The organism is Streptomyces sp. NPDC005791 (assembly GCF_042871485.1).
GTDB lineage: Bacteria > Actinomycetota > Actinomycetes > Streptomycetales > Streptomycetaceae > Streptomyces.
The window spans coordinates 1-113,978 of record NZ_JBIAIP010000004.1; the positions used below are offsets into that span (position 1 = coordinate 1).

Genomic DNA, 113,978 nt, shown 5'->3' on the forward strand with positions numbered 1-113,978 from the left:
TCCGACTCTATCAGACTCTTTCGTGTCCGATTCCCGGCCGAAGCGGGTTCCTGCTGTTTCGCTTTCCAGTTCTTCGCTTTCGCGTTTCCCTTTCCGGCGAGTCCGACTCTATCAGATCCTTTCGGGCCTGATTCCCAGTCAGCGGGGTTCGTCTTCCGGGCTGTTGGGCCCTTCCGACGCTCAAACTCTAGCGGATTCTCCCGGCGACTCATAATCGAGTCTGTGAATTGAATTCCGGGCATGCCGAAATTCTCCCCGGTGGGAGATCGTGCTGAGTTTGTTTGCCGCAGGTGCGGCGGATCGGCTGCCTGTCGGACCGTACCGGCTCCGTGACAACTCGAAGAACCTTACGGATGCGCAGGAGGCGTGTCAACCCCTCCCCGCGCCCCGCCTCCGGCCCTCAGTCCAGGTCGGTGAGCCGGCCGCCGGCGTCCGGCTGTTCGTGCTCCACCCGGCGCAGGAGACGGATCAGGCTCTCGCCCAGCGCCCCGCGCTCCTCACCCGAGAGGTCCTGGAGAAGGTCCTCCTCGAAGGTGGTGGCCATACGCATCGCCTCGAGCCACTTCGTCCGCCCCTCGTCGGTCAGCTCGACGATGACGCGCACCCGGTTGTTCTCGTCCCGGTCCCGGGTGACCAGGCCCTCGCCCGCCATGCGGTCGATGCGGTGGGTCATCGCCGCAGGAGTGAGCCCGAGCCGCTTGGCGAGCTCGCCCGGCCCCAGTCGGTACGGGCTGCCCGACAGGACGAGGGTCTTGAGTACCTCCCACTCGGCGTTGCTGATGCCGAGGGCGGCGACCTGTCTGCCGTAGGCGACGTTCATCCGGCGGTTCAGCCGGCCCAGTGCGGAGACGATCTGCTCGACCTGCGGATCGAGGTCCCGGAACTCGCGCTGATAGGCCGCGATCTGCTCGTCGAGGCTCGGCTCCTGGAGCTCGGGCCCGGTGGTGTCAGACATGGCGGGCAGTATGGCACGCCCTCCATCGCCTTCGAAGTCCTTCATGATGAAGACTTCAGCATCGAACTTTAGTGTTAAAGTCTACGGGTTCGTGTTCTTGAAGTTCGGCTCTTGAGGTAGGTGAGTGTGACCAGGGAGATGGGTGCAGCGCTGCGGCGGATCCAGCTGGGGAGTGCGCTGAGTGCGTTCGGCCTCGGATTCACCGTCCCGTATCTGTACGTCTACGTGGCACAGGTACGGGATCTGGGCGCGGGTACGGCAGGGGTCGTACTGGCGGTCTTCGCGATGGCGGCGCTGGCCGTACTGCCGTTCACGGGCCGTGTCATCGACCGGCGCGGCCCCCTGCCCGTGCTGATCGTCGCCGCCGGCGTGGCGGCCGTGGGCGCCAGCGCCCTGGGCTTCTCCAACGGCGTCACGTCCGCCGTTCTCTCCGCCGCGGTCCTCGGCGCGGGCACCGCGGTCATGCAACCGGCGCTCGCGACGATGCTGGTGTGGTGCTCGAGCGCGGCCACCCGTACCCGCGCCTTCGCCATGCAGTTCTTCCTGCAGAACCTCGGGCTCGGGATCGGTGGTCTGGCCGGCGGGCAGCTGGTGGACGTCGGCCGGCCGTCGAGCTTCACCGTGCTGTTCCTCATCGAGGCGGCGATGTTCGTGGTGCTCGGCGTGGTCGCTGCCACGGTGCGCATGCCGCACGGCCCCTCCGTCACGGGGGCGTTGCCCACCGACGGCACGGCGGCCAAGCCCGGACTGCGCGTGCTGCTCTCGCACAAGGCCATGGTGCAGCTGTGTGTGCTGGGCTTCGTGATCTTCTTCGCCTGCTACGGACAGTTCGAGTCCGGTCTCGCCGCCTACGGCACCGAGGCCGCCGGAATCGATCCGTCCACCTTGGGCATCGCGCTGGCGGCCAACACGGCGGTCATCGTCCTCGCGCAGTTCGTCGTACTCCGTCTCGTCGAGCGGCGGCGGCGCAGCCGGGTCATCGCGTGGGTCGGTCTGATCTGGGCCTTCGCCTGGATCGTGGCGGGGTACGCGGGTCTCGGACACGGCAGCCAGACCATGGCGACGGCGGCGATGATCTCGACGTACGCCCTCTTCGGGCTGGGTGAGGCGATGCTGTCGCCGACGGTGGCGCCGCTCGTCGCCGATCTGGCGCCGGAGGCCATGGTCGGTCAGTACAACTCGGCGTTCGCCCTGGTGAAGCAGCTGGCCCTGGCCGTCGGGCCTGCCGTGGGAGGGCCCATGGGGGCGTCGCTGCACGGGCCGTACATCGTGACCTTCGTGCTGTTCTCGCTGGGCATCACCGTGCTGGCGCTCAGGCTGGGCCGTCAGCTCACGCCCGTACAGGACCAGCCGTCGCTCGAGGTGGCGCCGTCCAGGGTGGTCGCCGTGTCGCTGCCGGAGAGCGAGCCGGCCGGCGCGCCCACCGGCGTGCGCTGAGGAGAGATCAGCTGGGGAGTGCGAATTCGCACCAGACCGCCTTGCCACCGCCGGGGGTGCGGCGGCTGCCCCAGGACGAGGCGACGGACGCGACGATGGAGATGCCGCGTCCCGCCTCGTCGGCGGGTTCGGCCCGGCGGCGGCGGGGCAGGTGGTCGTCCCCGTCCGTCACCTCGATGATCAGGCGTCGGTCGGTCCGGCGCAGGCCGAGGCGCATGGGCGGGGTCCCGTGCTGGAGGGAATTGGCCACGAGTTCGCTCGCCGCGAGGACACCCACGTCGCAGAGCTCCACGGGAAAGCGCCAGGACGCCAGGACACCGGTGGCGAACGCGCGGGCCCGTGGAGCGGCCTCGATGCCGCCGAGCAGTTCGAGTGAGGCGTTGTGGAAGAGCTCGGCGGTCGTACCCGTACGGGCGGGGTGCTGGACCACGAGGACCGCCACGTCGTCGTCGTGTTCCGCGGTGACGCCCAGGGAACGGATGAGCCGGTCGCAGACCACCTGGGGTGATCCCTTGGCGCCGGACAGGGCGCGCTCCAGGGCGGCCACGCCCTCGTCGATGTCCTCGCTTCGGCGTTCGACCAGGCCGTCGGTGTAGAGGACGGCCGTGGAGCCGGGCGGCAGGGCGATCGTCCCCGAGGTGTGGACCCAGCCACCCGTGCCACCCGTGCCGAGCGGCGGTCCGGTCGGGCCCTCGGCGCGGTGGACCGTGCCGTCCTCGTCGCGCACGAGGATGGGGAGGTGCCCGGCGGACGCGTAGACGAGGTGCCCCTCGTTGGGGTCGTGGACGGCGTAGGCGCAGGTGGCGATCTGGCTGGCGTCGATCTCCGCGGCGAGTACGTCGAGGAGCTGGAGCACCTCGTGCGGCGGCAGGTCGAGGCGGGCGTAGGCGCGGACGGCCGTGCGCAGCTGGCCCATGACGGCGGCGGCGCGCACACCGCGCCCCATCACGTCGCCGATGACGAGCGCGGTCCGGCCGGCCCCCAGGGTGATCACGTCGTACCAGTCGCCGCCGACCGCCGCGTCCGTGCCGCCCGGCTGGTAGGTCGCGGCGATGCGAAGGTCGTCGGGCTGTTCGAGGTCCTGCGGGAGCAGGGAGCGCTGGAGGGTCACGGCGGTCTCGCGGTGACGCCGTTCGCTGGCGCGGAGCCGCTCCGCCGCCTCGGCGTGGTCGGTGACATCGGTGGCGTAGACGAGGACGCCTGCTCCCCCGTCGGGCCCGTCCGGGTCTCCGGTGGCCACGGGGGTGCAGGTCACCGTGTACGAGCTGCCGGCCAGGACCTTGCGGGACTTGACCGTACGGGGGGTGCCGCTGCGCAGTACCTGGTCCATGAGGGGCAGCAGGCTGAGCTCGGCGAGCTCGGGCATGGCCTCCGATGCGGGTTCGCCGCAGGGGCGGGGACCGAAGGCCGACGTGTAGGCGGCGTTGACGTAGGTGATGCGGTGCTCGGGGCCGTGGAGCAGCGCGACAGGTGCGGGAAGCCGTCCGAGGAGCTCGCGGGCCGGCAGGGCCTCCAGCGCGGGCCCTGGGCCGGAGGGCTCCGGGGTCTCGTCCGGTGACGTGGCCGGGGTGTCCGGCCCTACGGCCTCGACGCGGGCGGCGGGTACGGAACTGTGGTCGTCCTGCGCGGCGGCTCGACGCTGCGTTCCAGGAAGGCGGGCGCTCCAGCGCGTGAAGTTCACGGAATTTCTGGCCTCGTGTGTCGGTCTGGTCCGCTCGGGCGAGCTGTTTCTTCTGCTGATCCTGTGGCCGGTGCCCGTCCGTCCTCCTGTGGGGGACGGGGAGCCGGGGCCGGGCTTCCGGGAACGCGCAGCCGGGCCTCGTGGTGCTGTCGGTCGCCGTCGGCCGTCACTGCAGGTGACTGCCCGCCGGGTAACTCTGCGCAGGTGTGAGCCCACCAATGGTCACACGACCAGTGTGACCGACCGTACTGACAGGTGCCGTACGGCAGTCGGTCCGACGGCTGAACTCCAGCCGTTGCGGGGCCCGCCGGAGCGCGGTGACCCGCGGGTCAGCCGGACGTGTCCGGTGGCCGGCCGTCCTTCGGCGGAGTTCCTCCCGGAGGACCCGGAGGTACGTGTCCACGGGCAGCGAGGGCGAATTCGGCACGCGGGTGTTCGAGTGACCCGAGGGAGACGATCTCCCGTTTGAAGAGCCCGGCCAGGGTCCACTCGGCAAGGACACGCGCCTTCCGGTTGAACGTGGGTACGCGACTGAGGTGGTAGACGCGGTGCATCAGCCAGGCCGGGTACCCCTTGAGCTTGCGACCGTAGACGTGCGCGACACCTTTGTGCAGGCCGAGCGAGGCGACGGAACCGGCGTAGGAGTGCCGGTAGTCCTCGGCCGGCCTGCCGAGGAGCGTGGCCGCGATGTTGTCCGCGAGCACCTTGGCCTGGCGCACCGCGTGCTGGGCGTTCGGCGCGGTCTCCGTGCCCGGCTCGGACGCGGTGAGGTCCGGGACGGCCGCCGCGTCCCCGGCGGCCCAGGCGTGGTCGGTGCCGTCGACGGCGAGCGTGGTGGTGCAGCGGAGCCGGCCGCGCTCCGTGAGGGGGAGGTCGGTGGCGGCGAGGATCGGCGCGGGTTTGACCCCGGCTGTCCACACCAGGGTGCGGGTCGGGAAGCGCGAGCCGTCGCTGAGCACGGCCACCCGTCCTTCACAGCTGTCCAGCCGGGTGTCGAGCCGTACGTCGATGTTGCGGCCCCGCAGTTCCCGGACGGCGTACTTGCCCATGGCGTCGCCGACCTCCGGCAGGATGCGCCCGGTCGCCTCGACCAGGATCCACCTCAGGTCCGCTGGTTTGATGTTGTGGTAGTACCGCGAGGTGTAGCGGGCCATGTCCTCGAGCTCCGCGAGCGCCTCCACCCCCGCGTACCCGCCGCCGACGAAGACGAAGGTGAGGGCCGCGTCGCGGATGGCGGGGTCCCGGGTGGCGGACGCGATGTCCATCTGCTCGATGACGTGGTTGCGGAGGCCGATGGCTTCCTCGACGGTCTTGAAACCGATACCGAAGTCGGCGAGGCCCGGCACCGGCAGGGTGCGCGAGACGGATCCGGGCGCCAGCACGATCTCGTCGTACGGGATCTCCAGGGCGCCGGTGCCGTCCTCGCCGGTGGCGAGCGTCGTGACCGTCACGGTGCGCTTGGCGTGGTCGACCCGTTCCGCCTCGCCGATGACGATCGTGCAGTTCTTCAGGACCCGGCGCAGGGGGACGACGACGTGACGCGGCGAGATCGAACCGGCGGCGGCCTCGGGAAGGAACGGCTGATACGTCATGTAGGGCTCGGGCGTGACCACAACGATCTCGGCCTCACCACTTCTCAGTCTCGGTCGCAGTTTCCGCTGGAGACGCAGCGCGGTGTACATCCCGACGTAGCCGCCGCCGACGACGAGAACGCGCACGCTGGGCCGGGTGCCGGGGGGCGCGCCCCGGGAATCTGGTGCCTTCACCATCCCATGACGCAACGGAGTCCGGTGTTTGTCCACAGGCCCGGCAATTTGTGTGACCGGAGCTCTTCGGCTGCACGGCGGGCTGTGGCACCCTCCCGCCCCCGCAGCTCTGCAGGTCAGACACACCGGGAGGGCGGACCTGCGGGGCTCGGAGCAGGGTCCGACCGGCCCTTGCTCCGATCGGGGGGCGCCCGGTGCGGAACTACCCCCTTCTGAATTGACGCATGCTCAACTATGTTCGTATCCCGTCGGGGTGTCGGATTCGGACCAAGGTCCGCACGACCGGCTGACAGGGCGGGGAAGTCTCCGGGGGGAGACGTCATAACCGGGGGAAGTTATGCACATTCAGGATTTTCATGGACCGAGCGCTGTCACCTCTTCTGTGGAGGACCATGGGCGGCTCAGCCCTGTGGGAGCGGTCGGGGCCGTAGCGGTAGCAGGAGTGACGGGCGGAACAGCCCGCTCCGCGCCGCTCCGCGTGGACGCACAGCGCAACCTCGAACACGTCCTGCGCGCCGCACGTGAGGTGTTCGGAGAGCTGGGGTACGGCGCACCGATGGAGGACGTGGCACGCCGCGCGCGGGTCGGCGTCGGTACGGTCTACCGGCGTTTCCCGAGCAAGGACGTACTGGTGCGCCGAATAGCCGAGGAGGAGACCGCGCGGCTGACCGATCAGGCGCGCTCGGCCCTCGGCCAGGAGGACGAGCCGTGGTCGGCGCTCTCCCGCTTCCTGCGGACGTCGGTGGCCTCGGGTGCGGGACGGCTGCTGCCGCCGCAGGTGCTGCGCGTCGGTGCGGAGCAGGACGAGCGGGCCCTGGCAGCGGGCTCCGACGCCGCCGACGGCGAGACGCGCGTTCCGCACCAGCGGCAGGGAGCGGAGCCGTCCGGGCTTCGGGTGGTCGGCCGGCAGGCCGGCGACGACAGGCTCGACGACGGCCCGGGATCGGCCGAGCTGCTCGAGGTCGTGGGCAGGCTGGTGGACCGGGCCCGTGAGTCGGGTGAGCTCCGGGGTGATGTGACGGTGGCCGATGTGCTGCTGGTCATCGCCACCGCGGCGCCGGCTCTGCCGGATCCCGCGCATCAGGCCGCCGCTTCGGCCCGACTGCTGGACATCCTGCTGGAGGGTCTCCGCTCCCGCGCGGCCTAGGTGTATTGATCACGAGCGTTGTTGACACTCGGTAGGTCTTGAACATGACGAAGACCTCCGGTGTGGTGGGAGCTGTCTAGGAACTCACCGCACGGAGGTCTTCGTTTCCCACCGTAATGCCCGGCTGACCGTCTTCGGTAGGCGCCTGTTGGTCGAACGGGTCTGCTCGGGTCGCCCGGTCGCCCACGTCGCAGCCGAGATGGGCATATCGCGGGCGACGGCTCACAAGCGGGATCGGCGCTCCGCTGAAGGCGGGGATCGCCGCCGCGGTGGCCTTGGCGGCCGCCGGCGGACTCGCCGCGCGGTTCTCCGTGTACGGAGGCGACGGGGCGCGGCTGTGGCAGTCCCCCGTGCTGCGGGGCGGTGCGCCCGCGGTGCCGGTGAGCGTCGGCATCGAGGGCCAGGAAGCGATCAGGCTCGTCGTGGAGCCGGCGGAGAAGGCCGGCGGGGTCGCGCCGGCCGACTGGGCCGCGTCACATCAGCTGCCGCTGAACTCCTCGGCGGCATCGGTCAGGAGGCCGAGGACGTCGTCCGGGCTCAGGGCGAGCCCCCCGTTCGCTCTCCCCCGGGCGCCGGCCCGTACGCGTGTGCGGGAGCCGGTGTCTACGACTGCAGGGTTCGGCGGGCCGGGACGACGCCGCCGGCCACGGCTCGCTGCCGCGGGGCCGCCGTGCCGGTCCAGCAGGTGCCCCGGCGCGTGACCAGACGGCGGAGCCAGAGCTCCGTGGACGCCAGCTCGGCCAGGCCGTCCAGCGGGAGCGGTTCCCCCTCGGAGGCGGCGCGCAGTGCCTTGCGCACGACGCGTGCCTCGATCAGGCCCGCGTCGGCGAGCAGCGGGGCGTCGAAGAGGGCGATCAGGTCCGGAAGGGCGGTCCGCAGACCGATGCGTCCGGCCGCGCTGGAGGTGGCCTGTGACGGGGCGCCCCAGCCGGGCGGCAGGTCGTGGATGCCGGCGCCCGCGAGGACCCGGCGCAGGATGGCGGCCCGGGCGCCCGGCTGGACGCGGAGTGACTCCGGGAGGGCGCGGGCCGCCCGTACGACCTGGTTGTCGAGGTAGGGGGCGTGCAGCCGCTGGCTGCGGATCTCCGAGGCCTGTTCCAGGATCCGCTGGTCGGCCGCGTGCCGGGCCAGTGCCGCGCGGGCCCTGGCCTCACCGGGCCGCTGGACCGAGGCGGGCCGGATCGCCGCCTCCTGGAGGCGAACCGATACTTCCGCGAGCGCCTCCCCGGTGAGCCAGCGTGCGGCCGGGCCCGGCCGTGACCAGGTGAGGGAGGCGAGCGAGGCGTCGGCCGGGGTGTCGAGGCCGGGGGCGTCCCGATGGGCGTCGGGCAGCAGGGACGCCGCCGTCTCGAGCCCGGTGCGGTACGACGTACGGGCCAGTCGGCGGGCGGCCCGGTAGACGGCCAGCGGGACGAACAGGGAATGCGCCGAAGGGCCTTCGGCCCTGGCGAGTGCGGCCACGGGCCGCAGGAGGTGGCGTCTGCGCCGGTCCAGCAGGAGGTCGGCCAGCCGCGCGGGGTGCGCGTCGAGGACCTGACGGGCGCCGTGCCCCACGAAGTGGTCCGCGCTGCCCGCGGCCAGCCGGCGGCGGTGGCGTTCGGCGACGACGAGGGAGGGTGCGGGTTCGTCGGTGAGCGGGCCGCTCTCCAGCGACGCGTACGGCAGGGCCTCCTCGCCCGCCGCCACGACCACATGGTGCAGGCGGGGGTTGGCGGCGATGACCCGGGCGCGCTCCAGCTCGTCCTCGCGGCCCTGGGTGGAGAGGTCGTTGAACGTGACGGCGAGAAGCCGTTCTCCCGCCCCCGTGCCATGGCCCAGCACGGTGCCCGGCAGCCCGGGCAGCCCCGAGGCCAGCAGGGCGAGCGTGGCGGACGCGCTGCCGCCGGAGAGGTCCGCCCCGATGCCGGGCACGGGCGCCCCACGGGCCGCGCGGCGGTCGGCGGGCCCCATACCGGGGACGGGGCCGGGGTCCGGCGGCTGGGTCTCCGGGGCGTGGCGCGGCGCCGTGAGCCGTGCGCGTACGGCTTCGACGAGCGCGTCCCGTACGCCGTCCACGGCGCTCACCGGATCGGTCTGGGCGGCCGCCACGGCGAGCGAGGCCACCGCCTCGTACCCGGTGATCTCGCGTGAGCCCTCCCGAAGGATCAACGCGTGCCCGGGCGGGATCCGCTTCACCCCGGCGTACGGAGTGCCGTCGCCCAGAGCCTCGGGGGTCTCGGGGCAGGCCAGCAGCGCGGCGAGGTGGCCGATGTCCAGCTGCGCCTCGATGAGGTCGGCGAGCGGGAGGGCGGCGGTGGCGTACGCGGTGCCGTTGGCCCAGGGCGTGTGGAAGACGGGGCGGGCCCCGGCGAGGTCCCCGACGACGGTGATGCGGCGGCCGATCTGCACGACGGCGGTGTAACTGCCGGACCAGGCGGTGAGGTGGCGCAGCGCCCCGCCGCGGGCGGCCAGCAGCCCTACGCGGAGCTGCTCGTCGGTGGCCCCGCAGCAGCCGAGGACGGCGAGGCGGGTGGTGGGGGCTCCCTCGGGGGTCGCGACCGTGATGATGCGGATCTCGTCGGGACGCCAGTCGCCCACGGCCCACAGCGGATCAGGGTCTCCCCACAGGAGTTGGGAGCCCACCGGATGCACGGTGCGCCCCTCCCCGTGGTGGCCGACCGCGCCCACGGTGCCGAAGCTCGCGGCGATACTGCTCCACCCCACCAACCAACGCACCGCCGCCTCCACAGGCTGTGGACGAACCGGCGCTCCAGGACACGGGGACGCCGTTGCGGGACATGCTGCCACGACAACGGCGCCCGGGAGGGTGTACGGGCGGCGCACACCTGATACGCATGCGCCCCTGGCAAAAGCCTGGCCACGGCCCTGCGGTTGCTCCGCAACGGAAGTGGAGCTTCCGGGAGTTGCGGGCATCGGCCCCGGAATCGGTCCCCCGCCTCGGCCGAGCCGCGGAACCGACGTAATCCGGCCATAGCCGGACGGCTTCGCGACGCCCGCTCCGACCGTCACTATTCAGCCAATCTCCGATCGTGGCGAAACCGCGCGTTTCGCCCTCGGAAGCTCGAAGGTGACGCTCTCACGCGCCCCTGCCCGCGGCCAGGGCGCGCCTCCCGCAGGTCCTCGACGGCACCCGGGAAGGCCCCGCCGAAGTGCGGCGACATGCGGGTCGGCGCATCCCCCCGGCGCGCCGGCCCGCACGTCGCCTTCTCCGAACCCCGCCCATGCGGCGCACAGTCCGGGAGGTGTTCGTCACCTCCCGGACCGGTTCGCCGCCCGCGGGGATTGGGGCGGCGGTCTCCCCCAGCCCGCTGTGTCCAGTTCAGCGGGCCGACCCACGCAGGACCCATCGAAGCGCTTGCTCACCGGCCGGACCAGAGCGCACGGCCGGGCGCACGGCCACACATCAGGAGCACGACGCCCACGCCCCCGCGCCGCACGGACAACATTCCCGCCATACGGAGGTCTGCCCCTTAACGGTGGGGATGCGGCGAACTACGCTGGGTGTACCGATGTTCTCAGCAGGGCGGCATATTCCACGGGGCTCAGCCAAATGCGTGTGCGGCCGGAGTGCCAGGGACCACACCTGGGGAGAACACGGTACGAATGCCGCGCGCCTGACGGTGACGCGGCGGCCGTCTGTGTGTCGAGGGGTGACGCATGTCCAGGGAGCAACGCGGGCCGAACGAGAAGCTCGGCACGGTTCTCGCCCTCGCGGGAATCAGTAACGCCGGGCTCGCCCGGCGGGTCAACGACCTCGGAGCGCAGCGCGGTCTGACACTTCGTTACGACAAGACCTCGGTGGCCCGGTGGGTCGCCAAGGGCATGGTGCCGCAGGGCGCGGCGCCCCATCTCATCGCGGCGGCGATAGGGGCCAAACTCGGCCGACCTGTCCCGCTGCACGAGATCGGGCTCGCCGACGCCGATCCGGCGCCCGAGGTCGGTCTGGCCTTCCCCCGCGACGTGGGCGAAGCGGTCCGGTCGGCGACGGACCTCTACCGGCTGGATCTGGCGGGCCGCCGGGGCGGCGGCGGCATCTGGCAGTCGCTGGCCGGTTCCTTCGCCGTGAGCGCCTATGCGACCCCCGCGTCCCGCTGGCTCATAACCCCGGCCGATCCGTCGGTCGCGCGGGACCCGACGGACGCCCGGGCCGCGATCCTCGGCACGGAGGGCGCACCGGGGGCACAGGGCGGGGTGCCCGTCCAGCCCGGCCCGGACACCGCGGGCGGTGTCGGTGGCGGTGTCGGTGTCGACGGACCGCTGCTGCGCGTCGGGCACAACGACGTGGCCAAGCTGCGCGAGGCCGCCCAGGACGCACGCCGATGGGACTCCAAGTACGGCGGCGGGGACTGGCGTTCCTCCATGGTCCCAGAGTGCTTACGTGTCGACGCCGCTCCGCTCCTGCTGGGCTCCTACAGCGACGAGGTGGGCCGGGCGCTCTTCGGCGCCTCCGCCGAGCTGACCAGGCTCGCCGGGTGGATGGCCTTCGACACCGGCCAGCAGGAAGCCGCCCAGCGCTACTACATCCAGGCGCTGCGCCTGGCCCGCGCCGCCGCCGACGTACCGCTCGGCGGTTACGTCCTGGCATCGATGTCGCTGCAGGCGACCTACCGCGGCTTCGCCGACGAGGGTGTGGACCTGGCGCAGGCCGCGGTCGAACGGAATCGGGGGCTCGCCACCGCGCGGACCATGAGCTTCTTCCGGCTCGTGGAGGCGCGCGCCCATGCCAAGGCCGGCGACGCACCGGCCGCGGGGGCCGCGCTCAGGGCCGCCGAGAGCTGGCTGGAGCGCTCCCGGACCGGTGACTCCGACCCGGCGTGGCTCGGCTTCTACTCGTACGACAGGTTCGCCGCCGACGCCGCCGAGTGCTACCGCGACCTCAAGGCGCCCCGTCAGGTGCGGCGCTTCACCGAGCAGGCGCTGTCGAAACCCACCGACGAGTTCGTCCGTTCCCACGGGCTGCGGCTCGTGGTGTCCGCGGTCGCCGAGCTGGAGTCGGGCAACCTCGACGCGGCCTGCGCGGCGGGGACGCGTGCGGTGGAGGTGGCGGGCCGTATCTCCTCGGCGCGCACCACCGAGTACGTACGCGACCTCCTGCACCGCCTCGAGCCGTACGGGGACGAGCCCCGCGTGGCCGAGCTGAGGGAACGCGCGCGTCCGCTCCTCGTCGCCCCGGTCTGACCCGAGCGGCGGAACAGCGGGGCCGACGAACCGCAGCCCGGGGGGAAGGGTGCCGGTACGCCCCGATTCCTCCGGATCCGGGGGCCGGACGCCCCGCCACGCACACGCCCGCCCTGGTTTGAGCCCGTTGTCAGTGGGTCAGTGCACTATCGGGGTGGGAGGTGGCGTGATGATGACGCACGCGGCGTACGACTGCGATGTGCTGGTGATCGGTGGCGGAATCGTCGGTCTGTCGACCGCGTACGCGATCACGCGCACCGCGCCCGGCACCCGGGTCACGGTGCTGGAGAAGGAATGGGGTCCGGCCCGGCATCAGACGGGCCGCAACAGCGGGGTGATCCACAGCGGAATCTACTACCCGCCGGGCTCGCTCAAGGCGCGCTTCGCCGTGCGGGGCGCCGCCGAGCTGGTGGACTTCTGCGCGGAACACGGCATCGCCCACGCGGTGACGGGCAAGCTGATCGTCGCGACCGACAGCCGCGAGTTGCCCCGGCTGCACGCCCTGGTGCAGCGCGGCCGGGCGCACGGCCTGCCGGTCCGGGAGCTCGGCCCCGCCCAGATCGCGGAGTACGAACCGCGGGTGCGCGGCCTCGCGGCGATCCGGGTCGGGACGACGGGGGTGGTCGACTTCACCGCGGTGGCCGTCAGGTTCGCCACCGAGGTGGGCGCCTCGGGCGGGGAGATCCGTTACGGCGCGGAGGTCGTCGCCGTCGACCGGCGCCCCTGGGGTGTCGCGGTGCGCACGGCCGACGGCCAGGTGGTCAGGGCCCGGGTGCTGGTCAACTGCGCGGGGCTGCACAGCGACCGGGTGGCGCGGCTCGCGGGCGACGACCCGGGAGCGCGCATCGTGCCGTTCCGCGGGGAGTACTACGAGCTGGCCAGGCCGGAGATGGTGCGCGGGCTGGTCTATCCGGTGCCGGACCCGGCGTTCCCCTTCCTCGGGGTGCATCTGACCCGGGGTGTCGACGGCACAGTCCACGTCGGTCCGAACGCCGTGCCGGCGCTGGCCCGCGAGGGGTACGACCGGACGGTCGTCCACCCGCGCGAGCTGGCCGCCACCCTGTCCTGGCCCGGCTCCTGGCAGATCGCCCGGCGGCACTGGCGGTACGGGGCGGGCGAGGTGCACAGGTCGCTGTCGAAGCGCGCGTTCACCCGGGCCGTCCAGCGGCTGCTGCCGGAGGTGACGGAGGCGGATCTGCGTCCCTCCCCCGCCGGGGTCAGGGCCCAGGCGGTCCTGCGGGACGGCACACTGGTCGACGACTTCCTGATCCGCGACGCCCCGCACACCGTGCACGTGCTCAACGCCCCGTCCCCCGCGGCCACCGCTTCCCTGCCCATCGGGAGGGAGGTGGCGCGACGGGCCCTGCTGCGGGCCGGCGCGACCGGCTGGACGCCTCCCGCCGTAGAATCGGGTCATTGTGTCTGAGCCCCTGAACCCCACCCCAGAGACTCCCGGCCCCGCCCCGGAACTGCCCGGCGCCGCGGACGCGGACGACGCGGCAGCAAGGCGCGCCGCCTCCTTCGAGCGCCAGCGCAGGCTGCGCCAGGAGCCCCGCTTCCCCGGAGGCCCGGCCGCCGATCCGGCGGGCTCGCACCACGAGCGCCGGATCCGCAGCTTCCAGCCGCGCCGCAGCCGGGTGACCACCGGCCAGGAGGACGCCCTCCAGCGACTGTGGCCCACCTGGGGCCTGGACATCGACGGCCGTGGCGTCCTGGATCTCCGCACGCTCTTCGACGGCCTCCCCGTGGTCCTGGAGATCGGCTTCGGCATGGGCGAGGCGACGGCGCAGATGGCGGCCGACGACCCGACCACCGGGATCCTGGCCGTCGATGTGCACACCCCCGGCCAGGGCAATCTGCTGGGGCTCGCGGAACGGGCCGGGGTGTCCAACGTCCGTGTCGCCAACGGTGACGCCATCATCCTGATCCGCGAGATGCTGGAGCCGGCCGCCCTGGACGGGCTCCGGGTGTACTTCCCCGACCCCTGGCCCAAGAAGCGCCACCACAAGCGGCGGCTGATCCAGCCGGAGTTCCTCGACCTGGTGGCGCCGCGGCTGAAGCCGGGCGCCGTCGTCCACTGCGCGACGGACTGGGAGCCGTACGCGGAGCAGATGCTGGACGTCCTCACCGCACACCCCCTGTTCGAGAACACCCAGGCCGACGGCGGCTACGCTCCCCGGCCCGCGTTCCGGCCGCTGACCCGCTTCGAGGGCCAAGGTCTGGACAAGGGACACGTCGTGCACGACGTGCTGTTCACCCGTCGCTGATCAGCCATCGCCCGGCCGGCCGGCCTCCCACGGCGTGGCCAGGTGTCAGTGGCTCTCGTTAGGGTCGTCCGGTGTCCGAGGGGTCCGTGCAACACCAGCAGCCGGTCGTCCCGGTTCTCGAGGAGCAGCGGCTCGACGAGTTCCTGGGCGGCGTCCCGGAGCGAGGCCAGTGGCGGTACCGGCCCCGCATCGTCGGCATGGTCTGGCGCAGCAAGGCGTTCAGAGCCGGCGCGGTGGTCACGGTGCTCGCGCTCTGCGGTCTGGTGATCCTGGCCCTGGTGCGCCGGCAGACGGGCACCGAGGGCTTTCTGGTGGGGCTGGGCCTGGCCGTGCTGCCCGTGCCGCTGCTGATGGCGGCGTTCCGCTGGCTCGACCGGGTCGAACCGGGGCCCTGGCGGAATCTGTTGTTCGCCTTCTCCTGGGGCGCGTGCGCCGCAGCGCTCGTGGCGATCATCGCCAACTCCTTCGCGACCCGGTGGATAGCGACGGCCACCGCGGACCCGGTGAGCGCCGACACCCTCGGGGCCACGGTCGTCGCCCCGGTCGTCGAGGAGACCGCGAAGGCCGTCGCTGTCCTGCTGATCTTCCTCTTCCGCAGACGGCAGTTCGGCGGGATCGTCGACGGCATCGTGGTCGCCGGCTTCACCGCGACCGGCTTCGCCTTCACCGAGAACATCCTCTACCTGGGCAACGCCTTCGGCGAGGACCAGCAGATGGGGACCACGGGCTTCGCCTCCGTGACGGCGGGGACGTTCTTCGTCCGTGCGGTGATGTCGCCTTTCGCACACCCCTTGTTCACGGTGCTCTCCGGCATCGGCTTCGGCATGGCGGCGCTCGGCGGCGCACGCCACCGGGTCCGCCGGATCGTCCTGCCTCTGCTCGGGCTCGTCCTCGCCATGGGCATGCACGCCCTGTGGAACGGCTCGTCGTCCTTCGGGCCGTACGGCTTCTACGCGGTGTACGGCGCGTTCATGGTGCCGTCCTTCGCCCTGGTGACCTGGCTGGCGATCTGGTCACGCCGGCGGGAGCTGCGCACGCTCTCCACCGAGCTACCGGTGTACGCGGCTGCCGGCTGGCTGACCTCCGCCGAGCCTCTCGCGCTGGCCTCGATGCGGGCGCGGGGCGTGGCCCGCGACATGGCCAGGCACTGGAACAGCCACCCGGACCGCGCCCGGGGCCGGGCCGCGGCCCGCGCCGTGGCGGAGTACGAGTCGTTCGCGACCTCGCTGGCCATGCTGCGCCGGAGGGCCCGTCATGACGGCGTGGGGCCGGACTTCGCCGCCCGCGAGCAGGAGTTGTTGCATCACCTCTGGCAGCGCCGGGACATCGCGGGCCCGGCCCTGACGTACGCGGCCCACGCGACGGGCCGGCTGCGCGTCCACCGGCCACCCGCGCCGCCGGGGTTCCCACGGCAGCTCCCTCACGGCGGGCCGCCTCCCCAGCACCTGCCCGCGCCGCACCGGCACTACGGCGGCTACAACCCGTATCTGGAGAACGGCAGGCACCGCGCCCCGCCGGATTAGAAAGCGTCCGGGTCAGGAGCCGTCCAGGCCAGGAGCCCGCCCGGGTCAGGCCGGAGGAGTCCGGGCCCCCGGACGGACCGGCGGCCCTGACGTCGGGGGGTGTCGTCAGGGCCGCCGGGGTTCTGAGGGGATCAGATCGTGAGGCCCTTGCCGCGCAGCCAGCTCATCGGGTCGATGCCCGAGCCGTCCGCGGTGTGGATCTCCAGGTGCAGGTGCGCGCCGGTCACATTGCCCGTCGCGCCGACGCGGCCGATCGTCTCGCCGGTGGTGACCCGCTGTCCGGCGGTCACATCCATCGAGGACTGGTGGCAGTACCAGACCTCGGTGCCGTCGTCGAGCTCCAGGACCGTGCGGTAGCCGTACGAGCCGGAGTAGCCGGCCGACTTCACCGTGCCGCTGTGGACCGCCTTGACCGGGGTGCCGGTCGGAGCCGCGAAGTCCAGCCCGGTGTGGTGCCCGGAGGACCACATCGAACCGGCCTGACCGTAGGTGGAGCTGATGTAGTACGAGGAGGTCGGGACGGCGTAGCTCGCGGCGAGCTTGGCGAGGCGCTCGGCCTCCGCCTTCTTCTTCGCAGCTTCCTCCGCCGCCTTCTTCTTCGCGGCTGCCTCGGCCTCGGCATCGCTCTGCTGCTTCGCCGCCTGGACCGTGGCCGCCTCGATCGCCGCCTGCTCCTCAGCGGCCTTGGCCTGGGCGTCGGCGCCGGCCTGCTGCTGCTCGGCCTGCTGGAGGATGCGGGCCCGCAGCGCTTCGCCGGCGTCGGTGGTGCCCTGCTGGGCCTCGGCGGCGGTGATGCCCGCGGTGGTGAGCGGGGAGGACGCGGCGACCGTCTCGTGCTCCGAGTCGGAGCCGTCGGACATGAACGCGCCCACGCCGGGCAGGGACTTGGCGTCGGGGAGATTGTCCGCGATGGAATCGGGAAGAGAGATGGAGACCGGCGGCTTGCTCTGAGCGGTGGCCATGCCACCCGCTCCCACGGCCGCGATGACGCCGACGCCGAGGACGGTGGAGCTACGGGCGAGACCGCGCTGCTTGGCTACGCGATGCCGGCCGCGCACGGGGCGGATGGACTCCTCGGTGGGGTTCCATTCCTCCCACGTCCTGTCCTCGTCACCGAGGCTGCCGGTCCTGAAGGATGACGGTGCCTCGGGGGCAGGCTGATTGGACGCCACGTGGGCGCTCTCCTTTCCTTCCTTCTCGCCTACCGGGTTAGCTGACGGGTTCGGAGCAGGAAGGTCTCCTACGGGCCCCTTCGTCTCTCACGAGACACAGGTGTCCGATTCACCCCATGTAGGTGGTTCCCCGGTTCCCTTGCGGAATTCGGCGCTGCGCACGGTGCCGCCTCTTGCGACGGCAGGTACAACCGCGCTGCGTTATCGAACGTTAATAGACACCCGGGTCCGAATCCAAGCTGTTCCTACAGATCGTTCGTCACTCCGGCCAGGACTTTCAGGGGCCAACCGGGCGCAAACGGGCGACTTCAGTGACCTTTGACCGACCAGCACTTTCTGACGGTGCGTCAAATGTTATGCGGAGCGGGGTCCTTCGACTACCGACGGTCGCGACGGTCATTCACCGTCCCGTCGCACGATCTTCACGGTCGTCCGCCGCTCCTGCTGGCCGCGCGCGGGACGTCCCACCGCCAGGAGCGCCAGGTCGTCCGTCGACCGGCCGCCGGTGTGCAGCCGTACGTCGTCGGTGAGCGCGGACAGCAGTTCCTCGGGCCCCGGGAACAGCCGGCCGCGCAGCCGGGCCGCCGGATCGTAGAAGACACCGTTCGCGTCCCGCGCCTCGGAAAGCCCGTCGGTGAACGCCAGGAACATCGCACCGGCCGGCAGCGTCCACTCGTCCGACCGGTCCGGCCACACGTCCAGCCCCATGCCGAGCGGCATCGCGGGCGCGGTCGGCGACAGTACGTCCAGCGCCCCGTCCGCGTGCAGCACGAGCGGCTCGGGGTGACCGCGGTTGACGACCCGCATCGTGTCCGAACCGGCCGGGATCTCCGCGAGGACGGCGGTGACGAACCCTTCCATGGAGTCGAGCCCGCCCCGCCGGGAGCCCTCACGGGCCAGCGCCCGCTCCAGCCGCTGGACCACCCCCTCCAGCGACAACTCCTGTTCCGCGGCCTCCCGGAACGCCCCGATCACGACGGCCACCGCCGCCACGGCGTCCAGCCCCTTGCCCCGTACGTCCCCGAGGACCAGGCGCACCCCGTACGGGGTGTTCGCGACGGCGTACAGGTCACCGCCGACGAACTCGTCCGCCTGCGCAGGCTCGTACCTCGCCGCGACCAGCAGCCCCCCGATCCGGTCCTCGGGCGTCGGGAGCACCGCGCGCATCGCCGTCTCCGCGATGACCCTGGCCGAGGCCAGCTGCTCGTTCCCGCGGCGCACGACGCGGTTGATGACGAGGGAGAGCGCGGCGACGGTGAACAGGGTCAGCAGATCGGTGGCCGGCACGACCTCGGCGAGCGTGCCGTCCGAGACCCGGATGGCGAGCACGACGAGGATCGAGACCACTCCCACCCGCACCGTCCCGGCCGGCGAGAAGAACGGCGCGGCGATCAGCGGGGCGGCCGCGAAGAACGGGACGGCCGTGACCGCGGGCGGCGTCACGAGGTCGAAGACCAACCCGGCGCAGATCATCAGGGCGGGCAGCGCGCGCACGAACCGCCGGGAACGAGCGTTCCCCACAGCGCCCCCTCGCCGTCCGTCCCGCTTCCCCACCTGTGCACTCCTGCCCGGTCCACCCACGGCTGCGGACGGTACCGCGCCCCGTCCAGGCTGATCGGAGCCGCGCCGAGCGGCGACTCGTCATCGGCCAAAGGGAGGAGTGCGCCGGAGCGCCACCCACCGGGGGTCAGCCGGAGAGCCGGTGCTGCGCGTGGATCGTCTGTGCATCCCGTACGAAGACGGCTGTTCCGTCTCCGTACCGATGGTAGTTCCTTCCCGGCATATGACAGTGGCCCGGATCCTCGAAAGGATCCGGGCCACTGTCTTCAGTAGCGGGGACAGGATTTGAACCTGCGACCTCTGGGTTATGAGCCCAGCGAGCTACCGAGCTGCTCCACCCCGCGCCGTTGTGATTGCAACTCTACGGCATCCAGGAGGGTGCTCCGACCACTTACGGCGCCCGCCCCTCTCCGCCCCCTCCCGGCCGGGGAACCTCCCGGCCCGACTCGATGCGACAACAAGGGGCGTGTGCCAGGGAGTTGCCCGGCACAGTGACGCGCCCAGGGGTGTTCGCGCACCCTCCGATCCTGCTCGTGGTGCGTCTGCGCAGGGGCACGACGGAGCCCGCCGCCGCGCCTCCGGGCGGACGTCCCGGCCGCACCGCTGGGATGACCCCACCGGGCCGGGCGCCCGCGATTGCGCGGCATCCGGAGCGGCGGGAGGCTGGGATCACAAGCCTTTCGGTGTTCGGTCCCGTCTGCGCGGCATCTCCGGGTGCCCGTGCCGCTCCAGCAGCCTCACCCGATGCGACGGTGGCAGGGGAGGCCGGGCGCATGCGCGTCAGGAGACGGTCATGGACGGCGCCCTGCTCGAAACGATGCGAACCACTCTGCGCGGCCCGGTCATCGGCCCGGATGATCAGGAGTACGCCCAGGCACGTACGGTCTACAACGCCATGATCGACAAGAGGCCGGCGGCCGTGGTCGAGTGCCGCGACACGGCGGACGTCATGGCGGCCGTCGATTTCGTCCGCGAACACGGCCTGGTCGTGGCCGTCCGGGGCGGCGGGCACAGCGGTCCCGGCCTCGGCCTCTGTGACGACGCCGTCACGATCGACCTGTCCCCCATGCGTGGCGTGCGGGTCGACCCCGCCACCCAGACCGCCCAGGCCGACGGCGGGGCGACGCTGGGTGACTTCGACCACGCGACCCACGCGTTCGGTCTCGCCACCCCGGCAGGAATCATGTCCACGACAGGCATCGGCGGTCTCACCCTCGGCGGCGGGCACGGCTACCTCACACGCAAGTACGGCCTCTCGTCGGACAACCTGGTCTCCGCGGACGTGGTCCTGGCCGACGGCAGCTTCGTCGCCGCGAACCCGAGCGAGCACCCCGACCTGTTCTGGGCGCTGCGCGGGGGCGGCGGGAACTTCGGCATCGTCACCTCGTTCGACTTCGAGCTGCACCCCGTGGACACGGTGGGGGTCGCCATCACCGTATGGCCCCTGGAACTCTTCCACGACGTCATGCGCTGGTACCGCGACTTCCTGCCGCAGGCACCGGACGATCTGTACGGCTTCTTCGCCTCGCTGACCGTCCCGCCCGGTCCGCCCTTCCCCGAGGAGATCCACGGGCGGAAGATGTGCGGGGTCATCTGGTCCTCGACGGCGGACCCCGAAGCCCTGGGCGAGACCCTCTCCGTGGTGAACGAACCGGGTCCGCCCGCCTTCCACTTCACCGCGCCGATGCCCTACCCGGCCCAGCAGTCCATGTTCGACGCCCTCATGCCGGCCGGTCTCCAGTGGTACTGGCGCGGAGACTTCTTCGACCGGATCTCGGACGACGCCGTCGACGTACACGCCTCCTTCGCGGAGAAGCTCCCCACCGGCCTGTCGACCATGCACCTGTACCCGGTCGACGGGGCCGCGGGCCGGGTCGGCCCCGACGACACCGCCTGGGCCTACCGCGACGCGCTGTGGTCCGGCGTCATCGCCGGCATCGACCCCGACCCCGCCAACGCGGCGGCACTGCGCGAGTGGGCCGTCGGATACTGGGAAGCGCTGCACCCGCACTCCATGGGCGGCGGCTACGTCAACTTCCTGGGCGCCGGCGAGTCCCAGGACCGGGTCCGGGCCACCTACCGCGGCCATTACGACCGGCTCGCGGAGGCCAAGCGGGCCTACGATCCGCACAACCTCTTCCACGCAAACCAGAACATCGAGCCCGCACCGCCGCACTGACCGTCACCCCGGGTGCGCAATACCGGGGGAAAGCCGTGCTGGGAGGGTTACAGTCTGCATGCACCGCATGATGATTCCGGACGCCCCCGGAGCGGCGCGGCACCGGCAGCGGCACCTCGTCGCCCTACCGGTCGGGACCAGTCCGGTATCTACCGCAGCGGCTCGGTCGCGGGGCACACCACTCACCTACGTACAGGACACCAGAGATGACCGACATGCCTGCCCGCACGATCCAGCGGCACTCCGACAGCGCGTCCGCGACGGCGGCCCCCGACGAGGGCTCCACGGCCCCGCGGCCCACGCCGCAGTACGCGAACCTGTTCATCGAGCCCGACCTTCCGCCGGTCCCCGACGAACACGAATGACCGGGCGGGAGGGGCCGCGCACCGGCCCGAGCGACCGGGCTCCGGTGAACGGCTTCCAGTGACCGGTCCGGCCGCACGGTCGTTGGGTGACCATGCGCATCCGTATCGGCGTGGTCGTCCTCGCAGTGGTCCTGCTGATCGCCGCGTTCCTTGCGAACATCCCGTCCCGTGCCGAGACCGAGGCGGCCTGCCGGAAGGCCCTCGACAACATGTCGACGTGGACCAACCGGCCGGACATCTGTCTGGACGTGTCCGCGGAGACCTACCGGACGTTCCTCCTGATGTACGCGTTGCGGGAAGAGGGCCTGGACTGACAGCGCCCACCGGACGCGAGCCGGGCCGGCGCAGGTGACCGGGCGGTGGCGCCTCAGCCCTGCTGCTCCTTCCATTCCGCCTGGGCTTCGTCGAGGTCCTCGGCGAGCGTGTTCAGGAAGTCCTCGGCGCTCGTCCTGCCGAGCAACACCTTCTGGAAGCCCGATTCGCTGTCGGCCTTGGACAGGGTGTTCCAGTCCGGCAGGTAGTAGGGCAGCTGGACGATCTTGGTGTCCCCGGAGAACAGCGCCTCGGCACCGAGTTGGGTGGTCTCGGCCTCGGCGAGCCAGGGATCCTCGGCGGCTTCCTTGTTGGCCGGGATCAGGCCTGCGGACTCACTGAATTTGGAGTTCGAGGCGTGGGACGCGGCGAACTCGATGAACTTCCAGGCCGCGGCCTTGTTCTCGGACGACTTGAGAAGGCCGAGGCCGGAGACCGGGTTGGAGACCATCACCCGGGTGCCGTCGGCACGTACGGGCTGGGGGATACCGCGGAACTTGTCGACGCCGAGTGCGCTCACATGGTCCTGGTAGGAGCCCAGGTTGTGGTTGAGCATCGCGATGCTGCCGGAGTCGAACTGGGCGACCATCTTCGTGAAGTCGTTGTTGAGATCGGCTTCCGGGGTGGCCTTCTTGTACAGGCCGACGTACTTCTCCAGCGCCGCGACGTTCTTCGGGTCGTTGACCGTGGTCCTCGTACCGGATTCGTCCCAGAAGGATTCGATGCCCGACTGCCCGTACATCGCGTCCAGCGCCTGGGCGATGGAGCCCGGGCCGCCGCGGATCGTGTAGCCGAACTGGTTCTTCCGCTTGTCCGTCAGCTTCGCCGCGGCCTCGTAGAACTCGTCCCAGGTGTCCGGCTCGCCCAGCCCGGCCTTCTCGAACAGGTCGGTGCGGTAGTAGAGGACGCCGTTGGTGGCGGAGATCGGCACCGTGTACATCTCGTCCCGGCCTGCCGCGCTCCGTACGTTCTCGATCATCGCCTCGTTGAGCTTGCCCTTGAGGGAACTCCCCTCGATCCGGTCGTCCAGCGGCTCCAGCGCGTCCTGCGCGGTGATTCCGGCGACCATCGCGGCCCCCACGCCACCGACGTCCGGCAGCCCGCCGCCCTGGATGGCGGTGTCGTACTTGGACTGGGCCTCCGTGGAGGCTATGCCCACGTACTGCACGTCGATGTCCGGGTTCGCCTTCTCGAAGTCGGTGATGATCTCCTTCCAGATCGCCGTGCGGACGCCGCCGTTCTCGTCCCAGAACACGATCTTCCCGGTGCCCGGGCCCTCGGCGCCCTCAGCCCCCGTCATCCCGCTTCCGTCGTCACCGCAGGCGGTGGCGGTGAGGGCCAGGGCGGAGACCAGGGATATCGCCGCGGCGAGACGTGCGGGTCGTGGCTTGATCATGGTCGGCTCTCTTCTCTGAGTGCTCACCTGCGCGGCGTTGGCCAGCGGGCCGCCGCAGCGTGAAGCCGTGGGGGGGGGAGGGGGACGGCTCTCATATCGCGTCTCATATATGACATACGAAGGCGACGCGAGAAACGTAAGTCGGGCCACACCCACGGTCAATGCCCGTGCAACGGAAAGTTCTCCACGCCGCCCACCCTCTACCGGCGGAGGCCTCTTGCCTCACGCACACTCATTGCATTAACCACATGACGTGGTCCATGCACTTCGGAGTGAACATACGATGACGTCAGGACGCTCAACGGCACGACGACACACCGGCCTCGCCCGGCAGGAAGCAGGAGGTGCCCGCGCATGAAAAGGGCAACGCAAGAGGTCGAGTACGAGCAGATGCTGCTCAGCCGGCACGGCCTGCTGAACCAGAGGAAGGGACGCCGCAAGGACGGTCTCCTGGAGCGCAGCGCGTACGTCCTGCTCAGCCGCATCCGCGTCCAGGGGCCGATGTCCGTCGGAGAGCTCAGCGAAGCCTTCGATCTGGACGTCTCCACGCTCAACCGGCAGACCGCCGCGGTCATGCGCGCCGGCTTCGTGGAGCGCATCCCCGACCCGGACGGGGGCATGGCCCGCAAGTTCCGCATCACCGAGGAGGGCGCGAAGACCCTCGACGCGGAACGCGAGGGCATGGTCAGCTCCCTGGAGCGCGTCATGGCCGACTGGTCCGAGGAGGACGTCTCCGCGTTCGCCGGCTACCTGCGGCGCTTCAACTCCGACATCGAACGCATCGGCGGCCGCCACTGGCCGCGCCCCTGAGCCACGCCGCGCGGAAGGGGCGCACGCTCAAGGTCCGCGACGGTGGCGGGCAGCCGCGCACGGCTCGTCGGGAGGCAGTGCGCGGGCGGCCGCTCAGTCGAGACAGAACTCGTTGCCCTCGATGTCCTGCATCACGAGGCACGACTCGTTCTCGTCATCGGCAACCAGCAGCCGCACGCGTACCGCGCCGAGCGGGATCAGTCGGGCGCACTCCGCCTCGAGTACGGCCAGGCGCTCCTCGCCCACGAGCCCGGTGCCGACCCGCACGTCGAGGTGCAGTCGGTTCTTGACGACCTTGCCCTCGGGCACGCGCTGGAAGAACAGTCGCGGGCCCGCCCCCGAGGGATCAACGCATGCGAACGCCGAACCCTGACGCTCCGGCGGTAGCGCGCGGTCGTAATCGCCCCACGTGGCGAACCCCTCCGGTGGCGGCGGTACGACGTACCCCAGCACCTCGCACCAGAACCGGGCTACACGCTCAGGGTTCGCGCAGTCGAAGGTGATCTGGACCTGCTTGATCGATGCCATCGGCCCACCGTAGAGGCGCGGAGCCCTCGCCGTCGCCCCCATTTACGTCCCTGAGCGGGTCGCGGGGCACGCGGTCGGCGTCACGCACGAAAGCCCCGGCCGTGCGGCCGGGGCTTCTGTGCGCGCTTCGGTGGAACATCTGCCTGCCCGCCAGGAACACGGACGAGAGGGGATCCCGGGCCAGAGGCAGGCTCTGACCTGGGGTCCAGTGGTAGGCCGTGTGGGACTCGAACCCACAACCAACGGATTAAAAGTCCGCTGCTCTGACCAATTGAGCTAACGGCCCGGGATGGATCACCCCCGAGCATAGCTTCCCCGGGCCCGGCAGCCGATCGGGTATCGGGGTGCCGGGCCCTGTCGTGCCCGTGCGGGCCGGTTCAGTCCGTGGTTTCGTCCGTGATCGTGCCCTTGTGATCCGGTGCGGGCGGCTTGAGGAACCAGTGGCGCGCGGACACCAGCCACCAGACGGCGGCGAAGCCCAGCACCACCAGGACGGCCAGCGGGGCGTAGTTGAAGCTCTCCCAGGTGACCGGGGACACCTGGGGCAGCATGAAGAGCACGGTGATCACCGCGACCCAGGACACCGCGACGACGCCGATGGGGCGGGACCACCGGCCGAGGTGCCAGGGGCCCCGGGCGAAGTCGTCGCCCCGCAGCAGTCTGAGCAGTGTGGGGATGACGTAGGCGATGTAGAGCCCGATCACCGCGATGGACGTCACGGCTGCGTACGCGGTGACGTTGATGAGGTACGGGAGGCCGAGGGCCAGGGCGCCGAGAGCGGCCAGCCAGACCGCCGCGACGGGCGTCCGGGTGCGAGGGCTGACCGTGTGCCAGACGCGGGAGAAGGGCAGCGCCCCGTCGCGTGAGAAGGCGTAGATCATGCGGCTGTTGGCGGTGACCGAGGCCATCCCGCAGAACAGCTGTGCGCCGATCACGACGAGCAGCAGGAGCTTGCCCGCGGTGGCCCCCAGAGCGTCCAGGAGGATCTGGGCGGGCGGTGCGCCCGTCGGGGAGTTCAGGGCGCCGTCGTACGACTGGATGGCGAAGGTGAAGCCCAACAGGAGCACGAAGCCGGCGATCCAGGACGTCCAGATGGACTGCACGATGCCGCGCGGCCCCGCCACGGCCGCGTCGCGGGTCTCCTCCGTCATGTGGGCCGAGGCGTCGTAGCCGGTGAAGGTGTACTGGGCCATCAGCAACCCGATCATCACGACGTAGAAGCCGCTGCCCCAGCCGGTGTTGTTGACGAACTCGGTGAAGACGTACGACGCCGACCGGTGCGAGTCCGGTACGAAGGTGAGCGCGCCGACGATGACGGCGACACCGACGACGTGCCACCAGACGCTGACGTTGTTGAGGACGGCGACGATACCGACGCCGAAGGTGTTCAGCAGCCCGTGCAGGATCAGGATCGCCGCGAAGAGCAGGATCGTACGGCCGGGTGTGACCTCGAAGCCGAACTGGAGGTTCAGGTACGCCCCGAGGAAGGACGCCGCCCCGAAGTCGATGCCGGCGGTGACGGCGACCTGGCCGAGCACGTTGAACCAGCCCGCGAACCAGGCCCACGCGGCGGCCGACCGCGGCGGGGCGAGGCGGTGGGCCCAGAAGTACAGGCCCGCGGACGTGGGGTACGCCGAACAGATCTCGGCCATCGCGAGGCCGACGAACAGCGTCATCAGCCCGACGCCGACCCACCCCCAGGTGATGACGGCGGGCCCGCCGGTGTTCATGCCGAACAGGTACAGCGTCAGGCAGCCGGAGAGCACCGAGATGATCGTGAACGAGACGGCGTAGTTGGAGAAGGCGGACATCCGGCGGGCGAGCACCTGGGTGTAGCCGAGTTCGGCGAGCCGTTCCTCGTCGGACAGGGCGGCCGGAGGGCTTCGCAGCGCGTCCGGTGGCGGCTCGGCGGCCACCGCTTCGTCGTTTGTCATGCCCCCAGCGATGCCCTGGAGAGCCCCCCGGAAACGCCCCGGGGCCCGTACGGCACCGAAGTGCTGTACGGGCCCCGGGGGCCGATCAGTGAGTCAGCCGGACTCAGCCGTTGCGCTTCCAGCGCGGCTTGTCGTCACGACGGCCGAAGGTGCCGGTGCCGGTACCCGTGCCGGTGCCACCGCGGTGGTCGTCGCGGCGGCCGGTCGGACGGTCGCCGCCACCGGAGCGGAAGCCGCCCGAGGGGCGGTCGTCACGACGGTCACGGTTGAACGGACGGTCGCTGCCACCGGCGCGGAAGCCACCGGACGGACGCTCGTCACGACGGTCACGGTTGAACGCGGGGCGGTCGTTGTCACGACGCTCGAAGGGGCGGCCACCACGGTCGTCACGGCGGTCGTCCCGGCGGTCGTTGCCACCGGAGCGGAAGCCACCGGACGGACGCTCGTCACGACGGTCACGGTTGAACGCGGGGCGGTCGTTGTCACGGCGCTCGAAGGGGCGGCCACCACGGTCGTCCCGACGGTCACCGCCACCGGAGCGGAAGCCACCGGACGGACGGTCGTTGCTGCCACGGAACGACGGGCGGTCGTTGCTGCCGCGGTAGCCGCTCCCACCGGAGGGACGGCCACTGCGCTCGCCGACACGGTCGTTGCCACCGCGGTATCCACCACGGTCGTCACGGCGGTCGCCGCCACGGTCGTCACGGCGGCCGTAGCTGCCCCGGTCGTCACGGCGGTCGTCACGCGCGGCCGGCTGCTCCGGCACGGACGCGGCGGCCACCAGCGCGGCCTCGGCCTCGGCGGCGGCCTCGGCCACCGCCGTCTCCGGGTCGTCGCCCCGCTCGCGGGCGGCACGGGCGACCAGACGGTCGGCCTCCTCGCGCAGCTCGACGGCACGGCGCTGGACGCGCTCCAGCTGCTTGGTGAGGTCGGCGGCCTCGCGCTCGGCCTGCTTGGCCGCGTTGGTCGCGGAGTCGGCCTGGACCTCGGTCAGGGAACGGGCGCCGGTGATCTCGGCGACCTCGGGCTCGAAGACGCCCGCGCCCTGCACGATGTGACGCGAGGCGTCGACGCCCGCGTCCTCCATGAGGCGGAAGATCTGACGACGCTGGTGCGGAAGCGCCAGCGAGACGACGACACCGGACTTGCCGGCACGGGCGGTACGGCCCGAGCGGTGCAGGTAGTCCTTGTGGTCGCCGGCCGGGTCCACGTTGAGGACGAGGTCGATGCCGTCGACGTGGATGCCGCGGGCGGCGACGTCGGTGGCGACCAGGGCGTTGACGTAGCCCTTCTTGAAGTCCTCGAGCACGCGGGTGCGGGCGCCCTGCGTCATGCCCCCGTGCAGCGCGTCGGCCTTCACGCCGGACTCGATGAGCTGCTCGGCGATGCGGTCGGCGCCCAGCTGGGTGCGGACGAAGATGATCGTGCGGCCCTTGCGGGCGGCGATCGCGGCCGTGACCGGCGCCTTGTCCTTCGGCTTCACGACGAGGACGTGGTGCGACATGGTCGAGACGTTGCCCTGGGCGCTGTCGACCTCGTGCGTGACCGGGTTGCTCAGGTAACGCTTGACGAGCGTGCCGATCTCGTTCTCCATCGTGGCGGAGAAGAGCATGCGCTGGCCGCCACCGGGGATCTGGTCGAGCAGCTCGGTGACCTCGGGCAGGAAGCCCAGGTCCGACATCTGGTCGGCCTCGTCGAGGACCGCGACCTGGACGTTCTCCAGGGAGCAGGCACCACGGTTGATGATGTCGCGCAGTCGGCCGGGGGTGGCGACGAGGACGTCGACACCGCGCTCCAGCGCGTAGATCTGGTTGCCCATCGACGTACCGCCGCAGACGACCTTCATCTTCAGGCCGAGCACGTCGCCGTAGGGCTGCAGCGCGTCCGCGACCTGCATCGCGAGCTCACGGGTCGGCGTGAGGATGATCGCGCGGGGCTTCTTCTTCTCGGTGTGACCGCCGGCCAGCGTGGCCAGGGTCGGCAGACCGAAGGAGAGCGTCTTGCCGGAGCCGGTGCGGCCACGGCCCAGGATGTCCTTGCCGGCCAGGGCGTCCGGGATGGTCGCGGCCTGGATCGGGAAGGGAGCCGTCACGCCGTTCTGCGCGAGCTTGCGGACGATGCCCTCGGGCAGTCCGAGCGAGGCGAACGTGATGCCCGGCTCGGCGTCCTCGGCGGGGGTCTCCGCGACGGGGGCGTCCTCGGCCGGGATCTCGGCAGCGGGGGTCTCGGCGACGGGGGTCTCCGCGACGGGGGCCTCCGAAGCCGGTGCCTGGGCCACTACGGCCTCGGCTGCCTCGACGACCTCGATGCTCTCGACGACGTTCTCGGACATGACGGTGTTGTCAGAACTGGAAATTGACATGCGAAATGCGAAACCTTCCGGAGTCTCGGCACGCGCCCGTAACTCCGTGTTTTCGCAATGTCGACCGCCTCAATGCGGTCCAGCCACGGCAAGGGAGAGTACGCGCCACACGGCGCTCTTCTGTGTCGGCGCCGGGCATAGGATCAAACGATCTACTACCATACGCACCCTCCCCCCATTCGTGCAAACCGGCCCCGGTCACGACCCGGCTCACACCGGCGCGACCTGCGGTGATGCCCGTGGAATGGGCGATGCCTCGACCCACTCCGGCGGCCCCAGCGCGTCCGTTCGGAACTGCGCGGCCGGTGAGGCCGAGGGCTGCTCCTCCGGGGGTGGCGGCGGGGACTCCGGCTCCGGTGAGGGCGGTGGCTCCTCAGGAGTGACCGGCGGTGGCGGCGGATCGGCCGGAACCGGCACGCTGGGCTCCGGGACCGGCAGCGGGCCGCCCAGAGTCGGTCCCGGGGTGCCGGGGACGTCGGGAGCCGGACGGGCCTTCGCGGGGCCGGCCGACGGGGCGCGGCCCGAAACCTTGGCGTCCGGCTTGCGTGAGGCGCCGCGGTCGGACTGCGCCTCGGCACGGCCACCCCCGGAACCGATCCGTCCGGTACCGGACACGGTGCCGCCGTCCGGCCGGGCCGACTCCCCCTTCGGATCGGCGGAACGTGAAGGGGCCGGCTTCCCGGCGTCGTCGTCACCGACGCTCACACAACCTGTGGACGCGGCGATCGTCAGCGCGGTGACGGCGGCCCAGCGGACACGGACGGACAACTGGCGCACGGGGTGGCACCTCCGTGGAGGAGAGGAACAGCGGGACGGGGAGCGATGTGTCCAACTCCCCCGCCCCCACCGGGGACACGCCCGGACACAACTCCCGCACACGCGCCGGACGCCCACGTCACCCCCCGGAGTCCGCGAAGCCTCCCGCCAGCTCCACCCCGAGGAACACCGCCCCGAGCCCCACGAACAGGGACGCCACCACATTGGCCCCGGCCAGGAAGCCGCGGCCCGTCTCGGCCAGCCGCAGGGTCTCGTACGAGAACGTCGAGTACGTCGTCAGCGCCCCGCACAGGCCCGTGCCCAGCAGGGCGTACACAGGTGTGGACACCGTGGCCCCCGTGAGCACCCCGAGCAGCAGGCTGCCCGCCGCGTTGGCGGTGAAGGTCCCCCACGGGAACACGTACGGCAGCCCGGCGCCGTGCCGCGCCTGCACCGCACGGTCCGTCAGATAACGCAGCGGCGCCCCGACGGCGCCCCCGAGGACGACCAGCAGCCAGTTCACGTCCGGCGCCCCCGTCCGTCCACCAGCGCGCGGGTGAGCACGGCCGCCCCCCACACCGCGCCGAGCGCGGCCACGGCCGTCGCCACCGCGTACGCCATGGCCGTCACCGCCTGTTGACGGGCCAGCAGCTTCGACACATCCGCGGCGTACGTCGAGAAGGTGGTGAACCCGCCGAGCACCCCGACCCCCAGGAACGGCCGCACCAGCGGGTGCGTGACCGTGCCCCGCTCCGCCACCAGCACCATCAGTACGCCGATCAGGGCGCAGCCCGTCACGTTCACGGCGAAGACCGTCCAGGGGAACGCCCCCTCGGCGGCGGGCCACGCCGGCGAGGCCGCGTAGCGGGCCGAGGCCCCCAGGGCGCCGCCCGCCGCGATCACCGCCAGGACCCGCCACCGGCCGGCCCCGGCGGTCTCGGCGCGCTGCGCCGGTACGGACAGATCGACGTCGGGGTCGATGGCGGGACGGCCGGGCGGCGGATCCTGGGTGCTCACCCGTACCCCAGCTCGTGCAGACGCTCGTCGTCGATGCCGAAGTGGTGGGCGATCTCGTGGACCACGGTGATCTCGGTCTCGGCGACCACGTCCTCGCGGGTCTCGCACATCCGTAGCGTCGGCCCCCGGTAGATGGTGATCCGGTCCGGCAGGACGCCCGCGTACCACTCACCGCGCTCGGTGAGCGGGGTGCCCTCGTAGAGTCCGAGCAGTTCCCGGTCCTCCGGGTCCTCCGGTTCCTCCTCGACGAACACCGCGACGTTGTCCATCAGCCGCATCAGCTCCGGCGGGACCCGGTCAAGAGCCAGGCTCACCAGCTCTTCGAACTCCTCGCGCGTCATCTCCAGCACCCCGCCATTGTCACGTACGCCGGGCCGGAACGGGCGGGCCGGGCCCGCCCGGGCGGGCACCCGCCCGGCCCACAGCGCGTCACCCGCCCGCATGTCCGCCGCCCGATCGGGGCATACGCGCCCAATGGCACGCCCGTTCCACGCCGCAGCCGCCCACGTCCGCCGCCTCCGCCGCTCGCGCGTCACCGCCCCCGCCGGGGGGCTCGCACCCGCCCCTCACCCCTGGATGCGCGCGTCCGGTCTGCTGGCCGTGGTCGTGCTGGGCGCCTGGCTCGGGCTGCTGGTCGTCGGCAGTGTGCGCACGCCGGTGGGGCCCGTGGACACCACGATGACCCTGCGGCCGTCGGTGAGCGGCGGCACCAAGATCGACGTGTCGCCGCTCGGCGCCCTGCACCTGGACTCCCACCGCGCCCCGGTCCGCCTGGACGTGGACGTCGACCAGCTGGACCCGGAGCGCTCGCAGGCACTGGTCAAGCACCCCGAACGCCTCGCCGGTCTCCAGGACGAGGTCGCCGGCGACGTCGCCTCCGGCACCCGGGAGCTGGCCGTCCGCTCCTGTGTGGCCGTGGTCTCCGGTGCCACCGCCCTCGGCCTGGTCGTCTACCGCCGTCCTCGCCGCGCGCTGGCCGCCGGGGGCCTCGCCCTGGTGCTGCTGGCCGCCTCGGGGGTCGGCGCGTACGCCACCTGGAACCCGAAGTCCGTCCTGGAGCCGAGATTCTCCGGGCTGCTCTCCAGCGCCCCCTCGGTCGTCGGCGACGCCCGTTCGATCGTCACGGAGTTCGACGTCTACCAGCAGGAGCTGGCCCGGCTCGTCACCAACGTCACCAAGCTGTACGACGCCACGTCCACCCTCCCCGTGTACCAGCCGGACCCGGCGACCATCCGGGTGCTGCACGTGTCCGACATCCACCTCAACCCCGCCGCCTGGCACATCATCGGCTCGCTCGTCGAGCAGTACGAGATCGACGTGATCATCGACTCCGGCGACACGATGGACCACGGCACGGCCGCGGAGAACGGCTTCCTGGACCCCGTCCGCGACCTCGGCGCGCCGTACGTCTGGGTGCGGGGCAACCACGACTCCGAGGCGACCCAGGCCCATCTGAGGAAGACCAGGAACGCGCACGTCCTGGACCAGGGCAGCGCGGTGGACGTGGCAGGGCTGCGGATCGCCGGCACCGGTGATCCGCAGTTCACCCCGGACCGCACGCGCCCCACCGGCGGCAAGGCGTCCGAGCAGCTCGCGGGCATGCGACTCGCCTCGGCCCTGCGCGACCAGAAGCGGGCGGGCACCCCGGTCGACATCGCGGTGGCCCACGACCCGAACGCCGCCCGGGAGACGGACGGCACGGTTCCGCTGGTCCTGGCCGGCCATGTGCACCACCGGGTGAACGAACTGCTGCCCCTGGGTACGCGGCTGAAGGTCGAGGGCTCCACGGGCGGCGGCGGACTGCGCGCCGTGCAGAACGAGAAGCCGGAGAAGGTGCGCGCCTCGGTGCTCTACCTCGACCGGCCGACCCGGCATCTGCAGGCCTGGGACGAGATCACCCTCGGTGGTCTCGGGCTGACGACGGCCGAGGTCAGCCGCCACCTTCCGGAGGAGAACCTGAAGAGTCCGTCCCCCTCTCCACCCCCTTCGACGACCTCCCCGTAAAGCGTTTTGGCGATACCTCCTGCCATCACATATGCTTCTCACGTCCCCGACGCGCTGGAAAGCGCGCAGGTGGGCCCTTAGCCCTCATCGTCTAGTGGCCCAGGACGCCGCCCTTTCAAGGCGGTAGCACGGGTTCGAATCCCGTTGGGGGCACGCTTTACGGTGTGCGAGACTTGTCTCGCACATTAGCTAGGTCCTGTGGAGCAGTTTGGAGTGCTCGCCACCCTGTCAAGGTGGAGGCCGCGGGTTCAAATCCCGTCAGGACCGCTGCAGCCCGTACGAGCTGCGTGGCTGGGTAGCTCAGTTGGTACGAGCGATCGCCTGAAAAGCGATAGGTCGCCGGTTCGATCCCGGCCCCAGCCACCACCCGAAGGCCCCGTCCCATGGACGGGGCCTTCGTCGTCGTCCGGACACCCTTGTCCGGACGACGTCACGGTCAGGCCGCTTCCTCTTCCTTCCGTCCGGAGCGTCGCCGCCACACCTGCGCCCCGAGGATCAGCAGCCCCACGGCCGCCACGGCCCCCAGGGCCAGGACGTCCGGCACCCGCTCACCGAGGCGCTGAGCCCACTGCTCCACGGCGAACGAGTCGTCCACGTCCAGGAGTCCGGGCAGTGCGGTCGTCCCGTCGTACGCGAAGAAGAGCACCCCGAGGCCGACGAAGAAGAGGCCGGAGAGCAGCGAGGTGCTGTGCAGTTCGAAGCGGCCGGCACGCAGCGGCCTGCCGCGCAGCCAGGCCCGGCGGCCGAGGTCGAGGCGTTCCCAGAGCAGGGCGAGCACGAACAGCGGAACGGCCATGCCCAGCGCGTAGACCGCCAGCAGCAGTCCGCCGTAGACGGGGCTGCCGCTGACGGCCGCCACCGTGAGGACACTGCCGAGGATCGGGCCCGCGCAGAAGCCCGCCAGCCCGTAGACCCCACCCAGGGCGTAGACGGAGAGGGCGGTCGTGGGTCTGATCCGGCCGCTGAGAGCGACGATCCGCCGGGAGGCGAAGCCCAGCCCGACGATCTGGGCGAGGCCGAGGCCGATGATCAGCCAGCCCGCACCGAGGACGAGGGCGTCACGGTGCCCGTGGAAGAGGCGTGCGGCGTACGAGCCGACGGCGCCGAGCGGGACGAGGGTGGTGGCGAGACCGGCGTAGAAGATGCCCGTACGCGCCAGCAGCCGTGAGGCGGAGTCGACGGAGTACGCGAAGAACGCGGGCAGCAGCAGGGCGCTGCACGGGCTGACGAGTGCCAGCAGCCCGCCGAGAAGGGCGGCGAAGTAACCGAGGTCCGGCGTCACTTCGCGGGGTCCCCGGCGCTTGTGACGTTCGCTTCCTCCTCCGCCGCGGCCTCGATGGCCTCGGTGAAGACGGCCATGGGCTGGGCTCCGGCCAGGGGGCGGCCGTTGATCAGGAAGGACGGGGTGGACGTGGCACCGATCCCGTAGGCCTGCTCCTGGTCCTCGGCGACCGCTTCCGCAGCCGCCGGACTGTCCGTGTCGTGTGCGAAGCGGTCGAGGTCCTTCACTCCGGCCTGCTGGGCGAGGGCCCTGAGACGGTCCTTGCCGAAACCCTTCTCCTTGGCGCCCTCGGCATAGGCGGCCCGGTGGAAGGCCCAGAAGCGGTCCTGCCGCCCGGCCGCCCAGGAGGCGCGGGCGGCGGCCTCGGATTCCTTCCCGAAGATCGGGAAGTTGCGCCACTCGATGCGCAGGGTGCCGTCGTCGACGTACTTCTTGACCAGTTCGGGTTCGGTGTCCCGGGCGAACTTCCCGCAGTAGCCGCACGTGAAGTCGGCGTACTCGATGAGGACGACGGGGGCGTCGGTACGGCCCCGGGCCAGCTTGTCGCCGGCGTCGCGCCGGGCGAGTCCCGCCAGTTCCCGGTGGACGTCGGAGTCCGGCCCGGCGGTCGTGGCGGCGACCGGGGCGTCGGTGGCGGAGCTGTCCGGTGCGGTCGCCCGGTAGGAGACGAAGCCGAGCAGCCCGGCGGCGAGTACGACGGCGAGGCCGAAAAGCATCGGCTTCTTCCCGGAGGGCGAGAGGCGGGGTGGCGTGGGCATACGGCGCTCCGTGCGGGGGTGCGAGCGGGCAGTGCGGTGTGCAGGGCGGGGCCGCCCCGGGCGGGGAACGGGTGATCAGCTGACCGGAATGGTACGGGCTGTGATCCCGTCCTCCCGTTCTGTCACCGACACCGCGGCACGCCCTGGCGCTGCCCGGGACGATGTGACACGGCTCGGACGAAATACGTTCGCCACTCCTCGCGCCCGGGTGAGATCCTGGGGTCCGTATGTCTACTTCCTTCGCCGATCTCCAGTCCCAGCTCGGGCAGCTCTCGCTCCGCGACGCGCACCGGCTCGGCCGCCGTCTCGAGGGTGCCCGCCGCATCCGTAAGCCCGAGGCCCGTCAGTCCGTGGTGGACGAGATCGCGGCCGAAGCCGGGAAGGCAGCCGGGCGGCTCGCGGGACGCGCCGCGCGGATGCCCGCTCTGTCGTACCCGGAACAGCTTCCCGTCAGCCAGAAGAAGGACGAGATCCTGGAGGCGATCCGCGACCACCAGGTCGTGATCGTCGCTGGTGAGACCGGATCGGGAAAGACCACGCAGATCCCCAAGATCTGCATGGAGCTGGGGCGCGGCGTCCGGGGCATGATCGGGCACACCCAGCCCCGTCGGATCGCGGCCCGGACGGTCGCCGAACGTGTCGCGGACGAGCTGAACACCCCGCTCGGCGAGGCCGTCGGCTGGAAGGTGCGCTTCACCGACCAGGTGAATCCGGACGCCACCTTCGTGAAGCTGATGACGGACGGCATCCTGCTGGCCGAGATCCAGACGGACCGCGAACTGCTCGCCTACGACACGATCATCATCGACGAGGCCCACGAGCGGTCGCTGAACATCGACTTCCTGCTGGGTTATCTGGCGAGGCTGCTGCCCAAGCGCCCCGACCTGAAGGTCGTCATCACCTCGGCGACCATCGACCCGGAACGCTTCGCCAAGCACTTCGGCGAGGCGCCGATCGTCGAGGTCAGCGGACGTACGTATCCGGTCGAGGTGCGCTACCGGCCCCTCCTGGAAGACGATTCGGACGACTCCGACCGCGACCAGATCACCGCGATCTGCGACGCCGTCGACGAGCTGGACCATGAGGCCCCGGGCGATGTCCTGGTCTTCCTCTCCGGCGAGCGGGAGATCCGCGACACCGCGGACGCGCTGAACAGACGCAGCCTCAGACACACCGAGGTGCTCCCCCTCTACGCCCGTCTCTCGCACGCCGAGCAGCACCGCGTCTTCCAGCGCCACACGGGACGCAGGATCGTCCTGGCGACGAACGTCGCCGAGACCTCGCTGACCGTCCCCGGCATCAAGTACGTGATCGACCCGGGCAACGCCCGCATCTCCCGCTACAGCCACCGCACCAAGGTCCAGCGGCTGCCGATCGAGCGGATCTCCCAGGCCAGCGCCAACCAGCGCAAGGGCCGCTGCGGCCGTACGTCGGACGGCATCTGCATCCGGCTGTACTCCGAGGACGACTTCGTGACCCGGCCGGAGTTCACCGACCCGGAGATCCTGCGGACCAACCTCGCCTCCGTCATCCTCCAGATGACCGCCGCCGGCCTCGGCGACATCGAGAAGTTCCCCTTCATCGACCCGCCTGACCACCGCAACATCCGCGACGGCGTCCAGCTGCTCCAGGAGCTGGGAGCGCTCGATCCGGCGGAGAAGGATCCGACGAAGCGCCTGACCCCCCTGGGCCGCAAGCTCTCCCAGCTTCCCGTCGACCCGCGCCTGGCCCGCATGGTCATCGAGGCCGAGAAGAACGGCTGCGCCCGCGAGGTCATGGTCATCGCGGCGGCGCTCTCCATCCAGGACCCGCGCGAGCGGCCCTCGGAGAAGCAGACCCAGGCCGATCAGCACCACGCCCGCTTCAAGGACGAGACGTCGGACTTCCTGGCGTTCCTCAACCTGTGGCGCTACATCCGGGAGCAGCAGAAGGAGCGCGGCTCCTCCAGCTTCCGCCGGATGTGCAAGCAGGAGTACCTGAACTTCCTGCGGATCCGTGAGTGGCAGGACATCTACGCACAGCTGCGTACGGTCGCGAAGCAGATGGGCATCGAGGTCAAGGAGTCCTCGACGGGCGCGGACGCGCCGGAACAGTCGGTGCACACCTCGCTGCTGGCCGGCCTGCTGTCGCACATCGGGCTGAAGGACACCGAGAAGAACGAGTACCTGGGCGCCCGCAGCGCCAAGTTCGCGATCTTCCCCGGGTCCGCGTTGTTCAAGAAACAGCCGCGCTTCGTGATGTCGGCCGAGCTGGTCGAGACGTCCCGGCTGTGGGCCCGGGTCAACGCGAAGGTCGAGCCGGAGTGGATCGAGCCACTCGCCCAGCACCTGCTGAAGCGCACCTACAGCGAGCCGCACTGGGAGAAGGACCAGGCCGCGGTGATGGCGTACGAAAAGGTCACGCTCTACGGGGTGCCGATCGTCGCCCAGCGCAAGATCAATTTCGGCCGTATCGACCAGGAGGCGTCGCGTGATCTGTTCATCCGCAACGCCCTGGTCGAGGGCGACTGGCGCACGCACCACCAGTTCTTCCATGACAATCGCAAACTGCTGGGCGAGGTCGAGGAGTTGGAGCACCGCGCCCGGCGCCGCGACATCCTCGTGGACGACGAGACACTCTTCGATTTCTACGATCGGCGGATCCCGGAACACATCGTCTCCGGGGCGCACTTCGACTCCTGGTGGAAGCACAAGCGCCGTGACGAGCCGGACGCGCTCGACTTCGAACGCTCGATGCTCATCAACGAGAAGGCCGGGGCCGTCACCAAGGACGACTACCCGGACTCCTGGCGGCAGGGAAAACTGAAGTTCCGGGTGACCTACCAGTTCGAGCCGGGCGCGGACGCCGACGGTGTGACCGTCCACATCCCGCTCCAGGTCCTCAACCAGGTCACCTCCGAGGGCTTCGACTGGCAGATCCCGGGCCTGCGCGAAGGGGTGGTCACCGAGCTGATCCGCTCGCTGCCCAAGCCGATCCGCCGGCACTACGTCCCCGCCCCGGACTACGCGGCGAAGTTCCTGGACCGCGCCGTCCCCCTGCAGGAGCCGCTGCCGCTCACGCTGGCCCGTGAACTCCAGCGCATGGTCGGCGTCCCCGTCACCGCGGACGACTTCGACCTGTCCCGGATTCCGGACCACCTGAAGATCACTTTCCGGATCACCGACGAGCGGCGCCGCAAGGTCGCCGAGGACAAGGACCTGGAGGCGCTGAAGATCCAGCTGCGCCCGAAGGCCCGCCAGGCCCTCTCCAAGGCCGCCGCGGCCACCGCGGGGCCCTCGGGCGAGTCCATCGAGCGGTCGGGCCTCACCGACTGGACGATCGGCACGCTGAACCGCGTCTTCGAGACGCGGCGGGCCGGCCAGCCGGTGAAGGCCTACCCGGCCCTGGTCGACCAGGGCGAGAGCGTGGCCGTGCGGCTCTTCGACACGGAGGCCGAGCAACAACAGGCGATGTGGCGCGGCACCCGGAAGCTGATCCTGCTGAACATCCCCGTGAATCCGGCGAAGTTCGCCTCGGACAAGCTCAGCAACCAACAGAAGCTGGCGCTGTCCCGTAATCCGCACGGCTCCGTCCAGGCGCTGTTCGACGACTGCGCCACCGCGGCGGCCGACCGGCTGATCGCCGCGCACGGCGGACCGGCCTGGGACGAGGCGTCGTTCCGGAAGCTGTACGACAAGGTGCGCGCCGACCTGGTGGACCTCACCGTCCGCACGGTCGGCCAGGTGCAGCAGATCCTGGCCGCCTGGCAGGCCTGCGAGCGCCGGCTGAAGGCGACGAACAGCCTGGTCCTGATCAACAACGTCACGGACGTACGGGACCACCTGGCCCGGCTGATGCCACCGGGTTTCGTCACCGCGACCGGGCTGCGCAGGCTGCCCGACCTGATGCGCTACCTGGTCGCCGAGGACCGCAGGCTGCAGCAGATGCCGACGAACGTCCAGCGCGACACCACGCGCATGGAGAAGGTCCACGAGATGCAGGACGAGTACGCCTGGCTGCTCGAACAGCTGCCCAAGGGGCGGCCCGTGCCCCAGGACGTCCTGGACATCCGCTGGATGATCGAGGAGCTTCGTGTGAGCTACTTCGCGCACGCCTTGGGTACCGCACAGCCCGTCTCGGACAAGCGGATCGTGAAGGCGATCGACGCGGCGGCGCCGTGATCCGGCCCGCCCCGGGCACGTAACGGGCTCACCACTGTGGGTGAGTTCGACCTGGCCCGCGGACCTCCTGTACAGTCTGTCTTCGCAGCCGGACGAAAGAACGGCAGCGAAAACCTGGTCCTGTGGAGCAGTTTGGAGTGCTCGCCACCCTGTCAAGGTGGAGGCCGCGGGTTCAAATCCCGTCAGGACCGCAGTAGACGAAAGCCCGGATCCTCTGGATCCGGGCTTTCGTGCGTCTTGACTCCGGCGCCCGTCGCGAGTAACTCCGTAGGACGGAGTCCGCCCCTGTTTCCCTCGGCGCGGGGCGGCCGGGTCCACCGGGAGGCCGCACGCATGCCTGCGCCCACGGAAAGGCACGAGACCCGCGCGCTGCTGCACGCCCACCTGGCGGCCGCCTCCGGCTACCGCCACCTCACCCGGCACTGCCCGATCTGCCACCGCCTGCTACGGCTCGCCATGGAGCCCCTGACGGCCCCACAGGCCCCGTACGCGTCCGGGGAGTCCGACAACGCGACCGGGGGGCGGCCGGCCCCGGAGGTCGCCACTGACGGTCCCGGAAGAGGTGCGGGCGACGAGGCCGGCGCGGACCACCTCACGGACCGCCTCGCGGACCATCCCCAGGACTGCCCCCGGGGGCATCCATGGGACGGCCCCCGGGGCGAAAGTCCTCCCGCGACATGACCAAGTGCCGCAGCCACGGCCGCCGGACAGTGACAGGCTCGTAGCCGGCAGGACCGCATCGATGTGACGGGAGTCACCCAATCGGTTATGGGCAGGGGGGACTTTACCCACTTCCTACAACTGGCGAATTTAATATGTGCAATTGCACTGCCTGGGAAGTACATCCCGGACCGTTCCGCCCGAGCCGCCCCACGACGCCCGGGAACCGGGCGAACAGGCCCGAACAGGCCCGACCGAAGCCGCACGCGACCTCCCACAAACCGACCCGTCGGCAGGTTCGGGCAGGCACCCAGGCCGTTGCGGCACCCTCCGTGCACCTTCGGACCACATCCTCCGCACACAAAAAGATCGCGCTGGACCCGGCGGAGTCCAGCGCGATCTGACGACGTGCCCGTATGTCACAGGCATGGCACCCGTTGGGGCGGGCACCCGTCATGTGGAGCTATGAGTGAGGACACCAGGGGTTGGGGGACCCGTCAGTGCCCTGTTGTGGCTGCGGCGACAGGGGTGTGTCAGGCCTCGCTGCGCTGCTGCGGAATACCCGCAAGCAGTGCGCGGACCTCTGCCTCGCGGTACCGGCGATGCCCACCGAGCGTGCGGATGGACGTGAGCTTGCCAGCCTTGGCCCAACGGGTGACCGTCTTCGGGTCCACGCGGAACATCGTGGCGACCTCAGCCGGGGTCAGCAGCGGCTCGGCATCAGGGGTGCGAGCGGTCATGAGCGGCCTCCTCGGGAGAACCGAACCTTCTCGGTTCTTTCCTCTAAATTCTGCACCTTGACCCACGTTGCCCGAAATGGCGGACGCAGGCCGAGTCGGTTATAGGACGAACGGCTTGTCTTCGGCACTACAACTACACCATCCGTCCAGCCACGTCGGCCAAACCGATGGAATTGCCCTCCCAGGTGCCCATCAGCGACGGAAGCCGATGGACCATGCCATAGCGGACAGTCACGCCCCAGTAACGATCAGTCACAGGACAACCAGGAGTCGTCAGAAGTCGTCAGACCCCCCATAGCGTGCAATGCAAAGCATTCCGCCCATAGTTGGGCGAACAGAGTCCTCCCCGGACTCCTTGTCCTATTTTGGCATGAGGAGTAGGGAAGGGCGCAAGGACCCCGTTAGTGCTATCCGTCACGCTTGAGGCAAAGGCCCGGTTCGGGACGTAGGTCCCTGCCACGCGAGTGACTCCCCGCCCCACCTGCCACACGCACCCCGCGCGCCGGGGGTTCACGGACCGTCAGTTTCCGTCAGGCCATCTCCGTTCACCTCCGCCGACTCCCTCGGCGCCCGCAGATGTCGGACACCTCACAGGATGTCTCTTCCCTACGGATAGCGCCTCTATGCGGCAGTGCGCTCCATTTCACACCGCTTCGGGCTAGTTGGAGGATTGTAGGTCACGCACCGCCCGCCAGCGGTCGGCCAGACGCCCGTACGCGACACCCGCCGCATCGCTGTCCCCGGCGCGCAGCGCCGCGATGCCCTCGGCCACGTCCGCGGCCGACCGGTCCGCGGCGAGCTGCTCGGCGCTCAGGGCGTGGACCAGGCCGCCGTAGTCAAGCTCGACCATGGCGCGCGGGTGGAACTCCTCCAGCCAGCGCCCCACCTCCACGAGCCCCTCGGTCAGCGGGCCTTCGTCGACGGTCTCCCGCAACGTCCGCAGCGCCCTCGCCAGCCTGCGCCGCGCCTGCACCATCGGGGTCCGGTAACGCAGCAGCCGAGCACCGTCGGCCCGGCCGGCACCGCCCGCCCCGGCGGTCACGTACTCGCGCTCGTCGTCGTCGAACAGGACGAACCAGCGCACCGGCACATGCCACACCGTGGTCCGGATCCAGGGGCGGGCGTCCGGATTCCGCTCGGCCCACCGCTCGTGGTCCGCCGCCGCCTGCCCCCGCACCACCGGGGGCAGCGCCGCGTCCAGCACACTGGCCGGAAACAGACCCCCCAGTTCACTCAGGGCCAGCCAGCCCCGCATCCGCGTCCGCCACGGACAGACGCAGACCACCCCGTCGACCACCGCGACGAAGGCGTCCCCGCTCTCGTGCACCGGCACCGCCACCGGCGGGGTGGAGACCAGACCCGCCAGCGAACGCCGCAGTTCGTCCTGCGCCGTGGGCAGGACGGAACGCCGCGCGTAACGCGTCCAGTGCCCCCGCTCGGGTTCACGGAAGGCGGCGAGCGGCTCGTACACCCGCAGGTAGGACGCGTAAGGGACGAGCACCGAAGACACCACCGACATGCGGTAAATCGTGTCACGCCGGTACTCCACAGGGGGGTGATCCCGGTCAGGGGAACAGATCTACGTGTCACGAGGACTTACGCTCTTGCCCAGTCGGACCGGCCGGTACCGGCCGGTCCGGGACCCTCCCCACCTTCAGGAGGGGCCCCGCCGCTTCGTACTTGGGAGTCACCACAGTGACCGATGTGACCAGCGCGCCTGCCGATGTACTGCACACCCTGTTCCACTCGGATCAGGGGGGCCACGAGCAAGTCGTGCTCTGCCAGGACCGTGCCAGCGGCCTCAAGGCCGTGATCGCCCTGCACTCCACCGCCCTGGGCCCGGCCCTCGGCGGAACGCGTTTCTATCCGTACGCCTCCGAGGAGGAGGCTGTCGCGGACGCGCTGAACCTCTCGCGCGGCATGTCGTACAAGAACGCCATGGCCGGCCTCGACCACGGCGGCGGCAAGGCCGTCATCATGGGCGACCCCGACCGGATCAAGTCGGAGGAACTGCTCCTGGCCTACGGCCGGTTCGTGGCCTCGCTCGGCGGACGCTATGTGACCGCCTGTGATGTCGGCACGTACGTCGCCGACATGGACGTCGTCGCGCGGGAGTGCCGCTGGACCACCGGCCGCTCCCCCGAGAACGGCGGCGCGGGCGACTCCTCCGTACTCACCGCCTTCGGCGTCTTCCAGGGCATGCGGGCCTCCGCGCAGCACCTGTGGGGGGACCCCACCCTGCGGGGCCGCAAGGTCGGGGTCGCGGGTGTCGGCAAGGTGGGCCGCCACCTGGTCGAGCACCTGCTGAGCGACGGAGCCGAAGTCGTCGTGACGGATGTGCGTGAGGAGTCCGTACGCCGGATCACCGAGCTGCACCCCGAGGTCTCCGTGGCCGTGGACACGGACGCGTTGATCCGCACGGAGGGGCTGGACATCTACGCCCCGTGCGCGCTGGGCGGTGCGCTGAACGACGAGAGCGTGCCCGTCCTCACCGCCAAGGTGGTCTGCGGGGCGGCCAACAACCAGCTCGCCCACACCGGCGTCGAGAAGGACCTTGCCGACCGATCGGTTCTGTACGCGCCCGACTATGTGGTGAACGCCGGTGGCGTGATCCAGGTCGCCGACGAGCTCCACGGTTTCGACTTCGACCGGTGCAAGGCGAAAGCCACGAAGATCTTCGATACCACGCTGGCCATATTCGCACGTGCGAAGGCGGATGGAATCCCGCCGGCAGCGGCGGCGGACCGGATCGCCGAACAGCGGATGGCGGACGCCCGCCGTCACTGACGCGTCACCGCAGCGTCAGCCCTCCGTCACCGGGTGTGCGGACAGCTCCGGTGGCGGAGGGAACGCAAGGGCGGGCGAGGGCCCGCGGAGCATGGGGAGACAAGACTCACTCCGGTCGGCGGGTCGGCCGTCCACAAGAGGTTAAAATCGGGGTTGACCAGCAAGGACGGGCTCCTCTGCGGTCCTGCGCCGAGGCGCGTGACGCGGGCGGCGTACCGTATGGCCGAGGAAGCAGGTACGGTTAAAGCCACGGGCGCGGTCTCTCTGCTGAGAGTCCGTCCCGAAACATGAACGCGTGTCAAGACTCTGGGGCCGTCGAGCCCCGTCACCGAGGGGGTCGAGCCATGGGGCGCGGCCGGGCAAAGGCCAAGCAGACCAAGGTCGCCCGCCAGCTGAAGTACAGCAGCGGCGGGACTGACCTGTCGCGTCTGGCCAATGAGCTGGGCGCATCGCCTTCGAGTCAACCACCGAACGCAGAGCCGTTCGAGGATGACGACGAGGAAGATGACCCGTACGCACAGTACGCGGATCTGTACAACGAGGACGAGGACACGGACGCGGACGACCAGTCCGGTCCGTCGTCACAGCGCCGCGGCGCTTGACCTCGCGCTGACACATCAACCCGGTCCGGGCCTGCCCGGACCGGGTTCTGTGCTGTCCTGGTACGGGGCGGCGCAGTCACCGCGGCCGACGGGTGCCACCCGCCGGTCCGGTGGTGTCGGGCCGGCGGGTGAAGGGTCCTAGGGCGTGTTTCGAAAGTAGCGCCGTCCGCCCGAAGGGCGGGCCTGGCGGCGTCTGGTGCGTACGATCGCAAGGCGGAGGGTCGCCCCGATACTGGATGTACCGGGGTGATCCCGACAATGCGGCGAGCGTGCGTGCCAGGCGTCGCCAGGCAGGCGGGACTTTCGAAACACGCCCTAGCGAGCGTATCCGCCGGTCAGCTCGGCGCCCGTGGTGTGGTCGCCACGCTCGGTGATCTCGCCGGCGACCCAGGAGTCGACACCCCGGTCGGCCAGCGTCGTCAGAGCCACGTCCACCGAATCCGCCGGGACGATCGCGATCATGCCGACACCCATGTTGAGCGTCTTCTCCAGCTCCAGCTGCTCGACCTTGCCGGCCGTGCCGACCAGGTCGAAGACGGCTCCCGGAGTCCAGGTGGAGCGGTCGACCGTGGCGTGCAGCCCGTCCGGGATCACCCGGGCCAGGTTGCTGGCCAGGCCACCACCGGTGACGTGGCTGAAGCCGTGCACCTCCGTCGTGCGGGTCAGCGCCAGGCAGTCCAGGGAGTAGATCCTGGTGGGCTCCAGGAGCTCCTCGCCGAGCGTCCTGCCGAACTCCTCGACCTGCCGGTCCAGGGTCCAGCCGGCCCGGTCGAAGACCACGTGGCGGACGAGCGAGTACCCGTTCGAGTGAAGACCGGACGACGCCATCGCGATCACGGCGTCACCCTTACGGATACGATCCGGGCCGAGCAGGCGGTCGGCCTCGACCACGCCTGTGCCGGCACCCGCGACGTCGAAGTCGTCCGGACCCAGAAGGCCAGGGTGCTCGGCCGTCTCTCCGCCGACCAGGGCGCAGCCCGCCAGGACGCAGCCTTCGGCGATGCCCTTCACGATGGCCGCGACACGCTCGGGGTGCACCTTGCCGACACAGATGTAGTCGGTCATGAAGAGCGGTTCCGCGCCGCAGACGACCAGGTCGTCCACGACCATGCCGACGAGGTCGTGGCCGATGGTGTCGTACACACCCATCTGCCGGGCCAGATCGACCTTCGTGCCGACGCCGTCGGTGGCGGAGGCGAGCAGCGGGCGCTCGTAACGCTTGAGCGCCGAGGCGTCGAAGAGGCCGGCGAATCCGCCGAGGCCGCCGAGGCCCGCGACCTCGGGGCGCTGCGTCTTCTTCACCCACTCCTTCATCAGCTCGACGGCGCGGTCACCGGCTTCGATGTCGACGCCCGCCGCAGCGTAGGAAGCACCTGTTGTCTCAGACATTGCCCGGGATCTTTCGTGTGGGAATACGGGGCTGGTGGGGAAGCAGCCGGTCGGTCCGGGTCACGGACGACGCAGCGCGTCGGCCGCCGCGGTCGCTGCGGGGCCGGCCGCCAGCTCGGTCTCCAGCAGCTGCTTGCCGAGCAGCTCCGGGTCCGGGAGCTCCATCGGGTATTCCCCGTCGAAGCAGGCGCGGCAGAGGTTCGGCTTGGCGATCGTCGTCGCCTCGACCATCGCGTCGAGCGAGATGTACGCGAGGGAGTCGGCACCCATGGAGGTGGCGATCTCGTCGACGGACATGCCGTTGGCGATCAGCTCGGCGCGCGTCGCGAAGTCGATGCCGAAGAAGCAGGGCCACTTCACGGGCGGGGAGGAGATCCGGATGTGGATCTCGGCGGCGCCCGCCTCACGGAGCATCCTGACCAGCGCCCGCTGGGTGTTGCCGCGGACGATCGAGTCGTCGACGACCACCAGGCGCTTGCCCTTGATGACTTCCTTGAGCGGATTGAGCTTGAGACGGATACCCAGCTGACGGATGGTCTGTGAGGGCTGGATGAAGGTCCGGCCGACATAGGCGTTCTTGACCAGTCCGGCACCGAACGGAATGCCGCTCGCCTCGGCGTAGCCGATGGCCGCAGGGGTGCCCGATTCCGGCGTCGCTATGACCAGATCGGCCTCGACGGGGGCCTCGACCGCCAGCTTCCGGCCCATCTCGACCCGGGAGAGGTAGACGTTCCGCCCGGCGATGTCGGTGTCGGGGCGTGCCAGATAGACGTACTCGAAGACGCAGCCCTTGGGCTTCGCTTCTGCGAAGCGGGAGGTACGGAGGCCGTTCTCGTCGATGGCGACGAGCTCGCCCGGCTCGATCTCACGGACGAAGCTGGCACCGCAGATGTCGAGAGCGGCGGACTCCGAGGCCACCACCCAGCCACGCTCCAGCCGGCCGAGGACCAGGGGGCGGATGCCCTGCGGGTCACGGGCGGCGTAGAGGGTGTGCTCGTCCATGAAGACGAGCGAGAAGGCGCCCTTGACCTCGGGGAGCACCTTTGCGGCGGCCTCCTCGATGGTGAGCGGCTTGTCGTCGTCATCTCTCTGGCCCGCGAGCAGCGCGGTCACCAGATCGGTGTCGTTGGTCGCCGCGACCTGGGTGGCACGGCCGTCCTTGCGAGGAAGGTCGGCGACCATCTCCGCGAGCTGGGCCGTGTTGACCAGGTTGCCGTTGTGACCCAGGGCGATCGAGCCGTGCGCCGTGGCACGGAACGTCGGCTGCGCGTTCTCCCACACCGAGGCACCGGTGGTGGAGTAACGGGCATGACCGACCGCGATGTGGCCCTGGAGCGATCCCAGAGATGTTTCGTCGAAGACCTGCGAGACCAGTCCCATGTCCTTGAAGACCAGGATCTGGGACCCGTTGCTCACTGCGATGCCCGCGGACTCCTGTCCACGGTGCTGCAGGGCATACAGTCCGAAATAGGTGAGCTTGGCGACCTCTTCGCCGGGAGCCCAGACACCGAAGACGCCGCAAGCGTCCTGGGGGCCTTTCTCTCCGGGGAGCAGGTCGTGGTTGAGTCGTCCATCACCACGAGGCACACCACCGAGTGTAGGCGAGATCGACCACCGGTCCGAATTGGGTGGGCCCTTGACAGTGGCTGACGACGGGGTTGCGGTGCGCTGCCCGCCGGGGCCCGGACAGGGGTCACGCGCTCACCCGGTGTGATCGGGGTGGCCCCTCCTCTCCGCCCCGGTAGGGCCTCGCAGGGCCCGACGGCCGGGACAGGCGGCGGTTACCGGCCGGTCGGGCAACTCGGCGGCAGCGAGCCGCGATCACTCCGCTCGTGGCACTGGGTGAGCTGGAGCAGTCGGCCGAGCGGGCGGTGGCCGAACGCTCGTTTCGTGGCGAGCCTCACATCGCGCGACCGCGTCCGGAGGGCCACGCGGGCCTGCCCGGAGGTCCTCACGGCCGGATCTCGCCGCTCCGACCGGAGTGGCCGGAGTGGCCGGAGTGGCCGGAGTGGCCGGAAAAGCCCGAGTGGCCCGCGTGGGAGGCGCCGGGCGGGTCGGCGTATTCAGGACAGTCTGCTGTCCGAGACCACCATGCCCCGTTGGCTGGGAGGAGACGGACGCCGGCCTGCTCCCCAATCCGACGGGATCCTAGAAGTCCGCCGCGTCCCGAGCGGGACAGCCCCGGCCGGTCAGCCCTTGTCCTCGGCCGCCGGGGCGGACGCGACGAGCCCCTTGCCGCTGTCCGCCTCGATCGACAGCGAGCGGTGATCGATCCTGTACGTCGTCCTCCCCTCCAGCACACCGAGCAACGCGGTCTCCAGTTCCATCTCGGCGCCCGGGCACATCTTCCGGGTGGAGGCGAGCGGACCGAAGGTGAGGGTGGAGCCGGAGACCGCCGCCTTGCCGTGGAAGGAGTTGCACCCGAGGTTCCCCTCCACCGCGCCGTCCTCGCCGAAGGTGAGGTGCGCCTTGTTCTCCGTACCGGCGGGCAGGGAGGCGGCGACGCTGCCGGACAGGAGTCCGGTCACCTTCCAGGTGGTACCGGTCAGCGGGGCCGGGGGCTCGGAGCTGAGGGCGATGGAGTCGCCCTCAGCGGTGGTCAGGGTCAGGGTCCTGGCGTCGCTCCTGCCCGCCACGGCGGCCTTGAGCTCGCCCTTGAAGGCCCGGCCCATCGCTTTCTCGAACTGCTGGACATTCTTCTCGCACCCCATTTCGGTGGTCGTCCCCGGTCCGACGGTGACCTTGTCGCCCTCGACACGGACATCCGCGGTGAAACGGTTGCAGCCCAGGTTGCCCGTGGCCTTCCCCGCGGAGTCGATCTCGACGTGGGCCCCGGCGGGGGCGGTGGTCTTCTCGCCGGCGACGGTCAGGGAGGACACGTTCCAGTGGACACCGGTCACGGACGGCTCCGTCCGTACGGTGCCGCTGCCGTCCCCGGACTCGCCGGAGCCCGCTCCGGAGGAGCCCGACTCCGTACCGCAGGCGGCAAGGGTGAGGGTGGCCAGGACGGCGACGGCGCTGACGGCCATACGTTGTTTGCGCATGGCCCTGGGACGGATCGAGTAGCCGATCCGGTTCCTTCCTCAGCCCGTCAGCGGGAGCAGCGGTGCCAGGTCGGCCCGCTCCCCACTCGCGCTGACCTGTGCCGCGTCCAACGCCTCCGCCCATCGCGTACGCCCGGTGGCCAGCCGGATCCAGGTGAGCGGGTCCGTCTCCACGACGTTGGGCGGCGTGCCCCGGGTGTGCTTGGGGCCACCGATGCACTGGACGACGGCGAAGGGCGGGACGCGCACCTCGACGGAACCGCCGGGCGCCCTGTCCGCGAGGGCGTCGGCGAGCAGCCGGGTGCAGGCGGCGAGTGCCTGGCGGTCGTAGCCGACGGAGAGACCGGCCGCGCGGTTCAGATCGTCGGTGTGCACGACGAGTTCGACGGTGCGGGTGACGAGGAAGTCGCCCAGGCGCATCGTGCCCACGTGGGTCGTCAGCAGCCGGTCTTCCGTGCCGGCGGGCACCAGCTCCGCGAACCGGGCCGCCGTCTCCTCGAACAGCGCGTCGAGGTCGGGCCTGGCCTCAGCGAGATCCCGGGCGCGGCCGGCTGTCCCCGCGGTGTTCACGGCGGTGGCGAAGGGCCATTGCAGAAGGGCGGTCTCCGGCTTGGGCCCGCCGGCCGGCACCGGCAGTTCCATGGCACTGCTGACCCGCTCCAGCGCCATCGCCATGCGCGCCACGAGTTCCCGGACGGTCCACTCCCCGACTCCGGACGGGCCGGCCAGCTGGTCCTCCGTCAGCGCGACCGCCGCCTCCCGGACACGGTCGAACTGGGCCAGGACCGCGCTGCGGGTCCGGCTGAGGTCGTAAGCGCGCGGGCGCTTCTTGGCCGGGGGCATACGGGGGAGACTAACCGGCGCCGCCGACAACGCGCTCCTACCGCGAAGGCGCTCGGTCCCCCGCGAAGTCCGAGGCCTCGGGGAAGTGAGGCCGGTGCAGCCGCGGCGCCCGGTGGCATCGATCAGTCGCTTCCGGCCTTCCCGCCGGTCACCTGGGAACCACCGGTGCCCGGCACACCGGCCCCCGCCCGGTGCCCGTCAGGCTTCTCAGGGCCGGGCGGCCGTGAGCATGACCAACAGCGGAACGACTCGTGCGCCGGGCACCTCGTAGCGCCCGCGGCCCTTCGTCTGCAGCCACCCCGCGGCCGTCAGCAGGCGCAGATGGTGGTAGATCTGGCCGGTCGTGCCCGTCTCGTGCAGCCCGGCCAGCTCGGCAGCGGTACGCCGGCCCGCGAGGATCTCTCGGAGCAGCCGCAGCCGTACCGGATGGCCGAGCGCGGCCAGGGGTTCGGCGGCCTCCGCCCAGTCGGGTCGGTCCTCGTCCGTACCCAGGAGAACCGCGGTGAGCGCACCGTACTGCCACTCGTGCCGCTCACCGGCGGGCAGCTTCACCGCTCCGGTGAACAGCACCCCACCGTCGGCCGCGGCCTCCCCGACCTGTTCGAGCTGGTCCTTCAGCCCGTCCAGAGCCCAGAAGTCACCATCGCCCAGGCTCGGCTGCCCGCCGCCCGCCGCCTGCTCCAGCGCCGCCATCCGGCGCTCAAGCTCGGCGACGCGTTCCTCAAGCTCCACAGAAACACATCCCTACGTAATTACGTAACATCCATCAACATGTCCGGTGAGAACGCCGAAAGCCCCCGTCCGGTCGACCCGGGCGGGGGCTTCGGTACGGGCTGAACTTAAGCGAACAGACCCTCCAGGGTCCCCTCGTGCGCCGTGCGCAGCTCGCTCAGCGGGATGCTGAACTCGCCCTGGATCTCGATCGCCTCGCCGTCCACGACACCGATCCGGGCCACGGGCAGTCCCCGTGCCCCGCACATGTCGTTGAAACGGAGTTCCTCACTGCGCGGGATCGAGACGACCGCGCGGCCGGCCGACTCCGAGAACAGGAAGGTGAAGGCGTCCACACCCTCCGGCACGACCAGCCGGGCACCCTTGCCGCCTCGCAGGCAGGACTCGGTGACCGCCTGGATCAGACCGCCGTCGGAGAGGTCGTGCGCCGCGTCGATCATGCCGTCGCGGGAGGCCGAGATCAGGATCTCGCCGAGCAGCTTCTCGCGTCCCAGGTCCACCTTGGGCGGCATGCCGCCGAGGTGCTGGTGGATGACCTCGGACCAGGCCGAGCCGCCGAACTCCTCGCGGGTCTCGCCCAGGAGGTAGAGCAACTGCCCCTCTTCGGCGAAGGCGACCGGCGTGCGCCGGGTGACGTCGTCGATCACACCGAGGACCGCGACGACGGGCGTCGGGTGGATCGCCGTCTCACCGGTCTGGTTGTACAGCGAGACGTTGCCGCCGGTGACGGGGGTGCCGAGCTCCAGGCAGCCGTCCGCGAGACCCCGGGTGGCCTCGGCGAACTGCCACATGACGTCCGGGTCCTCGGGCGAACCGAAGTTCAGGCAGTCCGAGATCGCGAGCGGCTTGGCGCCGGAGGCGGCGACGTTGCGGTAGGACTCGGCCAGCGCGAGCTGCGCGCCCGTGTACGGGTCGAGCTTGGCGTAACGGCCGTTGCCGTCGGTCGCCATGGCCACGCCCAGGTTCGACTTCTCGTCGATCCGGACCATGCCCGCGTCCTCGGGCATCGCCAGCACGGTGTTGCCCTGCACGAAGCGGTCGTACTGGTCGGTGATCCAGGACTTGGAGGCCTGGTTCGGGGAGCCGACCAGCCTCAGGACCTGCTCGCGCAGCTCCGCGCCGTCTCCCGGACGGGCCAGCTTGCCCGCGTCGTCGGCCTGCAGCGCGTCCTGCCAGGAGGGCCGCGCGAACGGCCGGTGGTAGGTCGGGCCCTCGTGGGCCACGGACCGCGGCGGCACGTCCACGATCTGCTCGCCGTGCCAGAAGATCTCCAGCTGCGAGCCCTCGGTCACCTCACCGATGACGGTGGCGATGACGTCCCACTTCTCGCAGATCTCCATGAAGCGGTCCACGTGCTGCGGCTCCACGATCGCGCACATGCGCTCCTGCGACTCGCTCATGAGGATCTCCTCGGGCGAGAGGGAGGAGTCGCGCAGCGGCACGGTGTCCAGCTCGACGCGCATACCACCGGAGCCCGCGGAGGCCAGCTCGCTCGTGGCGCAGGACAGCCCGGCGCCGCCGAGGTCCTGGATGCCCGCGACGAGCTTCTCCTTGAAGATCTCCAGGGTGCACTCGATGAGGAGCTTCTCCTGGAACGGGTCGCCGACCTGGACGGCGGGGCGCTTGGTGGGCTTGGTGTCGTCGAAGGTCTCCGAGGCCAGCACGGAGACGCCGCCGATGCCGTCGCCGCCGGTGCGGGCGCCGTAGAGGATCACCTTGTTGCCGGGGCCGGAGGCCTGGGCGAGGTGGATGTCCTCGTGCTTCATCACGCCGATGCAGCCGGCGTTGACGAGCGGGTTGCCCTGGTAGCAGGCGTCGAAGACGACCTCGCCGCCGATGTTCGGCAGGCCGAGGCAGTTTCCGTAGCCGCCGATGCCCGCGACGATGCCCGGCAGCACCCGCCGGGTGTCGGGGTGGTCGGCCGCACCGAAGCGCAGCGGGTCGACGACCGCGATCGGACGGGCACCCATGGCCAGGATGTCGCGGACGATGCCGCCGACGCCGGTGGCCGCGCCCTGATAGGGCTCGATGTACGAGGGGTGGTTGTGCGACTCGACCTTGAAGGTGACCGCGTAACCCTGGCCGACGTCGACCACACCGGCGTTCTCCCCGATGCCGACGAGCATCGCGTCGTTGGCGGGGACCTTCTCGCCGAACTGCTTGAGGTGGACCTTGCTGCTCTTGTACGAGCAGTGCTCGGACCACATCACGGAGTACATGGCGAGCTCGGCGCCGGTGGGACGGCGGCCCAGGATCTCGCGGATCCGGGCGTACTCGTCCTCCTTGAGGCCGAGCTCCTTCCAGGGCTGTCCGGCGTCCGGGGTTTCGGCCGCGTGCTTGACCGTGTCCAGGCTCATGCGTTGACCAGCTTCTTGATGATCGAGGTGAAGAAACCCAGGCCGTCGGTGCGACCGGTGCCGATCAGCGGCTCGACGGCGTGCTCCGGGTGCGGCATCAGACCGACGACGTTGCCCGCGGCGTTGGTGATGCCGGCGATGTCGCGCAGCGAGCCGTTCGGGTTGACGTCGGCGTAACGGAAGGCGACGCGGCCCTCGGCCTCCAGCTCGTCGAGCGTGTGCTCGTCGGCGGTGTACCGGCCGTCCACGTTCTTCAGCGGTACGGAGATCTCCTGGCCCGTGGAGTAGTCCGAGGTCCAGGCGGTCTCCGCGTTCTCCACCCGCAGCTTCTGGTCGCGGCAGATGAAGTGGAGGTGGTTGTTGCGCAACATCGCACCGGGCAGCAGGTGTGCCTCGGTCAGGATCTGGAAGCCGTTGCAGATGCCGAGGACCGGCATGCCGGCCTTCGCCTGCTCGATGACGGTCTCCATGACCGGCGAGAAACGCGAGATGGCGCCGGCGCGCAGATAGTCGCCGTAGCTGAATCCGCCCGCCAGGATGACCGCGTCGACCTGGTGGAGGTCCTTGTCGCGGTGCCAGAGGGAGACGGGTTCTCCGCCCGCGATCCGCACGGCCCGCAGGCTGTCCTGGTCGTCGAGCGTGCCGGGAAAAGTGACGACTCCGATACGGGTGGTCACTTCTCCTCCTCCACCTTGACGGTGAAGTCCTCGATGACGGTGTTGGCGAGGAACGTCTCGGCCATCTCGTTAATACGGGCAAGGGCGGCATCGTCGACCGGCCCCTCGACCTCGAGCTCGAAACGCTTTCCCTGACGAACGTCCGCGATTCCGTCGAAGCCGAGACGGGGCAGTGCGCGCTGCACAGCCTGTCCCTGCGGGTCGAGAATCTCCGGCTTGAGCATGACGTCGACTACGACGCGTGCCACTGGCACTCCCGGTGGTGTGGTGCGGCTGTGTCTCCGAGGGGTTCCCCAGATCCCCGCGGGTCCTCTCAGCGTACCTGGCCGGAAATTCTACGCGGGTAGATGCCATCGGGCCGGATCACGGACAGATATCGGGGGCGACAACACCCAGGGAAAATCCTGGGAAAAAAATCTTCACCCGGATTGCAGGCGGACACGTGGAGGCAACACACGGGTGCAACACGCGGATGCAATTGGCCGGGCTTCACAATGCGGCTCCCGCCGCTGTACAAATGAATAGCCGGGAAAGCACGATTGCCCCGGAACAGTCGACAGCCGTCGATCCGTATCCGCCCAGCCGCCGGAAGGCCGGCACCAGCGCATGTCAGCGTGATGGTGCCGTAGGAAAGGACCGATATCCGTGGCTCAGCGCGTAGTAGTTACGCTCTCCGACGACATCGACGGGGGAGAAGCGGCGGAAACGGTCACCTTCGCCCTGGACGGGAAGTCGTACGAGATCGACCTCAATCCCGCCAACGCAAAGAAACTGCGTAAGACGCTGGCTCCGTACGTCGCAGCCGGCCGAAAGCAGACAAATACCGGCAAGCGCGGCACGGCACCCGTGTCGTACCACCACACGTCGCTCGCTCCGGACCCCGCGGCCGTGCGCGCCTGGGCCCGCTCGCACCGCATGGAGGTGCCGGCCCGCGGTCGGATCCCCAAGAAGGTCTACGAGGCGTTCAGCGCGGCCAGTTGAGGGCGGCGCCCGGAATGCCCCTTTCCGTTTCGGCGTCCTCCGACCCCCGGAGCCACCCCTCGGGGAGCCGACTTGCACAACACCCCTGCAGGTCGGCTAGAGTCTGGAGCACGCCGAAGGGCAAGGCCGAAAAGCCGGGTCCGACGCAGCGTGCGGGTGTAGTTCAGTAGTAGAACATCCCCCTTCCAGGGGGAAGGCGCAGTGTGCAATTCCTGTCACCCGCTCTGCACTGCCTTACCGGACCACTGAGTGGATCAGGTAGAGTGGTGAGCGCTCCACCGGTGAAAGCCGAGTGGCGGCAATGCGGACGTAGCTCAGTTGGTAGAGCGCAACCTTGCCAAGGTTGAGGTCGCCAGTTCGAACCTGGTCGTCCGCTCTTGTTTCAAAGGCCCCGGTCGTTCTCGACCGGGGCCTTTGGCGTTCTCGGATATCGACGGCACATGACGTTCGTCATGCGCAGTGATGACAACGCGCACTGCTCACGGCCGTGATCCGGCGGAAGCCTTGAACAAGAAGTCCACGGGGGACGAGGGGGAGCGGGAACCGTGTGGGTACGAGCACAGGTGCGCAGGTGGCAGAAGCGCGAAGGGTTCGACAAGGTCGTCCTCTACACACGCGGGACCATGCACTCCACGGTTTGGGCGATGGTTCTGTGCGTGGTGCTCCTGTCGGTGACACGCCCGGTGCGGCACTCCGACGCGCCCGCCTTCCTGATCGCCGGGACGGTCCTGGCCGCGATCGCGCAGGGTGTCTGCTCGGTTCCGCTGGTCGCCCGGGCTCTCGACAGCTACCTCGGCCGCGAGCCCGTCGCACGACGGCTGATCGCTCTCGCGGCCGGCCTGTCCGTCGCTAACGCGGCAGGCCTGCTGACACTCGGCGGATACACCGGAACCGAAACGTTTCCCGAGCTGACGCTGGCCCTGGGGGCGGTGGTGTGGCCTTTCCTGACGCCCTTCGTCCTCGCCGTACCCGTGTGGGCATCCGGTGCGGCCATCGCTGCGGTCGCCTTCGGCATGAGTGGCGGCACCCTGGTGGCCGGAGCCACCGGATCCTTCGCCTCGACCACGTTGGCGGGGGTGGGCTTCGGCAGTGCGCTGATCTTCGCAACCGTACGTCTCTCCGCCTGGACGCTCGGGATCATGCAGAAGCTCCGCGACGCGCGGGACGTGGAGACCCGGCTGGCGGTCGCCGAGGAGCGTCTGCGGTTCGGGCGGGACATGCACGACGTCCTGGGCCGGAATCTGGCGGTGATCGCGCTGAAGAGCGAACTGGCGGTCGAGCTCGGGCAGCGCGGTAAGCCCGCGGCGATGGAGCAGATGGTCGAGGTGCAGCGCATCGCACGCGCCTCCCAGCAGGAGGTCCGCGATGTCGTACGGGGATACCGGGAGGCCGACCTGAGCACGGAACTGCTGGGCGCCCAGGGCGTCTTGAGGGCGGCCGGAATCGCATGCACCGTCCATGGCGACGGCGGTCAGCTGCCCGCTCCGGTGCAGTCGGTGCTCGGCTGGGCCGTACGGGAGGCGGCCACCAATGTCCTGCGGCACGGCGATCCCCAACGGTGTGCCATCCGGCTGGAGGCCGCAGGGGACGGTGTCAGGTTGGTGGTGGAGAACGACGGCGTGGCGCCCGGACGGACCGTCGTCCCCGGTGGTGGCTCAGGGCTGCACGGGCTCCGGGAACGGCTGGCCGCGGTCGGTGGTTCGCTGGACGCGGGCCCGACGGGTGACGGCCTCTTCCACCTGGCCGCGACAGTCCCGCTGCCCGCGCCGCGGAATGCCGCTTCTTCCCCGCTGAAGAACAGATGACCGGGGCGCCGGGCGCAGTCGCCATGGCGCATCGCACCGGTGTGGCCGTCCTGGACCTCGAGATGCCGGTCGCGGACGGTGTGAAGGTCGCCACATCGTTCTACGGATCCGGCTGGCCGGCTGCCTGGCCGCCGGACGGTGATCGCGACCAGTCACGGCAGACCGGGGACTCTGGAACAGGCGTCGCGTCCGGGCGACCGGGCGTCCACCCCGTGGACGGTCAGCGCCCGGCCGGGGTCATCCGTGCCGTTCACGCGGAACACCGTTACGCGCAAACGGAGTCGGCGGCCGACGCGATCGCCGTCGGGGACTGCCCGCCGACCGCGCGGGAGGCCGAGGTGCCGGAGCCGGCGGCGGACAGGGCACCGGCCGCGGAGATCGCGGAGCGTGCCTCGCTGTCACAGGGGGTGGTGCGCACCTACCTGTCGGCCGCCGCTCCGAGCTCGGAGCGGAGAACCGTCAGGCGGTCGTACGTCTCACACACAAAGGTTGGGTATAGTAGGCATCGCGCTTCGGCGCACGCGGACGTAGCTCAGTTGGTAGAGCGCAACCTTGCCAAGGTTGAGGTCGCCAGTTCGAACCTGGTCGTCCGCTCCGTATGAGAAGGCCCCGGTCCTCGTGACCGGGGCCTTCTTGCGTCACATCTTCTGGGCGGACCAGCTCATGCCCGTCAGGAGCTCGTACGCGTCCAGGTACTTGGCCCGGGTCGCGTCGACGATGTCCTGCGGCAGCGGCGGGGGCGGCTGTTCGCTGTGGCGGTCCCAGCCGGAGGCCGACGAGGTCAGCCAGTCGCGCACGAACTGCTTGTCGTACGAAGGCTGCGCCTTGCCCGGCTCCCAGGTCTCGGCCGGCCAGAAGCGGGAGGAGTCGGGCGTCAGCACCTCGTCCGCGAGGATCAGTTCCTCGCCGCCGTCCGCGGTGGGCGCGAAGCCGAACTCGAACTTCGTGTCGGCGAGGACGATCCCCCGCTCGCGGGCGATGTCCCGGGCGCGGCCGTAGACGTCGAGCGTGGTCCGGCGCAGCACGGCCGCCGTCTCGGGGCCGACCTCGCGGGCGACCTCCTCGTACGAGACGTTCTCGTCGTGATCTCCTACCGCGGCCTTCGTGGCCGGGGTGAAGATGGGCCCCGGGAGCTCGGAGCCGTCGACCAGGCCCTCGGGCAGACCGAGACCGCAGACCGTACGGGTCGCGTTGTACTCGGTCAGGCCGGAGCCCGTCAGATAACCACGCGCCACGCACTCGACCTGGACCATCCGCAGCGAACGGCAGATCAGGGTGCGGCCGGCCCAGTCGGCGGGCGCCCCTGCGGGGAGCTCCGTCGACAGCACGTGGTTGGGGACGAGATCGGCGAGCTGGTCGAACCACCACAGCGACAGCTGGGTGAGGACACGCCCCTTGTCCGGGATCTCGGTGGGCAGGACCCAGTCGTACGCGGAGATGCGGTCGCTGGCGACCATCACGAGGTCACCCGCCTCGTTCCGGTACAGGTCGCGCACCTTGCCGGTGTGCAGATGGGTGAGCCCGGGCACCTGCACGGGCTCGGGCTTTTCTACGAAACCGGACACGCTGCCTCCGCGTAGGTTGATCCAGGAGTCGGTCCGATTGTCCCGCATGCGAAGGAGCCGCGCCGCCAGGGGTCGCCCCCTGGACACGGAGCGGCTTCCCCGGCTGCTCGGCTCGTCAGTCCCGCTTGCAGATCCGGTCGAGCAGATTGGCCGTGGCCCGCTGGATACGGGAGTCGATGTGGCCCGGTCGGTCCAGGGCCGGGGACCAGGCGAAGGTGCCCGAGGCGAAGACGAGCGCGCCGGACGGGGCGCGGTACAGCGAGGTCTCCTGATGCCGGGTGGACCCCTCGCTGTCCGCGTAGGGGGAATGCGCGAGCAGCATGCGGCTCTCATGCTCCGGAAGCGCTGTGCGCGGGAAGTAACGGTCGGCCTCGCCGGCGACCAGCCCGTCGATCTCGTCGCCCTCGGCCGCACCGGTGGCTTCCCAGAGCCAGTGTCCGGCGTTCCGCACGACCAGTGGGTGCGGGTCCGGGACCCGGCCCGCGTACTGGATGCCGAGCAGCTGCTGCTCGGGGCGGTCGATCTCGCGCCACAGCGCGGACTTCCCCGGGCCCCGGCGCTTGCGGCAGGTGAGCAGGCGGTCAGGGACACCCGAAGGTGACGGGCCCAGGCCGACCTGCCAGTACATGGTGTTGGCCGAGAGGAAGACGAGTGAGGTGCCGGTGTCCCGGGCGAGCTCGGTGGTGCGGCGCATCGGCACCGACCAGTACTCGTCGTGGCCGGGGAAGACCAGGCCCCGGTAACGGCTGGGGTCGACGCGGCCGGCGTGGAGGTCACGGGCGTCGGCGTACGCGAGGTCGTAGCCGTAACGCTCGGCCCAGCGGATGAAGTCGTAGGCGTGGCCGACGTGGAGGGGCAGGCCCGCACCGGCGTAGGGGCGGTCGAACGAGATGGTGACGGCGGCGTCCTCCTCTCCCAGCAGCCGGCCCTGCTCGTCCCAGGCGTGGTAGAGACTCGCTCCGGTACGGCCGTCCTCCGGATAGAGGTTGTACGCCTGCCAGGTGACGTCGGGGAGCAGGAGCAGCAGGTCCGCCGGGTGGTCGTCGCGGACCGTGAAGGGGACGTGCGAGCGGTGGCCGTCGGCGGTGGTGAGCACGGCGACGTAGGCACCCACCGACCAGTAGCTGGGGATCTGGAGCCGCCAGGAGAGCCACCAGTGATGGCAGGAGACCGTCCGGTCGGCGGTCATGGGCGGCGGCTGGACGATGCCGGAGAGACGGGGACTCGTGGTGATCTTCGCGGCCCCGTCGCCCGCGTAGTGCCCGATGCGGTAGACGTCGACGGAGAACTGCTGCGGCGGGTCCACGGTGATGTGGAAGTCGATCGCCTCGCCGGGCGCCGCCGCTCCGGGGGACACGAACCCCTTGATCTGCCGGCGCACGTCGTCGGCCGTACGCGTGCCGCCACCGGATCCACCGCGACCGAGGTCGGGGTCGACGTACCAGGGGACGACCTGTCCGGTGTCGTCGAAGTAGGTCTCGCTGCCGCGCAGCCAGGGCAGCGGACCCTGCCCGAAGGGGTCGCTCACGGCATGCGCGAGGGCACCCGATTCCCACCGCCGGATATGCTCCGCCCCCATCCCGCTCCCCTCCCTCGTCCCCCGAAACATCCGATGCGCCGGATGTCGGCGCCGGGTTCAGCACATCACATTACGCAGGCGCTCCGTCACCGTTCGTCGCGAATTGATGGCAACAAAGCCCGATCTTCCGCGTATTGGGAGGACATTTAGGTTATTTAGCCACCTTGGTGGACGGACGGTCGTCCAACTCGGGCTTCCCCCGGCGCAGACGCACCTCTCATCCCAGGCGCACGGGCTTGTCGGTGCGCACCCCGACCGCGGTGAGCCAGGAGAGCAGTGGCTCCGCGTCCCCGTCCTCGACGAGGCTCAGCACCGGGGCACCGAGGTCCGACCGGCGTCCGCCGTCGACCAGCAGCGCGGGACCGTCGAGCCAGTCGAGCCCGGGGGAGGCTCCTGCCGTGTCCACGGCGGCGCAGCAGACCATCGCCACGACGTGGTCGGCGAGCAGTTCCGTGCCCGTACGCGGCGGCTGGAGGGGGAAGAGCGGGACCGGGACAGCCCCCCAGAGGTCGACGGGGCCGGTGCCCGCCCCTGCCCCGGTGCCGGCCGCCGAGGTGCCGCTCGCGCCGGTCGGGAGCCGGGGGGACGCCTTCTCCTCGTCGCGGGCGACGGCGGCACCGATCCCGGCCGCGAGCGCTTCGCTGTCGGCGCCTGGTGTGGCGAGGTGGTCGATCACACGCGCCAGTGTGGGTACGGCGGCGCCATCCCCCGGCGCCGTGCCCGACGCCGGCCCCTGCACTGTGTCCGGCACCCGCACCGAGACGCCGGGGGCCACGCCCATGGCGTCGAGCACCCGGTGCAGCCGGGCGGCCTCCGTACGCCATTTCCGGTCCACGACCTCTTCCGGATACTGCTGCCAGTCGACCGGGGACCAGCCGGGTCCGGTTTCCGCCGGTCCACCGTGGAACAAGCGGGCGGCCAGCAGCGAGGCCGCCTCGTCGGCCGCGCCCGGCTCCTCGATCAGATCGCAGGCGGGACGCTCCCCCAGCCGGGAGGCGTAGCCCTCGGCGAGGCGGTCGCGCCGGGAGAGCTCCGTGAGCGCGGAGACGACACCGGCGTCGAGCCGGGAGGGCCAGCGCCCCATCCGCCAGGCGGGCAGCGCGACCCGGGTCAGCAGCCGGTCCCAGCCCGCGTACGCCAGGCCGACCTGTTCCTGGGCGACGATCCGCAGCCCGTGGTCCACCTCCTGGGCGCGCCCCGACGCGGCAGCGGCGACGCCCCGCTCCATCTCGGCCGCGTGCCCGCGACAGCCGCGCAGCAGCACCCTGGCGATCCATCCCACGAAGGCGGCCGGAATCCTGCGTACGAGCCCTTGCCCGGGCACCTCGGCGTCTCCGACCGCGGCGTCCAGGCCGCGGACGAAACGGCGGGCGGCGGCTATGTCGGGGTGCGCGGACGGCCCGGTACCCGCGACGACCGGGGCCAGCACCGCCCGCAACTCGGCGACCCGCATCCACCACAGGAAGGGGGAACCGATGACCAGCACCGGCGCCGCCGGCAGATGGCGCCTCCGGGCCCTCGTGAAGCCCTTGAGATCCGTGCTCCCAGGCTGTGCGGCGGGGTGCGTACGGTCTTCCAACCAGCTGTCGCAGTCCGGGGTCAGCGCTATGGCCGACGGCGCCGGGACGTCGAGCCGGTCGGCGAGGTCGCGGACCAGCCGGTAGAGATCGGGGGCCGCCGCCTCGGTGAGAGGCACGGTGGGAGTGACAGCAGGCCTCGCGCGTGCCACCACCACGGCGACCGCGGCCGCGAGCAGCAGGACCACGGCGGCGCAGGCCGTCACCGCCCAGCTGACGGTGGACCACACACCTGAGCCGATGCGCCCCTGGGCGCCCGCGACGAGCAGCACGACGGCCACGCCCGCCGGCAGGATGGCCAGGGCCGGGGGGGGGGCGGGGGGGGGGCGGCCCCCCCCCCCCACGGCTCCGGTGCGCGCTGCGTGCGCACCCAGCTCCTCAACCGAACCGGTACCGGACACGGCTGCACGTCACCCCCTCTGCCCCCGCGACGGTGTTGGTCACTCCCCCACTGTGGCACCCGTCACTGACATCGCAATGCCGGTGGGCCAAGTGCCGGAACGCCTGCGCCGCACCATAGTTGGGCCCTCGGCGGGCGTCATCCGGATGGCCGAGTCGTCACCCGATGGAATGGCTTTGGGCAAAGCTGCTGACGGGTCGGCGTGCAGACGTTCGGTGATACCGAGGCCTCGGTCCCGGGTCGGCCGACAGGCGCGGCCCGTGCCCCGGCCGCGAGGCGCGGGACGCGCCTGTGCCCGGCGCCTCCGTGGAGGGCCGGGCACAGGCGCGAGCGGATCGCGGACCGCCTCGGACCGTTCTCAAGCTGCCGCAGCCGTCTCGGGAACGTAGCCTCAGGCGCCTCGGGAACGTCTCCTCAGGCCGTCTCGAGACGTCTCCTCAGGCCTCTTCGGCGGCCTTCCGCGCGATGTCCGTACGGTGCTGGGAGCCGTCGAGCCGGATCCGGCCCAGCGCGGCATAGGCCCGCTCCCGGGCCTGGGTGAGGTCCTTGCCGGTCGCCGTCACGGAGAGCACCCGCCCTCCTGCGCTGACGACCGCGTCGCCGTCCTGCCGGGTGCCGGCGTGCAGCACGAACGCGTGCGGTGCATCCTGCGCCACCACGTCCGCCAGCCCCTCGATCGGGTCTCCCGTGCGGGGCGTACCCGGGTAGTTGTGTGAGGCGATGACCACGGTGACGGCCGCGTCGTCGCGCCAGTTCAGCGCAGGTACGAGGTCCAGGGTGCCGTTGGCGGCACCGAGCAGGACACCGGCCAGCGGCGTCTTCAGCCGGGCCAAGACGACCTGGGTCTCGGGGTCGCCGAAGCGGGCGTTGAACTCGATGACCCGCACACCGCGCGAGGTGATCGCGAGGCCGGCGTACAGCAGCCCGGAGAACGGGGTGCCGCGGCGGCGGAGCTCGTCGACGGTCGGCTGCAGGACGGTCTGCATGACCTCGTCGACCAGCTTGGGGTCGGCCCAGGGGAGCGGGGAGTACGCGCCCATGCCGCCCGTGTTCGGGCCCTCGTCCCCGTCCAGGGCGCGCTTGAAGTCCTGGGCGGGCTGGAGGGGCAGCACCGTGGTGCCGTCGGTGATCGCGAAGAGGCTCACCTCGGGGCCGTCGAGGAACTCCTCGATGACCACGCGGTCGCAGGCCAGGGCGTGGGACCGCGCGGCTTCGAGGTCGTCCGTGACGACGACGCCCTTGCCGGCCGCGAGGCCGTCGTCCTTCACGACGTACGGAGCGCCGAAGGCGTCCAGTGCCTCGTCGATCTCGGCGGGCGTCGTGCAGACGTAGCTGCGGGCGGTCGGGACGTTGGCACCGGCCATGACGTCCTTGGCGAACGCCTTGGACCCCTCCAGCTGGGCAGCCTCGCCCGAGGGGCCGAAGCAGGGGATGCCGGCCGCGCGTACGGCGTCGGCGACACCGGCGACAAGCGGCGCCTCCGGGCCGACGACCACCAGCTCGGCGCCCAGCTCGGTGGCGAGGCACGCGACGGCGTCGCCGTCGAGTGCGTCGACCGGGTGCAGTTCGGCCACCTCTGCGATGCCGGCGTTGCCGGGGGCGCAGTACAGAGCGGTGACAGCGGGGTCGAGGGAGAGAGAGCGGCACAGGGCGTGTTCGCGGGCGCCGCCGCCGATGACGAGGACCTTCACGGGGTGCAGCCTAGCCGCCGGGGGCAGGGGGCCTCGACGGGCACCGCTCCGTGGACACCCGGGCCGGCCAGGGTGGGCCGGGAGCCCCTACTCGTTGGTGAACTCCTCGACGACCGTGGCGCCCAGCTCGCGGACGATCAGGTCGTGCCCGGAGAGCGCCGAGTCGACCAGGTCGGGATCGTCCGCCTCGGCGGTGTCGTCCTCGGGCGCCACCGCCCGCGGCGGTTCGGGGGCAGCACGGTCGTACGCGGACTGCTCGGGTCGCCCGGACTGCTGCGTCGGGGCCGGCTGAGCGGGCGGCGGGGTCTGCTGGGCGGGGGCGGCCGGCCGGGGCTCGTACGACGGGGCCGGCGGTGCGGGCGGGGGCTGGTACGGGGCGGCCGGAGGCCTGCCGCCGCCTCCCCCTCCACCGCCGGTCTGCGGGGGCTGACCGCCGCCGCCCGACGGATCGACGACCGCGTCGACCCGCCACTTGGCGTTGAACTGCTCGGCCAGGGCCTGCTTGAGCACCTCTTCGCTGCCGCTGCTGGAGAAGGTGTCGCGTGCACCGGCGTTGAGAAAGCCGAGCTGCAGGGTGCTGCCGTCGAATCCGGTGACCTGTGCGTTCTGGCTGAGCAGGATCCAGGTGAACCGGCGGCGGTTCTTCACGGCCTCGAGGATGTTTGGCCACATGTTCCGCACCTGGGCAGCGCCCTGGGCCATGTCCTGACCGCCGGGCGCGGGAGCCTGCGCCGCGGGGGCCGGAGCGGACGGGGCAGGGGCCGGAGCGGGCGTCTGAGCCTGCGGTACGCCTCCTCCGGGCGCGGAGGCGGTCGGCCAGCCGCCGGGCCTGCGCGCCGCTTCCGCACCACCCGCGCCGGGGCCGGCTCCGGCCGCCGCGGGCCAGGCACCGGGGCGCTGACCGGCGGGCGCCGGGGCCGCCGGCTGCTGGGGCGCGGGCTGCCGGGCGGGCGGCGCCTGCTCCTGCGGTACCGCGGGCCGGGGCTGCTGAACGGCCGGTGGTGCCGCGGCCTCAGCGGCCAGAGGTGCGGCTCGCGGTACGTCGGCGGGGAGACCGCCCGGGGCCTCGCCCCGGACCGCCGCACGAGCCGCCGCGGGACCGCCTCCGGCGGGCATCCCCACGCCCGCGCTGTGGGCTTCCGGCCCCGGTACGTATCCCAGGGCGGGGCCGGGCCCGGCCGCGGCGAAGGACGCGCCGCGCTCCAGCCGGTCCAGCCGGGCCTGGAGCGAACGCTCGTCGTCGAAGGCGGCGGGCAGCAGCACCCGGGCGCAGATCAGCTCCACCTGGAGCCGGGGCGAAGTCGCCCCGCGCATCTCGGTGAGCCCCTCGTTCACCAGGTCGGCGGCGCGGCTCAGCTCAGCGGCGCCGAAGACGGCCGCCTGGGCCTGCATCCGCTCCACCACGTCGGCGGGCGCGTCGATGAGCCCCTTGTCCCCGGCGTCCGGCACGGCGGCCAGAATCACCAGGTCGCGCAGCCGCTCCAGCAGGTCCGCGACGAAGCGCCGGGGGTCGTTGCCGCCCTCGATCACCTGGTCCACGACCTCGAAGGCAGCGGCCCCGTCCCCGGCCGCGAAGGCGTCCACGACGGAGTCCAGCAGGGACCCGTCCGTGTAGCCGAGGAGCGAGGTCGCCATGGCGTATGTCACACCGTCGTCGGCGGCGGAGGCCAGCAGCTGGTCCATGACGGACATCGAGTCACGCACGGATCCCGCACCGGCCCGCACCACGAGCGGCAGCACGCCGTCCTCGACGAAGCTGTTCTCCTTGCCGCACACCTCCGCGAGATAACCGCGCAGCGTCCCGGGCGGCACCAGCCGGAAGGGGTAGTGGTGCGTACGCGACCGGATCGTGCCGATGACCTTCTCTGGCTCGGTGGTCGCGAAGATGAACTTGAGATGCTCCGGCGGCTCCTCGACCACCTTCAGCAGGGCGTTGAACCCTGCCGGGGTGACCATGTGCGCCTCGTCGATGATGTAGATCTTGTACCGGCTCGAGGCGGGCCCGAAGAAGGCCTTCTCCCGCAGGTCACGGGCATCGTCCACACCACCGTGCGACGCGGCGTCGATCTCGATGACGTCGATCGACCCCGGCCCGTTGCGCGCGAGGTCCCGGCAGGACTGGCACTCCCCGCACGGAGTGGGCGTGGGCCCCTGCTCGCAGTTCAGACAGCGTGCGAGGATGCGCGCACTGGTCGTCTTCCCGCAGCCACGCGGCCCGCTGAACAGGTACGCGTGATTGACCCGGTTGTTCCGCAGGGCCTGCTGCAGGGGGTCAGTGACATGCTCCTGACCGATGACCTCGGCGAAGGACTCGGGGCGATAGCGGCGGTACAGCGCAAGGGACGACACACGTACGAGGTTATCGGGGCGGACCGACAACCGGCCCCCGCCCGGGACCGCGCACCCGGCGGAACATCACACCCCGGGTACGCAAGGGCCCCCCACGCACCCGCCAGAGCCAACCTACCCTTGCTGCCTTCCGGCCCTGGGGGAGTTCAGTCAGATAGCGCCACGTGAGGGGCTGACGCCCACCTTAGCCGATCCCCGCCCCCTGCCGTCCACCCGCTCCCGCCTCCACCCCTCCCGAAGGAGGGCCCGGAACGATCTTCGGGGAACGTGTTCGCGAGCACCCTCCAACGTCTTGTATTGTTTGCGGCGGAGGATTCGCCTAGTGGCCTAGGGCGCACGCTTGGAAAGCGTGTTGGGGGCAACCCCTCACGAGTTCGAATCTCGTATCCTCCGCCATTGCTCTCACCGGGCAATACGTCGAAGGGCCCCACCGCTTGCGGTGGGGCCCTTCGACGTTCCTCAGCCCTCGTTGTTCTGGTCTTTGTCCACAGGGGCGCTCGGTGCGGGGCCCCAGATGGCGTCCGCGAGCTTCTGTGCCACCTCCTTCAGCATGGCGTCGGGCACGTGCAGGTACCGTGCGCGCATCCGTGAGGACGTGCCTGCCTCCCAGCCCATGATCTGGTCGATCACGCGGTCCGGGATGCCGAGCAGCATGAGGACGGTGGCAGCGGTGTGACGGGCGTCGTGCAGCCGCGCGTCACGCACCCCGGCGTCCTCCAGCAACTTCTTCCAGTCGTGGTAGTCCGTGTTGGGGCTGAGCGGTCCACCGAGCGGCTTCGTGAACACGTAGTCCGACTCGTTCCACAGGCTGCCGGCGGTCTTGCGCTCCCGGGCCTGGACCTCCCTGTGCTTTCGCAGCATCACGACCAGGGGGCCCGGCAAGGGGACCGCTCGGCGGCCGGCGCGGGACTTGGTGTTCTTCGTCTCGCGCCGTACCTGCTTGCGGTCTGGGCAGTAACCGGCCTTACGGCCGCAGGGGGCTGCCTCCTTGCACCCGTGGTCGTACTTGGGGCGCAGCCGGTTCCGGCGCAGCTTCAGGTACTCGTGGCCCAGGTCCACGTCGACCCATCGCAGGCCCAGCGTCTCCCCCTGTCGCAGGCCGAGGGCCAACGCCAGCATCCAACGGGCGCTGTTACGGCGGTTGTTCACCTCGATCAGCAGTCTCTGCACCTCCTCAACTGAGTAGGGCTCGATCTCCTCTTCCGGCTCTTCCACCCGTGGTGGCTTGGCCAGGGCGGCGGCGTTCTTCGCGGCGTGGCCACGGCGGACCGCCTCACCGAGGGCGGTCCGGGCCGTGCGGTGGGCCTGGTGGGCGGTGGCTGCCTTGCTGCCGTTCTTCTGCATCCGGCGGTACAGGCTCTCCAGGTGTTCTGGCTCCAGGCGGTCGATACGGTGCTTGCCGATGCCGGGTACGAGGTGCACGCGAACTGCTACTTCGTACCCGTCGTAGGTGTTCTCGCTGACGACGTCCTTGGCGATGTTCTCGACCCAGTGCCACAGCCACTTCTCAACCGTCCACAGCTTGCCGGGCTGCTGTGCAGTTCCCTGGTCGCGCTGCTTCTCCAGTCGCTTGACCTCTGCGGACAGGGCGATCTCGGTCGGTCGGGTGATGTGCCTGCGGTAGGGCTCGCCGTTGTCCTTGTAGCCCATCGGCACCCGGGCGTGCCAACGGCCGTCCTTGCCGAAGTAGACGGCTGTTTCGCCGTTTGCCCGGCGAGTGCGCTTGTTGTCCGCCACGGGCGGTCTCCTTCGAGTGCAGGTGTGAGCACGGGACGCCGCCCGGCGGGGCGGCGTCCCGTGTGTGAGGTGGTTCAGGCGGCGTGTTGCTCGGCTCGGCGGCGTGCGAGGTACGCGGCCGGGGCGTCGGCGGGGATGCGGCGGAGGGTGCCGATCGTCAGCGATTCCAGAGCGCCCGAGCGGATCAGGGCGAAGCAGGTGGTCCGACCGACGCGGAGGCGGCGGGCGGCCTCCTCCACGGTGAGCAGGATCAGCGTCGAGTCGTCCGCCGCCTGGGATGCGGCTGCATGGACCTGGTGCACGGGTTCGCTCCTTGGTGGTGAGGTAGCGCGTGATGTGTCCGAGGCTGTGATTTCTGCGTCATCGCGTCATCCGCGTCACTCGTGACGCCTGACCTGCGGTTATGTGATGACGCAGCGGTTCGTGGGTGCGTCATCGGTGACGCAGGCGTGCGTCATGGGGTGACGCAGGTGACGCGGGGTGACGCAGCCGAAGCCGTCCTGCGTCACCTCGATCGCAGCAGTTCAGGGGCTGTTTCGGGCCTTGTGGTGACGCGGGTGACGCAGCCTTCCCTTTCTTAAGAAAAAAGAGAGGGGGTGTCTGTTGTGGTGTGGTGCTGCTCAGGGCGTGAAGTGGGGAGCCGCTTCGCGGCGCGACCACCGGGCGGCGTTCCGCCGAACAGCAAGAGGAGCACCCGCTGCCATGGCGCGTCGTGCTCCTCTTGCTTGTCCGTAGCCCCGGTCTCTGGCGCGGGTCAGAGCGACTGTTGCTCGTGGGGCGGCAGGGCCGGGCGTCGGGTCATTTCGATGTACCGGCCTGCTTTGGTGCGGCCCCAGTCGACGAGGACGCCCCGGGCGGCGAGGGTCGGCTGTAGACGCTTGAGGCGGTCGGAGAGGACTTTCCCGGTTGTGGGCCACCCTTTGGGCAGCGGACGGCAGTCGTCGCCGCTGTAGAGGCCGCTGAGGAGGTGCAGCCACTCCGAGGACGTCATCCGCGTCTCGGTTCCCGGGTCGAGGCCAGCGGCGTGCTTCAGGACGGTCTGCGCGAGAAGATCCCCTTCGATGACGTCGTCGTTCAGCTCGTCCAGGCTGCCGCGGTAAGCGGGGAGCGCCCGCAGGCTGGTGGCCGTGTCGAACTGCGCGCACAGGTGCGCGAAGTCCGCCATCCGCAGATCACTCGGAATGTCCGCCTCAGCAGCCCGGACCTTGACCGCCAGGTCGAGGACAGAGCCGAGAATCACGGGCAGTGCCGCTTCGAACTCCCGCCACAGCTCCGCTTCGGTCCGACGCACCCTCGGGCGTTGCAGACGCAGCGGCAGAAGGCGTTCGGCAAGGTCGGGGCGGATGACGCCGACGTCGATCCCGGTCAGCAGGAGCGGGCGGCGGTAGCGGGAACGGACGACATCTCCGTCACTGAACAGGGCCCGCTTGATGCTCTCGGCACCGGTGACGATGCAGCACATGAGGTCGGACAGGTCCGGGGCCAGGTGCGAGAGGTTGTCCAGCGCGGTGACCCATCCTGCGGCGACGGCCGTGATCAGGTTCTCTTCATCCTTCGGCGCCCGGCGCAGGTCGCCGGTCATACCCTCGATGATCCGCACGAGCATCCGGCCGGCCGTGGACTTCCCCGCGCCCTGCGGGCCGGTGAGGAACGGGGCCGGGACGGGGACAGAGGGGCCGAGGCAGCCGATGAGCCAGGCCAGGGCCAGGCTCTCGGTGTCGGCGGTGGCGAAGTTCGTCAGCCGCAACAGCTGGTCGATGCCCTTGCCCTCGGTGTCCCGTGCGGGCATCGGGAGTTCTCCGGTGAGCTGGGTGCGCCGCCAGCACACTTCACGCGGGTCCGGAACCTTGATCTCCCAACCGTTGGGGTGGATGCGGACGGACAGCCCGTCGTCGCGCCCCAGGTCCAGCCATGTCGCCCCGTCGAACCCAGGGGCCACCCGGATATGTGTGGGCTGCACGTCCTGACTCAGCGCGAGTGCTTCGATCAAGTCCAACGCCTCCTTGAGGGACGTCCCGTTGAAGACGCCGACCCCGTCGTTGAAGAGGTCGACCATGAGTTCCTGCCGGTGGCTGCCCGTGGTGCCCTGGGAGCGGATCGGGCGGGCCACGGGGTGGCCGAGCCGCTGGGCGTAGACGGTGCCCTCCGTGGTGCGGAAATACCGAAAGTGCGACTGCGCGTACTCGGTGATGACCTCACGCGCCGGAGTCTTCTCGTCCTCGGCCATGTCACATCCCCAATGCAGCAGAGGCGTTGGACCACGCATCCGAGCAGTGCCGGGCGCTCTCGCCCCTGGCCTGGGCGGCGGCGAACAGCCGCGCCGCGTGGGCCTCGGTGAGGCACCCGCACCGGCCGTGGGCGGACAGCACAGCGAGGAACGTGCAGTACACGGTCGCGTGCACCCCGCCGGCCGCCTCGGCGATCCGCTCCTCAGCCATCGCGATGCCCCGCTCCAGATAGACGGGTGTGCGGTGACGGCACCCCCCGCCCCCGGCGGGCATGGGGGCGGTGACGGGCCGGACCGGTGACGGCTTCTTGACGACCAAGGCCCGCACGACGTCGGGTAGGGCGGTCATGGTGCCGGTGCCGGGCCCGAGCCATCGGGCGTAGGACATCGTGGATTTGATGTCGACGCCAGGCCAGACGGCGTTCGCGGACTGCATCGCTCCCTGGTAGATCCAGTGTTCGCCGCGCGTTGTGAGCACGGTGCGGGTTACGGGGAGCGTCTGGCGGGCCCAGGTGATGGCATCGGCGTGGTCGAGGTCGACGACGGTGAGGCCAGTGCCGCCGGGGTGGTAGGCCACCGCAGCGGTCTGCCTCCAGGCCGACGCCCAAGCGGGCCCGGTGAGGGTGGCGGGGTCGGTGGTGGCTGCGGCCCAGGCGTGGCAGGGGCGGGGGCACTGGCAGGGCCCAGCCGTCTTCATGGTCGGCCGGCCGCCACAGGCGTTGTCCCGGCAGGCAGGGCAGTTCCCGAACGGGAGCTTCCCAACTCGCAGCGGCAGGACCGGGACGTTTCGTGTGGCCAGGGTGAGGGCGGTGGTCAGGAGGGGGTTCATGCTGCGGCCTCCTTCTCGTAGGTGAGGAACTGCTGGCCGATCCATTGGGTGTACGCGGGGGGCACGGCCTGGCGGGCTTCGGTCTTGTTCATCCAGGTGCAGCCCATGGCGTCGGCGTAGGCGCGCTCGCCTTTGTGCTCGAAGGCCAGCAGGCCCCTGTGGTGCCAGCAGGGCGGGAGCAGGTCCCCGCCGCCGCCCCAGGACGTTTCGAAGGCGCGGTGGCGGCGGACGTTGAGGCCGAACTGCGACCCGCACAACAGGTAGTCGGGGCGCAGGGCGCCGCACCAGGACGCTTCGGGGACGTTCTCGATGACCCAGGGGCGGCCGGTGGACTGCATGGCCTGGCGGCCGGCCGGGATGAGGTTTTCGTGGTCCTGCCGGTTGCCGCGCCAGGCGGTGACGCGGGCGAAGTACTGGCAGGGCCAAGACCCGTGGATGAGGTCGAACCTGGAGCCGTGTTCGGCGACGTAGTCGACGGCGTCGGCTTGGACGAACTCGAAGGGGTAGTTCGGCATCGGGTTGGTGTCGACGCCGACGATGTCGTATCCGGCGAGGTAGTAGCCCATGGACAGGCCACCGGCTCCGCAGCAGGCGTCCAGGAGCCGTAATCCGTTGGGCTTGCGCAGGGGCAGGACGCGGGCATTCACGCAGCCACCCCCGACGGTCGGGCGGCGGTGAGCAGGGCACGGCCGATGTGTTCCGAGAACGCCGGGGGGATGGCTTCGGTGAGTTCTTCGCGGACGTCGGTCCACGTGATGCCCATCGAGGTCTGCATCTCCGGCACGGTGGCTTTGCCGCCGCCGGCGCCGTACGGGGCGACGTAAGGGCCGTCGCGGTAGACGCCGTGGCGGTAGCCGCGCACGTAGCCGCGGTGCTTGGGGTGTTCGGGCTGTGGCATGCTCCAGCCGCCGAGCTCGAAGTTTCGGTGGCGCAGGACACCGAGGTGGAACATCTCTCCGCACAGCCACACGTCGCGCCGTGCGGGGGCTTTTCCGTTGGGCTGCTCGATGACGTAGGGCAGGCCGGACGCGTCGAGCAGGGTGCGGAGTTCGGGGATGAGCTGGACGTGCTTACGGCCCCAGCCGCGTGAGGCGTTGGTGCCCACGGTCAGGGCGCATCCGGCCTGGCAGGGCGGGGAGGTGTGCACGGCCGCGTACTGCTCGATCTCGCCGGACGCGATGAGGGCGGCGAGGTATTCGAGCGCATCGGCCCGGTGGAAGGTGAAGGGGTAGTTCGGGCGGTCGGCGATGTCCACGCCGGTCACCTCGAACCCGGCACGGTGATAGCCCATGGCCGCGCCGCCGGCGCAGCAGAAGAGGTCCAGTAAGCGGGGTTGGTGGCCGGGTGCTCGCCGGATCGGGACAGGTTGAGTCATGCTGGATGTCTCCAGTTCTCTGATGAGGATTGCTGGACGAGAGCGGCCCCGGATCATTGGCGTGAGACAGGGGCCGCTCTCGGCGTAGCTAGCTGTGGAAGTGGTTGCGCTTGATGACGGCCTTGCGGATGTTCACCGTCGTGGGCCCGTGCTCGCGGCCGGCGGTGAGGACCTGGAGGGCGATGAAGCCGCCGAAGATGACGGCGGCCAGGATGATGAGCTGCTGGACCAGGGCGGCGAGTGCGGCGATGAACGTGGTGAGCAGGACCAGGCCGCCGCAGACGGCGGCGAACCCGATCCCACCGAGCGCGATGTTCACCGCCGCGCGGGAGACGACCGGCTTGGCCGTGACCGGCTCGGGCCGGGTGTGGTCGATGGCGTAGCCGGTGATGACCCGCCCGTCCGGCAGCACGATCGAAGTCACCGACGGCACGCCACCGTGCTGCACCGGGACGACCGGAGCGGCCGGGTAGGGCGCGATCGGGGTGGGCTGGTGGACGGTCACGGCCTGCGCGGCGGGCCGGTGGCTGGTGTTCTCGGGAAACATGCGGAATCCCTTCCTCTGCTACATCAGGGAGGCGGAAACACCCCCCTCGGGAGGCGCTATGAGGGGGTGCGGGGGTGTTGAGCTGGGGTGACTCCCCGACTCCCTGAACATCACTTTGTGCAGGTCAGGTCCAGGGAGGCGGGTCAGGGAGGCGCTCAGGGAGTTCTCCCTCCCTCCCTGACCCGCCCCGGGGTGGCTCCCTGTGATCAGGAAGCGGAAGCGGAACCGTTGGTGTCCCGGTTCGCGAGCGCGCGGGCGATGCGCTCACGGCCGACGACCATCCGGCCGGCCGACTTGTACGGCTCGGCCGCCGTGCCATCGAGGACCCGCTTCAGGTCGGCGTGCGTCCAGCTCCCGTAGGCGTCCTCGGAGAGCACCGCGAGGCGCTGCAGCACGTCCTGGGTCAGGACCCGGTTCGTGTCACCGATGACGGCCGCGATGTCCGTGAGCGGGTCGCGCACCTCGCCCTGCTCCATGACGTGGAGGGTGGTGACTCCGTCGCGCAGGGCGCGGGCCCGGTTGGCGATCTCCAGGGCCTGGTCGTCGTCGATGTAGTGGGTGCGGACGGTGATGGATGCCTGGCCGGCCGGGATCGCGATGCCGTCGGACGCGACGACGAGGGTTCCCTTGTCCAGGCCCTGCCGCAGCAGGTGCGGCGCCGCACCGCCGTCGATGGCCTTGTCTCCCAGCGCCATCCTGGCCTGCGACTCCGTACCGAGCACGAGAGATGCGCGGGTGTGGGCGCCCTCACGGACCAGCTTGGGCAGGTTCTGGTCCGTCGGGTCCTGCGTGCCTTCCCAGAGGATCACGTCGGCCGCACGGCCCTGGTTGTGGACCTTGCGCACCGCCATGAAGTACCGGGAGGTGGCCTTGGACCCGCCGTAGGGGCGCTTCTCGCTGTCGACGACCGGGCACATGAACGCGAGCTGCGCCTCGTCCACGATCCCGATGAGCGGCGTGAACTTCGTTCCGGGCGGAGCCTGGAGACGGCGCTCCATCTCCGCGACCAGGCCCTCCACCATCTCGGTGGCCTGGACGACGTGGTCATCGGTCGGCCCCTGGATGAGCACGGTGGCCAGGCCATCGAACATGCCCCAGTCCCCGATGCCCTTGAGGTCCGCGATCCGGAACTCCACCGTGCGGTCCAGGGCCAGCCACAGGGCCAGGGACCGGAGTGCTGCGGTCTTGCCCTGGTTGGACAGGCCGGTGATGAGAAGGTGGCGCTGATAGAGGCCCAGGGTGGCGGCGTCGCCGCGCAGGTCCTGGCCCCACGGCGCCTTGCCGCTCTTGTAGTCGGCCTTACTGTCCGGGTCGGTGACCAGCGGAGACGGGCCGATCGGCTCGTCCAGCGCGCCACTGTCCGCGACCCAGAGCCGGACCGTTCGGGCCGCTTCCGCAATCGTGATGAACACTTCGTGCTCGTGCCTGCTGAGGTTCTCGGCGAGCTTGCGCCGCCGCTTCTGCACCTCGTCCGTGGAGACACCGGACGGCAGGGTCACGTCCACTTCGACCCCGCATCCAGCGATGCGGATCGGGCCCAGCATCGAGGCGCCGGCGTCGCCCATCTCCTTGATGGCGTTCCGCAGCGGAGCAACCCCGAGGTTCCGCAGGGCGAGCACGACGATGGACGGGGTGATCGGCTCACCCTGACCCGAGCGCGCATTCGCCGGGAGTGCCCACTGGGGTGCTGCCTGCTGGTTCTTGCCCACGGCCCACAGGCCAAGCAGGACAGCCCACGGGCCGATCGTGACCAGGGGGCCCCAGGTCACGGTGATGATGAAGACGATCCAGCGGACCAGCTCGATGAGCGCCATGGTGGGTGCGCCGATGTCGGTCCAGTCCTTGTTGGCGACGGCGAGCATGATGCCGAGGAGCAAGAGACCACCGGCCCCGATGCCGAGTCCGGCGGCGATGCCTTTGGCCGCGTCCATGGGTGCGGTGAGCAGGTCCATGCGGCGGCGGTGGCGTTCCTGGCGGAAGCGCTGGCCGCGCTCCTCCCACTCGGTGGCGGCCTCCATGTTCCCCGCGGCTTCCGCCGCACGCAGCATGCGCTCATAGCGGGAGGCGGTGCGGCCCTCCCACGTGCGGCGGGCGACGATCCTGGTTCCGCCGAGGACGTAGAGGCCGTGGCGGGCAGTGGCCCGGCATGCGGTCTTGGTGTGCTCGTGGGTGGTCACCGTGCGGATACCGCGTGCCGATCGCACCCACAGGGGCACAGGGGCCGCAGTTGCTACAGCAGCAGTCTCGGCCGGAGCAGCCTCCATGGGGGCGGGGGTGGTCTTTTCGAAGAGGGGAACGACGTTGTCGCTCATGACGGAACGACTCCTGACTGCCCCAACCTTGGGGCAAGGAAGTGGGTGGGGATTGGTGGCGGGTCAGGCTGCGGCGGCGGGGACGAGGCGACCGGCGAGGTACTCGGAGCCGTAAGCCTCTTTCTCGTCGGCTTCCAGCTGCCGGTCGATCTCACGGCTCTGCCGGCCTGACAGGCGCTCGACACCGAGGTCGTGCCGCAGACCGGCGATGAGGCGGTCACGGACGCCCTTGCGGCTGGTCTGCATGGCGTGGACCAGTTCGTGCACGAGGGTGATGGCGAACGTGGCTTCGTTGGGGTGCTGGTCGACGTTGATGACGACCAAGACCCCGCCGTCGGCGAGCGGGATGGACCGCCCGGCGATTTCCCGGGCGTACCGCTTCGCGTCCCGCAGCGCACGGGACTGGACCCGCTTGTCGGTGCATCCGGCGGTCTCCCACTCGGCTGCCGTGGTCACCTCGGCCAGGTTTCGCTCTCCGGTGAGAACGACCTTCACGTCCGGCATACGGCCAGCAACCGCCCTGTCCACGAGCCGTACGGCTTCTTCGGTCAGGCGCTTGGCGGTGCGCAGGGTGGATCCGTAGCCGAAGAGCTTGTGTGTGCTGACGGTCAGCTTCACTGCAACTCCGTCTCTTGCCGCAGGTCAGGCGGCGGATTCAAGGTCTGAGCAGGGCACGCACATGCCGAGGGAGCGCGGGATGCAGTACCCGGCATCACGTCGGCAGTTGGGGCAGGTCCGCCGGGCCCGCATAGCGGCTTCGAGAGCGGCCATGCGGGCGGGCGTCATGGGCCGTACGGGCTTGGCCCGGTCGACGCGGTAGAGGTAGGCGACCAGCGGGCCGCGCCGTTGGCGGGGCCGTTCGAGCTGGGCGGCCACGTCCTGGCCGCCGGGCCGAAGCCCGAGGGTGCGGAGCTGGCGGCGGGTGGCGTAGCCGTCCGGGGCCAGGCGCCACCGGTAGACGGGGAGCGTGGCCATCACGCGGCCACGCGCTTCCACGCGGCCCGCAGCCGAACTTCGGATGCGGAGTGACCGGCGGTCCGGAAGCGTGACGCCATCTCGCGGTAGGACAGGGCCGGGGTTTCGCTGTGCCGGATCTTGTCCACGAGCGTGTCCAAGGCGTCATCGGTGAGGGCGCCGGCCGACTCCAGCGCGAACGCGGAGACCGGCTCCGTGGGGCCCCAGACGGGGAGTTCCCAGCGGGGTGTGACGCCGGGCGTGACGCGGGTCGTCACGCTGGTCAGCGCCCGTCCGGTGTCCTCACCCTCCCGCGCCGACTCCAGCGTCGACCAGGCCTTCGAGAGGGTGTCAGCGGTGCGGGCTTGGACGTGTGCGACGCGGGCACCGGCCTGCGTCACGGCCGTCAACCGCGTCTCCTCCGTGGACGCTTCGGCCCGCAGTCGGGCGCGGGCCACGGCGGCTTCGTCGCGGGCTTCCTGCTGAATGCCCTGGATCGCATCCAGCGCCTCACCGGTGAGCGCGGTCCGCTCCCACAGCCCGTGGACCAGCCACAGGGCCTTGGCCGCGATCGGCAGCCAGGCGACGGCCAGCCACGCGCCGGCCGATTCCTCGGTGAGCGCGTGGGCGACCAGGACGCCGGTCGCGATGAGGCCGAAGGACCAGCCGACAACGGTGACCGGGGTGCTGTGGTCGCCTTGTGCGGCGAGGCGGCGTTCGTAGGCGAGAGTGGCAAGCCACCCGCCGTCGATCCCCAGACCGACAACCACGGCGACCGGCCACGGCATCGCCGCGCCCAGCCACATCACCACCACGGCCAGCGTCAGGACCATGGACACCGCTGTCATGCCGACGGCGGGCAGAACGGTCTTGGCGTTCATGCAGCGCTACCTCCGATGACGGCCGGGGTGATCGGTCGGACCGGGGTGGCGGCCCACAGATGTTTGGGGGTCGGGGAGTTGCGCGTGGCGTTCCACTCCCACTCGGGCCCGTCCGCGACGGAGTAGCCCAGAGCAGTCAGCGCTCGTACGCGCTCTTGCACGGTGGGCATGGGGGTCACGCGGCCGAAGTCGTGCATCGGCCACTCCATGCACGGGGCGTCGGTCAGGACGTACAACACCCATGTGCCGGACGCCCCGGTGGCCATACGTGCCTGCGGCAGCACCATCACGACGCACCCCCGAGGGTGAGGAGAGCGGCGAGGACGAGCAGGGCGCCACCCGCGCAGGTCAGGTCGACGGCGCGGCGCAGGCCGGTGAACTTGGTGACCGCCAGCCGGGAGAGACCCGCCACGGCCACGCTCAGGTCACCGGACAGGGTGGTGGGGATCTCCTCGGCGGTGAGCGTGGCCCACAGGACGAAGCCGTGCCGGCCGTTCAGGTTCGGGCGCACCGACCGCAGCAGCAGACCAGCCGCCGCGACCAGCAACCCCATCCCCAGACCGCCGACCAGGATGGCGGGGAGGTTCAGGGGTGCGTCCTTGGCGACGGTCCAGGCACCGGCCAGGAGCGCGCCGACGAAGGCGAGCAGCAGACCGGTCTTGGTGTCCGTCCGGGCGATCTCGGCCTTCACCTCCGCGTGAGCGGCGGTGAGCGCCTGCGCAGGGGTGAGGGTGCTCATGCCCCCACCCCCGGAACCTGCGCCGTGGCCTGGTTCGCCAGCACGCGGCGAGCGGCCAGCACCTTGCGGCCGGCCCGCCGGATCCGCCGCTCGTCCAGCTCGCTCGCCGGGCGGTCGATGGTCATGATTTGCGCGTCGAGCAGCTCGACTTCCGCCAGGATGAGCGGCATCTCCTGCTCGACCGCGTCCAGCTCAGCGGCCGACGGCTCGATGTCGAGCGACTCGGCCGTAACAAGGGTCTGAAGTGCAGCGATGGTCTTCATGGGTCGTTTTCTCCTAGCAGTGGGACGGCCCAACAACAGCGGCCCCGGTGTCTCACCACCGGGGCCGCACGCCGTCTGCGGGTGAAGCTGGAATTGGCGTGTTTGCGATCTCTGCCCTTGTCTCACCGCACGGACGGGTCCCGCTGACCTTGAAGGGCCGGGGAGGAAGGTGCTTGCTGCTCGTGCGGCAGGGCCTGCGGCTTGTCGCGGATGCCTGTCGTTCGTACTTGGCACGCTGTTCAGTTCTCAAGGAACAGGGCTTCCTTTGGGCTCACTCCCGTTTCCGGGACCCTCCGGGCGCTCTGGTGGTGCTGTGCAAGCAGCCCAAAGGAGGGCCCAGACACTCGCTGTCCTGGGACTGCGGTGCGCCTGGAATGACAATGGCGCACAGTCCCAGGACTGTCAACAGTCCTGGGACTGTGTTTCACTGGAGCCGTTGAGAGGAGTGCGCGTGGCACCCAAGTGGCGGGAACTGGCCGACAAGCTGGCCGAGCAGATCAAGAGTGGTGAGCTGCCCCCTGGTCGGCAGCTTCCGCATATCCGGGACCTGGTCGAGGCTGGTGAGGGGTCGAAGTCCACGGTTCACGCGGCCTATAAGGCGCTGGAGGCCGAAGGCCTGGTGACTTCCTCCCGAGGTCACGGCACTGTCGTGCGGAAGCGGGAGCCGCTCAAGCGGCTCGGCATCGCTCGGTATGACAAAGCCAAATGGCGCGACGGGGACGAGGTCGCGTTCATCGCCGACCGCGTGGCTTCTGGGCGTGCGCACAAGCGCGGCGAGCAGACGCAGAACGTGAGTCGGGTGTCGGCCACGCCACTCGTGGCCGCTGCACACGGTCTTCCGGAAGGCTCCGAGGTGTACGCGCGCGCACGCCTCGTGAAGGAAGGGGACCAGCCGACGCACACCCTGACCAGCTACTACCGTCCGGAGCACGTCGAGGGGACGCGGCTTGTCGACCCGACGCCTGGCCCGGCCGGCAAGGGTGGCGGATACCGCGTGCTCTACGACGCGGGGTACGAGATTGACCACATGCGGGAGGAACTGTTCGCGCGGGCCGCAGTGTCAGAAGAGGCCGCACTACTCCAGCTAACGCCGGGCGAGTGGGTCGTAGAGCTCCACCGCACCACGTACACGGCTGACGGGACCGTGGTGGAGTTCGCCATTGGCATTCACGCGGCGAGCCGGTTCGCCTGGGCCTACGACTTCAAGGTTCCCGACTCGGCAGAAGGGGCCACCCAATGATCTCTGTGCAGACGTGGTCTGACGCTCAGCTGCTCTGGGACTTTCAGCAGATGCACCACGAACCGCAGCCCTGTTCGGTCGGCATCGGTCTCGGCAGCCATGACTTGGGTGTGGCTGACGCGACCGTGGACCTGTATCAACGCGGCATGTTCCCGCTGATCCTCTTCACGGGGGCGACCAGCCGGACGACACGCGACCGGATGCCTCGGGGGGAAGCGGAGCACTATCGGGAGCGTGCGTTGGAACTGGGCGTTCCCGCCTCGGCGATCCTCATTGAGCCGAAAGCGCGGAACACGGGCGAGAACATCAACTTCGCACGCGAACTACTCGCAGAGCGTGGCATCGAAGTGACATCCGTACTGCTCGTGAGCAAGCCGTACGAGGAGCGACGGGCCTACGCGACAGCGCGCAGGCTCTGGCCGGGAGTCGAGATCGTCAGCGCTTCGGCGCCCATGACGCTCTCGGAGTACGTCGACTCCATGAAGGATCCACATCTAGTGCTCGGCATGCTCGTGGGAGCCCAACAGCGTCTGCTGATCTACCCGGAGCAAGGGTTCATGATCAGGCAAGAGGTGCCGGACTCTGTTGTTGCGGCCTATGAGCGCCTGTGTTCCAAGGGATTCACGAGTCGACTCGCGTCGGCCAAATAGGGGCACTAGGGAGAGGTCCTAGCCTTGCTAGCGGTCAGCATGGACGGCCCCGAGCCGACGTGGACGGCTTAACGAGCGGCGACGATGCCCTCGTCTGCCCGACCTGCAGGCCATGGCCAGTTCGGAGCACCCTGGTGCGCGAACCCCCAGTCCTGCAGCAGAGCGCGGACCTCAGCGCTCCCTTGCAGGGCGGTTTCCATCTCCCACCGAGTCCACTCGGTTCTTAGGTAATGGGTGGACTGCACGGCGAGAAAGACATCAGCGCGCATAAGTGCGTCAGTGACGGCCTGTACGCGGTCTACGTCAGGAGTGTGGAGTTCTAGGTCGTCAATATAGATCTGGGTGGCATCGGGAATGATCGCTGCAATTTTTTGCAGCCTCTCGGTTGAATTATCCTGCCTTGCATAGCTAACAAAATAGCGCAACTGGAGGGGTCCTATCCGCTGAGCAGGCCGGCCATGTATGCCCATGCTGCCACTCCGAACAGCAGGCCAAGAATGAAATAATACGCCATGGAGGCGTTGAGTGCGGCCCGCACGGGTCCGACACCCCCAGATGAGGGGATGAATAGGTATTCCTCTGTGCATCGTGCTGCGCGGCGCCGCCAAATTGGAATCATCAAACCCCGGAGCTTCCTCTGGTAGTAATAACTGAAGCTATCTGCTATCCAGAATGCAATAATCACGAGAAATCCGGCCACGAATAGCGAAGGCCCAGGTTTCTTGTCGCCAAATGCGGTGATAATGGTTCCGACTGGGACAAGGACTACGGCGCATAGCTTTTTCAGTTCCAGGCAGGCTTCAGATGCTTTAAGAGTTGCCGCATGCAACTGCTCCAACTGTTCCTTGTCAAGGTCTTCTGCGGTCGGTTCGCTCATCGATGCACCATCCAGGCACTCGTGCGTCACTGGGCCCTCGCCGTAACGGCCAGCGATAATCCCACCACGAGGGGACCAGCGACCGCTTGCGAACGGCGAAGTTCGCGCGCTCGGTTCATGATCCGCTTCATGGAGAGACGGGGGATCGAGTTCGGACCCGCCAGCCCTTCCTCGGGCGGCTCGTTCGCGTGCCTACCCTCTTCCTGGCACAACGTCAGTGCGCATAGACGCACCTCGGGGTACAGGTGCATCTTCGTCAACAGGCCAGGGCGATTCGGGGATGCCAGATGATCAGTGTGCGCACCCGCCTACGGATCAGATGGGCGTCGGCCTAGTGGCCCGGGGCTACCCACTCGCCCTAGGGGTTCCGGCGGTGGGTGCAAGGTCAAAGCCCAGACAACCGATGCCGCCTTGTCTACGGTGTCCTTCATGCCTCGCGGACGTCCGGCAATCCCACAGCCGATGCAGCGCCAAGTGCGCGTCGAAGCCGGCCACCGTTGCGCAATCCCAACTTGTCGGGCTACTCCCGTGGAGCTTGCGCACATCCGCCCCTATGCCCAAGTCTTGGAGCACACCTTTGAGAACTTGATCGCGTTGTGCCCAACCTGTCACGCGCGCTTTGATCGCGGTGACATCGACGGAAGATCGATGCGCCAGTACAAGGCGAACCTGGGTCTGCTCTCAGGTAGGTACGGCCCTTTGGAACTTCAGGCTCTTCAGTGGTTCGCCGATGACACGGCCCGTGAAGAGATCGCCATTCCCCGAGGGGTCGACTGGGCGTTCGGCAATCTGACCCGGGATGGGCTGGCCGTGGTCGTAGACCGTCCCCCTACATGGGGTTCCGTGGCAGACGGGTCGATCGGCATCGTCGGCCTGCGGCTCACAGACGCAGGGCACGACGCCGTGCGGCGACTGCTGGACGCACAGCCCCTGGAGTGAGAGCGCAAGAACTACCGCGCAGATCTTGGGTAGCAACCCTGGGTGTCGGTGGGCGCTCGTATGCTCCCCCCCATGACTGGGGTGGAGATCTTGGCAACCGGGGCTGGTGGCAGGGCTTGGTCCTTCCTTATCGCGGGCGAGGACCGGCAGTTCCAGGGGAACACGGGCTACGAAGACGTCGTGGAGGAGTCCTACAGCTACGACTCGACCGTGGGGAACCATCTCCGCGTAGCCGTCGGGGACCTGGTGGTCGTACGGAGCGGGCGTGAAGCCCTTGGCGTCGGTTTCGTAGAAGCATTGGAAGTGCTGCCAGGCCTGGAGAAGCTGCGTAGTCGGTGCCCTCAATGCGGCAGCACGGGCTTCAAGGAGCGCACCACCGAGCGGCCCCGATTCCGGTGTAGTCCCTGCACCACCACGTTCGACGAGCCGACAGTCGAGATGCTGCGGGTCACGGGCTACAGGGCTCACTACGGAGGAACTTGGCAACCTCTCGAAGGCTGCCTGGACAAGACGCGGTTGGCGGAGCTCAGCTTGAGCAAGTCCGACCAGCAGTCCATCAAGGCCATGGATAGGGAGCGAACTCTGAAGGCGGTGTCTTCGAGAGGTGTCCGGCTCCCCAGGCAACGGCGAACCTCAGGTGCCGATAGGCCTCATCCATTCGAGCTGCCGGGAGGTCGCCGGCGAACGACAGCCGCGGCTCGACGAGGGCAGGACGCTTTCCGCAGGGCCTTGATCCGTGAATACGGGTTCATCTGCGCCATCACAGGCGCGGCGCCAGCAGAGGTCCTGGAAGCAGCGCATCTCCGCCCATTCGCCAACACGGAGCGGCACCGCGTCGAAGAAGGACTGATGCTGCGCTCGGACATCCACCGACTCTTCGACAGCGGCCTGCTCACCATCACGCCCGGCCTGGCCGTGTACGTCGCACCGAGCCTGGCCGGCCACACTCTGTACAGCACCCTGGAAGGAGCTCCTCTGCACATCTCGGAGGATGCCCCGGTGGATCGTGAGGCGATCGCAGAGCATTATTCAGCGACCATCGCCACTTGGTGAAGCCCGGAGCAGTAACCGCACGGCCAACCTGCGCTGCTGCTCTGTGCCCCGCTCCAGCCCGGACGTCGGCCGCTCGCTTGACAACTTGGGTTGCTGAGCGGCGAACCACGATACGCCCGAGGCAGTAGGCGGGTGCGGATCAAGCGTGCCTCCGATGTCGCATTACTCTTCTCATCCCGTGCGGGGAAAAAGTAGTACATCTCAGCTAGGGCCCTGGAGAACTGTGGACCCCGGAGGAAGGACGGAACCCGGTGGGTCTAGAAACCTGCCTTCGTCTACCCAATATGAATTTCGCAACCTGCGATAGTCGAAATCGCTCCCTTGTGGAGTCCGCTTGACCATCAGGAACCCGTGATGCTGAAGCTCTTTCGTCGCCCCGGTCCATGTGTTGTGAGAAAGACCATAGGAATCGCGCCGCTTTTTGGTGACGTAACGCGGTTTCTTGTAGCCCCCCAGGGCCTCCATCAGTGCAAAGAGCAGCGCGATTCCAGTTGCACTCAGATGGAGGATCCATCCGTTTCGCCAGAAGTCGATGGGGATGCCCACGTATCGCCCCTGGGTACTCGCGCGGACATACGCACCTCCCGGTTGGTCGGTGGAAACCAATTTGATGGCTGGGGTATTGCCACGTTTAGGCTCCAATTCAATGAAGCCGTTTTGACTCAACCACTTGAGATTGCTATTAACCCGCCTTGGCCCTGTATCGGGTGGCAAAGCGAGCATACGTGCCCATGCGTGCGGAGCCGGTGGCTGTCGAAGGTCGTACGGTTTGGCCGTCGCCATCATCGTGATGCATAGATAAAGCTTGAGGCGGACTTCTCCTCCCCGGCCTCCCTGAATGAGTTGGGCAAGGGGAGGTTGTACTCCGTCGATTTGGGACCTGACAAACGTGGGTGGAAATGGGACCTTCCCGCGCCGCGCAGCCCGGTCGGCCGCCCTCTCGAGCTTCCTGACTGCAGAGGGGTAGAGGGGGTTAGGCAAAGTCATCGACCTTCCTGAAGGAGAAACGGGGGGTACAGGGGTCCCAGGGGTACCAGGGGTTCAGGGGGTCCATCCTCTTACCTTCCCCTCAGAACGAACAGGTACTTCTGCTTAAAGGTCGTTCTGCTACTCCACAGACTCTTATCTGGTACATCAGGGCTGCACCGAGTCTCCTTCAGTAACGCTCACTATGCCGTTTGACCTGCGGTTTTACCTCTGCCAACTTTGGAGTGCCCGCCAGGGGAGGCGTTGGCAAACGAGGTCTCACGGCCCAGAAGGGCCGAGGGGGAGGAGAACAGATGAACGGGAACAACCCTTCACAGAAGGGCGTCTGGCTGGCGATCATTCTTCTGGCCAGCGTGGTTGGAGCCGGTGCCGCCGGTGTGCTCTTTCAGATCGCCGGGGCCGCAGGACCTGCGGTAGTCGGAGCCAGCGGTGCAGGGTTCATGGGTACGGCGAGTCTCGGCCTGGCTGCGCATCGCTTCATCACGGAATGAGCCGGCAGAACTTCAGCAGTGGCCGAAGCCCGGACGATGAGACGTCATCGGGGTCACGCGACGAACATCAGCGGAGGTCAGGATCTAAGCGGCGTGTTGGACGTGGTGAGACTGGGAAGCTGCCGACTCACCTCACGTGCAAGCCGCTCGTTGTCCTGGTTCTTGTCCAGTGCGTTGACGGTTGCCGCCGTTCACCCTCGTACGCGCACCCCGCCTGATCTGCCGTTTGAACCTCTGCGGACGCCTCTGAACCGCCACGCGCACAGTTGGAAAGCGTGTTGGGGGCAACCCCTCACGAGTTCGAATCTCGTATCCTCCGCCATTGCTCTCACCGGGCAATACGTCGAAGGCCCCCGCAGCTCGCTGCGGGGGCCTTCGACGTTGGTGGTCGAAGTTTTGGTCTCATTTATTTCCGACATTCAATATATTTCAGGCGTGCGGCGACAAACGCCCCCTCTGCCGGTGATCAGAGGTCACGCATCGAGTGCGCCCCTGCCCGAGATGCCCTGAAGCCGCCCTCCTCGTGCCATCAGGCCAGCGGGTATCCCAGGGCCAGGGCGGCCTTGCGGAACGCCGACAGACGGTCGGGGGCGACCGCGAGGTGGCGCTCGCCGACTCGGGTACACAGCGCGCGCAGGCGGCGGTCGCTGATGATGAGGGCTGCCAGTGCCTCGTCCGCGCACTCGATGAGATGGGTCTGCCCTGTATCGCGGAGTCGGCCGGTGCGGCGGCGTGTGTCGTCGAGCAGGGTGGTGACGGCAGTTGTTTACCCCCAGGCAGTAGACGTCCGCCAGGAACCCGGTGACGGTCACCCTGCTGGCACGCTCCCGGCAGGGCAGGAGAATCTGGGCGAAGCCACCCGTGCCCGGGGCCAGCTCCTGACCGAGTGAGTCGGCAGCCGCCCAGTCCGGGGCTCCGTCCATGTCCAGTCCCGCGCTCCAGCCCGCGTTGACCCAGCAGCCCACCACCGGCCGCTCATCCGGCGCGACATTCTCCAGTGCCGCCTCGGCGACCCGTCTGACCAGTGCGGTGGCCTGCGCCGGACGCAGTCCCTGCGCCTTCGCGATCTGCTTCGGCGCGCTGCCGCGCTCCCTCATTTCCCGGACCCGGGCCAACAGTTCTTCGTCGCGCGTTGCCACCGTCACAGTCTGTCACTTCCGTGTTGCCCCACACGAAGCACAGGGTGCGCCGTCGGCGGTGCCATCCTGAGTCCAGGTGATACGGCATAGAACCGGAACAGGCAGGTCCTCATGAGTGAGACAGCGGGCCGGACCGTCGAGCAGGTACGAGCACTGGTCGGTTGGGTCGGCACGAGCCGCAAGCTGACCCAGACCGGCCGTGTGACGCTTGCCGACGCGCGAGCGCTGGTGGAGGTTCTGGACACCGACGACCGGATGGACCCGGTGATCGGGGACCGTACGTTCAAGACGAAGTCCAGCGAGGAGCTGTACCACCTCACACTGCTGGTCGAGTGGGCCAAGGCGGCACGACTGTTGCGGACCGCGGGCGGGCGCCTGCTGCCGGTGAAGAAGAACGCCAAGCTGCTGGACCGCCCCGACGAACTGCGTGGCGCGCTGTTCGCCGCGCTACCGCACATCGGCCCGACCGTGACGGTCTCCGGCTGGTTGGAATCCCTGCTCTGTCACGAGTACGACCGGGGTCTGCGGGCGTTGCTGCTGCGGTTGTACGCGACCACTGCCCCGGTGTCGCTCGGTGACCTGTACGAGGCGGTGTGGCAGGCGGTCAGCCCGCTGTACGTGCTCGACGACCTGTCCCCCGAACGCCTCCGGCATCTGCGCACCTCCAACGACCACGACATCCAACGGGTCCTGAAGGCCCTCGCCTCCCTGGGTGCTGTCCATCTCACCTATGGCAGCGCCGAGTTGACGACGAACGGCCGCATCGAGACGGCCCGGATGCGTGGCGAGCCCGAGCCCGGCGACGCGGCCTTGCGGATCCTCGTCGAACTCGCGGACGTGGACAACCCCCGGGTTTGGCGGCAACTGCTGGTGCCTGCCCCGATCCGCCTGGACCGGCTTCACTCCGTGATCCAAGACGCAATGGGCTGGCAGAACTGCCACATGCATGCGTTCACCATCGACGGCGTCCGGTACGGCCGCCCCGACGGCGACCTCGGATTCCGCGACGAGCGCAGCGCCACATTGGCCGGCCTGCTCAAACCGGGCGCCCACTTCGTCTACACGTACGACTTCGGGGACTCCTGGGAGCACCTCATCACCGTGGAGCAGGTCCAGACAGCCTCAGCAGGGCTTCACTATCCGCACTGCACGGACGGTGCCGGGGCGTGCCCGCCCGAGGACTGCGGCGGCGCCCCCGGCTACAGCGATCTCAAGGTGGCCCTCGCCGACCCGGCGCATGAGGAACACCACGCCATGCTGGAGTGGCTCGGGCTTCGGTCCGCCACGGAATTCGCCCCTGCCCGCTTCGCACCGGACGAGGCCAACACTCGGCTGCTGCGCTCCACGGCACCGTGAAGACCAGCCGTCCGGCCACGCAGCCGTTCACGGCCCTGGATGCCACCGACCCTGCCATGCTCGGACAAGGACGTAGGGCCGACCTCACATCCCCGGCGTTCGGGTCCTGCGCGTCGACTACACGGCGACGAGGCGCACCCTGTCGCCGCAGAGCTTCGTCATGTCGTCGATGTCCGAGGTGAGCATGACGACCGGGCGGCGCTGCCGCAGCGCCATCTCGGCCACGGCAGCGTCGATGGCGTATTTGTGACCATGCAGCCCGGCGTTGATCAGCATGGCTGAGGCGGCCTTGGCCTCCTCGTCGCCGATGTGCACGATCCGCACGCCGGACAGGACCCAGGCGAGCCGCGCCTTGTCGGTCCGGCGATGCACCGCTTCGATGATGGTGAGTGCGCTGATGACCACCTCCATGCCCCGCTTGCGGGCTTCAGCGATGAGGGCGACGACGGGCTCGTGATCACTGACGAAGTTCGACAGGCCCTCGCAGTCGAGAACCAGGGTGCCTTCGTGGCTCAGCTTGCGGCGGGCCACTGCCCCTCCTCCGCGAACACCTCGTCGAAGACCCGGCGTGCCCGCTCCTGCTCGTGTTCGGAGATCGGCCCCTGGCGGCGTTCGTAGTCGGCCAGGTACTCATCCAGGATCTGACCGCGCAGTTCGCGCTCCACCGCTTCGGTGATGAACGCGGAGAACTCACGCTTGCCGACCCGTCGGCGGATCGCCTCCGCCGTCCCCTCGGGGAGGGAGAGGCTGACCCTGGTGGCCGGCCCCTCGCCGACGCTGTAAGGAATCTCATTCATGGGACCGACATTATCAAACAAGTAGGAATTCACCCTGGGGGCTGCAGCACGCCGAACGACGCGAGCCGCTCACCCGTCACCTCGTGGTCTCAGTCCTGGTCTCATTCACCTACGTTCAGCTGTGTCCGGACGCCGCTAACAGTCCGCTCCCCGGCTGGTCAGGACACCCACGACCCTGCCTGAACCCCCAGCCGAACAGTTGGAAAGCGTGTTGGGGGCAACCCCTCACGAGTATGAATCTCGTATCCTCCGCCCTTGCTCTCACCGGGCAATTCGTCGAAGGAAGCCGAGGCGGCGGCACGTCCCGTGGGCACAGTTCGGCTCTCCGTCCGCTCGGTCAGTTCGGACCCGTCCAGTCGAAGGTGATGTGCTTGCTGGACTGGCCCTCGCGGCTCCACCGGAAGTCGAACGCGTCGGCGCGATCCGCCACCGAGCGGCCCCAGGTCGCCACCTGGCCGGGGCCCGTCTCCGATCCGGGAAGGTTCGTCGTCTGCACGCGCGCGCCCTCGGGTGTGGTCGGCCCGGTGAGCGCGACAGCGCCGGCCTCGACCCGGCCCGGGACAGCGGCCCGCCACTTGCCAAGATCGTCATCGGCCTCGAACTCGATGGGGGCGAAGTCCATGCCACGCATCTCGGCCCCGAGCATGCTGATCATTTCCGCCGGCCAGCTACCGGCCTCACCACTGAAGATCATCTGTAGCGCTCCGCGCTGCGCCCCGTCGGCACTTTCGTCGAGGAAGACCGCCGCGTACGCATCGGAGTGCTCGGCCCACACGTTGCCGACGAACGAGCCCAGCATCAGCACGTTGAGCCCGTCCAGCGTGACATCGCCGTAGTGACCCTCACGGATGTGCCAGGCCAGGACTCCCTCGCATATCCCGTCCGTCGGCGGCTGTGCGAACGAGCACGGACACGGAATGTCGCACCTGCACGTGTCGAACCAGTCGCCGGACACGTGCCACTGCGGAATGGTCTGCGTCGTCTCGGACATCTCGCTGCCTCCTTGCGCACGACGCGCACGACCTGCTGCGCGACACCGCGCCGAGCGGTGCGGGAAGTTCGGCACACCCTGGTGACGATGCCCGAGTGACTGGCGCTGTTGCCGAACTCCACATCAGCACTCGGCATATGCAATATCCGTTCCCATTCTTTCACCGACGGCGGTCGCGAGCCAGGGACCGCGGACCGCCCCGTCGCCGACGCGCGGCCCGCCACCGTCCGTGATGGGCTGGAACCGTGCCCCCCAACCGGGAACGGCTGACTCCACCCTTGCGGACCGGCAATCTGCTCCCAGCTCGACAGCTGTCCGCCGCCTGGTCCGTCATGGTGCTGATCGCTCTGCTCGCCTGGATCCTGGTGGTCGCGCAGACGGGCGGTACGGACATGGGCCCGGGGATGATGGGCATGAGCATGCCTCTGTTCCTGGTGCTCTGGGTGCTCATGATGATCGCCATGATGTTCCCGTCCGTGGCACCGGTGGCCATCACCTGGGCCCGGGCCATCGGCCGACAGTCATCGGGGGCCGCGCGGGTACTCAGGACCACCCAGTTCGTGGCCGGGTACCTGCTCGCCTGGGCGGCGTTCGGCCTGGTCACCTACGGGATTCTCGTCCTGGTCGACTCTCTGTTGTCCGGCCGCCCACCGGCCGGACGGTGGATCGGGGCTGCTGCCTTCCTCGCCGCCGCCGTGCAACAGGTCGGCCCGCTGAAGGACATCTGCCTACGCCACTGCCGCAGCCCCATGGGTCAGCTGGTGCGCTACGCCGGCTTCCGGACGAGGGCCCGGGACGTGCGGGTGGGAGTCCACCACGGCCTCTACTGCGTCGGCTGCTGCTGGGGCCTCATGATCGTCCTCATTCCGCTGGGCTCGATGAACATCGCGGCGATGGCGGCGGTGTCGGTGATCATTTTCGTGGAGAAGCTGTGGCGCCTGGGCCCGGTGTTCGGCACCGCGGTCGGCGCGGTGCTCCTCGTCCTGGCGGTCCTGACCGCGCTGGGGCTCCTGCCCGGCTTGCTACTGCCCGGGCTCCGGGGCTACTGACGCACGGTGACCGGTAGGAAGAACGTGTGAAAGCGTGTGGGGGGCAGCCACTCGCGCGTTCGAATCCCGTATCCTCCGCCACTACTCTCACCGGGCCATACGCCGATCGACGCTGGTCAGTCCGCCGCCCCCCTTGCGCGCGGGCCTGTGACGTCGGTGTTTCCGCGAGCGCTGTCCCACAGGTACATCAACATGTGCTCGTCCAGTCCCAGCGTGTCGTCCTCGGCCCGCTCCGACTCCGCACCGCGCACCGCCGTGTGCAGCTCCTCCATCCGACGATCGAGCTGCTCGGCGAGCTGCGCCGCTTCGGTGAGGCTGCTGACGAGGTCGGCGGGCACCGAACCGTCGTACTTGTAGTAGATCTTGTGCTCCAGGCTGGCCCAGAAGTCCATGGCGATCGTCCGTACCTGCACCTCGACGGTCACGGGCACCGGGCCGGTGCTGAGGAACACCGGGATCTTGATCAACGCGTGCAGGCTCTTGTAGCCGTTGGGCTTCGGGTGGGCGATGTAGTCCTTGATCTGGAGCACCTGCACGTCGGTCTGGGAGGTGAGCGCCTCCAGCACCCGGTAGGTGTCGGCGATGAAGCTGCACGTGATGCGCACGCCGGCGATGTCATGGATGCCGGCCCGGATCGCCTCCGGCGTGGGGTCGATTCCGAGGCGTGCGACCTTCTGCAGGATGCTCGCGGGGGACTTGGTCCGCGAGCCGACGTGCTCGATCGGGTTGTACCGGTGCAGGTGCAGGAATTCCTTGCGCAGGATCGACACCTTGGTCAGTATCTCGTCGACGGCGAACTCGTGCTCCATCTGTATGAGCTGGAAGTCCTTGCGTACCTGGCGCACGAACGCGACGGGCATCAGTTCGAGAGGCTCCCCGTCGGCCCTGTGCGCGGGTGTCTGCGGCGGGTCTGCCACCGTGGCTTGCTCCTTCGCCGAATCGGGCGGCCTGTGGGTGCGTGCGAAGTGTCCCGGGCTTCAGGCGAAGACCTGCCAGCCGCCTGTCTCCCGCGGCTGGACATCAATGCCGGGCGCGATACGTGATCGCACTGAAAGATGTTCGCACCGGTGCAGTGGCCCGGCAACTGATCGCCGAACACGCCCGGCCGCCGGCGACCGAGGCGCGGCAAGCCGAGTCCTCAGACCCGCTGCGCGACGCCGGTGGTGAGGATGGCGCCCGTCACCTGCTGGTACCGAGCCGCCATCGCCGTGGGCGGTCAGCCCTGATCTGCGTCACGACCCGTTCGTCCTCCACCGAGCGCTGCGGCGCGTCGCCGTTACGATCGCCGATCATGGACTGGGTCGAGCGCACCGCGCAGTTGAGGCAGTGGACGCGGATCGGGGTGCGGGCGCCGCACAAACCGTTGCTGCTCCTGTACGCGCTCGGCCGGTTCCAGCAGGACGCTGATGGCGAGCTGCGGTACAGCGCCGTGGAGGAGGACCTGCGGGGGCTGCTGGCCGAATACGGTCCCGGTAACCGGACGACGCCCGCCTATCCCTTCCATCACCTGGTGAGTGACGGTGTGTGGGAGGTGCGCACCGAGCGCGGGCCGGGCAGTCCTGGAACCGGGGTCAGGGAACTGCGTGCAACCGGCGCTTCCGGGCGACTGACGCCGGAGCTACGGGCGGCGTTGCGGCGGGAACCGTCGCTCCTCGGCCGGATGACACGGGTGCTGCTCGATCGGAACTTCCCGCCCTCCCTCCACGGTGAGCTGTGCGAAGCCGTGGGCCTGGAGCCGGATGAGGCCGGAACCGGAAGCATCGAGGCCGCGCGCAGGCAGCGGGACCGGCGGATGCGGGAGATGGTCCTGACCGCGTACGAGTACCGGTGCGCGTTCTGCGGGTACGACGGTCGGATCGGCGCGGTGCCGGTCGGGCTCGAGGCCGCTCATGTGCGCTGGTGGGCGTTCGACGGACCGGATGACGTCGAGAACGGGCTGTGCCTGTGCTCGCTGCACCACAAGCTGCTCGACAAAGGCGTACTCGGTCTCGGCGAGGGCCCTGACGAGGGCCACAGCATCCTGGTCTCGCAGAGCTTCGTCGGCCACAGCACCGCCGCCCGCCAGCACGTCACCACGCTCGCGGGCCGCCCGCTCATCGGGCCCCGGCCGGGCGTCCGCCCCGTCGCCGCCGCCCACCGCTCCTGGCACACCAGCCAGGTCTTCCACGGCATCCCACGTCCCGCGATACGTCGAAGCCCTACGCCTCGGAAAGCAGCGGGTCGTAGGGGGTCGAGCGGCGGCGGCCCGACATGAAGGACAGGAAGTCCCGCACGAACGCGCTGCGGGAGTAGCGCCCTTCGGCGTCCACGACGGACCGCCCGAAGCCTCTCCTGAACAGGGCCCGGTACTCCTCCGCGTCGATGAACTGGTCGCCGTCCGCGTCGGTGACGTCGAAGAGGACCTCGGCGACCCTGATCAGTGCCGGCCCCGCCAGGGACGGGGTCGCGGCCGCGTACTCCTCCTCGCTCACCCGGCCGTCACCGTCGCTGTCCAGGGCCCCTTGGAGTTCCCTCCACCACGCGGCGAACGCGTCGTACAGCCGGGTCTCCTCCGGCTCGTCCAGGTCGAGACGGGAGCAGAGCTCCCGTGCCATGGCGGCGAGATCGGGCCAGTCCAGATGGCCGTCCCCGGTCTGGTCCAGTACCTCGGTGAAGAACTCGCGGGTGCTACGCAGGTTCTCGGTCCCGCCCGTGCCGTCCTGCTGTGCCGGTACGGGAGTGATCAGCCGCAGCAGTGCACCGGCCCGTTTCGTCCGGGCTCGCAGAGTGGTGAGTGTCTCGGCCCAGGGGCCGTCGCCGTCCGGTGACAGGTGGAGCAGACCGATGACGTTCTCGGTCTGGAGCCAGTTGTCGGGCAGGGCGCGGGCCAGGCGCGCGGCCATGTAGGCGCTCTGCATCAGGGTCTGGGCCCCGGGAACCTCCGGCAGCCCCGCCCGCCGCCGGAATGCCTCGGGGAGGGAGGCCACGGTGACGGTGCCGATGACCGGCCCGGCCAGCGCCCGGCCGGTCGCCCAGATCGTGGGCAGACCTGCGAACAGCGGCGGGGCCGGCAGGTGCTCGAACAGCCTGTAGAGGATGATCCGCAGCGCCTCCGTGTTCTGCAGTTCCTCCTCGACCATCCGGTCGTAGTACTGCCAGAACTCGGGCAAGGTGGGCGGGAGGTGCCCCGCCTGGTCCCCCAGGGCGGCGAGGAAGGCCTGGAACTCGGCGTAGAGCCGTTCCATGGTGACCTGTTCCAGGGGCTGCCCGCTCAGTCGGCACATGGTGACGGAGCTCTCGAAGAGCGTGGCGACCACCCAGGCCCGCACCTCGGGGTCCATCGCGTCGTAGGGCCGGTTGCGCGCGTCCGTGCCGCTCAGCCGTGCGTGCAGGCGGTTGAGCCGTGCGGCCTCCCGTTGTCGTGTGTGGTCGTCGGCTCCGAACATGCGCTGCAGGCTCACAAGCGTGTTGCGCAGCCGACGCCACGGGTGCACGACGAAGGAGGAGTTGTCTGCCAGTGCCGCGCCGATCTGCGGGTGGGCGGCTTCGAGCACCGTGGCCCTGACGACGGCCAGCGCCCAGCGGGGGTCGTTGAAGAAGCGGTGGAACTGCGCACCGGGGCCGAACAGGGAGTCGGTCGGCAGGCCGGTGGCCTCCCGGCCCGGGTTCTCGTACGGGCCCGTGGTGGCGCCGGGGCCGGTCCGGCTGCAGTGGCCGCTGTCCGTGTTCTTCACCTGTGAGGCTCTCCGTTCGCTTGCGGTGTCACGCCGCCGAAGCGGCGGTCGCGGCTTCGGTAGTCGTGCAGGCACTCAAGGAAGTGCGGGGCACGGAAGTCGGGCCAGAGCACCGACGGGAAGATCCACTCGGCGTAGGCCACCTGCCAGAGCATGAAGTTGGAGATGCGCTGTTCGCCGGACGTACGGATGACGAGGTCCACGTCAGGGGTGTCGGGAACAGGCAGATGCGCGGCGAAGCGTGCTTGGTCGACGGTGTCGGCGGACACCCCGGCGCGGATGAGGGACCGCGCCGCGGAGACGATGTCCTGGCGTCCGCCGTGGTCGAACGCCACCGTCAGGGTCATGCCCCGATTGGCCTCGGTGAGGGTCATCAGGTCGGCGAAGTCCTGGGCCAGGGTGGCGGGGATCCTGGGGTCCCCGGCTCCGAGGACCCGGCAGCGGATGCCGCGTGCGTGCAGCAGCGGGGCGTGTTTGCGCACCACCCTGCGCACCAGACGCATGAGGAAGTCGATCTCGTCGCCCGGACGTCGCCAGTTCTCGGTGGAGAAGGCGTACAGGCTGAGCCACTCGACCCCGGCCGACCGTGCCGCCTCGATGACATCGATCACCGTCGCCTCTGCCGCCCTGTGCCCCGACGTACGCGGCAGGGAGCGCTGCTGTGCCCACCGGCCGTTTCCGTCCATCACGCACGCGACATGGCGAGGCACCGGGCGTTGACGCTGCTCACCGGGCGGGCGACGTGGTTGTACCGGAACCGCCGGCAGGACGGCGTCCTGTGCCTGTGCCCCGGCCCGGTCGGCCTGCTTGCCCGCCGCCTGTGTCTGACGGTATGGCCGTGCTCCACCGGAATGCACTGAAGCGCCCCCTTCGGCTCGCGTCCGCAGGCTGCACCGGGGCCGTGTCCCCCGCTGCTCCCCACCTCAGCAGAGTGCCGGTGTCCCGCCCGCGACGTAGCGCGATGCCCGCATGTTCACCCGTCGCACGTCAGTCGGAGGGCAGCGGGCTGACGCGTCCTCCCCCGTACCGTGGAGTCCGGTCCCCCCCGAGGGTGAGAGCGGTGCGGCGGGGTGGACCGGACGTCCGGGACGCCGGTGCCCGACATCCGGGTGCGGGAGCGATGAGTTCGGACGGGACCGGCAGTCTCCTCACTGTCTTCGATTACAGGAGTGAACCGTGGAACAGTTACTGAAAGTCCAGAACTTCACCGTGTCGCAGGACGGCTTCGGTGCCGGTGAGAACCAGAGCCTCGAGAGACCGTTCGGTGACGCCGACCCCGGGGATCTCCTCGCCTGGGCCGGCGCCACGGCGAGCTGGCCCAACCGCACCGACCCCGGCGGGAGCCGCGGTCTCGACGACTACTTCACGCGGGACTTCTCACGCAACATCGGTGCCGAGATCATGGGCCGCGGAAAGTTCGGGCCCCAGCGGGGGCCCTGGCCGGACGAGGAGTGGCGGGGCTGGTGGGGGGACGAGCCGCCCTTCCACACGCCGGTCTTCGTCCTGACCCACCACACGCGCCCCTCGTTCACGCTTTCCGACACCACGTTCCACTTCGTCGACGCCGAGCCCGCCCAGGTCCTCGAACAGGCACGGGAGGCGGCTCAGGGCAAGGACGTCCGGCTCGGCGGCGGGGCCTCCACCATCCGGCAGTTCCTGGATGCGGGCCTCGTCGACACCCTGCATGTGGCGGTCTCGCCGGTGCGGCTCGGCTCCGGGGTGCGGCTCTGGGAGTCCCCCGACGAGCTGCTCGACCGGTACCACCTCGACGTCGTGCCCAGCCCGAGCGGCGTGACGCACCACCTGTTCTGGCGGAGGTGACGGGCGCACCGCACGCGCCGGCCGCGCAGGTGTGGACGGCCACCCGAGGAGATCGGGCGGCCGTCCACACCGGGCGGGACCGGACGTCAGGCCGCGAGGGACACCCCGGTGCCGGGTGCGACGTCCGGGTAGGCGTCGGTGACCAGGTTGAGCTGCCGCTGCATGTACCAGACGTTCAGGCCGAAGACGAACATCAGCCACATGCTCGTCGCGGGGCTGCACGTCACCGGCAGACCTGCCGCACGCTGGGCGTCGGCGATGGCCTTCCCGGTGTTACGGAAGGAGATCAGCGGAGCGATCACGGTCCAGCCCAGGAAGACGAGGACCAGCACGCTGCCCCCGGGCTTCAGGTTCTGGCGCCGGTCGAACTCCTGCAGCTCCTTGTGGATCTTGAAGTACCAGACCAGCTGGTAGATCCCGAGGGTGATGAGCGTCAGGCCGAGCCACACAGCGACGGGCCCGCGGCGCTTCATGGCCAGACCTGACAACTGACCCGCGCCTGACGGGCTCTGAACGTTCGCGCCGGGCGCGGTGCTGGGCTGGACATCAGCCATGTGAGGTGCTCCATCTGCTACTGGTTCTGGTTCGAGCCGGAGCAGCATGGCAGCAAGCGGCGTGCCGGTGAGGGCAGTTGGGCGCCCCTCGACGGACTGACGCGATGTCGTGACCGAAAAGAGCGCTGATCTGTCCCGACACGTCTACAACCATCGGGGGCCGCCAGGAGTCCGGCCCCGGTGACCGACAGGCGTGTGCTCCGGCTCAGCGCACTTCCTGGATGCGGATCAGGTTGCCCGCGGGATCGCGGAAGGCGCAGTCGCGGACGCCGTACGGCTGCTCCGTCGGCTCCTGGACGACCTCGGCGTCGCCCGACTGCAGCTTCTCGAAGGTGGCGTCGAGGTCCTTGGTGGCCAGGAGGATCCAGCCGTAGGTCCCCTTGGCCATCATCTCGGCGATGGTGCGGCGCTCGTCGTCGGTGATGCCGGGGTCGGCGGCCGGCGGCGCCAGCAGGATGGACGTGCCGGGCTGGTCGGCGGGGCCGACCGTGATCCAGCGCATCGTGCCGGCTCCGACGTCCTTACGGACCTCGAAACCGAGGGTGTCGCGGTAGAAGGCGAGGGTGGCGTCCGGGTCGTCGTGCGGGAGGACGCTGGTGTGAATGGTGATGTCCATGGCACTCACGCTAGCGGTGGACCCGGGGCGCGGACTTCTTGATTCCTGACGGGTCGGGTGACCTGTTTCGCCACGCACGGCGGCACCCCCGCCGCCCCGCTCTCCACCTGGCGCCGGTAGGCACTGGGCGGCATCCCGACCAGTTCGGTGAAGCGGGTGCTGAAGGTACCGAGCGAGGAGCAGCCGACCTCGAAGCACACGTCGGTGACGCTGAGGTCGCCGCGGCGCAACAGCGCCATCGCCCGCTCGATCCGGCGTGTCATGAGATAGCTGTACGGCGATTCGCCGTAGGCGAGCCGGAACTGGCGGCTGAGGTGGCCCGCCGACATGTTCGCGCCCCGCGCGAGCGCCTCGACGTCCAGCGGTTGCGCGTACTCCCGGTCGATCCGGTCGCGCACGCGGCGCAGCCGGGCGAGGTCGCGCAACTGCCGGGCGTCGGCGGGTCTGCTCGTCACCTGTGTGATCGTGCCACGCCGACCGGGCCGGCGCAGCGGGAACCACTGCCCGGCCGCCTCCCGGACGAACCCGTCCGGGTCGGTGAAGGACCCGTTGTCACCGACGATCGTGAGCCGGTGCGATCCGGTGCGTCGGGGGAGACCCCGGCGTCCTCGGCGAGAGCCCGACGGCCGTGGAGCCCCAGCTCGACGGGGCTGTACGGCGTCACCGGAGGCCCCGGCGCCGAGGGCGGCGGCGACGAACCCGTCGACGGCGGCGGGGGCCCCCCCCCCCCGGGGGGGGGGCCCCCCGGGGGGGGGGGGGGGCCCGGGGGCCGGGGGGGGGGCCCCCCCCCCCCCTAACGCCGGCGGGGCCCCCCCCCGCCGGGGGGGGGCGGGGGCCCCCCGGGGGCCCGGGGCGGGGGGGGGGGGGGCCCCCCCCCGGGCGGGGGGGGGGGCCCCCCCCCGGGGGGGGGGGGCCCCCGCCGGGGGTCGGTGTGCGGCCGGGGCGCCTGGCGGGCACCCCGGCTCAGACGTCAGGCGTGGGAGCCGGCCTTGCGACGGCGTACGACGAACACCGCGCCGGCGCCGATCGCCAGGGCGGCGCCACTCGCGAGGGCGAGCTGGGACGTCGGGGCGGACGAGCCCGTGGCGGCGAGGGTGCCGGTCACCGGAGTGGCCGACCCACCGCTCTGCGGCGTGAGGCCCGAGGGCTTCGGCGCGGTCGCGGGCTTCGCGTCGGGGACCTTGCCGGGCTTGCTGCCCGCGGCGGCGATCATGAACTCGTAGTCCTCGAAGTCCGGGTTCTCACCGCAGGTGTCGTCGTCGTTGAAGTAGTTACCGGTGACGAAGGTGACGCCGTTGCCCGCCGGGGCCGAGGCGTCGACCGCGAGGCGCATCTTGACGTCGGCGTGGGCGCCGGCCTTCAGCGGGCTGATGGCGTCCATGAAGTGCACGTTGTCGACGGTCTTCCAGGACGTGGACGAGCCGGACGACCACTGCAGGCGCACCAGGTCGTCGATGTCGTTGAGCCCGCTCTCGTCGGTCGCGTGGACGTAGGCGAACGGGAACACCTCGTCCATCGTCTTGTCTGTGCCGTTGGTCACCCGGAGGTTGAAGTTGACCTTCGTGCCGGCGACCACGGTGGACGGCAGACCCGTGACGATGGTGGTGAGCTCGGGCTCGGGGACACAGCCCTCACCGCCTTCACCCTCTTCTCCGCCCTCGCCCTCCTCGGCCGCCTCGTCCTTCGCCTTGTCCAGCGCCTCGTCGGCGGCGGTCTTGGCGGCGAGCGTCTGCTCGACCGCCTTCTGGGCCTGGTCGATCTTCCCGACCAGGGCCACCCTCTCGTCGTCGAGCGCGGTCCGGGCTTCCTGGGCCGCGGCGTCGGCGGTCGCCTTGGCCTCGTCCGCGGCTACCGCGGCGGCCTGCGCCTCGGCGAGCTTCGTCGCCGCGGCGGTCTCCTCGTCGTCGGTGGCCGTATCCGGAAGGTCTTCGAACTCCGCCTGGGCCTCGAGGACCGCCTGGTCGGCGGCGGTCTTCGCGGTGGCGGCCTTCGCCGCCTCCTCCTCGGCGGCCTCGACGGCAGCCCTCAGGGGGTGGGTGAGGGAGGTGGTGGCTTCCAGCGCCGCCTCGGCGTCACTCTCGGCCTTCAGGGCGGCGTCGTACGCCGCCTGCGCCGCGGCGGCGGCCTTCTCCAGCTCCGCGACGGACGGCTTCTCCTGCGTCTGCGCCGCCGGCTTTTCGTCGGCGAACGCAGGGGTGACCGACAGCAGCACGACAGGGGTGGTCACCGCGGCGGCGACGGCTGTGGCGAGAATCCGGCGAATCTTCACAAGTGCCCTTCGGTGTACGAAAGATGAGGAAGGGGCCGCAGCGGAATGGGGCACGCAATGCGACTCGAAGCGATCGTATGGCCGAGGTGATGATCAACCGTCACGTGTTCTTCACCCGTTCCGGCCACTACCACAACATCGGGACAGACAGAAAAGACGAAAGGGTGCAGTTGCCTCCCGCGCCTGTGCTTTCGCTGTGAGGAACGCCATACGGGTCGTGTGCGTCCTGCGCGCCACGCGTCCGCCCTCCGCAGCCACGGGGCCCCGCCGGCGAGACGGTCAGAGGGGGAAGGAGAGGTCCCGGCTCACCCGGTCCGCAGCGGACAACAGCGCCTCGCGGACCTGCGTGGTCCGGTACATCCTGTCGGCTCTGAAGGAGATGCCGAGCGAACCGAGCGTGCCCCCGCTGTACACGGGCACCGCGATACAGACCGTGCCGAGGGAGTACTCCTCGCGGTCCATGACGGACGGAGTCGGCAGCGCGTCGAGCCGCTGGATCAGCTCCTCGCGGTGGGTGATCGTGTGGGGCGTGAGGTCGTCGAGCAGGTGCCGGGAGAAATACTCGCCGCGCGCCTTCTCGTCCAGCTCGCGCAGGACGCACTTGCCGAGGGCGGTGGCGTGACCGGCTTCCTCGAAGCCCACCCACAGGTCGACCCGGGGCGCCTGGGGTCCGTCGACGATCTCGGCGACACGGATCTCGCCGTCCTCGTACAAGGTCAGATAGGCGGCGGCCGCACTTTCGTCCCGCAGGGCGGCCAGGGCGGGCCGGACACCGGCGAGCCGCCCCTCCCCGCGGTGAGCGGCGCGCAGCCGGTCGACCGTGTCACCGATGACGTACCCGCCGTCACCGAGCTCGGTCAGATATCCGTCCCGGGTGAGCGCGCGCAGCAGGGGCCCTGCGGCGTCCGACTCCAGTCCCGCCTCGCGCGCGAGCTGCGCCGCGGGCGCCCCGGCCGCGTGGGCCCCCGCGGCTTCCATCAGGCGGAACGCACGCTCCACGGAGGTGAGGAGCTCGGAGTTCGGCTGATCACCCATCTACCCAGCGTGGACCTGACGCGGGGAGGCAGCAACGGGGAGCGCCCTCCCCGCACCCCGCCTCGGCGGCCGGTCAGTCCTCGCCCTCCAGGTCGCCTTCCGTCTCCAGGAAGACCTGGCGCAGCGCTTCGAGCACCGCCGGGTCGGGCTTCGCCCACATACCCCGGGACTCGGCCTCCAGGAGGCGCTCGGCGATGCCGTGCAGCGCCCAGGGGTTCGCCTGCTGGAGGAACGCGCGGTTCGTCGGGTCCAGGACGTACGCCTCGGTCAGCTTGTCGTACATCCAGTCCGCGACCACGCCCGTCGTCGCGTCGTACCCGAAGAGGTAGTCGACCGTCGCCGCCAGCTCGAAGGCGCCCTTGTAACCGTGGCGGCGCATCGCCTCGATCCACTTCGGGTTGACCACCCGGGCGCGGAAGACCCGGGACGTCTCCTCGACCAGGGTGCGGGTGCGGACCGTCTCGGGCCGGGTCGAGTCGCCGATGTACGCCTCGGGGGCGGTGCCCTTCAGCGCGCGTACGGTCGCGACCATGCCGCCGTGGTACTGGAAGTAGTCGTCCGAGTCCGCGATGTCGTGCTCACGGGTGTCGGTGTTCTTCGCCGCCACCGCGATCCGCTTGTACGCCGTCTCCATCTCGTCCCGGGCCGGACGCCCGTCCAGCTCACGGCCGTAGGCGTAGCCGCCCCACACCGTGTACACCTCGGCGAGGTCGGCGTCCGTACGCCAGTCGCGGGAGTCGATCAGCTGGAGCAGACCGGCACCGTACGTCCCCGGCCGGGAGCCGAAGATGCGGGTGGTGGCACGCCGCTCGTCGCCGTGCTCGGCCAGGTCGGCCTGGGTGTGGGCGCGTACGAAGTTCCGCTCGGCGGGCTCGTCGAGGGAGGCGGCCAGGCGGACGGCGTCGTCGAGCAGGCCGATGGTGTGCGGGAACGCGTCGCGGAAGAAGCCGGAGATCCGCAGCGTGACGTCGATGCGGGGGCGCCCCAGCTCCTCGTACGGGATCGGCTCCAGGCCGGTGACCCGGCGCGAGGCGTCGTCCCAGACGGGGCGTACGCCGAGCAGCGCGAACGCCTCCGCGATGTCGTCCCCCGCGGTGCGCATGGCGCTCGTGCCCCACAGGGACAGGCCGACCGAGGTGGGCCAGTCGCCGTTGTCCGCGCGGTAGCGCTCCAGGAGCGAGTCGGCGAGGGCCTGGCCGGTCTCCCAGGCGAGGCGGGAGGGGACCGCCTTCGGGTCGACGGAGTAGAAGTTGCGGCCGGTCGGCAGGACGTTGACCAGGCCGCGCAGCGGGGAACCTGACGGACCGGCGGGGACGAAGCCGCCGTTCAGCGCGTGGACCGCGTGGTCCAGCTCGTCGGTCGTCGCGGCGAGGCGGGGCACGACCTCCCGGGCGGCGAAGTCGAGGATGTCGGCGACGGCCTGCGGGCGTCCCGCGGCCACACCGGCGACGGCGGCGGGGTCCCAGTCCGCGTCGTCCATCGCCTGGACGAGCGCACGGGCCTGCTCCTCGGTCTCGTCGGCGGCGGTGCGGGTCGCCGCCGACTCGTCGAGGCCGAGCGCCTCGCGCAGGCCGGGCAGCGACGCCGTACCGCCCCAGATCTGGCGGGCGCGCAGGACGGCGAGGACCAGGTTGACGCGGTCCTTCCCGGCCGGGGCGCTGCCGAGGACGTGCAGGCCGTCGCGAATCTGGACGTCCTTGATCTCACAGAGCCAGCCGTCGAGATGCATGATGAACTCGTCGAAGCCCTCGTCCTCCGGCCGGTCCTCCAGGCCCAGGTCGTGGTCGAGCTTCGCGGCCTGGATGAGGGTCCAGATCTGGGCGCGGACGGCCGGGAGCTTGGCCGGGTCCATCGCCGCGATCTGGGCGTGCTCGTCGAGGAGCTGTTCGAGGCGGGCGATGTCGCCGTAGCTGTCGGCGCGCGCCATCGGCGGGACGAGGTGGTCCACGAGGGTGGCGTGCACGCGGCGCTTGGCCTGGGTGCCCTCGCCCGGGTCGTTGACCAGGAACGGGTAGACCAGCGGCAGATCGCCCAGCGCGGCGTCGGGGCCGCAGGCGGCGGACAGGCCGGCGTTCTTGCCGGGCAGCCACTCCAGGTTGCCGTGCTTGCCCAGGTGGATCATCGCGTCGGCGCCGAAGCCGTTGTCGTCGGCGGACGCGGCGATCCAGCGGTAGGCGGCCAGGTAGTGGTGCGAGGGCGGCAGATCGGGGTCGTGGTAGATCGCGATCGGGTTCTCGCCGAAGCCGCGCGGCGGCTGGATGAGGATCAGCAGGTTCCCGCGACGAAGGGCGGCGAGCACGATGTCGCCCTCCGGGTTGCGGGACCGGTCGAGGAACATCTCGCCGGGCGCCGGGCCCCAGTGCTGCTCGACGGCCTCGCGCAACTCGGCGGGGAGCGTGGCGAACCAGCGGCGGTAGTCGGCGGCGGGGATGCGGACCGGGTTGCGGGCCAGCTGCTCCTCGGTCAGCCACTCCTGGTCGTGACCGCCGGCCTCGATCAGCGCGTAGATCAACTCGTCACCGTCGCCGGAGACCAGGCCCGGGATGTCCTCCTCAGGCCCGAAGTCGTAGCCCTCGGCACGGAGCCTGCGCAGCAGGGCGACGGCGCTGGCGGGGGTGTCGAGACCGACGGCGTTCCCGATGCGGGAGTGCTTGGTCGGATACGCGGACAGGACGAGCGCGATCCGCTTCTCGGCGGCCGGGATGTGGCGGAGCCGCGCATGGCGCACGGCGATCCCGGCGACCCGGGCGGCGCGCTCGGCGTCGGCGACGTACGCGGGCAGACCGTCCTCGTCGATCTCCTTGAAGGAGAACGGGACGGTGATCAGACGGCCGTCGAACTCGGGGACGGCGATCTGGGTGGCCGCGTCCAGCGGGGAGACACCCTCGTCGTTCTCCTCCCAGGCCGCGCGCGGGCTGGTGAGGCAGAGCGCCTGGAGGACGGGTACGTCGAGGCCGGTGAGGGCGCCCGCGTCCCATGACTCGTCGTCGCCGCCGGCCGAGGCGGTGGCGGGCTTGGTGCCGCCCGCGGCGAGGACGGTGGTCACGATGGCGTCCGCGGCGCGGAGTTCGTCGATGAGCTCGGGCTCGGGGGTGCGCAGCGAGGCGACGTACAGCGGGAGGGGGCGTGCGCCCGCGTCCTCGACGGCGGTGCAGAGCGCCTCGACGAACGCGGTGTTCCCGCTCATGTGGTGGGCGCGGTAGTAGAGCACCGCGACCGTCGGTCCTGTGACGTCCCGGGCGGTCCGCTCCAGCGGACCCCACGCGGGGGCCGGGGCGGGCGGCTCGAAGCCGTGGCCGGTGAGCAGCACGGTGTCGGAGAGGAAGCGGGCCAGCTGTTCCAGGTTGGCGGGGCCGCCGTGCGCGAGGTAGGCGTGCGCCTCCGCCGCGATGCCGATGGGCACCGTGGAGGCGGCCATCAGCTGGGCGTCGGGGGCCTGTTCACCGGTGAGGACGACGACGGGCCGACCGGTGGCGAGAACCTGGTCGAGCCCCTCCTGCCAGGCGCGGACACCACCGAGGAGACGCACGACGACGAGATCCGTGCCCTCCAGGAGCTGCGGCAGGTCCTCGGCGGAGAGCCGGGACGGGTTCGCGTAGCGGAAGCCGACCGGGCCGCCGGAGGCACGGGCGCTGAGCAGGTCGGTGTCGGACGTCGACAGGAGCAGGATCATGCGGCGTCAGTCCTTCCCCGGGGTGTCCACGCCCCGGGCGGTGTCGGATGGGGGTCCTGGGCGGAACCGGGACCTCGGGGACGGGAGTTCCTGACTCGCACGGCCGGACGGCCGGGCTCACAGTGGCGGGACCGCGCCGGAATCTCACCGGGCTTCCTCCCATGTCGCCGTATGGCGATGGCGGACCCAACGGACCGCCGCTAGTGCCGCATCAGCCAAGGTTCGCCCCGTCGCGACGCCCGGCACGCACTCTCGCCGCACCGGCCGAAAGCCCGAGTACATCCAGTACAAGGGCTTCCGGCCGGCACACCGACAGCACGCACCTGACGCCGCTCCTTGACGGGCAAACCCTGACTGACGCGGCACTAGGCATAGTAGGCGGCGGGTGGGGGGTCCTGACCAGACGGCCCCCGTCCTGACCGGGGCGGCGGTGGGTGTCCCGTAGGTCACAGTGACCGTCGGGGTGTGCCACGGTCACGGTCGGTATGCTCGCCGCCATGTCCGCCTCCTCCCTTCCGTCCCGGTCTCCGGGCGACGCGTGTGCCCGGAGCAGCGGTGACGCCTGCCCCGGCGCACTGCGGCTGCACCGGGCGGACGACGGTGCGCTGGCGCGGATACGCATACCCGGCGGGGTGTTGACGCCCCACCAGGCAGCGGCGCTGGGGCAGGCGGCCGAGCGCTTCGGTGACGGTGAGCTGCATCTCACCTCCCGTGGGAACGTGCAGCTGCGCGGGCTCGCCCCCGACTGCGGTGCGGAGCTGGCCGGATTGCTGAGCCGGGCCGGGTTGCTGCCCTCCGAAGCGCATGAGCGCGTACGCAACGTGGTCGCGTCCCCGCTCTCCGGGCTGGACGGTCTCGGGTCCACAGACCTCAGACCGTGGCTGACCGAGCTGGACCGGCTCCTCTGCGGAAACGACCGGACCACAGCACTCTCCGGACGCTTTCTGTTCGCACTCGACGACGGCCGGGGAGACGTGGACGCCATCGGCGCCGACCTCACACTCCTGGGCCGCGCCGACGGATACGCGCTGCTGCGCGTCGGGGACGGTGACGCCGCTCTCCGCGTCCCCTCCTGCGACGGCCCCCGCGCCGCGATCGTCGCCGCCGAGGCCTTCCTGGACGCGGCCCGGGACACCGGTGCCTGGCGGGTGCGGGACCTGCCGCACGACGCGACGGCCGCGCTGCGCGACAACGTCGTACGACGGCTCCGGCAGGCCGGGATCGCCGGCGCACCTGAGTCCCGTCCCCGCCCTCCCGGCACCACGGCCCCGGAGCCCGGCCGCGTCCCGGACAACGGCCGGGAGGCCGCGCTGTCCGTCGGCGTACCGCTGGGGCGGCTGGACCCGGCGCAGTGGCGGTTGCTGGCCCGCGGCGGCGAACTCCGGCTCACGCCCTGGCGCGGAGCCGTGGTCACCGGCATCGCACCTCACCTCGCGGACGGCCTGCTGGGGGAGTTCTCCGAGGCCGGTCTGATCACCGGGCCCGACTCCCCGTGGGCCGGTGTCGGGGCCTGCATCGGACGGCCCGGCTGTGCGAAGTCGCTGGCCGACGTACGGGCCGAGGCGGGGGCCGCCGTCGGCCCTGCCGGACGGCTCCCTGTGTACTGGTCCGGATGCGAACGCCGCTGCGGCCACCCCCACGGGGAGTGGATCGACGTGGTCGCCACCTCCGGAGGAGGACACCGGATCTCCCATGTGCGGGGAGGCCTGAGCACCGAGGCGGCAACGGTCCGGGACGACGACCCGGTCGTGCTCGCCGCGACCGTGGCGGCCGCCCGGGGCGCGCGCGTCTGAGCACCACGCACCACCCCCTGTCCGACCGGTTCGATGAAGAAAGCGACAGCACTGTGCACCAGTACGAGAAGGACGGACCGGCGATCTACCGCCAGTCCTTCGCCACCATCCGCGCGGAGGCGGATCTGGCAGGGCTGCCCGCCGATGTGAGCCAGGTCGCCGTCCGCATGATCCACGCCTGCGGCATGGTCGACCTCGTACGCGATCTCGCCTTCTCACCGAACGTGGTGGCCGATGCCCGCGCGGCCCTGCGCTCCGGTGCACCGATCCTGTGTGACGTGGCCATGGTCGCCAGCGGTGTCACCCGCAAGCGGCTGCCCGCGGACAACGAGGTCATCTGCACGCTGTCCGACCCCACCGTCCCCGCGTTGGCCGCGAAGCTCGGCACCACCCGCAGCGCCGCCGCCCTCGAGCTGTGGCGGGACCGGATGGAGGGCGCGGTCGTCGCCGTCGGCAACGCGCCCACCGCGCTCTTCAGGCTGCTGGAGATGATCGAGGAGGGCGCCCCGCGCCCCGCCGCCGTCATCGGTGTGCCCGTCGGTTTCATCGGGGCCGCCGAGTCCAAGGAAGCCCTGGCCGTCCACCCGTCCGGGCTGGAACACCTCGTCGTGCGGGGCCGCCGCGGCGGCAGCGCCATCGCGGCCGCCGCCCTCAACGCCATCGCCAGCGAAGAGGAGTGAGCGTGCCCGAGCAGCAGCACACCGGCACCACAGGGCGGCTGTACGGGGTCGGGCTCGGCCCCGGAGACCCGGATCTGATGACCGTACGCGCCGTGCAGATCATCGGCGAGGCCGATGTCGTCGCCTACCACTCCGCCCGGCACGGCCGCTCCATCGCCCGCTCGATCGCGGCGCGGTACATCCGCCCCGACCACGTCGAGGAGGCCCTGGTCTACCCCGTCACGACGGAGACCACGGACCACCCGGGCGGCTACCGGGGAGCGCTGGACGAGTTCTACGAGGAGGCCGCCGCCCGGCTCGCGGTGCACCTGGACGCCGGGCGCACCGTCGCCGTGCTGGCCGAGGGCGACCCGCTCTTCTACGGCTCGTACCAGCACATGCACAAGCGTCTCGCGGACCGTTACGCCACCGAGGTCATCCCCGGTGTCACCTCGGTCAGCGCCGCCGCCGCCCGGCTCGGCACCCCGCTCGTCGAGGCCGAGGAGGTGCTGACGATCCTTCCGGGCACCCTGCCGGAGGAGGAGCTGACGGCGCGTCTGGCCTCCACCGACTCCGCCGTGGTGATGAAACTGGGCCGCACCTTCCCCGCCGTGCGCCGCGCCTTCGAGGCGTCCGGGCGGCTGCCCGAGGCGCGGTACGTCGAGCGCGCCACCATGGCGGGGGAGCGGACCGGCGACCTGGCGGACATCGACGCGGACTCCGTGCCGTACTTCGCCGTGGCCGTGCTCCCCAGCCGGATCGACGCACCCCGCCCCTCCCCGGCAGCGGGCCGGGACACCGGTGAGGTCGTCGTGGTCGGCACGGGGCCGGCCGGACCGCTGTGGCTGACGCCCGAGACGCGCGGGGCGCTGGCCGCCGCCGACGACCTGGTCGGATACACGACCTACCTGGACCGGGTGCCGGTGCGGCCGGGCCAGCTGCGGCACGGCTCCGACAACAAGGTCGAGTCGGAGCGCGCCGAATTCGCGCTCGACCTCGCACGCCGTGGCCGTCGCGTGGCCGTGGTGTCCGGAGGTGACCCCGGGGTCTTCGCGATGGCGACGGCCGTGCTGGAAGTGGCCTCGCAGGACGCGTACACGGACATCGCCGTGCGGGTGCTGCCCGGGGTGACCGCGGCGAACGCGGCCGCCGCACGGGCGGGCGCGCCGCTGGGCCATGACTACGCCACCATCTCCCTCTCCGACCGCCTCAAGCCGTGGGAGGTCATCGCCGAGCGGCTGCGCGCGGCGGCCACGGCCGATCTGGTGATGGCGCTCTACAACCCCGGCTCCCGTAGCAGGACCTGGCAGGTCGGCAAGGCCCGCGACCTGCTGCTGGAACACCGCTCCCCCGACACGCCCGTGGTTCTCGGCCGCGACGTCGGCGGGCCGTCGGAGAGCGTGCGGACGGTGCGGCTGGCCGATCTCGACCCGGCCGAGGTGGACATGCGCACGCTTCTCATCGTCGGGTCCTCGCAGACCCGGTGGGTGCGCCGGGGCGACGGCCGGCAGATCGTCTGGACGCCGCGCCGCTACCCGGAGGGCTGACGAGGTCGAGGCCGTCGCGACGGAGCGGCATCGCGGCGGCCCGTCAGCGGCCCCGGACCCAGGCGGCCATCCTGCCCATGGACCGGGCCGCTTCGGCCAGGCTCCGGGCAGCCCGGTCGAGTTCCTCCGCGAGCCGGGCCGCCTGCTCGGCCTCCTCCGCGAGCCGGGCCGCCTCTGCCGCCCTCTCCGCCTCCACGGCGGAGTCGGCGGAGCTCTCCGGCACGTTGAGCGCCGCCCCCCGGTAGCCGATGGGGCCCTCGTCGTACCGCTGGTAGTAACCGCTGAAGTCGACGGGCCCGATGCCGGTGAACCGTACGCCGGAGAGCTGTATCTCGTCCGCGCCCCCGTTCCCGGTGATGTCGAGGCGGTAGCGGGTGAACGGGGCGGCCGCGGTCCCGCCGATCCGGAACGCCCTCGCCTCGAAGCGCTCGGTGAAGCCCTCCCCCGACCGGGAGTCCAGCTGGGTCCACCGGACACCGTCCGTCGAGCCGAGGAGCAGCCAGTCCCGGGGATCACGCTGAGGGAAGTCGTCGGCCGAGGTCAGCGTGTACGAGGTGAGGGCGACGGGACGCTCGAACCCGAACTCCACCCAGGCCTGGGCGTCACCCGCCAGCCACTTCTCCCGCGAGGCGTGGAGCAGGTGGTCCGCGATCTCCCCGGCAGCCGTGTACTCGTCGCTCACGTCGACCACGGTCGCGTCCGCGGTGACGTCCGACGGGGCGCCCGCGCCGGTGCGCAGCCCGGCCACACCGGAATTGCCCCGCTGATCACGCCAGGTCACCCGCTCCACGGGTCCCGAGCCGTCGTCCACCAGGAGCCGCAGCTCGTCGGAGCTGTGCCAGTCGCCGCCCCACCCCTCCTCCGTTCCGAACCGGTGCACGTGTGTGTCCTCGGTGCCCTCCGGGAAGGCCCAGCGTCCGCTGATCCTGCCGCGGAACTCCGCGAGTGTGCCGTCGGCGGCACGGTGATGGCCATGGAAGTCGGACATGTTCGACTGGAAGCTGATCGCCGACTCCGCACCGTCCACCCCGCGCCACCCCAGCTGCGCGGGCAGCGACTGTTCACCCCGGTCGACGTGGAACAGCAGCCGGGGGCCGGACGTCCAGGACGAGGTGAAGGGCTCACGACGCTCGGTCGTATAGGCGAAGACCGTGTCGCGGGCCGCCTCCGCCGCCATCGCCCGCTCCGAGCGGCCGCGTTCGTAGACGGAGTCGAGCGTGACGCGGTAGAGCCAGAGCATGCTGCGCGCGTCATCCGCCGTGCGTATCTCCAGGGTGTTGGTGCCCGGCCGCAGCAGGCGCCCCGGCACGGCGAAGACGTTGTCCTGCGGCAGATCTCCGCCGCCGGGGACCGTGAGCCCACGGGCGAGCACGTGCTGGTTGACCACCAGGTCGACCGGGGCGTACCCGGGAGAGCGGCCCAGCTTGGACACGAGAGCGGTCACCTTGAGCGTCGCCTCGCCGATCTGCTTACCGGCGTCCACCTCGAAGTCCAGCGCGACCCTCGCACCGGCGCTCATCGCCAGGTGTGAGGAGGCGGCGTGGCAGGCCTCGTACGTCGCACCGCAGTTGGACACACGGGCCGGCGTCACGGAGAAATCGGCGAACGTGGGTTGCATGCACGGCTCCTGAGATCGCGTCACACCCTGTACGTGACGCCGGTGAGTGGGTCGGTCCCCACGCTAGTGCCACTGACAATCCGGCCACGTCACGGGAGAAGGGCCCGCAGCAGGGCAAGAGCCTCATCCGGCGTCCCGGCCACCGGCACACCTGGCGGGACGGGCGGCCGGGCGACCACCACCACCGGAATCCCGGCCTCCCGGGCCGCGGTGAGCTTGGGGGCGGTCGCCTCACCGCCGCTGTCCTTCGTGACGAGGACATCGACGCGATGCCGCCGGATCAGCTCACGCTCGCCCTCCAGGGTGAACGGCCCCCGGTCCAGCAGGACCTCCATCCGCGCCGGATGCGGGGCCTCGGGTGGGTCCACCGAGCGCATCAGGAACCACAGGGAGTCCAGTGCGGCGAACGCAGCCAGACCCATGCGTCCGGTGGTGAGGAAGACCCGCGCACCGAGCTCCGGCAGCAGTTCCGCCGCGCCCGCGAGCGAGTCGGTGACCTGCCATCGGTCGCCCTCGACGGGAACCCAGCCGGGCCGCCGGAGGGCCAGCAGGGGAACATGGACAGCGGCGGCGGCCGAGGCCGCGTTGAAACTGATCGTTCCGGCGAAGGGATGGGTGGCGTCGATGACCACATCCACATGGTGTGCGCGGAGCCAACCGGCCATGCCCTCGGCTCCTCCGAAGCCGCCGACGCGCACGTCGCCGGAGGGCAGCTTCGGGCGGGCAACGCGTCCCGCGAGTGAGCTGGTCACCCGGACCCCGTCCGTGACCACCAGGAGCTCCGCCAGCCGGCGGGCCTCCGTCGTGCCACCGAGGACGAGTACGTGCAAGGGCATGGGTCGGTCCCTCCATGAGCAGTGAGGCGCAGGGCGGGCGCACCGCCCAACTCAAGCACACCGGCCTGCGGCCGGGATGGACGACCGGAGCCTGCGCGACGGCGGCGACCACGGCCGCCTACACAGCCCTGCTGACCGGGGAATTCCCGGACCCGGTGACCATCACCCTGCCCAGGGGACAGACGCCCGCCTTCGCGCTCGCGGTGGAGGAACTCACCGACGGTCAGGCCGTGGCAGGCGTCGTCAAGGACGCCGGCGACGATCCGGACGTCACCCACGGCGCGCTGGTGCGATCCACGGTACGGCTGCTGCCGCCGGGCTCCGGAGTGGTGTTCCGGGCCGGGCCCGGCGTGGGGACGGTGACGCTTCCCGGGCTGCCGCTCGACGTCGGGGAGCCCGCGATCAATCCCGTGCCCCGTCAGATGATGCGGGACCATGTCGCGCGGGTGGCGCGGGAGCACGGCGGCACCGGAGACGTGGAGATCACGGTCTCGGTGGACGACGGTGAGGAGATCGCACGTTTCACGTGGAACATCCGCCTGGGCATCCTGGGTGGAATCTCGATCCTGGGCACGACCGGCATCGTGGTGCCGTACTCCTGCTCGGCCTGGATCGACTCGATCCGCCGCGGTGTGGACGTGGCACGCGCGGCCGGCCACCGGCATGTCGCGGGGTGCACGGGCTCGACCTCGGAGAAGACGGTGGTGGCCGAGTACGGACTGCCGGAGATCGCCCTGCTCGACATGGGGGACTTCGCGGGTGCGGTGCTGAAGTACGTACGCCGGCATCCGGTCGAGCGGCTGACCGTCTGCGGAGGGTTCGCCAAGCTGTCCAAGCTGGCCGCCGGGCACCTGGACCTGCACTCGGGGCGCTCCCAGGTCGACAAGCCCTTCCTGGCGCGCCTGGCCCGGCAGGGCGGTGCGAGCGAAACCCTGGCGGCGGAGATCGAGGTCGCCAACACCGGCCTCGCTGCGCTGCAGCTGTGCACGGCGGCCGGGGTGCCACTGGGCGACCTGGTCGCGGTGGCGGCCCGCGACCAGGCACTTTCGGTACTGCGGGGAGCACCGGTGGAGGTCGACGTGATCTGCGTCGACCGAGCGGGGGCCGTCGTCGGGCGCAGCGATCCCCGGTGAGCGGGGTGGGACGGCCACCGTCCCACCCGTCCGGCCGTCAGCAGGTGTGGCGGTCCCGCGCCGGCGAGTAGAGGTGACTGTCGCGGAACTGCTCCGCACCAAGGGTCCGGCCGACCATGATCACCGCTGTCCGGATCACCCCTGCCGCCTTCACCTGCTCCGCGATGGACCCCAGCGTGCCACGCAGGACGACCTCGTCCGGGCGCGAGGCCATGGCGACCACGGCGGCGGGGCAGTCGGCCCCGTAATGCGGAAGCAGCTCCTCGACCACCCGGTCCACGTACCGCGCCGCGAGGTGCAGCACGATCAGCGCGCCGCTGCGGCCCAGCGTGGCCAGGTCCTCGCCTTCGGGCATCGCCGTGGCCCGCTGGGCGATCCGGGTGAGGATCACGGTCTGCCCGACCGTGGGCACCGTCAGCTCCCGCTTGAGCGCCGCCGCGGCCGCGGCGAACGCGGGGACTCCGGGCACGACGTCGTACGGCACCCCCGCCTGGTCGAGCCGCCGCATCTGCTCGTTCACCGCGCTGAAGACCGACGGGTCACCGGAGTGCAGCCGGGCCACGTCGTGGCCCTCCTCATGGGCGCGCACCAGCTCGGCGGTGATCTGGTCGATGTCCAGCAGGGCCGTGTCCACGAGCCGGGCGTCCGGCGGGCATTCGGCGAGCAGTTCACGCGGCACCAGGCTGCCCGCGTACAGGCAGACGGGGCTGGCGGCGAGGACGCGGGCACCGCGCACCGTGATCAGGTCGGCGGCGCCGGGGCCCGCGCCGATGAAGTACACGGTCATCTGTCGTCTCCTGAAGCGTGCGAGGGTTTCTGTACGGACCACTGGGTGACGGGCATCGCCTGACGCCAGCCGGTGAACCCGCCGACGGGCACGGCATGGGCCACCGCGAGGCGGACCAGGTCGCCGCCGAGCCGCCGGTACCACTGGGCGAGCAGCGCCTCCGACTCCAGCGTCACCGTGTTGGCCACCAGCCGGCCGCCCGGCGGCAGCGCGTCCCAGCAGACGTCGAGCAGCCCCGGCGCGGTGAGCCCGCCACCGATGAACACGGCGTCGGGGACGGGCAGTCCGGACAGGGCGTCCGGTGCGCGGCCGGTCACCACGCGCAGTCCGGGGACTCCGAGCCGGTCCGCGTTACGGGCGATGCGGAGCGCCCGTACCGGATCGCGTTCCACGGTGACGGCGTGGCAGGACCGGTGGGTGCGCATCCACTCCGCCGCGATCGATCCGGAGCCGCCGCCGATGTCCCACAGGAGCTCACCGGGCGCGGGTGCGAGCACCCCGAGCGTGGCCGCCCGTACGTGCCGCTTGGTGAGCTGCCCGTCGTGTTCGTACGCCTCGTCGGGAAGCCCGGGTACGGCTCCGAGGCGCAAGGTCTCCGGGGTGCTCCGGCAGTCCACCGCGATCACGTTGAGCGGGTCGCCGGGCGGGTGCTCCCAGGTGTCGGCGATGCCGTCCAGGCAGTCCTCGGCGGTGCCCCCGAGCTGTTCGAGGACCCGCATGCGGCTGGGCCCGTAGCCGTGGGAACGCAGCAGGCCGGCCACGGCGGCGGGTGTGGTGGCGTCCGCGGAGAGCACCAGCAGCCGGCGCCCGTCGTGCAGCGCGCCGGCCAGCCGGGCCGTGGGGCGCCCGACGAGGGTGACGGTCTCGGTGTCCTCCACCGGCCAGCCGAGCCGGGCACAGGCGTAGGCCACCGAGGACGGGTGCGGCAGCACCCGGAGCGCCCCCGCGCCCAGCTCCTCGGTGAGGGCCCGGCCGATGCCGTAGAACATGGGGTCACCGCTGGCCAGCACCGCGGTCCGGCTCCCCGCGTGCGCGGCGAGCAGCCCGCGCACAGCGGGCCGCAGGGGCGAAGGCCAGGGCACCCGTCGGCCCGCGCATTCCGGCGGGAGCAGCCCAAGTTGGCGTTCCCCGCCGATCACGACCTCCGCGTCCAGGAGTACCGCGCGTGCGGTCTCCGGCAGACCGGCCCAGCCGTCGGCGCCGATCCCCACGACGCTCACGGCGGACGCGGGCGCCGGGTCGGCGGACGGGAAGGATGCGGGGACGGGGGACACGACCGGTACCTCGGGGTTGGCGGGACGACGCAGCCGAACTCTACGGGGGCTGACTCCGGGCCTGCGCGGCGGAGTGATTTCGCGGGATCTCCCGCGTGGTGCCGGGAACCGGCCCCCGGCTTCGACGTCCCCTGGGGGCGTTGTCCCACGAGGGGCGGCATCCGAGAGCAGAGGAGCGGCACCATGAAGTACCTCGTGATGGTTCACGGTTCGCAGGCCGATTACGAGGCCATGGCCGGCAAGCCGTCGGCCGGAAGCCCGGCCTGGACCGAGCAGGACATGCAGGCGATGTTCGCGTTCATGGAAGGGGTCAACAACGACCTGGTCGCGTCCGGCGAGATGGTGGACGGCAACGGCCTGGCCACCCCCGCCTCGACCCGCGCGGTACTGCCCGGCGCGGACGGCAGGCCGGTGGTCACGGAAGGCCCGTACGGAGACGCCCAGAAGCAGATCGCCGGGTACTGGGTGCTCGACTGCGCGAGTCCGGAGAGGGTCACCGAGATCGCGGCGCGCATCGGTCTGTGTCCGCAGCCCGAGGGCGCGCCCGTCTACCCCGTGGTCATCCGGCCGATCATGGACGACGGCAGTGAGCTCGCGGAGGCCACCGCCTGACAGGCGTGGTGCGGGCCGTAGCCCGCCCGGACCGAGGACCTGCCGCCCCGGCACCGCCATGCGCCGCAGGCCCTCGGACCCCGGGCGCCGGGACGCGGCGGGACGCGGCACCCCCCGACTGCCGCTCACCGAGTCGCCGATCCCGGCCGCTCTCGCGATCATCGAATACATGACCAAGAGCGACAGCGGGAAGGCCCGCACGGTGCGGATCGCCCAGGAGCCCGACGCGGACGAACTGCTGGGCCGCAGTCCGCTCGCCGCCCTCGTCGGCATGCTGCTGGACCAGCAGGTACCGATGGAATGGGCCTTCACCGGCCCGCTCTCCCTGGCCCGGCGCATGGGGTCCGAGGACCTGGACGCCCGGGAGATCGCCGCGTACGACCCGGAAGCCTTCATCGGGCTGTTCACCGAGAAACCCGCCCTGCACCGGTACCCGGGTTCCATGGCAAGGAGGGTGCGGCAGCTCTGTCAGTACCTGGTGACCGAGTACGACGGGCGGGCCGAAACCGTCTGGTCCGACGCCACCACCGGGGCCGAGCTGCTGGAACGGCTCAATGCACTGCCCGGGTTCGGCAAGCAGAAGGCACAGATCTTCCTGGCCCTGCTGGGCAAGCAGTTCGACGTACGTCCGACGGGCTGGCGGGAGGCCGCAGGGGCGTACGGCGAAGAGGGCTCGCACCGCTCGGTGGCCGACATCACCGGACCCGACTCGCTCACCGAGGTGCGGGCCTACAAGCAGCGGGCGAAGGCGGCGGCCAAAGCCGCGCACCGTACCCCGTGACCGCGAACGGCCATGCGCTCCGACGAGGACAGCGGCCGCCGCACCACCCTCCCCCGCAACCGCTCACACCCGGAAGGACTCCCGTGCACGCAACCCGTCACAGAGCCTTGGCCGTCGTCGCCGCCACCGCTCTGGCCACACCGTTCCTCCTCGCCGCGTCCCCGGACCACGGACACGCGTCCCACGGCCCGGCCGAGGACGCCGCCGCGCTCTCACGGCAGCTGGTCGACAGCGCGTCCGCCCAGGGAGCGCACCGGCACCTGGAGCGGTTCCAGGCCTTGGCCGACGCGGCGGACGGTCACCGCGCGGCCGGTTCGACCGGTCATGACGCCTCCGCCGCCTACGTCCACCGGCTGCTGCGGAAGGCCGGATACCGGGTCGCGTCCCAGCCGTTCGACTTCATCTACGCCGAGACCCTCGCCGAGAGGCTCTCCGTCGTCTCCCCCACACCCCGTGACCTCACGGTCAGGGCGATGACGTACACCGCCTCCACCCCGGAAGGCGGTGTCGAGGCGGTCCTCGCCGCCGTCCCCGCCGACGACACCACCGGCTGCGAGGCGGCCGACTACACAGCCGCCGACGTCACCGACAAGGTCGCGCTGATCAAGCGTGGCGGCTGCACGTTCGCGGAGAAGCAGGCCGCGGCCGCGGCGGCGGGCGCGGCCGCCGCGGTGATCTACAACAACACCGAAGGGGCCCTCTCCGGCTCTCTGGGCGACGCAGCCGCCGGGAAGATCCCCACCGGCGGAATCGCCCGGGACGAGGGTGAGGGGCTCGTCGCGGACCTGGCGAAGGGCGAGGTGAAGGTGTCCCTCGAGATCCGGGAGCTACGGGAGGAACGCACCACCCACAACGTCGTCGCCGAGACGCGCGGCGGGGACGCCGCGAGGACGGTCATGCTCGGCGCGCACCTCGACTCGGTCACCGACGGCCCCGGTATCAACGACAACGCGACCGGCTCGGCCGGACTCCTCGAAGTCGCCCTGAAGCTGGCCGAGTCCCACCGGACACCCGCCCACAAGGTGCGGTTCGCCTGGTGGTCGGCGGAGGAGAACGGGTTGCTGGGTTCGGAGGCCTACGTGGCGAAGCTTCCCGAGGCGCGACGCGCGAACATCGCGCTCTACCTCAACTTCGACATGATCGCCTCTCCGAACGGCGCGCAGTTCGTCTTCGACGGCGACGACTCCGACGGTGTGGGCGCGGGCCCGGGCCCCGAGGGGTCCGCCCAACTGGAGCGTGACATCAACGCGTTCCTCGACAGCCAGGACAAGCCCCACACCGGCACGGACTTCTCCGGGCGCTCCGACTACGGGCCGTTCATCGAGGTCGGCATCCCGTCCGGCGGTACGGACACCGGCGCCGAGGGCGTCAAGACGGCCGCGCAGGCCGAGACGTACGGCGGGACGGCCGGCGTCGCCTACGACCCCTGCTACCACGCGGCCTGCGACGACCTGGACAACATCGACACGGGGCGCTTCGACACCAACATCGATGTGA

At 70.5% G+C, this 113,978-nt stretch carries 96 protein-coding genes, 10 tRNA genes, 1 other RNA gene, 3 pseudogenes and 2 riboswitches (1 of these 112 running past the window's edge); of the genes and pseudogenes, 44 read left to right on the forward strand and 66 right to left on the reverse strand.

The window, feature by feature from the left end; translation table 11 throughout:
* Nucleotides 1-400: 400 nt before the first annotated feature.
* On the reverse strand, nt 401-955 hold the full coding sequence (locus ACFYSH_RS09485; RefSeq protein ID WP_359477408.1) for a MarR family transcriptional regulator: 555 nt from the start codon (nt 953-955) through the stop codon (nt 401-403).
* A gap of 138 nt (nt 956-1,093) precedes the next feature.
* Here ACFYSH_RS09485 and ACFYSH_RS09490 point away from each other — a divergent pair, with 138 nt between their 5' ends.
* Nucleotides 1,094-2,392, forward strand: coding sequence for an MFS transporter (locus ACFYSH_RS09490; protein WP_359477421.1), 1,299 nt, complete (start codon nt 1,094-1,096; stop codon nt 2,390-2,392).
* Nucleotides 2,393-2,399: 7 nt separating this feature from the next.
* Here the strand turns inward: ACFYSH_RS09490 and ACFYSH_RS09495 are convergent, their stop codons facing one another.
* Together ACFYSH_RS09495 and ACFYSH_RS09500 are read right to left on the reverse strand one after the other, a co-directional pair.
* Nucleotides 2,400-4,073, reverse strand: coding sequence for a SpoIIE family protein phosphatase (locus tag ACFYSH_RS09495; protein WP_359477405.1), 1,674 nt, complete (start codon nt 4,071-4,073; stop codon nt 2,400-2,402).
* A gap of 329 nt (nt 4,074-4,402) precedes the next feature.
* Nucleotides 4,403-5,842: an FAD-dependent oxidoreductase gene (locus tag ACFYSH_RS09500; protein WP_359477402.1), complete on the reverse strand. Its 1,440-nt coding sequence runs from the start codon at nt 5,840-5,842 to the stop codon at nt 4,403-4,405.
* 334 nt (nt 5,843-6,176) lie between these two features.
* Between ACFYSH_RS09500 and ACFYSH_RS09505 the strand changes: the two genes are divergently transcribed.
* From ACFYSH_RS09505 to ACFYSH_RS09515, 3 genes and pseudogenes are all read left to right on the forward strand, one after another.
* On the forward strand, nt 6,177-6,986 hold the full coding sequence (locus ACFYSH_RS09505; RefSeq protein WP_388751675.1) for a TetR/AcrR family transcriptional regulator: 810 nt from the start codon (nt 6,177-6,179) through the stop codon (nt 6,984-6,986).
* A 124-nt stretch (nt 6,987-7,110) separates the two neighbouring features.
* Nucleotides 7,111-7,245, forward strand: a pseudogene (locus ACFYSH_RS09510) (IS481 family transposase); the annotation flags it as partial.
* 37 nt (nt 7,246-7,282) lie between these two features.
* A pseudogene (locus ACFYSH_RS09515) lies at nt 7,283-7,462 on the forward strand (NPCBM/NEW2 domain-containing protein); the annotation flags it as partial.
* A gap of 127 nt (nt 7,463-7,589) precedes the next feature.
* Here the strand turns inward: ACFYSH_RS09515 and ACFYSH_RS09520 are convergent.
* A complete protein-coding gene (locus ACFYSH_RS09520) occupies nt 7,590-9,701 on the reverse strand; it encodes an asparagine synthase-related protein (RefSeq protein ID WP_359477397.1) in 2,112 nt (703 codons plus the stop codon).
* 942 nt (nt 9,702-10,643) lie between these two features.
* Between ACFYSH_RS09520 and ACFYSH_RS09525 the strand changes: the two genes are divergently transcribed.
* From ACFYSH_RS09525 to ACFYSH_RS09540, 4 genes are all read left to right on the forward strand, one after another.
* The gene (locus tag ACFYSH_RS09525) at nt 10,644-12,164 is read left to right on the forward strand and encodes a sporulation protein (protein ID WP_359477394.1); all 1,521 of its coding nucleotides are present in this window, start codon (nt 10,644-10,646) and stop codon (nt 12,162-12,164) included.
* Between the two features lie 169 nt (nt 12,165-12,333).
* Nucleotides 12,334-13,590 (forward strand): L-2-hydroxyglutarate oxidase, encoded by a 1,257-nt coding sequence (gene lhgO, locus ACFYSH_RS09530; protein WP_388751678.1) that lies wholly within the window; start codon nt 12,334-12,336, stop codon nt 13,588-13,590.
* Nucleotides 13,580-14,431: a tRNA (guanosine(46)-N7)-methyltransferase TrmB gene (trmB, locus tag ACFYSH_RS09535; protein ID WP_388751992.1), complete on the forward strand. Its 852-nt coding sequence runs from the start codon at nt 13,580-13,582 to the stop codon at nt 14,429-14,431. Before lhgO ends, trmB begins: the two co-directional genes overlap by 11 nt.
* Before the next feature lie 71 nt (nt 14,432-14,502).
* Nucleotides 14,503-15,954 (forward strand): PrsW family intramembrane metalloprotease, encoded by a 1,452-nt coding sequence (locus ACFYSH_RS09540; RefSeq protein ID WP_388751680.1) that lies wholly within the window; start codon nt 14,503-14,505, stop codon nt 15,952-15,954.
* Nucleotides 15,955-16,085: 131 nt separating this feature from the next.
* Here ACFYSH_RS09540 and ACFYSH_RS09545 read toward each other — a convergent pair whose 3' ends face one another.
* From ACFYSH_RS09545 to ACFYSH_RS09555, 3 genes are all read right to left on the reverse strand, one after another.
* Nucleotides 16,086-17,126: a M23 family metallopeptidase gene (locus tag ACFYSH_RS09545; protein WP_388751681.1), complete on the reverse strand. Its 1,041-nt coding sequence runs from the start codon at nt 17,124-17,126 to the stop codon at nt 16,086-16,088.
* An 11-nt stretch (nt 17,127-17,137) separates the two neighbouring features.
* Nucleotides 17,138-17,290, reverse strand: a riboswitch (cyclic di-AMP (ydaO/yuaA leader).
* Between the two features lie 232 nt (nt 17,291-17,522).
* Complete coding sequence (locus ACFYSH_RS09550; RefSeq protein ID WP_388751683.1) at nt 17,523-18,680, reverse strand: PP2C family protein-serine/threonine phosphatase; 1,158 nt, start codon at nt 18,678-18,680, stop codon at nt 17,523-17,525.
* A 276-nt stretch (nt 18,681-18,956) separates the two neighbouring features.
* Nucleotides 18,957-19,030 (reverse strand) — tRNA-Met (locus ACFYSH_RS09555).
* Between the two features lie 449 nt (nt 19,031-19,479).
* On the opposite strand from ACFYSH_RS09555, the gene ACFYSH_RS09560 reads away from it, so the two are divergent.
* The 3 genes from ACFYSH_RS09560 to ACFYSH_RS09570 all read left to right on the forward strand — a co-directional run bounded on the left by ACFYSH_RS09560 (nt 19,480) and on the right by ACFYSH_RS09570 (nt 21,544).
* Nucleotides 19,480-20,865 (forward strand): FAD-binding oxidoreductase, encoded by a 1,386-nt coding sequence (locus ACFYSH_RS09560; protein WP_359477379.1) that lies wholly within the window; start codon nt 19,480-19,482, stop codon nt 20,863-20,865.
* A 206-nt stretch (nt 20,866-21,071) separates the two neighbouring features.
* Nucleotides 21,072-21,230 carry a hypothetical protein gene (locus ACFYSH_RS09565; protein ID WP_359477376.1) on the forward strand — a complete coding sequence of 53 codons (159 nt, stop codon included), beginning with the start codon at nt 21,072-21,074 and terminating at the stop codon, nt 21,228-21,230.
* 92 nt (nt 21,231-21,322) lie between these two features.
* Nucleotides 21,323-21,544: a hypothetical protein gene (locus tag ACFYSH_RS09570; RefSeq protein ID WP_388751994.1), complete on the forward strand. Its 222-nt coding sequence runs from the start codon at nt 21,323-21,325 to the stop codon at nt 21,542-21,544.
* A gap of 53 nt (nt 21,545-21,597) precedes the next feature.
* On the opposite strand, the gene ACFYSH_RS09575 is transcribed toward ACFYSH_RS09570, so the two are convergent.
* Nucleotides 21,598-22,938 (reverse strand): ABC transporter substrate-binding protein, encoded by a 1,341-nt coding sequence (locus ACFYSH_RS09575; RefSeq protein ID WP_388751685.1) that lies wholly within the window; start codon nt 22,936-22,938, stop codon nt 21,598-21,600.
* A gap of 354 nt (nt 22,939-23,292) precedes the next feature.
* On the opposite strand from ACFYSH_RS09575, the gene ACFYSH_RS09580 reads away from it, so the two are divergent.
* Nucleotides 23,293-23,748 (forward strand): MarR family winged helix-turn-helix transcriptional regulator, encoded by a 456-nt coding sequence (locus tag ACFYSH_RS09580; protein ID WP_388751687.1) that lies wholly within the window; start codon nt 23,293-23,295, stop codon nt 23,746-23,748.
* 93 nt (nt 23,749-23,841) lie between these two features.
* On the opposite strand, the gene ACFYSH_RS09585 is transcribed toward ACFYSH_RS09580, so the two are convergent.
* From ACFYSH_RS09585 to ACFYSH_RS09620, 8 genes are all read right to left on the reverse strand, one after another.
* Nucleotides 23,842-24,276 (reverse strand): VOC family protein, encoded by a 435-nt coding sequence (locus ACFYSH_RS09585; RefSeq protein WP_359477367.1) that lies wholly within the window; start codon nt 24,274-24,276, stop codon nt 23,842-23,844.
* A 209-nt stretch (nt 24,277-24,485) separates the two neighbouring features.
* Nucleotides 24,486-24,562: transfer RNA gene (locus ACFYSH_RS09590), tRNA-Lys, on the reverse strand.
* 91 nt (nt 24,563-24,653) lie between these two features.
* Nucleotides 24,654-26,210 (reverse strand): amino acid permease, encoded by a 1,557-nt coding sequence (locus tag ACFYSH_RS09595; RefSeq protein ID WP_359477364.1) that lies wholly within the window; start codon nt 26,208-26,210, stop codon nt 24,654-24,656.
* 103 nt (nt 26,211-26,313) lie between these two features.
* Entirely contained in the window at nt 26,314-28,542 is a 2,229-nt protein-coding gene (locus ACFYSH_RS09600) for a DEAD/DEAH box helicase (protein ID WP_388751690.1), read from the reverse strand.
* Nucleotides 28,543-28,782: 240 nt separating this feature from the next.
* The gene (locus tag ACFYSH_RS09605; protein WP_359477358.1) at nt 28,783-29,349 is read right to left on the reverse strand and encodes a hypothetical protein; all 567 of its coding nucleotides are present in this window, start codon (nt 29,347-29,349) and stop codon (nt 28,783-28,785) included.
* 118 nt (nt 29,350-29,467) lie between these two features.
* The gene (locus tag ACFYSH_RS09610; protein ID WP_359477355.1) at nt 29,468-29,851 is read right to left on the reverse strand and encodes a CrcB family protein; all 384 of its coding nucleotides are present in this window, start codon (nt 29,849-29,851) and stop codon (nt 29,468-29,470) included.
* Nucleotides 29,848-30,291, reverse strand: coding sequence for a fluoride efflux transporter CrcB (gene crcB, locus ACFYSH_RS09615; protein ID WP_359477412.1), 444 nt, complete (start codon nt 30,289-30,291; stop codon nt 29,848-29,850). The genes ACFYSH_RS09610 and crcB overlap by 4 nt, the downstream gene beginning before the upstream one ends.
* 50 nt (nt 30,292-30,341) lie before the next feature.
* On the reverse strand, nt 30,342-30,695 hold the full coding sequence (locus ACFYSH_RS09620; protein ID WP_015578045.1) for a metallopeptidase family protein: 354 nt from the start codon (nt 30,693-30,695) through the stop codon (nt 30,342-30,344).
* A gap of 124 nt (nt 30,696-30,819) precedes the next feature.
* Between ACFYSH_RS09620 and ACFYSH_RS09625 the strand changes: the two genes are divergently transcribed.
* From ACFYSH_RS09625 to ACFYSH_RS09640, 4 genes are all read left to right on the forward strand, one after another.
* Nucleotides 30,820-32,349, forward strand: coding sequence for a metallophosphoesterase (locus ACFYSH_RS09625; protein WP_388751692.1), 1,530 nt, complete (start codon nt 30,820-30,822; stop codon nt 32,347-32,349).
* Between the two features lie 80 nt (nt 32,350-32,429).
* Nucleotides 32,430-32,502 (forward strand) — tRNA-Glu (locus ACFYSH_RS09630).
* Nucleotides 32,503-32,541: 39 nt separating this feature from the next.
* Nucleotides 32,542-32,616 (forward strand) — tRNA-Asp (locus ACFYSH_RS09635).
* A gap of 22 nt (nt 32,617-32,638) precedes the next feature.
* Nucleotides 32,639-32,715: transfer RNA gene (locus tag ACFYSH_RS09640), tRNA-Phe, on the forward strand.
* Between the two features lie 70 nt (nt 32,716-32,785).
* Here the strand turns inward: ACFYSH_RS09640 and ACFYSH_RS09645 are convergent.
* Together ACFYSH_RS09645 and ACFYSH_RS09650 are read right to left on the reverse strand one after the other, a co-directional pair.
* Nucleotides 32,786-33,631 (reverse strand): cytochrome c biogenesis CcdA family protein, encoded by an 846-nt coding sequence (locus ACFYSH_RS09645; protein WP_388751694.1) that lies wholly within the window; start codon nt 33,629-33,631, stop codon nt 32,786-32,788.
* Nucleotides 33,628-34,389, reverse strand: coding sequence for a DsbA family protein (locus tag ACFYSH_RS09650; RefSeq protein ID WP_359477346.1), 762 nt, complete (start codon nt 34,387-34,389; stop codon nt 33,628-33,630). The genes ACFYSH_RS09645 and ACFYSH_RS09650 overlap by 4 nt, the downstream gene beginning before the upstream one ends.
* 227 nt (nt 34,390-34,616) lie before the next feature.
* Between ACFYSH_RS09650 and hrpA the strand changes: the two genes are divergently transcribed.
* The 3 genes from hrpA (at nt 34,617) to ACFYSH_RS09665 (ending at nt 39,230) form a co-directional block, all read left to right on the forward strand.
* The gene (hrpA, locus tag ACFYSH_RS09655) at nt 34,617-38,549 is read left to right on the forward strand and encodes an ATP-dependent RNA helicase HrpA (RefSeq protein WP_388751696.1); all 3,933 of its coding nucleotides are present in this window, start codon (nt 34,617-34,619) and stop codon (nt 38,547-38,549) included.
* Nucleotides 38,550-38,665: 116 nt separating this feature from the next.
* Nucleotides 38,666-38,740: transfer RNA gene (locus tag ACFYSH_RS09660), tRNA-Asp, on the forward strand.
* A gap of 142 nt (nt 38,741-38,882) precedes the next feature.
* On the forward strand, nt 38,883-39,230 hold the full coding sequence (locus ACFYSH_RS09665; protein ID WP_388751698.1) for a DUF6274 family protein: 348 nt from the start codon (nt 38,883-38,885) through the stop codon (nt 39,228-39,230).
* 512 nt (nt 39,231-39,742) lie between these two features.
* Here ACFYSH_RS09665 and bldC read toward each other — a convergent pair.
* Both bldC and ACFYSH_RS09675 read right to left on the reverse strand, forming a co-directional pair.
* A complete protein-coding gene (bldC, locus tag ACFYSH_RS09670; protein ID WP_003949541.1) occupies nt 39,743-39,949 on the reverse strand; it encodes a developmental transcriptional regulator BldC in 207 nt (68 codons plus the stop codon).
* A 658-nt stretch (nt 39,950-40,607) separates the two neighbouring features.
* Nucleotides 40,608-41,468, reverse strand: a complete 861-nt coding sequence (locus ACFYSH_RS09675; protein ID WP_388751700.1) for a hypothetical protein — start codon at nt 41,466-41,468, stop codon at nt 40,608-40,610.
* A gap of 176 nt (nt 41,469-41,644) precedes the next feature.
* Here ACFYSH_RS09675 and ACFYSH_RS09680 point away from each other — a divergent pair, with 176 nt between their 5' ends.
* Both ACFYSH_RS09680 and ACFYSH_RS09685 read left to right on the forward strand, forming a co-directional pair.
* Nucleotides 41,645-42,736, forward strand: coding sequence for a Leu/Phe/Val dehydrogenase (locus tag ACFYSH_RS09680; RefSeq protein ID WP_388751701.1), 1,092 nt, complete (start codon nt 41,645-41,647; stop codon nt 42,734-42,736).
* Between the two features lie 344 nt (nt 42,737-43,080).
* Nucleotides 43,081-43,338 carry a DUF3073 domain-containing protein gene (locus tag ACFYSH_RS09685; RefSeq protein ID WP_359477331.1) on the forward strand — a complete coding sequence of 86 codons (258 nt, stop codon included), beginning with the start codon at nt 43,081-43,083 and terminating at the stop codon, nt 43,336-43,338.
* A gap of 315 nt (nt 43,339-43,653) precedes the next feature.
* Here the strand turns inward: ACFYSH_RS09685 and purM are convergent, their stop codons facing one another.
* The 8 genes from purM to purS all read right to left on the reverse strand — a co-directional run bounded on the left by purM (nt 43,654) and on the right by purS (nt 52,628).
* A complete protein-coding gene (purM, locus tag ACFYSH_RS09690) occupies nt 43,654-44,727 on the reverse strand; it encodes a phosphoribosylformylglycinamidine cyclo-ligase (protein ID WP_388751704.1) in 1,074 nt (357 codons plus the stop codon).
* A 60-nt stretch (nt 44,728-44,787) separates the two neighbouring features.
* Nucleotides 44,788-46,314: an amidophosphoribosyltransferase gene (purF, locus tag ACFYSH_RS09695; RefSeq protein ID WP_359464116.1), complete on the reverse strand. Its 1,527-nt coding sequence runs from the start codon at nt 46,312-46,314 to the stop codon at nt 44,788-44,790.
* A 602-nt stretch (nt 46,315-46,916) separates the two neighbouring features.
* Entirely contained in the window at nt 46,917-47,771 is an 855-nt protein-coding gene (locus tag ACFYSH_RS09700) for an META domain-containing protein (protein WP_359464114.1), read from the reverse strand.
* Nucleotides 47,772-47,810: 39 nt separating this feature from the next.
* The gene (locus tag ACFYSH_RS09705) at nt 47,811-48,614 is read right to left on the reverse strand and encodes a sterol carrier family protein (RefSeq protein WP_359464112.1); all 804 of its coding nucleotides are present in this window, start codon (nt 48,612-48,614) and stop codon (nt 47,811-47,813) included.
* Between the two features lie 207 nt (nt 48,615-48,821).
* Nucleotides 48,822-49,346 carry an ArsR/SmtB family transcription factor gene (locus tag ACFYSH_RS09710; protein WP_388751707.1) on the reverse strand — a complete coding sequence of 175 codons (525 nt, stop codon included), beginning with the start codon at nt 49,344-49,346 and terminating at the stop codon, nt 48,822-48,824.
* 107 nt (nt 49,347-49,453) lie between these two features.
* Entirely contained in the window at nt 49,454-51,703 is a 2,250-nt protein-coding gene (gene purL / locus ACFYSH_RS09715) for a phosphoribosylformylglycinamidine synthase subunit PurL (RefSeq protein WP_359464108.1), read from the reverse strand.
* A complete protein-coding gene (gene purQ / locus ACFYSH_RS09720) occupies nt 51,700-52,380 on the reverse strand; it encodes a phosphoribosylformylglycinamidine synthase subunit PurQ (RefSeq protein ID WP_359464105.1) in 681 nt (226 codons plus the stop codon). Before purQ ends, purL begins: the two co-directional genes overlap by 4 nt.
* On the reverse strand, nt 52,377-52,628 hold the full coding sequence (gene purS, locus ACFYSH_RS09725; protein ID WP_033296931.1) for a phosphoribosylformylglycinamidine synthase subunit PurS: 252 nt from the start codon (nt 52,626-52,628) through the stop codon (nt 52,377-52,379). Before purS ends, purQ begins: the two co-directional genes overlap by 4 nt.
* Before the next feature lie 397 nt (nt 52,629-53,025).
* Between purS and ACFYSH_RS09730 the strand changes: the two genes are divergently transcribed.
* From ACFYSH_RS09730 to ACFYSH_RS09755, 6 genes and pseudogenes are all read left to right on the forward strand, one after another.
* On the forward strand, nt 53,026-53,361 hold the full coding sequence (locus tag ACFYSH_RS09730; protein ID WP_359464102.1) for an Lsr2 family protein: 336 nt from the start codon (nt 53,026-53,028) through the stop codon (nt 53,359-53,361).
* Between the two features lie 152 nt (nt 53,362-53,513).
* Nucleotides 53,514-53,585: transfer RNA gene (locus ACFYSH_RS09735), tRNA-Gly, on the forward strand.
* Nucleotides 53,586-53,664: 79 nt separating this feature from the next.
* A tRNA-Gly gene (locus ACFYSH_RS09740) sits at nt 53,665-53,737 on the forward strand.
* A gap of 169 nt (nt 53,738-53,906) precedes the next feature.
* Nucleotides 53,907-55,166 (forward strand): sensor histidine kinase, encoded by a 1,260-nt coding sequence (locus ACFYSH_RS09745; protein ID WP_388751710.1) that lies wholly within the window; start codon nt 53,907-53,909, stop codon nt 55,164-55,166.
* A gap of 14 nt (nt 55,167-55,180) precedes the next feature.
* A pseudogene (locus tag ACFYSH_RS09750) lies at nt 55,181-55,665 on the forward strand (DNA-binding response regulator); the annotation flags it as partial.
* 22 nt (nt 55,666-55,687) lie between these two features.
* Nucleotides 55,688-55,760 (forward strand) — tRNA-Gly (locus ACFYSH_RS09755).
* 44 nt (nt 55,761-55,804) lie between these two features.
* Here the strand turns inward: ACFYSH_RS09755 and ACFYSH_RS09760 are convergent.
* From ACFYSH_RS09760 to ffs, 6 genes are all read right to left on the reverse strand, one after another.
* Nucleotides 55,805-56,731 carry a phosphoribosylaminoimidazolesuccinocarboxamide synthase gene (locus tag ACFYSH_RS09760; protein WP_388751712.1) on the reverse strand — a complete coding sequence of 309 codons (927 nt, stop codon included), beginning with the start codon at nt 56,729-56,731 and terminating at the stop codon, nt 55,805-55,807.
* 115 nt (nt 56,732-56,846) lie between these two features.
* Entirely contained in the window at nt 56,847-58,310 is a 1,464-nt protein-coding gene (locus ACFYSH_RS09765; RefSeq protein ID WP_359464094.1) for a N,N-dimethylformamidase beta subunit family domain-containing protein, read from the reverse strand.
* Between the two features lie 217 nt (nt 58,311-58,527).
* Nucleotides 58,528-60,288: a hypothetical protein gene (locus ACFYSH_RS09770; protein ID WP_388751714.1), complete on the reverse strand. Its 1,761-nt coding sequence runs from the start codon at nt 60,286-60,288 to the stop codon at nt 58,528-58,530.
* A gap of 436 nt (nt 60,289-60,724) precedes the next feature.
* The gene (gene purD, locus ACFYSH_RS09775; RefSeq protein ID WP_388751716.1) at nt 60,725-61,978 is read right to left on the reverse strand and encodes a phosphoribosylamine--glycine ligase; all 1,254 of its coding nucleotides are present in this window, start codon (nt 61,976-61,978) and stop codon (nt 60,725-60,727) included.
* A gap of 87 nt (nt 61,979-62,065) precedes the next feature.
* Nucleotides 62,066-64,327 (reverse strand): DNA polymerase III subunit gamma and tau, encoded by a 2,262-nt coding sequence (locus ACFYSH_RS09780; RefSeq protein WP_388751718.1) that lies wholly within the window; start codon nt 64,325-64,327, stop codon nt 62,066-62,068.
* 80 nt (nt 64,328-64,407) lie between these two features.
* Nucleotides 64,408-64,504, reverse strand: an RNA gene (gene ffs / locus ACFYSH_RS09785) — signal recognition particle sRNA small type.
* A 131-nt stretch (nt 64,505-64,635) separates the two neighbouring features.
* Between ffs and ACFYSH_RS09790 the strand changes: the two genes are divergently transcribed.
* Nucleotides 64,636-64,723 (forward strand) — tRNA-Ser (locus ACFYSH_RS09790).
* Nucleotides 64,724-64,786: 63 nt separating this feature from the next.
* On the opposite strand, the gene ACFYSH_RS09795 is transcribed toward ACFYSH_RS09790, so the two are convergent.
* The 14 genes from ACFYSH_RS09795 to ACFYSH_RS09860 all read right to left on the reverse strand — a co-directional run bounded on the left by ACFYSH_RS09795 (nt 64,787) and on the right by ACFYSH_RS09860 (nt 76,191).
* On the reverse strand, nt 64,787-66,064 hold the full coding sequence (locus ACFYSH_RS09795; protein WP_359464083.1) for a tyrosine-type recombinase/integrase: 1,278 nt from the start codon (nt 66,062-66,064) through the stop codon (nt 64,787-64,789).
* Between the two features lie 74 nt (nt 66,065-66,138).
* Complete coding sequence (locus ACFYSH_RS09800) at nt 66,139-66,366, reverse strand: helix-turn-helix domain-containing protein (RefSeq protein WP_359464080.1); 228 nt, start codon at nt 66,364-66,366, stop codon at nt 66,139-66,141.
* Nucleotides 66,367-66,818: 452 nt separating this feature from the next.
* Complete coding sequence (locus ACFYSH_RS09805; protein WP_359464076.1) at nt 66,819-68,291, reverse strand: ATP-binding protein; 1,473 nt, start codon at nt 68,289-68,291, stop codon at nt 66,819-66,821.
* Nucleotide 68,292: 1 nt separating this feature from the next.
* Nucleotides 68,293-69,120, reverse strand: coding sequence for a bifunctional DNA primase/polymerase (locus ACFYSH_RS09810; RefSeq protein WP_359464073.1), 828 nt, complete (start codon nt 69,118-69,120; stop codon nt 68,293-68,295).
* Nucleotides 69,117-69,767 carry a DNA cytosine methyltransferase gene (locus ACFYSH_RS09815; RefSeq protein ID WP_359464071.1) on the reverse strand — a complete coding sequence of 217 codons (651 nt, stop codon included), beginning with the start codon at nt 69,765-69,767 and terminating at the stop codon, nt 69,117-69,119. Before ACFYSH_RS09815 ends, ACFYSH_RS09810 begins: the two co-directional genes overlap by 4 nt.
* Nucleotides 69,764-70,495: a DNA methylase gene (locus ACFYSH_RS09820; protein WP_359464069.1), complete on the reverse strand. Its 732-nt coding sequence runs from the start codon at nt 70,493-70,495 to the stop codon at nt 69,764-69,766. The genes ACFYSH_RS09815 and ACFYSH_RS09820 overlap by 4 nt, the downstream gene beginning before the upstream one ends.
* Before the next feature lie 88 nt (nt 70,496-70,583).
* A complete protein-coding gene (locus ACFYSH_RS09825; RefSeq protein ID WP_359464067.1) occupies nt 70,584-71,042 on the reverse strand; it encodes a hypothetical protein in 459 nt (152 codons plus the stop codon).
* 206 nt (nt 71,043-71,248) lie between these two features.
* Nucleotides 71,249-73,354: an FtsK/SpoIIIE domain-containing protein gene (locus tag ACFYSH_RS09830; protein ID WP_359464065.1), complete on the reverse strand. Its 2,106-nt coding sequence runs from the start codon at nt 73,352-73,354 to the stop codon at nt 71,249-71,251.
* Nucleotides 73,355-73,417: 63 nt separating this feature from the next.
* Nucleotides 73,418-73,972 (reverse strand): hypothetical protein, encoded by a 555-nt coding sequence (locus ACFYSH_RS09835; protein WP_359464062.1) that lies wholly within the window; start codon nt 73,970-73,972, stop codon nt 73,418-73,420.
* Between the two features lie 24 nt (nt 73,973-73,996).
* On the reverse strand, nt 73,997-74,329 hold the full coding sequence (locus tag ACFYSH_RS09840) for an RRQRL motif-containing zinc-binding protein (protein ID WP_359464060.1): 333 nt from the start codon (nt 74,327-74,329) through the stop codon (nt 73,997-73,999).
* Nucleotides 74,329-75,189 (reverse strand): protein spdB, encoded by an 861-nt coding sequence (locus ACFYSH_RS09845; RefSeq protein WP_359464057.1) that lies wholly within the window; start codon nt 75,187-75,189, stop codon nt 74,329-74,331. Before ACFYSH_RS09845 ends, ACFYSH_RS09840 begins: the two co-directional genes overlap by 1 nt.
* The gene (locus ACFYSH_RS09850; protein ID WP_359464054.1) at nt 75,186-75,476 is read right to left on the reverse strand and encodes a DUF6303 family protein; all 291 of its coding nucleotides are present in this window, start codon (nt 75,474-75,476) and stop codon (nt 75,186-75,188) included. Before ACFYSH_RS09850 ends, ACFYSH_RS09845 begins: the two co-directional genes overlap by 4 nt.
* Nucleotides 75,476-75,928, reverse strand: a complete 453-nt coding sequence (locus tag ACFYSH_RS09855; RefSeq protein WP_359464051.1) for a Pycsar system effector family protein — start codon at nt 75,926-75,928, stop codon at nt 75,476-75,478. The genes ACFYSH_RS09850 and ACFYSH_RS09855 overlap by 1 nt, the downstream gene beginning before the upstream one ends.
* Entirely contained in the window at nt 75,925-76,191 is a 267-nt protein-coding gene (locus tag ACFYSH_RS09860; RefSeq protein ID WP_359464049.1) for a DUF6284 family protein, read from the reverse strand. The genes ACFYSH_RS09855 and ACFYSH_RS09860 overlap by 4 nt, the downstream gene beginning before the upstream one ends.
* A 451-nt stretch (nt 76,192-76,642) precedes the next feature.
* Here ACFYSH_RS09860 and ACFYSH_RS09865 point away from each other — a divergent pair, with 451 nt between their 5' ends.
* Together ACFYSH_RS09865 and ACFYSH_RS09870 are read left to right on the forward strand one after the other, a co-directional pair.
* The gene (locus ACFYSH_RS09865; protein WP_359464048.1) at nt 76,643-77,431 is read left to right on the forward strand and encodes a GntR family transcriptional regulator; all 789 of its coding nucleotides are present in this window, start codon (nt 76,643-76,645) and stop codon (nt 77,429-77,431) included.
* Entirely contained in the window at nt 77,428-78,081 is a 654-nt protein-coding gene (locus ACFYSH_RS09870) for a YdcF family protein (RefSeq protein ID WP_359464046.1), read from the forward strand. Before ACFYSH_RS09865 ends, ACFYSH_RS09870 begins: the two co-directional genes overlap by 4 nt.
* A gap of 68 nt (nt 78,082-78,149) precedes the next feature.
* On the opposite strand, the gene ACFYSH_RS09875 is transcribed toward ACFYSH_RS09870, so the two are convergent.
* Both ACFYSH_RS09875 and ACFYSH_RS09880 read right to left on the reverse strand, forming a co-directional pair.
* Complete coding sequence (locus ACFYSH_RS09875) at nt 78,150-78,551, reverse strand: toll/interleukin-1 receptor domain-containing protein (RefSeq protein WP_359464043.1); 402 nt, start codon at nt 78,549-78,551, stop codon at nt 78,150-78,152.
* Complete coding sequence (locus ACFYSH_RS09880) at nt 78,518-78,958, reverse strand: hypothetical protein (RefSeq protein ID WP_359464041.1); 441 nt, start codon at nt 78,956-78,958, stop codon at nt 78,518-78,520. Before ACFYSH_RS09880 ends, ACFYSH_RS09875 begins: the two co-directional genes overlap by 34 nt.
* Nucleotides 78,959-79,420: 462 nt before the next feature.
* On the opposite strand from ACFYSH_RS09880, the gene ACFYSH_RS09885 reads away from it, so the two are divergent.
* The 4 genes from ACFYSH_RS09885 to ACFYSH_RS09900 all read left to right on the forward strand — a co-directional run bounded on the left by ACFYSH_RS09885 (nt 79,421) and on the right by ACFYSH_RS09900 (nt 84,923).
* Nucleotides 79,421-79,897, forward strand: coding sequence for an HNH endonuclease (locus ACFYSH_RS09885; protein WP_388751725.1), 477 nt, complete (start codon nt 79,421-79,423; stop codon nt 79,895-79,897).
* Nucleotides 79,898-79,969: 72 nt separating this feature from the next.
* Nucleotides 79,970-80,950: an HNH endonuclease gene (locus tag ACFYSH_RS09890; protein WP_359464035.1), complete on the forward strand. Its 981-nt coding sequence runs from the start codon at nt 79,970-79,972 to the stop codon at nt 80,948-80,950.
* Nucleotides 80,951-82,230: 1,280 nt separating this feature from the next.
* A complete protein-coding gene (locus ACFYSH_RS09895) occupies nt 82,231-82,428 on the forward strand; it encodes a hypothetical protein (RefSeq protein WP_201106372.1) in 198 nt (65 codons plus the stop codon).
* Nucleotides 82,429-83,678: 1,250 nt separating this feature from the next.
* Nucleotides 83,679-84,923, forward strand: a complete 1,245-nt coding sequence (locus tag ACFYSH_RS09900) for a plasmid pRiA4b ORF-3 family protein (RefSeq protein WP_359464032.1) — start codon at nt 83,679-83,681, stop codon at nt 84,921-84,923.
* 117 nt (nt 84,924-85,040) lie between these two features.
* Here the strand turns inward: ACFYSH_RS09900 and ACFYSH_RS09905 are convergent, their stop codons facing one another.
* From ACFYSH_RS09905 to ACFYSH_RS09915, 3 genes are all read right to left on the reverse strand, one after another.
* Complete coding sequence (locus ACFYSH_RS09905) at nt 85,041-85,454, reverse strand: DNA-binding protein (RefSeq protein WP_359464029.1); 414 nt, start codon at nt 85,452-85,454, stop codon at nt 85,041-85,043.
* Nucleotides 85,436-85,720 carry a hypothetical protein gene (locus ACFYSH_RS09910; RefSeq protein WP_359464027.1) on the reverse strand — a complete coding sequence of 95 codons (285 nt, stop codon included), beginning with the start codon at nt 85,718-85,720 and terminating at the stop codon, nt 85,436-85,438. Before ACFYSH_RS09910 ends, ACFYSH_RS09905 begins: the two co-directional genes overlap by 19 nt.
* 337 nt (nt 85,721-86,057) lie before the next feature.
* Nucleotides 86,058-86,711 carry a DUF1326 domain-containing protein gene (locus tag ACFYSH_RS09915; protein WP_359464025.1) on the reverse strand — a complete coding sequence of 218 codons (654 nt, stop codon included), beginning with the start codon at nt 86,709-86,711 and terminating at the stop codon, nt 86,058-86,060.
* Nucleotides 86,712-86,956: 245 nt separating this feature from the next.
* Here ACFYSH_RS09915 and ACFYSH_RS09920 point away from each other — a divergent pair, with 245 nt between their 5' ends.
* Nucleotides 86,957-87,760, forward strand: a complete 804-nt coding sequence (locus ACFYSH_RS09920; protein ID WP_359464022.1) for a DUF2182 domain-containing protein — start codon at nt 86,957-86,959, stop codon at nt 87,758-87,760.
* Between the two features lie 116 nt (nt 87,761-87,876).
* On the opposite strand, the gene ACFYSH_RS09925 is transcribed toward ACFYSH_RS09920, so the two are convergent.
* Nucleotides 87,877-88,677, reverse strand: coding sequence for a GTP pyrophosphokinase family protein (locus tag ACFYSH_RS09925; RefSeq protein ID WP_359464020.1), 801 nt, complete (start codon nt 88,675-88,677; stop codon nt 87,877-87,879).
* Between the two features lie 374 nt (nt 88,678-89,051).
* Between ACFYSH_RS09925 and ACFYSH_RS09930 the strand changes: the two genes are divergently transcribed.
* Nucleotides 89,052-90,014, forward strand: a complete 963-nt coding sequence (locus tag ACFYSH_RS09930; RefSeq protein WP_359464017.1) for a phosphorothioated DNA-binding restriction endonuclease — start codon at nt 89,052-89,054, stop codon at nt 90,012-90,014.
* Here ACFYSH_RS09930 and ACFYSH_RS09935 read toward each other — a convergent pair.
* Both ACFYSH_RS09935 and uppS read right to left on the reverse strand, forming a co-directional pair.
* A complete protein-coding gene (locus ACFYSH_RS09935; RefSeq protein ID WP_388751996.1) occupies nt 89,959-91,383 on the reverse strand; it encodes an oxygenase MpaB family protein in 1,425 nt (474 codons plus the stop codon). The genes ACFYSH_RS09930 and ACFYSH_RS09935 overlap by 56 nt on opposite strands.
* An 86-nt stretch (nt 91,384-91,469) precedes the next feature.
* On the reverse strand, nt 91,470-92,183 hold the full coding sequence (uppS, locus tag ACFYSH_RS09940) for a polyprenyl diphosphate synthase (RefSeq protein ID WP_359464015.1): 714 nt from the start codon (nt 92,181-92,183) through the stop codon (nt 91,470-91,472).
* A gap of 466 nt (nt 92,184-92,649) precedes the next feature.
* On the opposite strand from uppS, the gene ACFYSH_RS09945 reads away from it, so the two are divergent.
* A complete protein-coding gene (locus ACFYSH_RS09945; protein ID WP_359464012.1) occupies nt 92,650-93,294 on the forward strand; it encodes a dihydrofolate reductase family protein in 645 nt (214 codons plus the stop codon).
* Between the two features lie 86 nt (nt 93,295-93,380).
* Here ACFYSH_RS09945 and ACFYSH_RS09950 read toward each other — a convergent pair whose 3' ends face one another.
* From ACFYSH_RS09950 to cobN, 6 genes are all read right to left on the reverse strand, one after another.
* Nucleotides 93,381-93,848 carry a DUF4234 domain-containing protein gene (locus ACFYSH_RS09950; protein ID WP_388751730.1) on the reverse strand — a complete coding sequence of 156 codons (468 nt, stop codon included), beginning with the start codon at nt 93,846-93,848 and terminating at the stop codon, nt 93,381-93,383.
* Nucleotides 93,849-94,053: 205 nt separating this feature from the next.
* Entirely contained in the window at nt 94,054-94,464 is a 411-nt protein-coding gene (locus ACFYSH_RS09955) for a VOC family protein (RefSeq protein WP_359464010.1), read from the reverse strand.
* A 5-nt stretch (nt 94,465-94,469) separates the two neighbouring features.
* A complete protein-coding gene (locus tag ACFYSH_RS09960; protein WP_359464007.1) occupies nt 94,470-94,919 on the reverse strand; it encodes a helix-turn-helix transcriptional regulator in 450 nt (149 codons plus the stop codon).
* Nucleotides 94,920-95,434: 515 nt separating this feature from the next.
* Nucleotides 95,435-96,733, reverse strand: coding sequence for a peptidase (locus ACFYSH_RS09965; protein ID WP_359464005.1), 1,299 nt, complete (start codon nt 96,731-96,733; stop codon nt 95,435-95,437).
* A 279-nt stretch (nt 96,734-97,012) separates the two neighbouring features.
* The gene (locus ACFYSH_RS09970) at nt 97,013-97,768 is read right to left on the reverse strand and encodes an IclR family transcriptional regulator C-terminal domain-containing protein (protein WP_359464003.1); all 756 of its coding nucleotides are present in this window, start codon (nt 97,766-97,768) and stop codon (nt 97,013-97,015) included.
* A gap of 73 nt (nt 97,769-97,841) precedes the next feature.
* A complete protein-coding gene (cobN, locus tag ACFYSH_RS09975) occupies nt 97,842-101,441 on the reverse strand; it encodes a cobaltochelatase subunit CobN (protein WP_359464000.1) in 3,600 nt (1,199 codons plus the stop codon).
* Nucleotides 101,442-101,505: 64 nt separating this feature from the next.
* Nucleotides 101,506-101,647, reverse strand: a riboswitch (cobalamin riboswitch).
* A 279-nt stretch (nt 101,648-101,926) separates the two neighbouring features.
* Here cobN and cobG point away from each other — a divergent pair.
* From cobG to ACFYSH_RS09990, 3 genes are read left to right on the forward strand one after another with little or no spacing between them, the layout of a single operon-like run.
* On the forward strand, nt 101,927-103,234 hold the full coding sequence (cobG, locus tag ACFYSH_RS09980) for a precorrin-3B synthase (protein ID WP_388751733.1): 1,308 nt from the start codon (nt 101,927-101,929) through the stop codon (nt 103,232-103,234).
* A 53-nt stretch (nt 103,235-103,287) separates the two neighbouring features.
* Entirely contained in the window at nt 103,288-103,914 is a 627-nt protein-coding gene (locus tag ACFYSH_RS09985) for a precorrin-8X methylmutase (RefSeq protein WP_359463994.1), read from the forward strand.
* Nucleotides 103,911-105,440 (forward strand): precorrin-2 C(20)-methyltransferase, encoded by a 1,530-nt coding sequence (locus ACFYSH_RS09990; RefSeq protein ID WP_388751735.1) that lies wholly within the window; start codon nt 103,911-103,913, stop codon nt 105,438-105,440. The genes ACFYSH_RS09985 and ACFYSH_RS09990 overlap by 4 nt, the downstream gene beginning before the upstream one ends.
* 43 nt (nt 105,441-105,483) lie before the next feature.
* Here the strand turns inward: ACFYSH_RS09990 and ACFYSH_RS09995 are convergent, their stop codons facing one another.
* Both ACFYSH_RS09995 and ACFYSH_RS10000 read right to left on the reverse strand, forming a co-directional pair.
* Nucleotides 105,484-107,058: an alpha-1,2-mannosidase gene (locus ACFYSH_RS09995; protein ID WP_388751737.1), complete on the reverse strand. Its 1,575-nt coding sequence runs from the start codon at nt 107,056-107,058 to the stop codon at nt 105,484-105,486.
* A gap of 89 nt (nt 107,059-107,147) precedes the next feature.
* The gene (locus ACFYSH_RS10000; protein ID WP_388751998.1) at nt 107,148-107,888 is read right to left on the reverse strand and encodes a cobalt-precorrin-6A reductase; all 741 of its coding nucleotides are present in this window, start codon (nt 107,886-107,888) and stop codon (nt 107,148-107,150) included.
* 20 nt (nt 107,889-107,908) lie between these two features.
* Between ACFYSH_RS10000 and ACFYSH_RS10005 the strand changes: the two genes are divergently transcribed.
* On the forward strand, nt 107,909-109,027 hold the full coding sequence (locus ACFYSH_RS10005) for a cobalt-precorrin-5B (C(1))-methyltransferase (RefSeq protein ID WP_359463986.1): 1,119 nt from the start codon (nt 107,909-107,911) through the stop codon (nt 109,025-109,027).
* A 37-nt stretch (nt 109,028-109,064) separates the two neighbouring features.
* Here the strand turns inward: ACFYSH_RS10005 and cobM are convergent, their stop codons facing one another.
* Both cobM and cbiE read right to left on the reverse strand, forming a co-directional pair.
* Nucleotides 109,065-109,814, reverse strand: a complete 750-nt coding sequence (gene cobM / locus ACFYSH_RS10010) for a precorrin-4 C(11)-methyltransferase (RefSeq protein WP_359463983.1) — start codon at nt 109,812-109,814, stop codon at nt 109,065-109,067.
* Entirely contained in the window at nt 109,811-111,088 is a 1,278-nt protein-coding gene (cbiE, locus tag ACFYSH_RS10015) for a precorrin-6y C5,15-methyltransferase (decarboxylating) subunit CbiE (RefSeq protein ID WP_388751740.1), read from the reverse strand. Before cbiE ends, cobM begins: the two co-directional genes overlap by 4 nt.
* Nucleotides 111,089-111,271: 183 nt before the next feature.
* On the opposite strand from cbiE, the gene ACFYSH_RS10020 reads away from it, so the two are divergent.
* From ACFYSH_RS10020 to ACFYSH_RS10030, 3 genes are all read left to right on the forward strand, one after another.
* Nucleotides 111,272-111,700 (forward strand): YciI family protein, encoded by a 429-nt coding sequence (locus ACFYSH_RS10020; RefSeq protein ID WP_388751742.1) that lies wholly within the window; start codon nt 111,272-111,274, stop codon nt 111,698-111,700.
* A gap of 169 nt (nt 111,701-111,869) precedes the next feature.
* Entirely contained in the window at nt 111,870-112,481 is a 612-nt protein-coding gene (locus ACFYSH_RS10025; protein ID WP_359464157.1) for an HhH-GPD-type base excision DNA repair protein, read from the forward strand.
* Between the two features lie 83 nt (nt 112,482-112,564).
* On the forward strand, nt 112,565-113,978 hold the 5' portion of the coding sequence (locus ACFYSH_RS10030) for a M28 family metallopeptidase (protein WP_359463978.1). 128 nt of this gene lie beyond the right edge of the window; 1,414 of the gene's 1,542 nt are visible here — the first part of the coding sequence; its start codon is at nt 112,565-112,567; its stop codon lies off the right edge, out of view.

What these genes read in the sequence shown, in the direction of transcription:
- ACFYSH_RS09485 (WP_359477408.1), bottom strand. Translation starts at nt 955, where the DNA reads ATGTCTGACACCACCGGGCCCGAGCTCCAGGAGCCGAGCCTCGACGAG.
- ACFYSH_RS09490 (WP_359477421.1), top strand. Translation starts at nt 1,094, where the DNA reads ATGGGTGCAGCGCTGCGGCGGATCCAGCTGGGGAGTGCGCTGAGTGCG.
- ACFYSH_RS09500 (WP_359477402.1), bottom strand. Translation starts at nt 5,842, where the DNA reads ATGGTGAAGGCACCAGATTCCCGGGGCGCGCCCCCCGGCACCCGGCCC.
- ACFYSH_RS09505 (WP_388751675.1), top strand. Translation starts at nt 6,177, where the DNA reads ATGCACATTCAGGATTTTCATGGACCGAGCGCTGTCACCTCTTCTGTG.
- ACFYSH_RS09525 (WP_359477394.1), top strand. Translation starts at nt 10,644, where the DNA reads ATGTCCAGGGAGCAACGCGGGCCGAACGAGAAGCTCGGCACGGTTCTC.
- lhgO (WP_388751678.1), top strand. Translation starts at nt 12,334, where the DNA reads ATGATGACGCACGCGGCGTACGACTGCGATGTGCTGGTGATCGGTGGC.
- ACFYSH_RS09560 (WP_359477379.1), top strand. Translation starts at nt 19,480, where the DNA reads ATGGACGGCGCCCTGCTCGAAACGATGCGAACCACTCTGCGCGGCCCG.
- ACFYSH_RS09565 (WP_359477376.1), top strand. Translation starts at nt 21,072, where the DNA reads ATGACCGACATGCCTGCCCGCACGATCCAGCGGCACTCCGACAGCGCG.
- ACFYSH_RS09570 (WP_388751994.1), top strand. Translation starts at nt 21,323, where the DNA reads ATGCGCATCCGTATCGGCGTGGTCGTCCTCGCAGTGGTCCTGCTGATC.
- ACFYSH_RS09575 (WP_388751685.1), bottom strand. Translation starts at nt 22,938, where the DNA reads ATGATCAAGCCACGACCCGCACGTCTCGCCGCGGCGATATCCCTGGTC.
- ACFYSH_RS09580 (WP_388751687.1), top strand. Translation starts at nt 23,293, where the DNA reads ATGAAAAGGGCAACGCAAGAGGTCGAGTACGAGCAGATGCTGCTCAGC.
- ACFYSH_RS09585 (WP_359477367.1), bottom strand. Translation starts at nt 24,276, where the DNA reads ATGGCATCGATCAAGCAGGTCCAGATCACCTTCGACTGCGCGAACCCT.
- ACFYSH_RS09595 (WP_359477364.1), bottom strand. Translation starts at nt 26,210, where the DNA reads ATGACAAACGACGAAGCGGTGGCCGCCGAGCCGCCACCGGACGCGCTG.
- ACFYSH_RS09600 (WP_388751690.1), bottom strand. Translation starts at nt 28,542, where the DNA reads ATGTCCGAGAACGTCGTCGAGAGCATCGAGGTCGTCGAGGCAGCCGAG.
- ACFYSH_RS09625 (WP_388751692.1), top strand. Translation starts at nt 30,820, where the DNA reads ATGGCACGCCCGTTCCACGCCGCAGCCGCCCACGTCCGCCGCCTCCGC.
- ACFYSH_RS09650 (WP_359477346.1), bottom strand. Translation starts at nt 34,389, where the DNA reads ATGCCCACGCCACCCCGCCTCTCGCCCTCCGGGAAGAAGCCGATGCTT.
- hrpA (WP_388751696.1), top strand. Translation starts at nt 34,617, where the DNA reads ATGTCTACTTCCTTCGCCGATCTCCAGTCCCAGCTCGGGCAGCTCTCG.
- ACFYSH_RS09665 (WP_388751698.1), top strand. Translation starts at nt 38,883, where the DNA reads ATGCCTGCGCCCACGGAAAGGCACGAGACCCGCGCGCTGCTGCACGCC.
- bldC (WP_003949541.1), bottom strand. Translation starts at nt 39,949, where the DNA reads ATGACCGCTCGCACCCCTGATGCCGAGCCGCTGCTGACCCCGGCTGAG.
- ACFYSH_RS09675 (WP_388751700.1), bottom strand. Translation starts at nt 41,468, where the DNA reads ATGTCGGTGGTGTCTTCGGTGCTCGTCCCTTACGCGTCCTACCTGCGG.
- ACFYSH_RS09685 (WP_359477331.1), top strand. Translation starts at nt 43,081, where the DNA reads ATGGGGCGCGGCCGGGCAAAGGCCAAGCAGACCAAGGTCGCCCGCCAG.
- purM (WP_388751704.1), bottom strand. Translation starts at nt 44,727, where the DNA reads ATGTCTGAGACAACAGGTGCTTCCTACGCTGCGGCGGGCGTCGACATC.
- ACFYSH_RS09700 (WP_359464114.1), bottom strand. Translation starts at nt 47,771, where the DNA reads ATGCGCAAACAACGTATGGCCGTCAGCGCCGTCGCCGTCCTGGCCACC.
- ACFYSH_RS09705 (WP_359464112.1), bottom strand. Translation starts at nt 48,614, where the DNA reads ATGCCCCCGGCCAAGAAGCGCCCGCGCGCTTACGACCTCAGCCGGACC.
- purL (WP_359464108.1), bottom strand. Translation starts at nt 51,703, where the DNA reads ATGAGCCTGGACACGGTCAAGCACGCGGCCGAAACCCCGGACGCCGGA.
- ACFYSH_RS09765 (WP_359464094.1), bottom strand. Translation starts at nt 58,310, where the DNA reads ATGGGGGCGGAGCATATCCGGCGGTGGGAATCGGGTGCCCTCGCGCAT.
- ACFYSH_RS09805 (WP_359464076.1), bottom strand. Translation starts at nt 68,291, where the DNA reads ATGGCCGAGGACGAGAAGACTCCGGCGCGTGAGGTCATCACCGAGTAC.
- ACFYSH_RS09810 (WP_359464073.1), bottom strand. Translation starts at nt 69,120, where the DNA reads ATGAACCCCCTCCTGACCACCGCCCTCACCCTGGCCACACGAAACGTC.
- ACFYSH_RS09820 (WP_359464069.1), bottom strand. Translation starts at nt 70,495, where the DNA reads ATGACTCAACCTGTCCCGATCCGGCGAGCACCCGGCCACCAACCCCGC.
- ACFYSH_RS09825 (WP_359464067.1), bottom strand. Translation starts at nt 71,042, where the DNA reads ATGTTTCCCGAGAACACCAGCCACCGGCCCGCCGCGCAGGCCGTGACC.
- ACFYSH_RS09830 (WP_359464065.1), bottom strand. Translation starts at nt 73,354, where the DNA reads ATGAGCGACAACGTCGTTCCCCTCTTCGAAAAGACCACCCCCGCCCCC.
- ACFYSH_RS09840 (WP_359464060.1), bottom strand. Translation starts at nt 74,329, where the DNA reads ATGGCCACGCTCCCCGTCTACCGGTGGCGCCTGGCCCCGGACGGCTAC.
- ACFYSH_RS09845 (WP_359464057.1), bottom strand. Translation starts at nt 75,189, where the DNA reads ATGAACGCCAAGACCGTTCTGCCCGCCGTCGGCATGACAGCGGTGTCC.
- ACFYSH_RS09850 (WP_359464054.1), bottom strand. Translation starts at nt 75,476, where the DNA reads ATGGTGCTGCCGCAGGCACGTATGGCCACCGGGGCGTCCGGCACATGG.
- ACFYSH_RS09855 (WP_359464051.1), bottom strand. Translation starts at nt 75,928, where the DNA reads ATGAGCACCCTCACCCCTGCGCAGGCGCTCACCGCCGCTCACGCGGAG.
- ACFYSH_RS09860 (WP_359464049.1), bottom strand. Translation starts at nt 76,191, where the DNA reads ATGAAGACCATCGCTGCACTTCAGACCCTTGTTACGGCCGAGTCGCTC.
- ACFYSH_RS09870 (WP_359464046.1), top strand. Translation starts at nt 77,428, where the DNA reads ATGATCTCTGTGCAGACGTGGTCTGACGCTCAGCTGCTCTGGGACTTT.
- ACFYSH_RS09875 (WP_359464043.1), bottom strand. Translation starts at nt 78,551, where the DNA reads ATGGGCATACATGGCCGGCCTGCTCAGCGGATAGGACCCCTCCAGTTG.
- ACFYSH_RS09880 (WP_359464041.1), bottom strand. Translation starts at nt 78,958, where the DNA reads ATGAGCGAACCGACCGCAGAAGACCTTGACAAGGAACAGTTGGAGCAG.
- ACFYSH_RS09885 (WP_388751725.1), top strand. Translation starts at nt 79,421, where the DNA reads ATGCAGCGCCAAGTGCGCGTCGAAGCCGGCCACCGTTGCGCAATCCCA.
- ACFYSH_RS09890 (WP_359464035.1), top strand. Translation starts at nt 79,970, where the DNA reads ATGACTGGGGTGGAGATCTTGGCAACCGGGGCTGGTGGCAGGGCTTGG.
- ACFYSH_RS09895 (WP_201106372.1), top strand. Translation starts at nt 82,231, where the DNA reads ATGAACGGGAACAACCCTTCACAGAAGGGCGTCTGGCTGGCGATCATT.
- ACFYSH_RS09900 (WP_359464032.1), top strand. Translation starts at nt 83,679, where the DNA reads ATGAGTGAGACAGCGGGCCGGACCGTCGAGCAGGTACGAGCACTGGTC.
- ACFYSH_RS09910 (WP_359464027.1), bottom strand. Translation starts at nt 85,720, where the DNA reads ATGAATGAGATTCCTTACAGCGTCGGCGAGGGGCCGGCCACCAGGGTC.
- ACFYSH_RS09915 (WP_359464025.1), bottom strand. Translation starts at nt 86,711, where the DNA reads ATGTCCGAGACGACGCAGACCATTCCGCAGTGGCACGTGTCCGGCGAC.
- ACFYSH_RS09930 (WP_359464017.1), top strand. Translation starts at nt 89,052, where the DNA reads ATGGACTGGGTCGAGCGCACCGCGCAGTTGAGGCAGTGGACGCGGATC.
- ACFYSH_RS09950 (WP_388751730.1), bottom strand. Translation starts at nt 93,848, where the DNA reads ATGGCTGATGTCCAGCCCAGCACCGCGCCCGGCGCGAACGTTCAGAGC.
- ACFYSH_RS09955 (WP_359464010.1), bottom strand. Translation starts at nt 94,464, where the DNA reads ATGGACATCACCATTCACACCAGCGTCCTCCCGCACGACGACCCGGAC.
- ACFYSH_RS09970 (WP_359464003.1), bottom strand. Translation starts at nt 97,768, where the DNA reads ATGGGTGATCAGCCGAACTCCGAGCTCCTCACCTCCGTGGAGCGTGCG.
- cobN (WP_359464000.1), bottom strand. Translation starts at nt 101,441, where the DNA reads ATGATCCTGCTCCTGTCGACGTCCGACACCGACCTGCTCAGCGCCCGT.
- cobG (WP_388751733.1), top strand. Translation starts at nt 101,927, where the DNA reads ATGCTCGCCGCCATGTCCGCCTCCTCCCTTCCGTCCCGGTCTCCGGGC.
- ACFYSH_RS09995 (WP_388751737.1), bottom strand. Translation starts at nt 107,058, where the DNA reads ATGCAACCCACGTTCGCCGATTTCTCCGTGACGCCGGCCCGTGTGTCC.
- ACFYSH_RS10005 (WP_359463986.1), top strand. Translation starts at nt 107,909, where the DNA reads ATGAGCAGTGAGGCGCAGGGCGGGCGCACCGCCCAACTCAAGCACACC.
- cobM (WP_359463983.1), bottom strand. Translation starts at nt 109,814, where the DNA reads ATGACCGTGTACTTCATCGGCGCGGGCCCCGGCGCCGCCGACCTGATC.
- ACFYSH_RS10020 (WP_388751742.1), top strand. Translation starts at nt 111,272, where the DNA reads ATGAAGTACCTCGTGATGGTTCACGGTTCGCAGGCCGATTACGAGGCC.
- ACFYSH_RS10025 (WP_359464157.1), top strand. Translation starts at nt 111,870, where the DNA reads ATGACCAAGAGCGACAGCGGGAAGGCCCGCACGGTGCGGATCGCCCAG.